97 protein-coding genes and 3 pseudogenes are annotated in these 114,748 nt (G+C 73.5%); 64 read left to right on the forward strand and 36 right to left on the reverse strand.

Features of this window, described 5'->3' with window-relative positions; all coding sequences use genetic code 11:
• Positions 1-735: pseudogene (locus BUE44_RS37615) on the reverse strand (hypothetical protein); the annotation flags it as partial.
• A 30-nt stretch (positions 736-765) separates the two neighbouring features.
• On the opposite strand from BUE44_RS37615, the gene BUE44_RS25820 reads away from it, so the two are divergent.
• Entirely contained in the window at positions 766-1,686 is a 921-nt protein-coding gene (locus BUE44_RS25820; RefSeq protein ID WP_407640059.1) for a tetratricopeptide repeat protein, read from the forward strand.
• Between the two features lie 106 nt (positions 1,687-1,792).
• On the opposite strand, the gene BUE44_RS25825 is transcribed toward BUE44_RS25820, so the two are convergent.
• Complete coding sequence (locus tag BUE44_RS25825) at positions 1,793-3,091, reverse strand: DUF1015 domain-containing protein (RefSeq protein WP_073501396.1); 1,299 nt, start codon at positions 3,089-3,091, stop codon at positions 1,793-1,795.
• 75 nt (positions 3,092-3,166) lie between these two features.
• Here BUE44_RS25825 and BUE44_RS25830 point away from each other — a divergent pair, with 75 nt between their 5' ends.
• Positions 3,167-4,168, forward strand: a complete 1,002-nt coding sequence (locus BUE44_RS25830; RefSeq protein ID WP_073501397.1) for an HAD-IIA family hydrolase — start codon at positions 3,167-3,169, stop codon at positions 4,166-4,168.
• 36 nt (positions 4,169-4,204) lie between these two features.
• Here the strand turns inward: BUE44_RS25830 and BUE44_RS25835 are convergent, their stop codons facing one another.
• Positions 4,205-5,005: a siderophore-interacting protein gene (locus tag BUE44_RS25835; protein WP_073501398.1), complete on the reverse strand. Its 801-nt coding sequence runs from the start codon at positions 5,003-5,005 to the stop codon at positions 4,205-4,207.
• A 4-nt stretch (positions 5,006-5,009) separates the two neighbouring features.
• Positions 5,010-6,059, reverse strand: a complete 1,050-nt coding sequence (locus BUE44_RS25840; RefSeq protein WP_073501399.1) for an ABC transporter substrate-binding protein — start codon at positions 6,057-6,059, stop codon at positions 5,010-5,012.
• A gap of 57 nt (positions 6,060-6,116) precedes the next feature.
• Here BUE44_RS25840 and BUE44_RS25845 point away from each other — a divergent pair, with 57 nt between their 5' ends.
• The 3 genes from BUE44_RS25845 (at position 6,117) to BUE44_RS25855 (ending at position 9,295) form a co-directional block, all read left to right on the forward strand.
• Complete coding sequence (locus BUE44_RS25845; RefSeq protein ID WP_079190090.1) at positions 6,117-7,184, forward strand: FecCD family ABC transporter permease; 1,068 nt, start codon at positions 6,117-6,119, stop codon at positions 7,182-7,184.
• Entirely contained in the window at positions 7,181-8,236 is a 1,056-nt protein-coding gene (locus tag BUE44_RS25850; protein WP_073501400.1) for a FecCD family ABC transporter permease, read from the forward strand. The genes BUE44_RS25845 and BUE44_RS25850 overlap by 4 nt, the downstream gene beginning before the upstream one ends.
• A gap of 171 nt (positions 8,237-8,407) precedes the next feature.
• Entirely contained in the window at positions 8,408-9,295 is an 888-nt protein-coding gene (locus tag BUE44_RS25855; protein ID WP_079190091.1) for an ABC transporter ATP-binding protein, read from the forward strand.
• Here BUE44_RS25855 and BUE44_RS25860 read toward each other — a convergent pair.
• Positions 9,243-9,590, reverse strand: a complete 348-nt coding sequence (locus tag BUE44_RS25860) for a sterol-binding protein (RefSeq protein ID WP_073501402.1) — start codon at positions 9,588-9,590, stop codon at positions 9,243-9,245. The two genes, BUE44_RS25855 and BUE44_RS25860, sit on opposite strands and share 53 nt — an antisense overlap.
• Positions 9,591-9,752: 162 nt before the next feature.
• Between BUE44_RS25860 and BUE44_RS38005 the strand changes: the two genes are divergently transcribed.
• The 7 genes from BUE44_RS38005 to BUE44_RS25895 all read left to right on the forward strand — a co-directional run bounded on the left by BUE44_RS38005 (position 9,753) and on the right by BUE44_RS25895 (position 17,133).
• Positions 9,753-10,979: a hypothetical protein gene (locus BUE44_RS38005; RefSeq protein ID WP_073501403.1), complete on the forward strand. Its 1,227-nt coding sequence runs from the start codon at positions 9,753-9,755 to the stop codon at positions 10,977-10,979.
• Entirely contained in the window at positions 10,972-11,223 is a 252-nt protein-coding gene (locus BUE44_RS25870; protein WP_073501404.1) for a hypothetical protein, read from the forward strand. Before BUE44_RS38005 ends, BUE44_RS25870 begins: the two co-directional genes overlap by 8 nt.
• A gap of 13 nt (positions 11,224-11,236) precedes the next feature.
• Positions 11,237-12,046 carry a TlyA family RNA methyltransferase gene (locus BUE44_RS25875; RefSeq protein WP_073501405.1) on the forward strand — a complete coding sequence of 270 codons (810 nt, stop codon included), beginning with the start codon at positions 11,237-11,239 and terminating at the stop codon, positions 12,044-12,046.
• Positions 12,043-12,957, forward strand: a complete 915-nt coding sequence (locus tag BUE44_RS25880; protein ID WP_073501406.1) for an NAD kinase — start codon at positions 12,043-12,045, stop codon at positions 12,955-12,957. Before BUE44_RS25875 ends, BUE44_RS25880 begins: the two co-directional genes overlap by 4 nt.
• A 64-nt stretch (positions 12,958-13,021) precedes the next feature.
• Positions 13,022-14,779, forward strand: a complete 1,758-nt coding sequence (gene recN / locus BUE44_RS25885) for a DNA repair protein RecN (RefSeq protein WP_073501407.1) — start codon at positions 13,022-13,024, stop codon at positions 14,777-14,779.
• A 293-nt stretch (positions 14,780-15,072) separates the two neighbouring features.
• On the forward strand, positions 15,073-15,882 hold the full coding sequence (locus BUE44_RS25890) for a hypothetical protein (RefSeq protein WP_407640060.1): 810 nt from the start codon (positions 15,073-15,075) through the stop codon (positions 15,880-15,882).
• 120 nt (positions 15,883-16,002) lie between these two features.
• A complete protein-coding gene (locus BUE44_RS25895; RefSeq protein WP_073501408.1) occupies positions 16,003-17,133 on the forward strand; it encodes a glycosyltransferase family 4 protein in 1,131 nt (376 codons plus the stop codon).
• A 173-nt stretch (positions 17,134-17,306) separates the two neighbouring features.
• Here BUE44_RS25895 and BUE44_RS25900 read toward each other — a convergent pair whose 3' ends face one another.
• Positions 17,307-19,121: a glycoside hydrolase family 15 protein gene (locus tag BUE44_RS25900; RefSeq protein WP_073501409.1), complete on the reverse strand. Its 1,815-nt coding sequence runs from the start codon at positions 19,119-19,121 to the stop codon at positions 17,307-17,309.
• Between the two features lie 425 nt (positions 19,122-19,546).
• Here BUE44_RS25900 and BUE44_RS25905 point away from each other — a divergent pair, with 425 nt between their 5' ends.
• From BUE44_RS25905 to BUE44_RS25945, 9 genes are all read left to right on the forward strand, one after another.
• Positions 19,547-21,199, forward strand: coding sequence for a CTP synthase (locus tag BUE44_RS25905; protein ID WP_073501410.1), 1,653 nt, complete (start codon positions 19,547-19,549; stop codon positions 21,197-21,199).
• Between the two features lie 26 nt (positions 21,200-21,225).
• The gene (locus BUE44_RS25910) at positions 21,226-21,849 is read left to right on the forward strand and encodes an NUDIX domain-containing protein (RefSeq protein ID WP_073501411.1); all 624 of its coding nucleotides are present in this window, start codon (positions 21,226-21,228) and stop codon (positions 21,847-21,849) included.
• Positions 21,850-22,219: 370 nt separating this feature from the next.
• The gene (locus tag BUE44_RS25915; protein WP_073501412.1) at positions 22,220-24,229 is read left to right on the forward strand and encodes a tetratricopeptide repeat protein; all 2,010 of its coding nucleotides are present in this window, start codon (positions 22,220-22,222) and stop codon (positions 24,227-24,229) included.
• 209 nt (positions 24,230-24,438) lie between these two features.
• On the forward strand, positions 24,439-25,563 hold the full coding sequence (ald, locus tag BUE44_RS25920) for an alanine dehydrogenase (protein WP_159450303.1): 1,125 nt from the start codon (positions 24,439-24,441) through the stop codon (positions 25,561-25,563).
• Positions 25,564-25,931: 368 nt separating this feature from the next.
• The gene (locus BUE44_RS25925; RefSeq protein WP_033176765.1) at positions 25,932-26,897 is read left to right on the forward strand and encodes a ParA family protein; all 966 of its coding nucleotides are present in this window, start codon (positions 25,932-25,934) and stop codon (positions 26,895-26,897) included.
• Positions 26,898-26,899: 2 nt separating this feature from the next.
• Positions 26,900-27,619 (forward strand): hypothetical protein, encoded by a 720-nt coding sequence (locus tag BUE44_RS25930; protein WP_407640062.1) that lies wholly within the window; start codon positions 26,900-26,902, stop codon positions 27,617-27,619.
• 63 nt (positions 27,620-27,682) lie between these two features.
• On the forward strand, positions 27,683-28,780 hold the full coding sequence (locus tag BUE44_RS25935; RefSeq protein WP_073501415.1) for a segregation and condensation protein A: 1,098 nt from the start codon (positions 27,683-27,685) through the stop codon (positions 28,778-28,780).
• Positions 28,777-29,469: an SMC-Scp complex subunit ScpB gene (scpB, locus tag BUE44_RS25940; protein ID WP_079190094.1), complete on the forward strand. Its 693-nt coding sequence runs from the start codon at positions 28,777-28,779 to the stop codon at positions 29,467-29,469. The genes BUE44_RS25935 and scpB overlap by 4 nt, the downstream gene beginning before the upstream one ends.
• Positions 29,469-30,626, forward strand: a complete 1,158-nt coding sequence (locus tag BUE44_RS25945) for a pseudouridine synthase (protein WP_073501416.1) — start codon at positions 29,469-29,471, stop codon at positions 30,624-30,626. The genes scpB and BUE44_RS25945 overlap by 1 nt, the downstream gene beginning before the upstream one ends.
• Position 30,627: 1 nt before the next feature.
• Here the strand turns inward: BUE44_RS25945 and BUE44_RS25950 are convergent, their stop codons facing one another.
• Positions 30,628-31,350: a nucleotidyltransferase domain-containing protein gene (locus BUE44_RS25950; protein ID WP_073501417.1), complete on the reverse strand. Its 723-nt coding sequence runs from the start codon at positions 31,348-31,350 to the stop codon at positions 30,628-30,630.
• A 215-nt stretch (positions 31,351-31,565) separates the two neighbouring features.
• On the opposite strand from BUE44_RS25950, the gene BUE44_RS25955 reads away from it, so the two are divergent.
• The 4 genes from BUE44_RS25955 (at position 31,566) to der (ending at position 35,736) form a co-directional block, all read left to right on the forward strand.
• A complete protein-coding gene (locus BUE44_RS25955; RefSeq protein WP_073501418.1) occupies positions 31,566-32,651 on the forward strand; it encodes a prephenate dehydrogenase in 1,086 nt (361 codons plus the stop codon).
• 210 nt (positions 32,652-32,861) lie between these two features.
• Entirely contained in the window at positions 32,862-33,542 is a 681-nt protein-coding gene (cmk, locus tag BUE44_RS25960; RefSeq protein WP_073501419.1) for a (d)CMP kinase, read from the forward strand.
• A 77-nt stretch (positions 33,543-33,619) separates the two neighbouring features.
• The gene (locus tag BUE44_RS25965) at positions 33,620-34,204 is read left to right on the forward strand and encodes a lysophospholipid acyltransferase family protein (RefSeq protein ID WP_079190104.1); all 585 of its coding nucleotides are present in this window, start codon (positions 33,620-33,622) and stop codon (positions 34,202-34,204) included.
• A 74-nt stretch (positions 34,205-34,278) separates the two neighbouring features.
• A complete protein-coding gene (gene der / locus BUE44_RS25970) occupies positions 34,279-35,736 on the forward strand; it encodes a ribosome biogenesis GTPase Der (RefSeq protein WP_073501421.1) in 1,458 nt (485 codons plus the stop codon).
• A 15-nt stretch (positions 35,737-35,751) separates the two neighbouring features.
• Here the strand turns inward: der and BUE44_RS25975 are convergent, their stop codons facing one another.
• Both BUE44_RS25975 and BUE44_RS25980 read right to left on the reverse strand, forming a co-directional pair.
• On the reverse strand, positions 35,752-36,000 hold the full coding sequence (locus BUE44_RS25975; RefSeq protein WP_107415843.1) for a hypothetical protein: 249 nt from the start codon (positions 35,998-36,000) through the stop codon (positions 35,752-35,754).
• A 608-nt stretch (positions 36,001-36,608) separates the two neighbouring features.
• Entirely contained in the window at positions 36,609-37,442 is an 834-nt protein-coding gene (locus BUE44_RS25980; protein ID WP_107415839.1) for a hypothetical protein, read from the reverse strand.
• A gap of 204 nt (positions 37,443-37,646) precedes the next feature.
• Here BUE44_RS25980 and BUE44_RS25985 point away from each other — a divergent pair, with 204 nt between their 5' ends.
• From BUE44_RS25985 to BUE44_RS25995, 3 genes and pseudogenes are all read left to right on the forward strand, one after another.
• On the forward strand, positions 37,647-38,276 hold the full coding sequence (locus tag BUE44_RS25985; protein WP_073501423.1) for a LysM peptidoglycan-binding domain-containing protein: 630 nt from the start codon (positions 37,647-37,649) through the stop codon (positions 38,274-38,276).
• Positions 38,277-38,415: 139 nt separating this feature from the next.
• Positions 38,416-39,699: a glycosyltransferase gene (locus tag BUE44_RS25990; RefSeq protein ID WP_073501424.1), complete on the forward strand. Its 1,284-nt coding sequence runs from the start codon at positions 38,416-38,418 to the stop codon at positions 39,697-39,699.
• 293 nt (positions 39,700-39,992) lie between these two features.
• Positions 39,993-40,196 (forward strand): annotated as a pseudogene (locus tag BUE44_RS25995) (hypothetical protein); the annotation flags it as partial.
• 73 nt (positions 40,197-40,269) lie between these two features.
• Here the strand turns inward: BUE44_RS25995 and BUE44_RS26000 are convergent.
• Complete coding sequence (locus tag BUE44_RS26000) at positions 40,270-41,304, reverse strand: phosphatase PAP2 family protein (RefSeq protein ID WP_073501425.1); 1,035 nt, start codon at positions 41,302-41,304, stop codon at positions 40,270-40,272.
• 314 nt (positions 41,305-41,618) lie between these two features.
• Between BUE44_RS26000 and BUE44_RS26005 the strand changes: the two genes are divergently transcribed.
• Together BUE44_RS26005 and BUE44_RS26010 are read left to right on the forward strand one after the other, a co-directional pair.
• Positions 41,619-43,202, forward strand: coding sequence for an MFS transporter (locus BUE44_RS26005; RefSeq protein ID WP_073501426.1), 1,584 nt, complete (start codon positions 41,619-41,621; stop codon positions 43,200-43,202).
• A 64-nt stretch (positions 43,203-43,266) separates the two neighbouring features.
• Positions 43,267-44,475, forward strand: coding sequence for an acyl-CoA dehydrogenase family protein (locus tag BUE44_RS26010; RefSeq protein ID WP_073501427.1), 1,209 nt, complete (start codon positions 43,267-43,269; stop codon positions 44,473-44,475).
• A gap of 57 nt (positions 44,476-44,532) precedes the next feature.
• On the opposite strand, the gene BUE44_RS26015 is transcribed toward BUE44_RS26010, so the two are convergent.
• Together BUE44_RS26015 and BUE44_RS26020 are read right to left on the reverse strand one after the other, a co-directional pair.
• Positions 44,533-46,713 carry an MMPL family transporter gene (locus BUE44_RS26015; RefSeq protein ID WP_235002457.1) on the reverse strand — a complete coding sequence of 727 codons (2,181 nt, stop codon included), beginning with the start codon at positions 46,711-46,713 and terminating at the stop codon, positions 44,533-44,535.
• Positions 46,714-46,861: 148 nt separating this feature from the next.
• Positions 46,862-47,305, reverse strand: coding sequence for a cell division protein SepF (locus BUE44_RS26020; protein ID WP_073501428.1), 444 nt, complete (start codon positions 47,303-47,305; stop codon positions 46,862-46,864).
• A gap of 374 nt (positions 47,306-47,679) precedes the next feature.
• Here BUE44_RS26020 and BUE44_RS26025 point away from each other — a divergent pair, with 374 nt between their 5' ends.
• The 3 genes from BUE44_RS26025 (at position 47,680) to BUE44_RS26035 (ending at position 51,123) form a co-directional block, all read left to right on the forward strand.
• Positions 47,680-48,909: a DUF5685 family protein gene (locus BUE44_RS26025; RefSeq protein ID WP_073501429.1), complete on the forward strand. Its 1,230-nt coding sequence runs from the start codon at positions 47,680-47,682 to the stop codon at positions 48,907-48,909.
• A gap of 403 nt (positions 48,910-49,312) precedes the next feature.
• The gene (locus BUE44_RS26030) at positions 49,313-50,323 is read left to right on the forward strand and encodes an LLM class flavin-dependent oxidoreductase (RefSeq protein ID WP_073501430.1); all 1,011 of its coding nucleotides are present in this window, start codon (positions 49,313-49,315) and stop codon (positions 50,321-50,323) included.
• A complete protein-coding gene (locus BUE44_RS26035; protein WP_073501431.1) occupies positions 50,320-51,123 on the forward strand; it encodes an LLM class flavin-dependent oxidoreductase in 804 nt (267 codons plus the stop codon). The genes BUE44_RS26030 and BUE44_RS26035 overlap by 4 nt, the downstream gene beginning before the upstream one ends.
• 309 nt (positions 51,124-51,432) lie before the next feature.
• On the opposite strand, the gene BUE44_RS26040 is transcribed toward BUE44_RS26035, so the two are convergent.
• On the reverse strand, positions 51,433-51,915 hold the full coding sequence (locus tag BUE44_RS26040) for a hypothetical protein (RefSeq protein ID WP_073501432.1): 483 nt from the start codon (positions 51,913-51,915) through the stop codon (positions 51,433-51,435).
• 53 nt (positions 51,916-51,968) lie between these two features.
• On the opposite strand from BUE44_RS26040, the gene BUE44_RS26045 reads away from it, so the two are divergent.
• From BUE44_RS26045 to BUE44_RS26065, 5 genes are all read left to right on the forward strand, one after another.
• Positions 51,969-52,184 carry a hypothetical protein gene (locus tag BUE44_RS26045; protein WP_073501433.1) on the forward strand — a complete coding sequence of 72 codons (216 nt, stop codon included), beginning with the start codon at positions 51,969-51,971 and terminating at the stop codon, positions 52,182-52,184.
• A gap of 48 nt (positions 52,185-52,232) precedes the next feature.
• Positions 52,233-53,096, forward strand: a complete 864-nt coding sequence (locus tag BUE44_RS26050) for a helix-turn-helix domain-containing protein (protein WP_073501434.1) — start codon at positions 52,233-52,235, stop codon at positions 53,094-53,096.
• A gap of 207 nt (positions 53,097-53,303) precedes the next feature.
• The gene (locus BUE44_RS26055; protein WP_073501435.1) at positions 53,304-55,145 is read left to right on the forward strand and encodes a bifunctional metallophosphatase/5'-nucleotidase; all 1,842 of its coding nucleotides are present in this window, start codon (positions 53,304-53,306) and stop codon (positions 55,143-55,145) included.
• A 378-nt stretch (positions 55,146-55,523) separates the two neighbouring features.
• Positions 55,524-56,558, forward strand: coding sequence for a S1 family peptidase (locus tag BUE44_RS26060; RefSeq protein WP_073501436.1), 1,035 nt, complete (start codon positions 55,524-55,526; stop codon positions 56,556-56,558).
• Between the two features lie 150 nt (positions 56,559-56,708).
• Positions 56,709-57,707 carry a helix-turn-helix transcriptional regulator gene (locus BUE44_RS26065; RefSeq protein ID WP_073501437.1) on the forward strand — a complete coding sequence of 333 codons (999 nt, stop codon included), beginning with the start codon at positions 56,709-56,711 and terminating at the stop codon, positions 57,705-57,707.
• Here BUE44_RS26065 and BUE44_RS26070 read toward each other — a convergent pair.
• Both BUE44_RS26070 and BUE44_RS26075 read right to left on the reverse strand, forming a co-directional pair.
• The gene (locus BUE44_RS26070; RefSeq protein ID WP_073501438.1) at positions 57,688-58,149 is read right to left on the reverse strand and encodes a PPOX class F420-dependent oxidoreductase; all 462 of its coding nucleotides are present in this window, start codon (positions 58,147-58,149) and stop codon (positions 57,688-57,690) included. The genes BUE44_RS26065 and BUE44_RS26070 overlap by 20 nt on opposite strands.
• A complete protein-coding gene (locus tag BUE44_RS26075) occupies positions 58,146-58,805 on the reverse strand; it encodes an ArsR/SmtB family transcription factor (RefSeq protein ID WP_073501439.1) in 660 nt (219 codons plus the stop codon). Before BUE44_RS26075 ends, BUE44_RS26070 begins: the two co-directional genes overlap by 4 nt.
• A 74-nt stretch (positions 58,806-58,879) precedes the next feature.
• On the opposite strand from BUE44_RS26075, the gene BUE44_RS26080 reads away from it, so the two are divergent.
• The 4 genes from BUE44_RS26080 to BUE44_RS26095 all read left to right on the forward strand — a co-directional run bounded on the left by BUE44_RS26080 (position 58,880) and on the right by BUE44_RS26095 (position 65,925).
• On the forward strand, positions 58,880-60,127 hold the full coding sequence (locus BUE44_RS26080) for an MFS transporter (RefSeq protein WP_073501440.1): 1,248 nt from the start codon (positions 58,880-58,882) through the stop codon (positions 60,125-60,127).
• Between the two features lie 337 nt (positions 60,128-60,464).
• Entirely contained in the window at positions 60,465-63,911 is a 3,447-nt protein-coding gene (locus BUE44_RS26085) for a DNA polymerase III subunit alpha (protein WP_073501441.1), read from the forward strand.
• Positions 63,908-64,927, forward strand: coding sequence for a DNA polymerase Y family protein (locus BUE44_RS26090; RefSeq protein WP_073501442.1), 1,020 nt, complete (start codon positions 63,908-63,910; stop codon positions 64,925-64,927). Before BUE44_RS26085 ends, BUE44_RS26090 begins: the two co-directional genes overlap by 4 nt.
• 143 nt (positions 64,928-65,070) lie before the next feature.
• Positions 65,071-65,925 carry an esterase/lipase family protein gene (locus BUE44_RS26095; RefSeq protein ID WP_073501443.1) on the forward strand — a complete coding sequence of 285 codons (855 nt, stop codon included), beginning with the start codon at positions 65,071-65,073 and terminating at the stop codon, positions 65,923-65,925.
• On the opposite strand, the gene BUE44_RS26100 is transcribed toward BUE44_RS26095, so the two are convergent.
• Positions 65,918-66,292: a cupin domain-containing protein gene (locus BUE44_RS26100; RefSeq protein WP_073501444.1), complete on the reverse strand. Its 375-nt coding sequence runs from the start codon at positions 66,290-66,292 to the stop codon at positions 65,918-65,920. The two genes, BUE44_RS26095 and BUE44_RS26100, sit on opposite strands and share 8 nt — an antisense overlap.
• Before the next feature lie 144 nt (positions 66,293-66,436).
• On the opposite strand from BUE44_RS26100, the gene BUE44_RS26105 reads away from it, so the two are divergent.
• The 3 genes from BUE44_RS26105 to BUE44_RS26115 all read left to right on the forward strand — a co-directional run bounded on the left by BUE44_RS26105 (position 66,437) and on the right by BUE44_RS26115 (position 68,449).
• Positions 66,437-66,883 (forward strand): MarR family winged helix-turn-helix transcriptional regulator, encoded by a 447-nt coding sequence (locus BUE44_RS26105; protein WP_073501445.1) that lies wholly within the window; start codon positions 66,437-66,439, stop codon positions 66,881-66,883.
• Between the two features lie 67 nt (positions 66,884-66,950).
• Positions 66,951-68,081, forward strand: coding sequence for a methyltransferase domain-containing protein (locus BUE44_RS26110; RefSeq protein WP_073501446.1), 1,131 nt, complete (start codon positions 66,951-66,953; stop codon positions 68,079-68,081).
• Positions 68,078-68,449 carry a GntR family transcriptional regulator gene (locus BUE44_RS26115; RefSeq protein WP_073501447.1) on the forward strand — a complete coding sequence of 124 codons (372 nt, stop codon included), beginning with the start codon at positions 68,078-68,080 and terminating at the stop codon, positions 68,447-68,449. Before BUE44_RS26110 ends, BUE44_RS26115 begins: the two co-directional genes overlap by 4 nt.
• 271 nt (positions 68,450-68,720) lie before the next feature.
• Here BUE44_RS26115 and BUE44_RS26120 read toward each other — a convergent pair whose 3' ends face one another.
• Positions 68,721-69,881 carry a DUF5925 domain-containing protein gene (locus tag BUE44_RS26120; RefSeq protein WP_079190095.1) on the reverse strand — a complete coding sequence of 387 codons (1,161 nt, stop codon included), beginning with the start codon at positions 69,879-69,881 and terminating at the stop codon, positions 68,721-68,723.
• 273 nt (positions 69,882-70,154) lie between these two features.
• On the opposite strand from BUE44_RS26120, the gene BUE44_RS26125 reads away from it, so the two are divergent.
• Complete coding sequence (locus BUE44_RS26125) at positions 70,155-70,418, forward strand: hypothetical protein (protein ID WP_073501449.1); 264 nt, start codon at positions 70,155-70,157, stop codon at positions 70,416-70,418.
• 135 nt (positions 70,419-70,553) lie between these two features.
• On the opposite strand, the gene BUE44_RS26130 is transcribed toward BUE44_RS26125, so the two are convergent.
• The 5 genes from BUE44_RS26130 to BUE44_RS26150 form a co-directional block, all read right to left on the reverse strand.
• Entirely contained in the window at positions 70,554-71,801 is a 1,248-nt protein-coding gene (locus BUE44_RS26130; RefSeq protein WP_073501450.1) for a type ISP restriction/modification enzyme, read from the reverse strand.
• A 14-nt stretch (positions 71,802-71,815) separates the two neighbouring features.
• Complete coding sequence (locus BUE44_RS26135) at positions 71,816-72,562, reverse strand: GntR family transcriptional regulator (protein ID WP_073501495.1); 747 nt, start codon at positions 72,560-72,562, stop codon at positions 71,816-71,818.
• A gap of 5 nt (positions 72,563-72,567) precedes the next feature.
• Positions 72,568-73,875 carry a homogentisate 1,2-dioxygenase gene (gene hmgA / locus BUE44_RS26140; protein ID WP_073501451.1) on the reverse strand — a complete coding sequence of 436 codons (1,308 nt, stop codon included), beginning with the start codon at positions 73,873-73,875 and terminating at the stop codon, positions 72,568-72,570.
• Between the two features lie 69 nt (positions 73,876-73,944).
• Positions 73,945-74,685 (reverse strand): SGNH/GDSL hydrolase family protein, encoded by a 741-nt coding sequence (locus tag BUE44_RS26145; RefSeq protein WP_079190096.1) that lies wholly within the window; start codon positions 74,683-74,685, stop codon positions 73,945-73,947.
• 1 nt (position 74,686) lies between these two features.
• The gene (locus BUE44_RS26150; protein ID WP_073501452.1) at positions 74,687-76,114 is read right to left on the reverse strand and encodes a DHA2 family efflux MFS transporter permease subunit; all 1,428 of its coding nucleotides are present in this window, start codon (positions 76,112-76,114) and stop codon (positions 74,687-74,689) included.
• Between the two features lie 361 nt (positions 76,115-76,475).
• Between BUE44_RS26150 and BUE44_RS26155 the strand changes: the two genes are divergently transcribed.
• From BUE44_RS26155 to BUE44_RS26175, 5 genes are all read left to right on the forward strand, one after another.
• Complete coding sequence (locus tag BUE44_RS26155; RefSeq protein ID WP_073501453.1) at positions 76,476-77,117, forward strand: TetR/AcrR family transcriptional regulator; 642 nt, start codon at positions 76,476-76,478, stop codon at positions 77,115-77,117.
• Between the two features lie 6 nt (positions 77,118-77,123).
• Positions 77,124-77,741 carry a TetR/AcrR family transcriptional regulator gene (locus BUE44_RS26160; RefSeq protein ID WP_073501454.1) on the forward strand — a complete coding sequence of 206 codons (618 nt, stop codon included), beginning with the start codon at positions 77,124-77,126 and terminating at the stop codon, positions 77,739-77,741.
• A 135-nt stretch (positions 77,742-77,876) separates the two neighbouring features.
• Positions 77,877-80,114: a molybdopterin-dependent oxidoreductase gene (locus tag BUE44_RS26165; RefSeq protein WP_073501455.1), complete on the forward strand. Its 2,238-nt coding sequence runs from the start codon at positions 77,877-77,879 to the stop codon at positions 80,112-80,114.
• Between the two features lie 198 nt (positions 80,115-80,312).
• Positions 80,313-81,824: an aldehyde dehydrogenase family protein gene (locus BUE44_RS26170; protein WP_079190098.1), complete on the forward strand. Its 1,512-nt coding sequence runs from the start codon at positions 80,313-80,315 to the stop codon at positions 81,822-81,824.
• Positions 81,825-81,974: 150 nt separating this feature from the next.
• On the forward strand, positions 81,975-83,057 hold the full coding sequence (locus BUE44_RS26175) for a zinc-binding dehydrogenase (protein ID WP_073501456.1): 1,083 nt from the start codon (positions 81,975-81,977) through the stop codon (positions 83,055-83,057).
• Between the two features lie 79 nt (positions 83,058-83,136).
• Here the strand turns inward: BUE44_RS26175 and BUE44_RS26180 are convergent, their stop codons facing one another.
• Together BUE44_RS26180 and BUE44_RS26185 are read right to left on the reverse strand one after the other, a co-directional pair.
• A complete protein-coding gene (locus BUE44_RS26180) occupies positions 83,137-83,682 on the reverse strand; it encodes a DUF402 domain-containing protein (RefSeq protein WP_073501457.1) in 546 nt (181 codons plus the stop codon).
• 85 nt (positions 83,683-83,767) lie between these two features.
• The gene (locus BUE44_RS26185; RefSeq protein WP_200804521.1) at positions 83,768-84,439 is read right to left on the reverse strand and encodes a TetR/AcrR family transcriptional regulator; all 672 of its coding nucleotides are present in this window, start codon (positions 84,437-84,439) and stop codon (positions 83,768-83,770) included.
• Positions 84,440-84,546: 107 nt separating this feature from the next.
• Between BUE44_RS26185 and BUE44_RS26190 the strand changes: the two genes are divergently transcribed.
• Complete coding sequence (locus BUE44_RS26190) at positions 84,547-85,707, forward strand: acyl-CoA dehydrogenase family protein (protein WP_407640061.1); 1,161 nt, start codon at positions 84,547-84,549, stop codon at positions 85,705-85,707.
• Positions 85,708-85,791: 84 nt separating this feature from the next.
• Positions 85,792-86,400: pseudogene (locus BUE44_RS26195) on the forward strand (TetR/AcrR family transcriptional regulator); the annotation flags it as partial.
• A gap of 155 nt (positions 86,401-86,555) precedes the next feature.
• On the opposite strand, the gene BUE44_RS26200 reads toward BUE44_RS26195, so the two are convergent.
• Both BUE44_RS26200 and BUE44_RS26205 read right to left on the reverse strand, forming a co-directional pair.
• Complete coding sequence (locus BUE44_RS26200; RefSeq protein ID WP_073501459.1) at positions 86,556-87,020, reverse strand: MaoC family dehydratase; 465 nt, start codon at positions 87,018-87,020, stop codon at positions 86,556-86,558.
• A 67-nt stretch (positions 87,021-87,087) separates the two neighbouring features.
• The gene (locus tag BUE44_RS26205; RefSeq protein ID WP_073501460.1) at positions 87,088-88,122 is read right to left on the reverse strand and encodes an LLM class flavin-dependent oxidoreductase; all 1,035 of its coding nucleotides are present in this window, start codon (positions 88,120-88,122) and stop codon (positions 87,088-87,090) included.
• A gap of 239 nt (positions 88,123-88,361) precedes the next feature.
• On the opposite strand from BUE44_RS26205, the gene BUE44_RS26210 reads away from it, so the two are divergent.
• The 3 genes from BUE44_RS26210 (at position 88,362) to BUE44_RS26220 (ending at position 92,863) form a co-directional block, all read left to right on the forward strand.
• Complete coding sequence (locus BUE44_RS26210) at positions 88,362-89,207, forward strand: MmyB family transcriptional regulator (RefSeq protein WP_073501461.1); 846 nt, start codon at positions 88,362-88,364, stop codon at positions 89,205-89,207.
• A 40-nt stretch (positions 89,208-89,247) separates the two neighbouring features.
• Positions 89,248-90,042, forward strand: a complete 795-nt coding sequence (locus BUE44_RS26215; RefSeq protein ID WP_073501462.1) for an SAM-dependent methyltransferase — start codon at positions 89,248-89,250, stop codon at positions 90,040-90,042.
• Positions 90,043-90,112: 70 nt separating this feature from the next.
• Complete coding sequence (locus BUE44_RS26220) at positions 90,113-92,863, forward strand: penicillin acylase family protein (RefSeq protein ID WP_073501463.1); 2,751 nt, start codon at positions 90,113-90,115, stop codon at positions 92,861-92,863.
• A gap of 208 nt (positions 92,864-93,071) precedes the next feature.
• On the opposite strand, the gene BUE44_RS26225 is transcribed toward BUE44_RS26220, so the two are convergent.
• Complete coding sequence (locus BUE44_RS26225; RefSeq protein WP_200804522.1) at positions 93,072-94,316, reverse strand: serine-threonine protein kinase; 1,245 nt, start codon at positions 94,314-94,316, stop codon at positions 93,072-93,074.
• Between the two features lie 235 nt (positions 94,317-94,551).
• Between BUE44_RS26225 and BUE44_RS26230 the strand changes: the two genes are divergently transcribed.
• The 4 genes from BUE44_RS26230 to BUE44_RS26245 are packed head-to-tail and all read left to right on the forward strand — an operon-like array spanning position 94,552 to position 98,714.
• Positions 94,552-95,337, forward strand: a complete 786-nt coding sequence (locus tag BUE44_RS26230) for an SDR family oxidoreductase (protein WP_073501500.1) — start codon at positions 94,552-94,554, stop codon at positions 95,335-95,337.
• A complete protein-coding gene (locus BUE44_RS26235; protein WP_073501464.1) occupies positions 95,334-96,989 on the forward strand; it encodes an AMP-binding protein in 1,656 nt (551 codons plus the stop codon). Before BUE44_RS26230 ends, BUE44_RS26235 begins: the two co-directional genes overlap by 4 nt.
• A 50-nt stretch (positions 96,990-97,039) precedes the next feature.
• Complete coding sequence (locus BUE44_RS26240; protein WP_073501465.1) at positions 97,040-97,711, forward strand: TetR/AcrR family transcriptional regulator; 672 nt, start codon at positions 97,040-97,042, stop codon at positions 97,709-97,711.
• A 19-nt stretch (positions 97,712-97,730) separates the two neighbouring features.
• Entirely contained in the window at positions 97,731-98,714 is a 984-nt protein-coding gene (locus tag BUE44_RS26245) for an NADPH:quinone oxidoreductase family protein (protein WP_200804523.1), read from the forward strand.
• Positions 98,715-98,882: 168 nt separating this feature from the next.
• Here the strand turns inward: BUE44_RS26245 and BUE44_RS26250 are convergent, their stop codons facing one another.
• Both BUE44_RS26250 and BUE44_RS26255 read right to left on the reverse strand, forming a co-directional pair.
• Positions 98,883-100,097, reverse strand: coding sequence for an acyl-CoA dehydrogenase family protein (locus BUE44_RS26250; RefSeq protein ID WP_073501466.1), 1,215 nt, complete (start codon positions 100,095-100,097; stop codon positions 98,883-98,885).
• Positions 100,098-100,102: 5 nt separating this feature from the next.
• A complete protein-coding gene (locus BUE44_RS26255) occupies positions 100,103-101,161 on the reverse strand; it encodes a phosphotransferase family protein (protein WP_073501467.1) in 1,059 nt (352 codons plus the stop codon).
• Between the two features lie 120 nt (positions 101,162-101,281).
• Between BUE44_RS26255 and BUE44_RS26260 the strand changes: the two genes are divergently transcribed.
• Positions 101,282-102,598, forward strand: coding sequence for a glucarate dehydratase family protein (locus tag BUE44_RS26260; protein WP_073501468.1), 1,317 nt, complete (start codon positions 101,282-101,284; stop codon positions 102,596-102,598).
• A gap of 182 nt (positions 102,599-102,780) precedes the next feature.
• On the opposite strand, the gene BUE44_RS26265 is transcribed toward BUE44_RS26260, so the two are convergent.
• The gene (locus tag BUE44_RS26265) at positions 102,781-104,178 is read right to left on the reverse strand and encodes a GntT/GntP/DsdX family permease (protein WP_073501469.1); all 1,398 of its coding nucleotides are present in this window, start codon (positions 104,176-104,178) and stop codon (positions 102,781-102,783) included.
• A 52-nt stretch (positions 104,179-104,230) separates the two neighbouring features.
• On the reverse strand, positions 104,231-104,743 hold the full coding sequence (locus BUE44_RS26270; protein ID WP_073501470.1) for a gluconokinase: 513 nt from the start codon (positions 104,741-104,743) through the stop codon (positions 104,231-104,233).
• Between the two features lie 143 nt (positions 104,744-104,886).
• On the opposite strand from BUE44_RS26270, the gene BUE44_RS26275 reads away from it, so the two are divergent.
• The gene (locus BUE44_RS26275) at positions 104,887-105,615 is read left to right on the forward strand and encodes a FadR/GntR family transcriptional regulator (RefSeq protein WP_073501502.1); all 729 of its coding nucleotides are present in this window, start codon (positions 104,887-104,889) and stop codon (positions 105,613-105,615) included.
• Between the two features lie 163 nt (positions 105,616-105,778).
• On the opposite strand, the gene BUE44_RS26280 is transcribed toward BUE44_RS26275, so the two are convergent.
• From BUE44_RS26280 to BUE44_RS26290, 3 genes are all read right to left on the reverse strand, one after another.
• The gene (locus BUE44_RS26280; protein WP_073501471.1) at positions 105,779-106,105 is read right to left on the reverse strand and encodes a DUF202 domain-containing protein; all 327 of its coding nucleotides are present in this window, start codon (positions 106,103-106,105) and stop codon (positions 105,779-105,781) included.
• Positions 106,102-106,515 carry a YidH family protein gene (locus BUE44_RS26285; protein ID WP_235002459.1) on the reverse strand — a complete coding sequence of 138 codons (414 nt, stop codon included), beginning with the start codon at positions 106,513-106,515 and terminating at the stop codon, positions 106,102-106,104. Before BUE44_RS26285 ends, BUE44_RS26280 begins: the two co-directional genes overlap by 4 nt.
• A 129-nt stretch (positions 106,516-106,644) precedes the next feature.
• The gene (locus tag BUE44_RS26290) at positions 106,645-107,172 is read right to left on the reverse strand and encodes an NUDIX hydrolase (protein ID WP_073501472.1); all 528 of its coding nucleotides are present in this window, start codon (positions 107,170-107,172) and stop codon (positions 106,645-106,647) included.
• A 116-nt stretch (positions 107,173-107,288) separates the two neighbouring features.
• On the opposite strand from BUE44_RS26290, the gene BUE44_RS26295 reads away from it, so the two are divergent.
• Positions 107,289-109,142, forward strand: coding sequence for an acyclic terpene utilization AtuA family protein (locus BUE44_RS26295; RefSeq protein ID WP_265737181.1), 1,854 nt, complete (start codon positions 107,289-107,291; stop codon positions 109,140-109,142).
• Between the two features lie 54 nt (positions 109,143-109,196).
• On the forward strand, positions 109,197-110,165 hold the full coding sequence (locus BUE44_RS26300) for a pirin family protein (RefSeq protein WP_073501474.1): 969 nt from the start codon (positions 109,197-109,199) through the stop codon (positions 110,163-110,165).
• Between the two features lie 227 nt (positions 110,166-110,392).
• Here the strand turns inward: BUE44_RS26300 and BUE44_RS26305 are convergent, their stop codons facing one another.
• Both BUE44_RS26305 and BUE44_RS26315 read right to left on the reverse strand, forming a co-directional pair.
• Positions 110,393-112,957 (reverse strand): glycoside hydrolase family 9 protein, encoded by a 2,565-nt coding sequence (locus BUE44_RS26305; RefSeq protein ID WP_073501504.1) that lies wholly within the window; start codon positions 112,955-112,957, stop codon positions 110,393-110,395.
• A gap of 628 nt (positions 112,958-113,585) precedes the next feature.
• Positions 113,586-114,629 (reverse strand): COG1361 family protein, encoded by a 1,044-nt coding sequence (locus BUE44_RS26315; protein WP_073501476.1) that lies wholly within the window; start codon positions 114,627-114,629, stop codon positions 113,586-113,588.
• Between the last annotated feature and the right edge of the window lie 119 nt (positions 114,630-114,748).

A 114,748-nucleotide genomic window follows, 5' to 3' on the forward strand; every position in this document is an offset into this window, starting at 1 on the left:
CCCGGTGGTGACCGTCCGCGTTACGACGGCCCGCGCGATGACCGTCCCCGTGGTCCGCGTCGCGAGGGTGACCGTCCCGGTGGTGGCGGCGGTGGATTCCGTCGTGACGACCGTCCCGGTGGCGACCGCCCGCGCTTCAACGGCCCCCGCGATGACCGTCCCGGTGGGGATCGCCCGCGCATCAACGGCCCCCGCGACGACCGGCCGCGCTACGACCGTCCCCGTGACGACCGTCCCCGTGACGACAGGCCCCGCTACGACCGCCCGCGGGACGATCGCCCGAGTCATGACCGGCCCCGGGAGGACCGTCCCCGCTTCGACGGCCCCCGCGATGACCGTCCGCGTTACGACCGGCCCCGCGATGACCGTCCGTCCCGTGACGACCGTCCGCGCTATGACCGGCCGCGTGACGACCGCCCCCGTGACGACCGTCCCCGTGGGCCGCGTCGCGAGGACGACCGCGGCGGCTTCCGCCGTGACGACCGTCCGCGGGACGACAGGCCCCGCTACGACCGCCCCCGTGACGACCGTCCGAGCTACGACCGGCCCCGCGACGACCGTCCGCGCGGCCCGCGTCGCGACGACGACCGGCCCCGCGACGAGCGCGGCCACGGCCGGCGGCCCGCTGTCGAAGGGCGCGGCCGGTTCGAGAACCGCGGTGGCGGCAGGGACGACCGGCGCGAGGAGCGGGAGCCGATCCGCCGGCTGCCCATCCCCGACGAGGTCACCGGGCACGAGATCGACCCGAGCGTGCGCCAGGAGCTGATGAGCCTGCCCAAGACGCTCGCCGACGACGTGGCGCGCAACCTGGTCATGGTGGCGCGGCTGCTGGACGAGGAGCCCGAGCAGGCGTACGCGTACTCGCGCATCGCGCTGCGGCTGGCCTCGCGTGTCGCGGCCGTACGGGAAGCGGCGGGCTTCGCCTCGTACGCGAGCGAGCGCTACGCGGAGGCGCTGGCCGAATTCCGGGCGACCCGGCGGATGACCGGCACGGTCGACCTGTGGCCGGTCATGGCGGACTGCGAGCGCGGCCTCGGCCGTCCCGAGCGCGCGCTGGAGATGGCGGGTGCGCCCGAGGTGCACAAGCTCGACAAGGCGGGCCAGGTCGAGATGCGCCTGGTGGCCGCGGGCGCCCGGCAGGACATGGGCCAGGCCGAGGCCGCGGTGGTGACGCTGCAGAGCTCCGAGCTGGCGTCCAGCGCCGTGCACCCGTGGACCGCGCGGCTGCGGTACGCGTACGCCGACGCGCTGCTGGCCGTGGACCGGGAGCCCGAGGCGCGCGAGTGGTTCGCGAAGGCGCTGGAGGCCGACCAGAACGGCACCACCGACGCGTCGGACCGCCTCGCGCAGCTCGACGGTGTGGAATTCGTGGACGCGTTCGACGACGTGGATGACGCCGACGACGCTGATGACGTGGACTACGCCGACGAGGACACGGCCGACGAGGCCGAAGAGGCCGCGGACGCCGCGGACGAGCCGGACGTCGTCGACGACATCGACGAGGACGACGAGGGCGACGCCGACGAGCAGGACGCGGCCGACGAGGCAGAAGAAGCCGACGCGGCCGACGAGGCCAAGGCCGGCACCGCCGACGTCGACAAGGACGCCGACCTGACGGACGAGCCGGACCCGACGTCGTTCCTGGCCTCGCCCTTCCGCGAGCCCGCGTCGGGCGACCAGGACTAGTCACGCGGCCGCATGGTGACCTGGCCGCGTACTGGCCACGTAGAGGTCCGTAGAACCGAAGGAGGGAGGCACCCGCACACCGCGGGTGCCTCCCTCCTTTTGCGTGTCAGCCCAGATCCAGGCTCCGTATGACCAGCCCGCCGGCCGGCTTCGGCCCGAAGGACGTGGACTTGCGCGGCATCGTCACGCCCTGCTGGGCGAGTTCGAGCACGACGTGCTCGCGTACCGGGTGCATCAGCACCGCCGTGCCCGCGTGCCGTCGGGCCTGTTCGACGGCGGCGTCCGCGGTGTGGATGTAGCGGATCTCGTCGGGGAGGTCGGGGGAGTCGGGGATCTGCCAGACGTGGTCGAGCAGCAGCGTGTGCAGGACGGTGGCGTCCAGGCGCCGCCACTGCGGCGGGCGGTCGGCGGGCACCCAGCGGTCGAGCGCGCCGGGATCGGGGCGGTCCAGGAGGTGGAAGCCGCCGTCGCCCGCGAGGACGAAAGCGTTGCCGGCCTGCGCCGCGTCGGCCAGGACGGCGAGGGCCTTGTCGAGGGTGTGGCCGGGCAGTTCGCGTACCCGGAAGTACCGGCCGGCGGTGTCGAGGGCGCGGTCGAGCGGCAGGCGTTGCAGGACGCGGTGGATCGCGCGGACCCGCAGCGGGTGGCGTGCGGTGTCGACGAGCAGGACGAGGCCGTGGTCCCACGGGGTGCCGGGCGGATGTTCTGCCCGCAGCCTGAGGTAGGTGGCCCAGCGGTGGTGGCCGTCGGCGATCAGGGCCTGGCGGCCGGCCAGGTCGGCGCCGATCGCGGCGATCTCGGCCGGGTCGGTCAGCGACCACAGGCGGTGGTGGACGCCGTCCTCGGTCGTGGTGTCGAGCAGGGGCTCGCGGGTGTCCGCGGTGTGCTCGACGAGGGTGGCGGTCGCGTCGCCGTCGCGGTAGGCGAGCAGCAGCGGTTCGAGGTTGGCGCCGGTGGAGCGCATCAGGGCGGCGCGGTCCGCGACCGGGCCCGGCATCACGTCCTCGTGCGGCAGGACGACACCGTCCTCGGGCGGGGTGAGCCGCAGGGCGCCGATGACGCCGCGTTGCAGGTGGTCGCCGTCGCGCTGCTCGTAGACGTACAGCGCCGGGTCGCGGTCGGCGGCGAGCACGCCCTTTTCCCGCCATTCGGCGAGGGTGCGGGCGGCCTTGGCGTGCCGGGCGTCCGGCGTGTCGGCGTCGGGGAGGATGAGGCGGACGACGTTGTACGGGTCGGCCGTCTCCAGGTGGCGCTGTCCGTCAGGTCGTACGACCACGTCGTAGGGCGGTGAGGTGACCGCCGCGAGGCTGCCGACGCGCGCTGCGGCGTAGCGGAGGCCGCGGAAGGGGGTGAGCCGCAGGCCGTGCTCGCCGTCGGGTCCGGGGTGGGGACCGGGGATGCTCATCAGCGCATGGTACGTCCGGCCGTGCCGATGGGGGATGATCGAGGAGACGTCGACTCAGGAGGAGCGAGCCCGCCCATGACCCACCGGACCAGTCCGAGCGGCAGCGACCAGCCGCTGGACACCGCGTACGACACGGCGCTGCTCGACCTCGACGGGGTGGTCTACGCGGGCGGCGACGCCATCGCGCACGCCGTCGACTCGCTGTCCGCGGCGCGCTCCGCGGGGATGCGGCTCGCCTACGTCACCAACAACGCCGCCCGCACGCCGCAGGCCGTCGCGGAGCATCTCAGCGAACTCGGCGTGCCGGCCGGCGCCGAGGACGTCATCACCTCGGCGCAGGCCGTGGCCCGGCTCATCGCCGACCATGTGCCCGCCGGGTCCAAGGTCCTCGCCGTCGGCGGCGAGGGCCTCCTCGCGGCGCTGCGGGAGCGCGGGCTCCAGCCCGTCGAGTCCGCCGCCGACGCGCCCGCGGCGGCCGTGCAGGGCTACGGGCCCGACCTGCGCTGGTCGCAGCTCGCGGAGATGGCCCACGCGGTGAACGCCGGGGTGCCGTGGTTCGCCTCCAACACCGACCTGACCATCCCGACGGCCCGCGGTATCGCGCCCGGGAACGGCGCGGCCGTCGAGGTGGTGCGGATCGCGACCGGCGGTACGCCGCGGGTGGCGGGCAAGCCGCAGCCGCCGATGCACCGCGAGACGGTGATCAGGACCGGGGCCGAGCGCCCCCTCGTCGTGGGGGACCGGCTCGACACGGACATCGAGGGGGCCAACGCCTCCGGCGTGGACTCGCTGCTGGTCCTCACCGGGGTCACCACCCCGGCCGCCCTCGTCGCGGCCACGCCGGAGCACCGGCCGACGTATGTCGCGGCCGACCTCCGCGGCCTCCTCGGCCCCCACCCGCCCGTCACCTGGGACGGCTCGCAGGCCCACTGCGGCGGCTGGAGCGCCACCGCGTCCCTCGACCTCACCGGTTCCGGCGACCCCCTCGACGGCCTGCGCGCCCTCTGCGCCGCTGCCTGGTCCGCGCCTTCCACCGATCCTGACCCCTCCAAGTCCCTGGCCCAGCTGGGCTTCTGACCGTTCCCGCGACCTGACCGGGCAGCCGGAGGGGGGTCAGGCCGCCGGGAGGAGGGCGTCCTCGGAGGTGCCTCGGCGCCAGTAGCCGGTGAAGGTGACGGCGGAGCGGGGGAAGGCGCGGGCGCCGACGAGGTGGCGGCGCAGGTCGCGGACGGTGGCGGCCTCGCCGGCGACCCAGGCGTACGGCGTGCCCGTGGGGAGGGCGGCCGCGGCGACGGCCGCGGGGAGCGAGGAGGGCCGGGTCAGCCAGCTGATCTCGGCCGCGCACTTCGTGGGCAGCTCGATGCGGTCCGCCGGATCGCCGACGGAGATCCACGCCTTGACCACCGTGCCGGCCGGCAGCCACTCCAGGATTCCGGCGACGGCCGGCACCGCCGTCTCGTCGGCGCACAGCAGCACCCAGTCCGTGCCGGGCGGCGGCCGGAAGTCGACGCCGCCGTTGTCGGGCACGACGGGCGCGAGGACGGTGAGCCGGTCCCCGGGCGCGGCCCGGCCGACCCACCGGGAGGCGGGCCCGAGGTCGCCGTGCAGGGCGAAGTCGATGTCGACCTCGGCGGGGGAGCGCCGCACGTCGCGGACCGTGTACGTACGCATGACGCCGCGCACGTCGGGGTCCAGCGCGCGCCAGCGCGGGTACCAGTCGGTGTCGAGGACGTCGGGCAGTACCGGTTCGTGCTGCCCGTCCTGCGGCAGGAAGAGCTTGAGCCGCTGGTCCCGGCCGCCGGTGGCGACCGCGTCGAGGCCGGGGCCGCCGAGTACGACCCGCAGCAGGCCGGGGGAGAGCCGGTGGGTGCGCAGCACCCGGGCGCGGAAGAAGTCGTAGGCGGGTGCGGTCACGGCGTCAGCTCACCTTCTTCGCGCCGGTGACGGCCTTGGTGAGCGCTTCGATCTGGTCGGCGCACTTGGCGTAGGAGAAGATCGGCTCGCTGGGCCAGCCGTGCACCTGCCCGGCCTTGACGGCGGGCAGTTGCCGCCAGGTGGGCCGCCCGGTGAGGTCCTCGGGCTGCAGGGTGGCGGAGCGGTTGTCGAGCATGATGACGTCGGCCTTGTACTTGTCGGCGGCCTCCCAGCTGAGGGTCTCGAAGAAGCCGCCCTCGACCTTGTCGGGGACGATGAAATCCACCCCGAGGCTCTGGTAGTACGTCAGGTCGGAGGCCGACGACGGTGTGGAGACGTAGAAGGACTCGGTGCTGGCGGAGGCGGCCATCACCGTGAGCCCGCCGGCGGACTTGGCCGCGGCCCGCAGGCCGGCCGAGGCGGTCTCGAAGCGGGTCTTGGCTGCGGCGTTGGCCGCGGAGGCGAGATCGGCGCCGAGGGCGGCGGCGAGTTCGGCGTAGCGCCGCAGCGGGGTGGTGAGCGGGACGCCCGTGACGTTGATGCCGGCGCTGGGGGCGATGCCGAGGATCTTCGCTGCGCTCTGCTCGGGCACGTACCACAGGGACTTGGCGTCGTACATGTGGCTGATGAGCAGGCCGGGGGACAGGGCGGCGTATTTCTCGACGGCGAACTCGCCCCAGACGTTGCCGAGCACGGTGACCTCGGCGACGTCGAGGTCGCCCGCCTGCGCGTCCGGGGAGCCGTCCTTGAGCCGGGTGGGGCCGAAGACGCCGGCGCACCGGATGCCGTAGTCGTACAGGGCCGCGGCGGAGCCGACGTAGGCGACCAGGTGTGCGGGCGGGTGGTCGAGCGTGACCGTTCGCTTGCGGTCGTCGGTGAAGGAGAAGGGGCCCGCGGCGGGCTTCGCGCCGCCCGGGGCGCCGTCGGGCGTGGCCGCGGGGGAGTCCGGGTCGCCGCAGGCGGCCAGCAGGGCGCCGGCGCCGAGGGCGCCGCCGGCGGCGAGCACCCCGCGGCGGGACATTCCGGACATGGCGGGGAAACGGGAAGGGCTCATGGGGGAGTACCGCTCTACTCGGGGAGGAGTTGGTGAGGTTAGGCTAACCTAACCGTCGTGTTGGTTGATCACGGCTCCCCGCCTCCCCCCGCCGCCCTCGCGGCCGCCCCGCCCGCGCACGGCTCCCCGGCCCGTAGGAACGCCGCCAGAGGCGCCGGGCTGCTGGCCGCCACGGGACTGCTGCTCGCCGTCGCCGTGGCGAGCATCGCGGTCGGCGCCAAGGACATCCCGCTCGACCAGGTCTGGCACGGCCTGTTCCACTACGCGGGCACCGACGACGACGTCGTGATACGCAAACTGCGGCTGCCCCGCACCCTGCTCGGCCTGATGGTCGGCGCCGCCCTCGGCGTCGCCGGGGCCGCCATGCAGGCCCTCACCCGCAACCCGCTCGCCGACCCCGGCCTGCTCGGCGTCAACGCGGGTGCCGCCGCGGCCGTCGTCACCGGCATCAGCTTCCTCGGCGTCACCTCCCCCGGCGCCTACGTGTGGTTGGCGCTGGCCGGCGCCGCCGCCGTCTCCGTACTGGTCTACGCGGTCGGCGGCAGCAGATCCGCCACGCCGGTACGCCTCGCGCTGGCCGGCACCGCTGTCACCGCCCTGCTCCAGGGCTGGTCGAGCGCCGTGCAGCTCACCGACAGCGTGGCCCTGGACCGGATGCGCTTCTGGCAGGTCGGCTCGCTGGCCTCCGCCGACCTGGCCACCGTCCGCAGGATCGCGCCCTTCCTCCTCGTCGGCGCCCTGCTGGCACTGGCAACGGCCCGCCCGCTCAACGCCATCGCGCTCGGCGACGACACCGCCCGCGGCCTCGGCGCCCGGCTGACCTCCACCCGGATCCTGGTGATGGCCGCCATCACCCTGCTGTGCGGGGCCGCCACCGCCGCCTGCGGGCCGATCGTCTTCATCGGCCTGATGGTCCCGCACGTCGTCCGCGGCGTCACCGGGCCCGACATGCGCTGGATCCTGCCCTACGCGGCCGTCCTCTCGCCCGTGCTGCTGCTCGGCTCCGACGTGCTCGGCCGGCTGCTCACCCGGCCGGCCGAACTGCAGGTCGGCATCGTCACCGCGGTCATCGGCGGCCCGGCCTTCATCGCGCTGGTGCGCCGCGGAAGGACGGCGCAGCTGTGAGCCGGGCCCGTACGGCGGGCACCGCCGTCCTGCGGACCGCACGCGGCGGCCTGTCGCTGCGCCTGGACCGGCGGGCCGCCGCCGCGGCGGCCGGGCTGCTCGCCCTCGCGCTCACCGCCGCCGTCGTCCTGGTCGGCACCGGCGACTACGCCATCGCCCCGGCCGACGTGCTGCGGACGCTCACCGGACACGGCACCCCGGGCCAGGACTTCGTCGTCCGCCAGTTGCGGCTGCCGCGGGTCGTGGTCGCGCTGCTGGTCGGCGCCGCCCTCGGCATGGCGGGCGCCGCCTTCCAGTCCGTCGCGCGAAACCCGCTGGGCAGCCCCGACGTCATCGGCTTCGGCCAGGGCTCGGCGGCCGGCGCGCTGACCGTCATCGTGCTGCTGCACGGCTCGTCGTACGAGGTCGCCGCGGGCGCGGTGGCCGGCGGGCTGCTCACCGGGCTCGCCGTCTACGCGCTGGCGTGGCGGCGCGGGGTCCAGGGCTACCGGCTCGTCCTGGTCGGCATCGGCGCCTCCGCCGTGCTCGCCGCGGCCAACAGCTACCTGCTGGTGAAGGCGAACTTCGTCGACGCCGCCCGGGCCGTCGTCTGGATCACCGGCTCTCTCGACGGCCGCGACTGGGACGAGGTGTGGCCGCTGCTCGCCGCCTGCGCGGTCCTGATGCCCGTACTGCTCGGCCAGGGCCCGGCGTTGCGGCTCACCGAAATGGGTGACGATGCGGCCGCCGCGCTCGGCGTACGCGTCGAACGCGTCCGGCTGACCACCGTGCTGGCCGCCGTCCTGCTCACCGCCGCCGCGACAGCCGCCGCCGGCCCCATCGCCTTCATCGCCCTCACCGCCCCCCAACTCGCCCGCCGCCTGACCCGTTCCCCCGGCGTCAGCCTGCTGCCGTCAGCACTGATGGGCGCCACCCTCCTGGTCCTCGCCGATCTGACCGCCCAGCACGCCTTCGGCCCCGCCCAGGTCCCGGTCGGAGTGGCCACGGGTCTCCTGGGCGGCGCCTACCTCCTCTGGCTCCTGACCACCGAGCGCCGCTCGGGCCGGATATGAGACGAGCCCGCGTGCGCTTGCCCGTGCCGGGCGGTGGCTTCGCCGGGCTGGGCCCGGCGAGGGCTGCGGGTTCGCCCGGTGTGTGCTCGCCCGGCGAGGGATGCGGCGGTTTGTCGGCTGGTCGACTCGGCGACTTCTGTTGTACTGAACGACCCTTCCGGAGGTATGCGCATGACCACCCGAAATGACGACACGTCGACCGGGCGGCCGCGGCTGCGAGCCGACGCGGTCACCCTCGGATACGACCGGCGGGTCATCACGGAAAAGCTGAGTGTCGACATACCGGACCACTCCTTCACCGTCGTCGTCGGACCCAACGCGTGCGGCAAGTCGACATTGCTGCGCGCGCTCGCCCGGCTGCTCAAGCCCGCGCAGGGCCGGGTGCTGCTCGACGGGCGGACGATCGGGAGCCTGCCGGCCAAGGCGGTGGCCAGGACGCTCGGGCTGCTCCCGCAGACCTCGGTGGCACCCGACGGCATCACGGTGGCCGCGTTGGTGGCCCGCGGCCGCTACCCGCACCAGGGCCTGCTGCGGCAGTGGTCGGTGGAGGACGAGCAGGTCGTCGCGGAGTCGATGGCCGCCACCGGCGTGGCCGAACTCGCCGACCGCCAGGTGGACGAACTGTCCGGCGGGCAACGGCAGCGGGTGTGGATCGCGATGGCCCTGGCCCAGCGGACACCGCTGCTGCTGCTCGACGAACCGACCACGTATCTGGACATCCAGCACCAGATCGACGTCCTCGACCTGTGCGCCGGGCTGCACGAGGAGGGCGGCCGCACGCTCGTCGCCGTCCTGCACGACCTCAACCAGGCCGCGCGTTACGCCACCCACCTGATCGCCATGCGCGACGGGCGTGTCGAGGCGGAGGGGCCGCCTGCCGAAATCATCACCGCCGAACTGGTCGAGCGGGTCTTCGGCGTGCGCTGCCGGGTCATCGAGGATCCGGAGAGCGGGACCCCGCTGGTCGTGCCCGCCGCCCGCCGGCCCCGTACGGCGGCGGCCGGCGTCACAGCAGCGAGCGCAGCCGCAACACGTCCCGCAGCGACGCGTGCACCCTGACACGCCCGCTGCCCCACGCCTTGGCGAAACCCAACTCGCCGCCGACCATCGCCACCAGGTCGTCTCCCGACATCGCCAGCCGGATCTGCGCCTTGTCGTCCGGGGTGCCGGGCACGGCGACCACAGCGGTGAGGGTGCCGCCGGCCAGCCGCCCCGCGAAAGTGACGTCCAGATCGGTGATACGGCAGCTCAACGAGCGGTCCAGGGCGGTGGCGGCACGCATGTCGCCCTCCGCCCCCGCCATATTCCGCGCCAGTTGGTCGAGTGCGGCGCGGCACTCCTCAAGGGTGGCCATCGGCGAGGTGTCTCCCGGTCGGACGGTACCTCCGGACGACGGTACCGCAGCGCAGTGTCGACGGGCCGCGGCGGCGGAAGGCGGTAGCGTCATGACCACGGTGGTCCGCACAAGGGCCGCCGGCTGAACGATGTGTCAACGGCGAGGCGAGGAGTGAGAGCGATGCGGGACGCACTGCGTACCTGTCTGCAGATCGCGGGCGGCCTGACCGAGGCCACCCGCCGCCGGACGGTCGACACGGCCAAAGAGATGCTGGATCAGACCGGTATCGACGTCGAGTCCGTCCAGCGGAAGATCGGTTCTGCCATCCCGGCGGAGGTGCAGACCCTCGCCGACGAACTGATGGCCACCGGACGGGCCAACCGCGATCTGCTGCTCGGGCTGATCCGCGAGGAGGTCGACAAGGCGATGAACCGGGTCGGCCGGCTCGCCGACGAGGTGACGAAGGTCGGCGTCGTCCTGGAGACGCTCGAACGCCGGATCCGCAACCTGGAGTCGACCGACAAGGAGCAGGACGCGGACACCCCGGCGCCCAAGCGGGCACCGTCCGAGCCGGTGCCGCCGGTGCAGCACGTGCGGGTCGATGACGAACCGGTCCCCGCACCGGGCAAGGCCGCCGCAAAGAAGGCCGCGCCCGCGAAGAAGACGGCGCCGCCGGCCGCGAAGAAGGCGGAGCCCGCTGCCCGCAAGACCGCGGCGGCGAAGAAGGCCACGACCACCAAGTCGGCCGCCGCCCACCAGACGACGGCGACGAAGAAGACCGCGGCCAAGAAGTCGGCTGTAAAGAAGACCGCGGCAAAGAAGACCCCGGCCAAGTCCACGGCGACGAAGACGGCGGCCAAGAAGGCCACCACGCCGCGGAAGTCGACCGCGAACCCCACCAGGACCACCACGGCCGGCGCGGCCGGCACGGCGAGGAATGCCGCCGCCAAGTCGGCGCCGGCCGCGCCTACCGCCGCCAAGACGGCCCCGGCGGCCCCGAGCGCCGCCAAGTCGGCCCCGGCGGGCACGACCGGCGCCGCCGGCGCCGCGAAGCGGGCGACCCCCGCGACCGGCACCAGTGCCGCGACCGGCGCCGCGAAGAAGTCGACCGCGGAGAAGAAGCCGGCCCCCGCCAAGAAGTCGACCGCGGCCAAGAAGGCCACCCCCGCGGAGGTGGCGGCCGTCGCGAAGAAGACCGCGCCCGCCAAGAAGTCGGCCGCGGCGAAGAAGGCCACTCCCGCCAAGGAAGCGGCTCCCGCGAAGAAGGCCACTCCCGCCAAGGAGGCGGCTCCCGCGAAGAAGGCCACTCCCGCGGAGGTGGCGGCCGTCGCGAAGAAGACCGCGCCCGCCAAAGAACCGGCCGCCGCGAAGAAGACCGCGTCCCCGGACGTGACCGGAAATGAGTGAGACCACCGCGGAGCCGGGCGCGTACGGTGGGGTTTCCGCGCCCGCGCAGTCCCCGGACGCGCCCGCGCGCCCGGAGCCGCTGGGGGTGACGGTCGCCCCGACGGGGAATGCTGACATCGACGCGGCGATAGACCGCCTCGCCGACGCCGGCGACCTGCCGACGCAGTCCCATATCGAGGTGTACGAGGATGTGCACCGCGGGCTGCGCGACGCGCTCGCCGCGCTGGACGAGAACAGGAGCTGAACCGTACGTGGCAGTGGCACGACGCCGACTCGACGCCGAGCTGGTGCGCCGGAAACTCGCGCGCTCCCGCGAGCACGCGAGCCAGTTGATCGCCGCGGGCCGGGTCACCGTGGGGGGCGCGACCGCCACCAAGCCCGCGACGCAGGTGGAGACCTCGGCCGCCGTGGTGGTGGCCGAGGGCGGGGACACGCCCGACTACGTGTCGCGCGGCGGCCACAAACTGGCCGGCGCGCTGGCCGCGTTCCAGCCGCACGGGCTGGCCGTGGCCGGCCGCAGGGCGCTGGACGCGGGCGCGTCCACCGGCGGCTTCACCGATGTGCTGCTGCGGGCGGGCGCCGCCGAGGTGGTGGCGGTCGACGTCGGCTACGGCCAGCTCGCGTGGTCGCTGCAGAGCGACCCGCGGGTCGTGGTCAAGGACCGGACGAACGTGCGGGAGCTGACGCTCGACCACATCGACGGCGAGCCCGTCGGCCTGGTCGTCGGCGACCTGTCGTTCATCCCGCTCGGCCTGGTGCTGCCCGCCCTGGTGCGCTGCGCCGCGCCGGACGCGGACCTGGTGCTGATGGTCAAGCCGCAGTTCGAGGTGGGCAGGGAGCGGCTCGGTAGCGGAGGGGTGGTCCGCAGCGCCCAGCTGCGGGCCGAGTGCGTGACGAAAGTCGCCGGTCAGGCGGCTGAGCTCGGCCTGGGGGTGCTGGGGGTGACCGCGAGCCCGCTGCCCGGTCCTTCGGGGAACGTGGAATATTTTCTCTGGCTGCGCGCCGGTGCGCCCGCACTGGACCCGGCCGATGTCGACCGTGCTGTGGCGGAGGGGCCGAACCGGTGACCATCAAGAGCGACGTACTTGACCGTACCGTCTTCCTGCTGACCCACACCGGCAGGGCCGCCGCGATCCGCAGCGCGGAGCGGGTCGTCCAAGGCCTGCTGCGCTGCGGGATCGGCGTGCGGCTGCTGGCCGACGAGGCGGTCGACCTGCCGCTGCCCCCGGAGGTGGAGCAGGTCGCGGCAGCCGGCCCCGAGGCCGTCGAGGGCTGCGAGCTGATCATCGTGCTGGGCGGCGACGGGACGCTGTTGCGCGGCGCCGAATTCGCCCGCGCCTCCGGTGTCCCGCTGCTCGGCGTCAACCTCGGCCGGGTCGGCTTCCTCGCAGAAGCCGAGCGCGACGACCTCGACAAGGTCGTCGACCGGGTCGTCACCCGCGAGTACGAGGTCGAGGAGCGGATGACGCTCGACGTGCTCGTACGCAACGACGGCCGGATCGTGCACACCGACTGGGCCCTCAACGAGGCCTCCGTCGAGAAGGCGTCGCGGGAGCGGCTGCTCGAAGTCGTCACCGAGGTCGACGGCCGCCCGGTCTCCCGCTTCGGCGGCGACGGCGTGGTCTGTGCGACCCCGACCGGCTCCACCGCCTACGCCTTCTCCGCCGGCGGCCCCGTCGTCTGGCCCGAGGTCGAGGCGCTGCTGATGGTCCCGATCAGCGCGCACGCGCTGTTCGCCAAGCCGCTGGTGACCTCGCCCCGCTCGGTCCTCGCCGTCGAGGTGCAGCCCGAGACGCCCAACGGGGTGCTGTGGTGCGACGGCCGCCGCACCGTCGAACTGGCCGCCGGGGCCCGGGTCGAGGTGCGGCGCGGCGCCGTCCCCGTCCGGCTGGCCCGGCTGCACCACGCCTCCTTCACCGACCGCCTGGTGGCGAAGTTCGCCCTCCCGGTGGCGGGCTGGCGCGGCGCCCCCGCGTGACCCGCTGCTGAGGGAAAGGCCATTGCCGGGCGGCGGGCGTCGCGCGGGGGGCGGGAAACCTCGTATGGTCGTATCCGTGCTGGAGGAAATGCGGATCAGGTCGCTGGGGGTCATCGAGGACGCCGTGGTGGAGCTGTCACCCGGCTTCACAGCGGTGACCGGTGAGACCGGCGCGGGCAAGACCATGGTGGTGACCAGCCTCGGCCTGCTGCTCGGCGGCCGGGCCGACCCCGCCCTGGTGCGGATCGGCGCCGGCTCCGCGGTCGTCGAGGGCCGGATAGCGATGGCCGCGGACACCCGCGCCGCGATCCGCGCCCAGGAGGCGGGCGCCGAGCTGGACGACGGTGTGCTGCTGATCAGCCGTACGGTGTCCGCGGAGGGCCGCTCCCGGGCGCACCTGGGCGGGCGTACGGTCCCGGTCGGGCTGCTCGGCGAGCTCGCCGACGACCTGGTCGCCGTGCACGGCCAGACCGACCAGCAGGGTCTGCTGCGGCCCGCCAGGCAGCGCGAGGCCCTGGACCGCTACGCCGGCCACAGCGTCGTCGCCGCACTGGAGAAATACGGCGCCGCCTACCGCAGGCTGCGCGACATCGCCACGGAGCTGACCGAACTGACCACCCGGGCCAGGGAACGCGCCCAGGAGGCCGACCTGCTGCGCTTCGGCGTGGAGGAGGTCTCCGCGGCCGAGCCGCAGCCCGGGGAGGACGCCGAACTGGCCGCCGAGGCCGAGCGGCTCGGGCACGCCGAGGCACTCGCCTCGGCCGCGACACTCGCGCACGCCGCGCTGGCCGGGAATCCCGAGGACCCCGAGGGCGTCGAGGCCGGCACCCTGGTCGCCGGCGCCCAGCGCGCCCTCGACTCGGTCGCCGCACACGACCCCGACCTGGCCGCGCTCGCCGCCCGGCTCGGCGAGATCGGCATCCTGCTCGGCGACGTGGCCGGCGAGCTGGCCGGCTACGCCGACAACCTGGACGCCGACCCGCTGCGGCTCGCCGCGGTCGAGGAGCGCCGGGCCGTACTCGCCCATCTCGTACGCAAGTACGGCACCGACATCGACGCGGTCCTCGCCTGGGCCGGGCAGAGCTCCGCCCGGCTCGCCGAGCTGGAGGGCGACGACGACCGCATCGCCGAACTCACCGCGGAGCGGGACGCGCTGCGGGCCGAGCTGAGCGCCCTGGGCCAGCACCTCACCGACCTGCGCACCGAGGCCGCCGAGCGCTTCGCCACCGCCGTCACCGCGGAGCTGGCCGAACTGGCCATGCCGCACGCCCGGGTCACCGTGGCCATCCGGCAGACCGAGGTCCCCGAGGCGGACGCCGAGACCGGCATCGAGATCAACGGCCGGCCCGTCACCTACGGCCCGGCCGGCGCGGACGAGGTGGAGCTGCTGCTCGCCCCGCACCCCGGCAGTCCCGCCCGGCCCATCGCCAAGGGTGCCTCCGGCGGTGAGCTGTCCCGGGTGATGCTCGCCGTCGAGGTCGTCTTCGCCGGGTCCGACCCCGTGCCCACGTATCTCTTCGACGAGGTCGACGCCGGGGTCGGCGGCAAGGCCGCGGTCGAGGTCGGCCGCCGTCTCGCGCGCCTCGCGCGCACCGCCCAGGTCGTGGTCGTCACCCACCTCCCCCAGGTGGCCGCCTTCGCCGACCGCCAACTCCTGGTCGAGAAGACGAGCGACGGCTCCGTCACCCGCAGCGGCGTCACCGTCCTGGAGGGCGAGGCCCGCATCCGCGAGCTGTCCCGCATGCTCGCGGGCCAGGAAGACTCCGAACTGGCCCGCGCCCACGCGGAAGAACTCCTGGCCACGGCCCGCGGCGCCCGCTAGCCCCCGCACCCCTGGCGGTTGCCCTCTGTGCAAGGCGGCACCCCCGAAGGGGCGCGTGGGGGCACCCCCAGGCGAAGCTCTGGGGGAGAACTGCGCGGCCAGCCGTGGACCGGCTGCGCGTCGTCGCCGTCCCCAGGGGGCTGTTGGTGCCGTGTCCGGGCTACCGGCCGTCGCACGTCGTCGCCCCGCTAGGGGCTGTTGCTGTCGTTCCCGGGCCGGCGGCCGGTGGGTGGGTGGCTGGGCGGTTGGGGGTGGTGAGGGGTGGGCAGGGGGAACTGGTGGAGAGTGGGCGGGTGTCGGTGGGGTTGGCCGCGGCTGGGGCGACCCGCGTCGCGTACGGGCTGCTGCGGCGGCGGCCGCCGGTCGAGGCGCGGTTGTGGCGGCGGACGAACTACGCCGGGCGCGGGGTCGAGCTGTACGGCGGGCTCGCCGCGGCGGCGGGAGCGGCGACCGCGGTGGCCGCGGCCAAGGGCGTGGCGGTGCGTACGCGCGTCGCCGCGGTCGGCGCCGCACTGGTGGCCGGCGCCTGCGGGGCGTACGACGACCAGCACGGCTCCGCCACGGAACGCGGCTTCGGGGCGCACCTCACGGCGCTGCGCGAGCACCGTCTCACCTCCGGCGCGGTGAAACTGCTGGGCATCGGCGCCGCCGGGCTGACCGCGGGCATCCTGCTCAAGGCCCACCCGGCCGACCAGGTGCTGACCGGCGTGGTCATCGCCGGCACCGCCCACGCGGTGAACCTCCTGGACGTGCGGCCCGGCCGCGCGGCCAAGGCGGTGATCGCGGTCGGCGCCCCCGGCCTGCTGCGCCGCGGCCCGGCCGCCCTGCTGGCCGCCGCGCCGGTGGGCGCCGCGGCCGCGGTGCTGCGCGACGACGTGACCGAGCGCACGATGCTCGGCGACGCGGGCGCCCACGCGCTGGGCGCCGCGCTGGGTGCCGCCCTCGCCGTGGCCAGCGGCAGGACCGGGCTGTTCCTGCACGCCGCGGTGCTGGTCGCCATGACGGCGGCGGGCGACCGTATCTCCACCGAGGAGCGGTTGTGGACGGCCCCCGGAGTACGGCACGTTGACTCCTGGGGCCGGGTGGCACACCCGTATGGGTGATCCGGGACGCGGGTGAGCCGGTCGGACCGCGCCCGCGGCGGCCCCACCCCTTGCGCGGCCTGGCATCCTGGACAGGCGCACCCGACGCAGAACAGGCCCGAGTCAGGAGCAGTACCCCGCGTGAGCAGCACCTCCGACCCCTTCGCAGGGCAGCTGCACGCCGTGCACGTGCTGGGCACGACGGCGGGAGCGCATGTCAGCTCACTGGTCGGCGGGCTGGTGGCGCGGGGCGTCGAGGTGACCGTCTGCGGCCCGGTCGCCGCCGAGGCGGACTACGCCTTCGGTACGACCGGCGCCCGCTACGTCCCCGTCGAGCTGGGCCGCCGCCGCGCCACCGCGGCCGACGCCCCGGTGGTCGGCGCGCTGCGCGCCGCCTTCACCGGCGCGGGCGTGGTGCACGCGCACGGCCTGTGGGCGGGCTTCCTCGCCGCCGTCGCGCTCGGCGGCCGCCACGTCCCGCTGGTCGTCACCTGGCACGGCGGCGCCCCCGTGGCGGGCGGCCGCGGCCTGGTGCTGCGCTGGTTCGAACGGCGGGCGGTACGCGCCGCCACCATCGTGCTCGGGGTGTCGTCCGAGCTGGTCGACCGGGCGAGGAGCCTGGGCGGCAAGGACGTACGCCTCGCGCCGGCCGCCGTACCGCGCCCGCCGGGCCGGCCGCCGCGGCCGCCCGAGGAGGGCGAGCGCTACCGGCAGAAGACCAGGGCCGACCACGGCGCCGTCGACCGCCCGCTGCTGCTCGCCGTCGGCAGGCTGGAACCGCGGCAGGGCTACGACCTGCTGCTCGACGCCGTCGAGCTGTGGTCGACCCTGGACCCCGCACCGCTGGTGGCCGTCGCGGGCGAGGGCGGCAGGCGGGCCGTGCTGGAACGCCGTATCGAGGCGGGCCGGCTCCCCGTCCTGCTGCTCGGCAGCCGCGACGACGTCCCCGAACTGCTTGCCGCGGCCGACCTCGTGCTGTTGCCCAGCCGCTGGGAGGCCCGCGCACTGATCGCCCAGGAGGCGCTGCACGCCGGCGTCCCGCTCGTGGCCACCGACGTCGGCGGCATGCGCGAACTCGTCGGCGACGCCGCCGTCCTGGTCCCGTACGGTGACCCCGCCGCCCTGGCCACCGCGGTCACCACGCTCCTCGCCGACCCCGACCGCCGCGCCGCCCTCTCCATCGCCGGCCGCGCCCAGGCCGCCACCTGGCCCACCGAGGACGACACGGTGGCCCAGGTCCTGAGCGTCTACGACGAGCTCACCCAGCGCTGAGCCCCAGGCCCTAGGGCCTGTCGTTCGGATCTCCGCGGCGTCGCGGCGCCCGGCACGCACATCTGCCGCGTTGTCGTCAGTCGACGACGGCTCCGCGTCGCCTCCTTCCTCCGCCTTGCAGCTGCACGCACCAAGCACCGCTCCTTCCTCCACGGAGATCCAAACGACAGGCCCTAGGCGCGGAAGGCCCCCGCGGCGGTGAGCCGCAGAGCCGTGTCGATCAGCGGGACGTGGCTGAAGGCCTGCGGGAAGTTGCCGACCTGGCGCTGGCGGCGCGGGTCCCACTCCTCGGCGAGGAGGCCGAGGTCGTTGCGCAGGTCGAGCAGCTTCTCGAAGAGGCGGCGGGCCTCCTCGACGCGGCCGATCATGGCCAGGTCGTCGGCGAGCCAGAAGGAGCAGGCCAGGAAGGCGCCCTCGTCGCCGGGCAGGCCGTCGAGGTTGTCGTCGCCGCTGGTGTCGCCGCTGGAGGTCGGGTAGCGCAGCACGAAGCCGTCCTCGGTGGACAGCTCCCGCTGGATCGCCTCGATCGTGCCGATGACCCGCTTGTCGTCCGGGGGCAGGAAGCCCATCTGCGGGATGAGCAGCAGCGAGGCGTCCAGCTCGCGCGACCCGTAGGACTGCGTGAAGGTGTTCCGCTCGCGGTCGTAGCCCTTCTCGCACACGTCGTAGTGGATCTCGTCGCGCAGGTCCTTGAGCCGCTCCAGCGGCCCGTCGACCTCGCCGGACTCGATGAGCTTGACGGTGCGGTCGACGGCGACCCAGGCCATCACCTTGGAGTGCACGAAGTGCCGGCGGGGGCCGCGTACCTCCCAGATGCCCTCGTCCGGCTCGTTCCAGTGCTTCTCCAGGTAGCGGATCAGCTTGAGCTGCAGCAGGCTGGCGTAGTCGTTGCGGGCCAGGCCGGTCATGTGGCCCAGGTGCAGCGCCTCGGTGACCTCGCCGTAGACGTCGAGCTGGAGCTGGTGCGCGGCGCCGTTGCCGATGCGGACCGGGGTGGAGCCCTCGTAGCCGGGCAGCCAGTGCAGCTCGTTCTCGCCCAGCTCGCGCTCGCCGGCGATGCCGTACATGATCTGCAGGTTCTCCGGGTCGCCGGCGACCGCCCGCAGCAGCCACTCGCGCCAGGCCTGCGCCTCCTCGCGGTAGCCGGTGCGCAGCAGCGAGGACAGGGTGATCGCCGCGTCGCGCAGCCAGGTGAAGCGGTAGTCCCAGTTGCGGACCCCGCCGATGTCCTCGGGCAGCGAGGTCGTCGGCGCCGCCACGATGCCGCCGGTCGGGCCGTACGTCAGCGCCTTGAGGGTGATCAGCGAGCGCACCACGGCCTCGCGGTAGGGCCCGGTGTACGTGCACTGGGCGACCCATGCCCGCCAGAAGTCCTCGGTCGCGGTGAGCGAGCCCTCCGGGTCGGGCAGCGAGGGCTGCGGCTTGTGCGACGGCTCCCAGCTGATCGTGAAGGCCACCCGGTCGCCGGGGGCGACGGTGAAGTCGGAGTAGGTGGTCAGGTCCTTGCCGTACGTGTCGACCTCGGTGTCCAGCCACACGGAGTCGGGCCCGGCCACCGCCACCGTGCGGTCGCCGACCTTGTGCACCCACGGCACCACCTGGCCGTACGCGAACCGCATCCGCAGGGCGGAGCACATCGGCACCCGCCCGCTGACGCCCTCGACGATCCTGATGACCTGCGGGGCGCCGTCGCGCGGCGGCATGAAGTCGATGACCCGGACCGTGCCGCGCGGGGTGTCCCATTCGGACTCCAGTACGAGCGAGTCGCCGCGGTAGCGGCGCCGGGTCGCGGCCGGCGGCTGCTCGCTGCCGCGGTGGGCCGGGCCGAGCCGCCAGAAACCGTGCTGCTCGGTGCCCAGCAGCCCGGCGAAGACCGCGGGCGAGTCGAAGCGGGGCAGGCACAGCCAGTCGACCGTGCCGTCCCGGCAGACCAGTGCGGCGGTCTGCATATCACCGATGAGTGCGTAGTCCTCGATACGCCCGGCCACGTGCGACTCCAGTCGAATGACGGCGCCGCCCCAATGCCTGGGACGGTCTTGCGGTCTGGGGATATTCGACGAGCTCATGATCCGGGAGCGGGCGGGATGGTGCCGTGCCGGCCGGCTCGCATCAATGCGTCCGTGCAGGATACGTCGTCCGGGTGTGCGGATGTGCGTGTCTCTGCGATCTTCGCCGGCCCTTTCCGGGTGCGTTCCGGGCACATCGGGTCCCGTTCCGGGCCTGTCGTGCCGCCGCTGCGCCGCTGTCACGGCGCGGTCGCGGCGCACCGGGCACGCGCCGCCTGCCGAAGCCGCCCGGCACCGCTGATACCCTGGTAGCCCGTGGGCCGGTGGGCTGAACCACTGAACCGCCGCGACGGCGCTCCCCGACGAGCCCGTCCCGACCCTCACCTCGCGACCACGGGAGCCCCCTCTTGGCAATTGCGCCGAAATCCACGACGACCAAGCACATCTTCGTCACCGGTGGGGTGGCCTCCTCGCTCGGCAAGGGCCTGACCGCGTCGAGTCTCGGCGCGCTGCTCAAGGCACGCGGCCTGCGGGTCACCATGCAGAAGCTCGACCCGTATCTGAACGTGGACCCGGGCACCATGAACCCGTTCCAGCACGGTGAGGTCTTCGTCACCGAGGACGGCTCCGAGACCGACCTCGACATCGGCCACTACGAGCGCTTCCTGGACGTCAACCTGGCCGGTTCGGCGAACGTCACCACCGGGCAGGTGTACTCGACGGTCATCGCCAAGGAGCGGCGCGGCGAGTACCTGGGCGACACCGTGCAGGTCATCCCGCACATCACCAACGAGATCAAGTCCCGTATCCGCCGGATGGCCGCCGACGACGTGGACGTCGTCATCACCGAGGTCGGCGGCACCGTCGGCGACATCGAGTCGCTGCCGTTCCTCGAATCCGTCCGCCAGGTCCGCCACGAGGTCGGCCGGGACAACGTCTTCGTCGTGCACATCTCGCTGCTGCCGTACATCGGCCCGTCCGGCGAGCTGAAGACCAAGCCCACCCAGCACTCGGTGGCCGCGCTGCGCAACATCGGCATCCAGCCGGACGCCATCGTGCTGCGCGCCGACCGCGAGGTGCCGACCGCGATCAAGCGCAAGATCTCGCTGATGTGCGACGTCGACGAGGACGCGGTCGTCGCCGCGATCGACGCGCCGTCCATCTACGACATCCCCAAGGTGCTGCACACCGAGGGCCTCGACGCCTACGTCGTACGCCGCCTCGACCTGCCCTTCCGCGACGTGGACTGGGCGCAGTGGGACGACCTGCTCAGGCGGGTGCACGAACCCGCCCACGAGGTGAAGGTCGCCCTGGTCGGAAAGTACATCGACCTGCCCGACGCCTACCTGTCGGTCACCGAGGCGCTGCGGGCCGGCGGCTTCGCCAACAACGCCAAGGTCACCATCAAGTGGGTCACCTCCGACGCCTGCAAGACCCCGGCCGGCGCCGCGGAGCAGCTCGGCGACGTGGACGCGGTCTGCGTGCCCGGCGGCTTCGGCGACCGCGGTGTCGAGGGCAAGGTGGCCGCGATCACCTACGCCCGCGAGCAGCGCATCCCGCTGCTCGGGCTGTGCCTGGGCCTGCAGTGCATCGTCATCGAGGCGGCCCGCAACCTGGCCGGCATCGCCGACGCGAACTCCACCGAGTTCGACCCGGCGACCGCGCACCCGGTGATCTCCACGATGGCCGAGCAGCTCGACATCGTCGGCGGCAAGGGCGACCTCGGCGGCACGATGCGGCTCGGCACCTACCCGGCCAAGCTCGCCGAGGGCTCCATCGTCCGCGAGGTCTACGGCGACCAGCCGTACGTCGAGGAGCGGCACCGGCACCGCTACGAGGTCAACAACGCCTACCGCGCCGACCTGGAGAAGGCGGCCGGCATCGTCTTCTCCGGCACGTCGCCGGACAACAAGCTCGTCGAATACGTCGAGTACCCGCGCGAGGTGCACCCCTACCTGGTGGCGACCCAGGCGCACCCCGAGCTGAAGTCCCGCCCGACCCGGCCGCACCCGCTGTTCGCCGGGCTGGTGAAGGCCGCGGTGGAGCGGCGCACCGTCTGAGACACCCCATTCCTGGAAGGCGCAGCATGATCGAGGACACCCCGGAGGAGTGGCGGGTCACGGCCACGTCCACGCCCTTCACCGGCAAGAAGACCAGCGTCCGCACGGACGAGGTGGTCATGCCCGACGGGAGCACGGCGACCCGCGACTACCAGGTCCACCCCGGTTCTGTCGCCGTCGTCGCGCTCGACGACCAGGACCGGGTGCTGGTGCTGCGCCAGTACCGGCACCCGGTGCGGCAGCGGCTCTGGGAGATCCCGGCCGGCCTGCTCGACGTCCCCGGCGAGAACCCGCTGCACGCGGCCCAGCGCGAGCTGTACGAGGAGGCGCACGTCAAGGCCGAGGACTGGCGGGTGCTCATCGACGTCTACACCACCCCCGGCGGGTGCGACGAGGCCGTCCGCGTCTTCCTGGCCCGCGGCATCTCCGAGGCCGAGGGCGACCGCTTCGAGGTCTCGGACGAGGAGGCGGACATGGAGATGGCCCGCGTCCCCCTCGCCGACCTCGTCCACGGCGCCCTGGCCGGCGCCCTCCACAACAACTGCCTGGCCGTCGGCGTACTGGCCCTGCGGGCGGCCCAGACGGGCGACGGCCTCGACGCCCTCCGCCCGCCCGAGGCGCCATGGCCGGCCCGCCCCTTCACCCCGTAGGCGCCGAAAGTCCTCCCACCTGCCACCGCATGGGGCTGCCCGCCCTAGGGGTGCTGCCCCTTGCGGTGCGTTGCTTTCTTTCCCGCCTTGCCGGCGGACCGGCCCTGTGATCGTCACAGAACGGGGCTGCCACCTCAGCGGCGCGTGGGGGTACCCCCAGGTGCAGCTCTGGGGGAGAACTGCGCGCCCAGCCACGGTGACGCGAAGGGCGCGGCTCCGCCGCAAGGGCACCCGGCTGCGCGAAAGGCGGCTGCGCCGCCCGGGCGGCGGGACCGGCGTCAACTACGCTCGTCGCCGTAGCGGCAAAGGCGACGGCGGCGCCGTTGCCGAGACGCGGCGACCAGGACCGACCGAGCCGGGAGCGTGGCCCGTGACAGAGCAGTCCCTCCGCTCGGACCCTGCAGGCCCGCGCCCCGGCGACGGCGGGGTCGTCGTCCTTCCCGGCGTGCCGGCGAATTTCGTCGGGCGGGAGAGAGAACTGGCCGAGCTGCTCGCCGACATCGACAGGCCCGGTCTCGGCAGCGGTACGCCGACGGCCGCGCGGGTGCTGCTGGTGGCCGGACGGCCCGGGACGGGCCGCACCGCGCTGGCGTTGCGGCTCGCCGCCGAGGTGGCCGAGCGCTATCCCGACGGCCGCTTCTTCGTCCGGCTGACCAGCGCGGAGGGCACGCCGGTGCCGGTCGAGCAGGTCGCCCGCGGGTTGCAGCGGGCGCTGGGCGGCCCGCAGGCCGCCCGGCGGCGGCTGCTGCTCGTGCTCGACGACGTGGTGCAGGCCGGACAGCTGGCCGCGCTGCTGCCCGACTCGCCCGACAGCCTGGTCGTGGCCACCTCGGGCGGCCCGCTGTCCGGCGTCCCCGACGTACGCCCCTGCACGCTCGGCGGGCTCGACACCCCGGCCGCCGTACAGCTGCTGGCGGCGACCCTCGGTGCCACCCGCGTCAGCTGCGACCCGCGCGGCGCGGAGACCCTGGTGCAGGAACTCGCCGGCCACCCCACCGCCCTCCACCTGACCGCCGCCTGGCTGGCCGCCCGGCCCGGCCTCTCCTTCGCCGACACGACCACCCGCCTTCGCGCCATCCCCGCCACGCCCCCTGCTGCCCGCGTGCCCCGCCCGGCCGGGGAGATGCCGCAGGCCGCCGCCGACCGCTACCAGCCCGCGGCGGGCGAGCTGGTGCGGGCTTTCCGGCTGGCCTATGACGCCTTGCCCGGCGCGGCCGCGCGGATGTTGCGGCTGCTGGTGCTCGCGCCCGCCGGGGTCGTGGACGCGCAGGGGGCGTCGGCGCTGGCCGGGTGCGCGGTGGACGCGGCGGAGGCGGCGCTGGGGGATTTCGTACGGGGCGGCCTGGTGGCCGGCGGGGGGTCGCTCCACCGGGTGCCTGGGTGCCTGGAGCCGATGCTGGCCGGGCTGCTCGCGGAGGCGGAGCGGCCGGAGGAGGTGCGGCTGGCACGGGCCAGGATGCTGGAGCGGACGGTGCGGCTGCTGCTGTCGTGCCGGGCGGCGCTGGCCCGGGAGCCGGTGGAGGAGGGGATGCCGCGGGCTCTGCGGTTCGACACCGCCCAGGCGGCAGCCGGGTGGCTGGAGTCGCGGCTGCCCGCCCTGCTGGCCGCCGCGCGCTCCGCGGTCGCCGACGGCGAGCTGGACACGCTCGCCCGCCGCCTGGTGGCCGCCCTGGTCCGCGCGCTGGCCGCCTTCCCGGGCGGTGACGCGATGGCCGCCGAGCGCTACGAGCTGCACTCCCTGGTACTGGACGTCGCCGAGCGCCGCGGACTGGTCCGCGAAAAGGCCGCCGCCTTGATAAACCTCGGCGATCTGGACGCCGCCGCGGGCCGTACCGACCGCGCCCTGGACCGCTACCGCGTCGCTCTGGACGCGGCCCGCGCCTGCGACGACCGGCAGGCCGAGGGCCGCGTCCTGGAGGCGCTGGGCGGTACGTATCTTGAGCGGCGCGATCCGGGCCGCGCCTTCGACTGGTACGGGCGGGCCCTCGCCTTGCGCCAGGCCGGCGGAGAACTCGCCGACCAGGCCAGGCTGCACGGCAGGATCGGCACCCTGCTGGCGTACACCGGCCAGTACGGCCCCGCGCTGCGCGCCTGGCGTACGGCCGCCGGCATCAGCAAGCGGCTGGGCGACCTGCCGGCGCAGGCCCGCGCCCTGGCCGAGGCGGCCCGGGTCCAGGAGTCCGCCGGTCGCCCCGACGACGCGGTGCGCAGCTGCCGTGACGCGCTGTACTGGGCGCGGCAGGCGGCCGACCGCCGACTGGAGGCGGCGCTGCTGCTGCGGCTCGCCGACCTCCTGGACCGGCTCGGCGACCCGGAGGGCGCCAGGTTGCAGCGCGAGGCGGCGAAGGGCCTGTTCAGCCGGGGTGCGCAGCCCGGCTGACGCCCCGGCCCACTTGCCGCCCGCAACCCCTTGCCAGCCTACGAAACTGCCAATGCTCTGCCGGAAACCAGCCACTTTGTAAGGCTGGACAGCAGCTCTTCCTTCACTAGACTGGGCGTGGCCGCACACAACGCGGTCAGGTCCGACGTGTCGTGTCAATCCACACGATGTCAGGACGATCCAGCCGGTTATCCCTGAGTGCAAGGACCGTGATCGACGTGAAGGTGGGCATCCCCCGCGAGGTCAAGAACAACGAGTTCCGCGTGGCCATCACCCCGGCCGGCGTGCACGAGCTCGTACGAGGCGGACACCAGGTCCTCGTCGAGGAGGGCGCGGGCGGCGGTTCGTCCATTCCCGACGCCGAGTACGTCGCGGCCGGCGCCGCCATCCTCGGCACCGCCGACGAGGTGTGGGCGGCGGCCGACCTGCTGCTCAAGGTCAAGGAGCCGGTCGCCGAGGAATACCACCGGCTGCGCAAGGGCCAGACCCTCTTCACGTACCTGCACCTCGCGGCCTCCCGCGAGTGCACCGACGCGCTGCTGGAGTCCGGCACCACCGCGATCGCGTACGAGACGGTCGAGACCGCCGACCGCCGGCTGCCGCTGCTCGCCCCGATGTCCGAGGTCGCGGGCCGGCTCGCCCCGCAGGTCGGCGCCTACCACCTGATGCGCTCGGCCGGCGGCCGCGGCGTGCTGCCCGGCGGGGTGCCCGGCGTGCGGTCGGGGCGGGCCGTCGTCATCGGCGCCGGCGTCTCCGGCTGGCACGCCACCACCATCGCGCTCGGGCTCGGCTTCCACGTCACGCTGCTCGACAAGGACGTCAACAAGCTGCGCGAGGCCGACAAGGTGTTCGGCAACCGGGTGCAGACCATCGCGTCCAACGCCCTCGCCCTCGAACAGGCCGTGCTGGACGCCGACCTGGTCGTCGGCGCGGTGCTGGTCCCGGGCGCCAAGGCGCCCAAGCTGGTCACCAACGAGCTGGTCTCGCGCATGAAGCCGGGCGCCGTGCTGGTGGACATCGCGATCGACCAGGGCGGCTGCTTCGAGGACTCCCGGCCGACCACCCACGCGGAACCGACCTTCACCGTCCACGAGTCGGTCTTCTACTGCGTGGCCAACATGCCCGGCGCGGTGCCCAACACCTCGACCTACGCGCTCACCAACGCCACCCTGCCGTACGTCGTTGAGCTGGCCGACCGCGGCTGGCGCGAGGCGCTGCGCCGCGACCCGGCGCTCGCGCTCGGCCTCAACGCCCATGAGGGACAGGTCGTTTACGGTCCGGTCGCCGACGCGCACGGACTCGATTCGGTCGAACTGCACACACTGCTTGGCTGATAGCGACACGCCGTGTCGACACGGCGTCAACACCGCACCTCCGGCCGGGTCTTGCGACGTCAGGACCCGGCCGTTCAGGTGCTTACGCCCTTGACAGCCGGGTGTTCGGTTGCCGACACATCATGCCGTGTCCGGCGGATTGTGTTGCTGTGAACCACCGACACGCCATAGAGTCGCGAATCGTCGGCTGTAGTCACGCTGACCTGTCTAGAAGTTTCCTGGTCACCAAGGAGGTAAGACGACTTGTGAATGAGTCGACATTTGCTCCCGGGGGTGGTCAACCAGGAATGACCGTCGGTTCCGTCGCGGTCCGCACCTTCGAGTCCCGCAGAGCCGAGACGACCACAGAGACGCGACCTGCTTCCGCCATGGCGCCTTTCAACGACGACAACGACCTGCAGGACGGTCAGTTCTACGACCCCGACGCGGAGTACGAGCCCGATCCGGAGTACGCCGCGACGCTCGCCCCCGACGCGGCCCGCCAGCGCCGTGAACGCGTCGGCCCCACCGGCCGGCCGCTGCCCTACTTCCCGATCCCCAACCCGCTCACCGACCACGGTCCGGCGAAGATCGTCGCGATGTGCAACCAGAAGGGCGGGGTCGGCAAGACCACCTCGACCATCAACCTGGGCGCCGCGCTGGCCGAGTACGGCCGCCGGGTGCTGCTGGTCGACTTCGACCCGCAGGGAGCGCTGTCCGTCGGACTCGGCGTCAACCCGATGGAACTGGACATCACCGTCTACAACCTGCTGATGGAGCGCGGGCTCGCGGCGGACGAGGTGCTGCTCAAGACCGCGGTGCCGGGCATGGACCTGCTGCCCAGCAACATCGACCTGTCGGCCGCCGAGGTGCAGCTGGTCAGCGAGGTGGCCAGGGAGTCGACCCTGCAGCGCGCCCTCAAGCCGCTGATGGCCGACTACGACTACATCGTGATCGACTGCCAGCCCTCGCTCGGCCTGCTCACCGTCAACGCGCTCACCGCCGCGCACTCGGTGATCGTGCCGCTGGAGTGCGAGTTCTTCGCGCTGCGCGGGGTCGCGCTGCTCACCGAGACCATCGAGAAGGTCCGCGAGCGGCTCAACCCGGAACTCGAACTCGACGGCATCCTCGCCACCATGTACGACTCGCGGACCGTGCACAGCCGCGAGGTGCTGGCCCGCGTGGTCGAGGCCTTCGACGAGCACGTCTTCCACACCGTGATCGGCAGGACCGTGCGCTTCCCGGAGACCACCGTGGCCGGCGAGCCGATCACCACCTACGCCTCCAACTCCGTCGGCGCCGCCGCGTATCGCCAACTCGCCAGGGAGGTGCTCGCCCGGTGCCACGCCGAGTGACCATGCCGGGCGCCGACGAGCTGTTCCGGACCACCGGGGGTGCGGCGCTTCAGGCACCGCAGCCCCGGCAGCAGCCGCAGCAGCACGCCGGTGGCGAGCCGCGCGAGCCGCAGGGCGACGCGCGGCCGCGGTCCGGGCAGGAGCCGGGCCGGGACGGCGAGGCGGCGCAGGGCGACCCCGACACGGCCGGCGACGGCCAGGACCGCGGCGGCAAGGACCAGGGCGGCACCGCGGAGCACGGCGGCCGGGACGTCCCCGGGGGCCGCAGGCCGCTCGGCGGCGCGGGCACCGCGGCAGCCGGTTCCAGCGGGGGCACGGCGACCGCCACCGTCAACGGCAGCTCCACGGCGCCTTCGCACCCGCACGTGCCGGCACAGCAGCCGTACGCGCCCTCGACGGCCGCACAGCACCCCCTCCCCCCGCCGGTCACCGCGCAGCCGCCGCAGGCCCAGCCAGGGCCGCAGCAGGGCGCGGCCCGGCGCAAGGCACCCCGGCAGAACCGCCGCCCCAGCGGGCGCGAGCGGCACGACGAGAAGATCACCGTCTACGTGTCGGCCGAGGAGCTGATGGACCTGGAGCACGCCCGGCTGGTGCTGCGCGGCGAGCACGGCCTGGCCATCGACCGGGGCCGGATCGTCCGCGAGGCGGTGGCCGTGGTGCTCGCCGACCTGGAGTCGCGAGGCGACGCCAGCATTCTCGTACGCAGGCTCCGCGGGCGCTGAGCCCCGCGGAAGCCGCCCCGGGGGAGGTAGCCTGCCGTTTTCGCCCCCGCACCCTGGACCGCGATGCCGACCACCACGACCGACGACCCCGACCGCCCGCGCCGCCGCCTCGGCCGCGGCGCCCCGACCTGGGCGGAGCCTGTCGCGACGGACGCGGCCGGGCACGTGCCGCAGGACGTGGACGGGCACGCGGCGGCCGTGGCGGTGGACGGCCCCGACGACGTACCGGACCACCCGCCCGTGGACGCACCGGCGGCGGACGTACCGCCCGTGGACGTACCGGCAGCCGATCCGCCGGGTGGGGCGCCCGCCGGGGCGGAAGCGGGCGACGGGCGGTTCACCGTACGGCTGGTGAATTTCGAGGGGCCGTTCGACCTGCTGCTGCAGCTGATCTCGAAGCACAAGCTGGACGTCACCGAGGTCGCGCTGTCCAAGGTCACCAATGAGTTCATGGCGCACCTGCGGGCCATGGGGCCGGACTGGGACCTCGACCAGACCACCGAGTTCCTGGTGGTCGCCGCCACGCTGCTGGACCTGAAGGCGGCCCGGCTGCTGCCCGCCGCCGAGGTCGAGGACGAGGCGGACCTCGCGCTGCTGGAAGCCCGCGACCTGCTCTTCGCCCGGCTGCTGCAATACCGCGCCTACAAGCAGATCGCGGCGATCTTCGCCGACCGCCTGGAGCAGGAGGCGCTGCGCCACCCGCGTACCGTGGGCCTGGAACCGCAGCACGCGGACCTGCTGCCCGAGGTGGTGCTGAGCATCGGGCCCGAGCGGTTCGCGCAGCTCGCGGTCAAGGCGATGCAGCCCAAGCCCCGGCCGCAGGTCTACGTGGACCACATCCACGCGCCCCTGGTCAGCGTGCGCGAGCAGGCCGAGCACGTGATCGCGCTGCTGCGGGAGCGGGGCGCGGCCAGCTTCGGCGACCTGACCGCGGACGCGCCGGACACGCTCACCGTGGTCGCCCGCTTCCTGGCGCTGCTGGAGCTCTACCGGGAGAAGGCGGTCGCGCTGGACCAGGAGGAGGCGCTGGGCGAGCTGCGGGTCCGCTGGACCGGCGGGGAGCAGCCGCCGGACACCCCGCTGGTGACCGACGAATTCGACCAGGAGGCCGCGGCCGCGCCCGCCAAGGACCGCAAAGCACCGAACGGAGAGCAACGATGACGGACGTGGCGGATCTCACCGCCGGGCTCGACCTGCCCGAGCAGAAGGCCCCGCCGACCGGGCTGCTCAGCGCGGCCACCGCCGGTCTCGACCTGAAACCGGCACTCGAAGCGGTGCTGATGGTGGTGGACGAACCCGCCACCGAGGAGGCGCTCGCGAAGGTGCTCGACCGCCCGCGCCGGGCCGTCGGCAAGGCGCTGCGCGAGCTGTCCGACGACTACACCCGCGAGGGCAGGGGCTTCGACCTGCGCCTTGTCGCCGGCGGCTGGCGTTTCTACACCCGGCCCGACTTCGCGCCCGCGGTCGAGAAATTCGTCCTGGACGGCCAGCACGCCCGGCTGACCCAGGCCGCGCTGGAGACCCTCGCGGTCGTCGCCTACCGGCAGCCGGTCAGCCGTTCCCGCGTCTCGGCGGTGCGCGGGGTCAACTGCGACGGCGTCATGCGGACGCTGCTGCAGCGCGGTCTGGTGGTCGAAGGTGGGACGGAACCCGAGACAGGTGCGATCCTGTACAGGACGACGAACTACTTCCTGGAACGCATGGGCCTGCGCAGCCTTGACGAGCTGCCCGCGCTCGCCCCGTTCCTGCCGGAGGCGGACGCGGTCGAGGCGGAGTCCCAGGAGGGACTGCCGTCGTTCGACCCGGACGCGCCGGACGAGCCATCGACCCTTGCGAATACGGAAACTTGATGCGAAGCAGCGACAGGAACAGCGGCGGCGGCGACCGTAACCCCCGGGGCGGTGCCGACAGGCGCGGGAGCGGCGGCCAGGACCGCAGAGGGTCAGGCGCGGGCTCCGGCCGCGGCGCCGGCTCCGGCGGGCGCGGCGGCGACGCCCCCCGGCGCGGGGACGGCCCCGGGCGGGCCGACGGACCGCCCCAGCGCCCCGCCAAGCCGCGCCCCGAGGAGCGCCGCTACGACGTCGGCAGCACCGGCCAGTCCGGTGCGAACAAGCCCGGCGGCATGCCCCGCACCAAGCCCGGCAGCAACAAGCCGACCGGGAACCGCGGCCGCGGCCAGGTCCCGGCCCGCCCCCGCGAGCTGGACGCGCAGATCGAGGAGCGCAACCGGCAGCGGCACAGCAAGCCCAAGCTGAACCTGCCCAAGACCTTCCCCGGCGCCGAGCAGGAGGGCGAGCGGCTGCAGAAGGTGCTGGCCAGGGCGGGCATGGGCTCCCGGCGGGCCTGCGAGGAGCTGATCGAGCAGCACCGCGTCGAGGTCAACGGGCGGATCGTCACCGAGCAGGGCCTGCGGGTCGACACCGAGCACGACGAGGTCAAGGTCGACGGCCTGACCGTGGCCACCCAGTCGTATTTGTTCTTCGCGCTGAACAAACCCGCGGGGGTCGTCTCCACCATGGAGGACCCCGACGGGCGGCAGTGCCTCGGTGACTACGTCACCAACCGGGAGACCCGGCTCTTCCACGTCGGGCGGCTCGACACCGAGACCGAGGGCCTGATCCTGCTCACCAACCACGGCGAGCTGGCCCACCGGCTGACCCACCCCCGCTACGGCGTGAAGAAGACCTACCTCGCCGCGATCCAGGGACCGCTGCCGCGCGACCTGGGCAAGCAGCTCAAGACCGGGATCGAGCTGGAGGACGGCTGGGCCAAGGCCGACCACTTCAGGATCGTGCAGAACACCGGGAAGAACTACCTGGTCGAGGTCACCCTGCACGAGGGCCGCAAGCACATCGTGCGGCGGATGCTCGCCGAGGCGGGCTTCCCGGTCGACAAGCTGGTCCGCACCAGCTTCGGCCCGATCCCGCTGGGCGACCAGAAGTCCGGCTGGCTGCGCCGGCTGACCAACACCGAGGTCGGCATGCTGATGCAGGAGGTCGACCTGTAGGTCAGCCCGGTGAGGCGGCGTCCACGGACGCCGCCGCCTCCGCCGACGCCCGCCGGACCCGCACCACGAAGTCCTCCACCCTGGCCCGGTCCGGCTCCTCGGGCAGCGGGGTCCGGGCCGCGGCCAGGTCCACCTCGCCGTGCAGCGTCCGCATCCAGCCGCGGGTCTCCTCCCAGCTCAGCTCGCCCCGCCGCACCGCGAGCAGGTCGTCGCGCCGGTCGCCGACGTCGATGGCCAGGGCGCCGGTGCGCAGCAGGTCGCGGCAGCTGATCAGCAGCCGCAGCAGATGCATGGCGTGCTTCCAGCGGGGCTCGCCGCGGGTGCGGATGTCCGCTTCGAGGCGGCCGAGCTGCTGGGCCGCGTAGCCGCGGAAGCTCGCCGCGACCCTGCGGGACAGGAAGGCGTCCCGCAGGTCGAGCAGCTCCCGGCCGGTGGCGTCCGCGTACTCGACCAGCGGTGAGTGCAGGCACTCCAGCACGTTGGGGTTGGCACGCAGCGCGAGGGTGCAGAAGCGCTCGACCTCCCAGGAGAACTCCTCGTCCCGCGGCCCGCTGACATGCGTCGGGGGCTTGTCCAGCCGCCAGAACAGCGGCGCCGGGGCCACGAACACCCCGCGCAGGTCGGTGTCGCTGCTCTCGGTGGCAAGGCCGAACGCCCGCGAGCCCATGACACACGCGTAGACCGTGTGCTCGCGCACGAGATCGTGCCCCAGAGATTCACGCATGGGCGCGATTATCGCCATCCTGTACGCCCGCCCGCCGGGGTTTTCCTGCTTCGGACGGTGACCAGGGGGTTTACGGTGAGTACGGGACGCCTGGTGCCGGCCTCGCGGGTGGCGCGTCTCGCGGTACGGTCCCGGGTCTCACCGGCGGCCCGCGCTGGCTAGGCTGGACGACCGCACCCCGGCCGTACACACCCCCTCCGCAAGGACACCGCCACGTGAGAACCGCACTCGTCATCGGCGCAGGACTCGTCGGTACGTCGGCAGCGCTCGCGCTCACCGCCCGCGGTGTCGACGTCCGGCTCAGCGACCTGGACGACTCGGCCGCCAGGACCGCGGCGGCACTCGGCGCGGGCAGCGCCGTGCCGCCCGCGGACACCGTCGACCTGGTCATCGTCGCGGTGCCCCCGGCGCACGTCGCGGCCACCCTCGCCGACGCGATGACCCGTGGCCTGGGCCGGGGCTACCTGGACGTGGCCAGCGTCAAGGGCGGCCCGCGCCGCGACCTGGAAGCCCTCGGCTGCGACCTGTCGGCCTACGTCGGCACGCACCCGATGGCGGGCCGCGAGCGCTCGGGGCCGCTCGCCGCCACGGAGGACCTCTTCGAGGGCCGCCCCTGGGTGCTCACCCCCACCCCGGCCACCGACACCGACGTGCTCAACCTCGCACTCGAACTGGTCGCGCTGTGCGGGGCCGTTCCCGTCGTCATGGACGCCGAGGCCCACGACCGGGCCGTCGCGCTGGTCTCGCACACCCCGCAGCTGGTGTCCAGCATGGTCGCCGCCCGGCTCGAACACGCCGAGGACAGTGCGGTGCGGCTGTGCGGGCAGGGCATCCTCGACGTGACCCGGATCGCCGGGTCGGAGCCTGCGATGTGGATGGACATCCTCGCCGCGAACCCCGGCCCCGTCGCCGACGTCCTCGCCGACCTCGCCGCCGACCTCGGCAGCACGGTGGAGGCGCTGCGGGCGCTGCAGAGCGCGGACGACGCGAAGCGCCGTGACGGCGCCGCCGCGGTGCGGGACGTGCTGGTCCGCGGGCGGGCCGGCCGCGCCAAGGTACCCGGCAAGCACGGAGCCGCCCCGAAGGCGTACGAGGTCGTCGCCGTCCTCATCGGCGACCAGCCCGGCGAGCTGGCCCGCCTCTTCGCCGACGCCGGCTCCGCCGGGGTGAACATCGAGGACGTGCGCATCGAGCACAGCACAGCCCAGCAGGCCGGCCTGGTCCACCTCTTCGTCGAGCCGCGCTCGGCCCCCGTGCTCGCCGCCGCCCTGCGCGACCGTGCGTGGTCGCTGCGGCCGTAAGTCCCCCCGGGCTGCCGTGTCCGCATGTCCCGGGGCCTTCCCGCCGCCGTGGCCGGGCGCGCAGTTCTCCCCCAGAGCTTCGCCTGGGGGTGCCCCCACGCGGCCCTTCGGGGCTCAGGCACTCCGGGGGATCGGGGGGACCCGATTGGCCGGTAATCTAGGTGGGATGGCCCGGCGCCCAGCCGGGTGGCACGAGGAAGGCCTTCCGCTGTGGACAACCCGGTGATCGTCGCCATCGACGGCCCCTCCGGCACAGGCAAGTCCAGCACTTCCAAGGCGGTCGCCGCCAAGCTCGGGCTCAGCTATCTGGACACCGGCGCGCAGTACCGGGCCATCACCTGGTGGATGCTGGCCAACGGCATCGACGTCGACGACCCGGCCGCCGTCGCGGACTGCGCGGGCAAGCCGTCGATCGTGTCGGGCACCGACCCCCTCGACCCGCAGATCAGCGTCGACGGCGTCGACGTGACCACGCCGATCCGCTCGCAGCAGGTCACCGCCGCCGTCAGCGCGGTCAGCGCGGTGCCCCAGGTCCGTGCCCGCATGGTCGAGACCCAGCGCGCCGCCGCCGCGACCGCCGCCGCCGGCATAGTGGTCGAAGGCCGCGACATCGGCACCACCGTGCTGCCCGACGCGACAGCGAAGATCTTCCTCACCGCCTCCGCCGAGGTCCGCGCCGCCCGCCGCAGCACCGAGCTGAAGGGCGCGGTGAGCCTCGCCGCCACCCAGGAGGCGCTGATCAGGCGGGATGCCGCCGACTCCGGCCGCAAGACCTCCCCGCTGGCCAAGGCCGACGACGCGATCGAGGTCGACACCTCGGAGCTGACCCTGGACCAGGTCGTCGACCGTGTCGTCGCCCTGGTCGAGGAAAGGCGGGCGACCGTCAGGTGACCACCGAGCACCACCAGGCTCCCGCGCTGCCCAGCCCGCGCGGCGCGGCCGTGGCCCGCGGTATCGGCATCGGCCTGATGAACGGCCTGTGGCGCCCCCGGGTGCTCGGCGCCTGGCGCATCCCCGCGCGGGGCCCGCTGATCCTGGCCGGCAACCACGCGCACAACATCGACGGCCCGATGCTGATCGGCACCTCACCGCGCCCGGTGCACTTCCTGGTGAAGAAGGAGGCCTTCGTCGGGCCGCTCGACCCGTTCCTGCGGGCGATCGGCCAGATCGAGGTCGACCGGTCGCGCGCCGACCGCACCGCGATCGCCCACGCGCTCGGGGTGCTGGAGCACGGCGGCGTGCTCGGCATATTCCCCGAGGGCACCCGCGGCGGCCCGGAATTCGCCGAGCTGCGGGCGGGACTGGCGTATTTCGCGCTGCGCTCCGGCGCGCCCATCGTGCCGGTCGCCGTGCTCGGCAGCGCCCACAAGGGCCGGCTGGTGTCCGCACTGCCGCCGCTGCGCAGCAGGATCGACGTCGTCTACGGCGAGGCCTTCGCCGTCGGCGACAGCAGCGGGCGGCGCACCCGCAGCGCGCTGGACGCCGCCACCCTGCGCGTCCAGGACCGGCTGACGGCACACATGGCCGAGGCCCGGCGGGCCACCGGCCGCTGAACCACCGCCGCCGCACCGCACCGGCTGATGCCGGGTGGGGCGGCGCGCACCACTGTTGACCGACGGAGAGACCAATGGACCAGCACGACCAGCACGGCGAGACCGGCGCGCTCGGCGACGCCGAATACGCCGAGTTCATGGAACTCGCCGCCGAAGAGGGCTTCGACCTCGAAGAGGTCGCCGACGACCTCGCGGAGGCGGGCCACGGCCCGCTGCCCGTGCTCGCCGTCGTCGGCCGGCCGAACGTCGGCAAGTCGACCCTCGTCAACCGGATCATCGGCCGCCGCGAGGCGGTGGTCGAGGACAAGCCGGGCGTCACCCGCGACCGCGTTACGTACGAGGCGAACTGGAACGGCCGCCGCTTCAAGATCGTCGACACCGGCGGCTGGGAGCAGGACGTCCTGGGCATCGACGCCTCGGTCGCCGCGCAGGCCGAGTTCGCCATCGAGGCCGCCGACGCGGTGGTCTTCGTGGTCGACGCCACCGTCGGCGCCACCGACACCGACGAGGCCGTCGTCAAGCTGCTGCGCAGGGCGGGCAAGCCGGTCGTGCTGGCCGCCAACAAGGTCGACGGGCCCTCCGCCGAGGCCGACGCGGCGGCGCTGTGGAACCTGGGCCTCGGTGAGCCCTTCCCGGTCTCCTCGCTGCACGGCCGCGGCACCGGCGACCTGCTGGACGCGATCCTCGACGTGCTGCCCGAGGCGCCCGCCATGACGTTCGGCGACGTCGTCGGCGGCCCGCGCAGGATCGCGCTGATCGGCCGGCCGAACGTCGGCAAGTCCTCCATGCTCAACAAGATCGCCGGCGAGGACCGGGTGGTCGTCAACGAGATCGCGGGCACCACCCGCGACCCCGTCGACGAGCTGATCGAGCTGGGCGGCATCACCTGGAAGTTCATCGACACCGCGGGCATCCGCCGCCGCGTCCACCTGACCGAGGGCGCCGACTACTACGCCAGCCTGCGCACCGCGGCCGCCCTGGAGAAGGCCGAGGTCGCGGTGATCCTGGTGGACGTCGCCGAGACGCTCGCCGAGCAGGACACCCGGATCATCTCGATGGCCGTCGAGGCGGGCCGCGCGGTCGTCATCGCCTACAACAAGTGGGACCTGCTGGACGAGGAGCGCCGCTACTACCTGGAGCGGGAGATCGAGCGCGACCTCGTCCAGGTGCAGTGGGCGCCCCGGGTCAACGTCTCGGCACGCACCGGGCGCCACATGGAGAAGCTGGTCCCGGCCATCGAGGCCGCGCTGGCCGGCTGGGAGACCCGGGTGCCGACCGGCAGGCTGAACGCCTTCCTCGGCGAGATCGTCGCCGCCCACCCGCACCCGGTGCGCGGCGGCAAGCAGCCCCGCATCCTGTTCGGCACGCAGGCCGGCACCAAGCCGCCGCGCTTCGTGCTGTTCGCCTCCGGCTTCCTGGAGGCCGGCTACCGGCGCTTCATCGAGCGCCGGCTGCGCGAGGAGTTCGGCTTCACCGGCACCCCGATCCAGGTCTCGGTCCGCGTCCGCGAGAAGCGCGGCCGCAAGAAGTAGCCCTCCGGGCGGGCCTCAGCGCTCGTTCATCCGGTTGTCGGGGCGGCCCGGCGGCAGCGCCGCCGGGCCGTTCCCCCGGTGCCGCCCCGCCGACGTCGGCGGGAAGTCCGGCCGCCAGGCGGAGAAGCCGTTGAACTGCAAGGACTCCTCGCCGGTGCGGTCCCCCGGTAGCGTACGGAAGAGCCGGCGGTATTCGCTGTACAGAGCGTCATAGATCGGCGTGGCCGTGCCACCACCCCCGGAGGAGTCCTGCGCGCTGCGCATCGACGGGATGTACCGCTGGAAGGGGGACCGGGAGGAACCGTCAAAGGTCTGCACGTATCGCCAACGACCTGGCCTTCCGCCAGGATGCGGTCCGCACGACTGAACTTACGCTCCGCTGAGGTCCCAAGTCGGTGCCCCTTCCGCAAGGGGCCACGCCTCCCCCGGGCACGGGGGTCCAGCGGTGCCCCTGCCGCAGGGACGGTGCCCGACCAGGGCACGCGGTCGTGCGGCTTCCCTTCCGCAGGGCGGCGCGCCTCCCCGAGCGCGGGGGCTGAGCGGCGCCCCTTGCGCAGGGCGGCGCGCCTTCCGGGGCGCAGTCCGTGCGGCTTTTCCCTTCCGCAGGGCGGCGCGCTTTCCCGGGCGCGGGGGCTCAGCGGTGCCCATTGCGCAGGGACGGTGCCCTTCAGGGGCGCGGGGAACTGCGCGACGAGCCGTCGACGGGCTGCACGTCGCCACCGTCCGAAAGGGGCTGTTCGGTCCTCCCCCAGAGCTTCGCCTGGGGGCGCCCCCCATCTCGCTTCGCTCGGGACCACCGGCCGGTGGCCGGTTGCGCGCGCAGTTCCCCGCGCCCCTGGGGCGTACCCCCTTGCGGAAGGGGAGCCGCACGACTACGTCGTGCCGGCTAGTGGCATGGTCGCGCCGACCAGCTGCCCCCTGGCACAGGCCTTGGCGAGAGCATCCCGCATGAGATCCTCCCGCGGCTGCCGGCCGATCGAGCCGGCAGGCCCTGCGTAGACGTAGACCGCGTTCGTACGGCTGACCGCCGCGCGCCAGCCGTCGCTGACCTGGAGCGGCTGGTGGGCCTGCCACCACGCGGTGGCGGGCGCGCCGCCGGCCGCCGGCTGGAGGACGGCGTGCAGCTTGCCCATCGCGAGCAGCACCGACCAGCCGGCCAGCGGCGACGGCGGCGCCGCCAGGTCGAGCTGCGGCATGAAGCCCTGCTCGATGAGCAGCGGCAGGAAGTCGTCACCGCCGCCGGTGGCACCGACGCGGGCGACCGGCCCGGTCGGCTCGATGACCAGCGCCGGACACAGCGCCTCCTCGACGATGATCAGCCCGCAGGTGATGCCGAGCACCGCCTGCCGCGGCGCCGCCCCCGGCGAGGGGGCGGCCGGCTGAACGGGGACGGCCGGCGGCGCGGCGAAGGCCGGCGCCGGATGCTCCTCCTCGCCCGAGATGCTGCGTACGGCCCCCTGGAGCTGCTCCTCCGACACCGGCACGACCTGCGAGGGGATGCAGGCGGCGTGCGCGAACGCCAGCACCGCGGTCTCGTCGCCGACGAAGAGCACGGTGCTCGTCCGCTCCTGCCCGGTGTCCCCTGGCGTGCGGCAGGACGTGCAGTCGTACGTGCCCGGCGCGTTCTCGCCGGCGAGGAGCCGCTGTGTCTCCTCCTCGCCGATCTCGGCTCGTACCTCGTCGCTCACGTCGAGCAGGGGCGCCACGGGAGTCTCCTTGGTCCGTTTGGCCGGGCCTGCCCCGGCGCACTGTGACAACGGCCGGTCTGCGCCGGGAGTCACGGTTTGCCGGAGCGCGGGTTGGCGGGGCAGGCCGGCGCGGGGGAGCGGATGGGCCGAACGGGTGCGGTGCGGCGCGGGGCGGGGCGTGCCGTCCCCGAGGGCGGGGTTGTGCCTGCTTAGCGTGTGCCGATGAGCGAGAAATCGTCTTATCGTCATAGTCCGCGACGGCACCGCGTCGCCGTCCTCGCCGGCCTCGGCACCGCAGCCCTGCTGCCGCTGATCACCCAGCCCGCCGAGGCCGCGCAGACCGTAACCGACCGTCCCGCGACCGCCCACGCGGCCCTGGGCACCCCCGCGGAGCAGCCCCGACAGGCCGCGGCGGGGGCGGTGGAGCGGGCCCGCTCCGTCTGGGACGACCTGGCGATGTGCGAGAGCAGCGGCGACTGGCACATCAACTCCGGCAACAGCTTCTACGGCGGGTTGCAGTTCTGGCAGCCCACGTGGGTGATGTTCGGCGGCCTGAAGTACGCCAGGCGCGCCGACCTGGCCGCCCCCGAGCAGCAGATCGCGGTCGCCGAGGCCGTGGTGCGGGTCCAGGGCTGGGGCGCCTGGCCGGTGTGCTCCAAGCGGCTCGGGCTGGCCGACCACAAGGACCCCGTGCACACCCTGCACACCGTGCGCGGCGGCGAGACGCTGTCGGACATCGCCGCCACCTACCACGTGTCCGGCGGCTGGCAGCGGCTCTACACGCTGAACAAGGCCGTGGTCGGCGCCGATCCGAACAAGCTGGCCGCCGGAGCGGTCCTCACCCTCGACTGACCCGCCCGGCGGAGGGCAGCCGTCCGCACCCCGATCCCGCTTCGGGCATCCGCGGGTTGTTAGGGTCGGGGGTCGACAGTCCGTCAGCCCCCGGCCCCAGTCCACCGGGGCGGGACGCGATCCGGGGACCTGCCTGCCGATGCGTATCGTCTTCCTGCTGCACAACGCTTACGGCGTCGGTGGCACCATCCGCACCACCTGCAATCTGGCGGGGGCACTCGCCGCCGAGCACGAGGTCGAGATCGCCTCGGTCTTCCGCACCCGCGAGAAGCCCGCCTTCGCCTACGACCCGCGGGTGCGGCTGCGCCCGCTCGCCGACCTGCGCACCGAGAACCCGGCACGGCTGCACGAGGACCCGCGGGCCGCCCGACCCGCCACGGTCTTCCCGCGCGGCGACCGGAACTACCCGGAGTACAGCGCGCTGACCGACGACCTGATCGGCGAGTACCTGTCGGGGCTCGACGCCGATGTCGTGGTCGGCACCCGCCCAGGGCTCAACGTGCACATAGCCAGGCAGGCCCCGCGGCGTCTGGTGCGGGTGGGCCAGGAGCACCTGACGCTCGACACCCACTCCACCCGGCTCACCGTGGCCCTGCGCCGCTATTACCCGGCCCTGGACGCGGTCACCACCACCACGCAGGCCGACGCGGCCGTCTACCGCCGCAGGATGCCCGGCATCCGCGCCACCGGCGTCCCCAACGGCGTGCCGTCGGCGGGCGACGCCGTCTCCGACGGCAGCGCGCGCGTCGTGGTGGCCGCGGGCCGGCTCGTCGAGGCCAAGCGCTACGACGACCTGATCCGCGCCTTCGCCACCGTGGCCGCCGCCCGCCCCGACTGGACGCTGCGGCTCTACGGCAAGGGGACGCGGCAGGCGGCGCTGGCCGCCCTGATCGCCGAGCTGGGCCTCGGCGACCACGTGCGGCTGATGGGCGCGGCCACGCCGATAGAGCCGGAATTGGCCAAGGCGTCGGTCCTGGCCGTCACGTCCTCCCTGGAGTCCTTCGGGATGACGATCGTGGAGGGCATGCGCGCGGGGCTGCCGGTGGTCGCCACCGACTGCCCGCTGGGGCCGCGGGAGATCGTCAAGGACGGGGTGACCGGCCTGCTGGTGCCGCCGCGTGACGTGCCCGCGATCGCCGGGGCGCTGCTGAGCCTGATCGAGGACGACGAGCGCCGCATGCGGATGGGCCGCGCCGCGCTGGCCGCGTCGGACGCGTACGACCCTGCGGTGGTCGCCGAGCGCCACCTGCGGATCTTCCGCGAACTGCTGGACGTCCGGCGCCGGCCCGCGGCGGGGCCGAGGGCCGCCGTGCGCGCCACCGCGACCCGGGCGGCCTGGCCGGTGCTGACCGCGATCGACGTCGCGGGGGCGGCCCGCAGGGCAGCGGTCAGAAAGGCCGGGCGCCGGCCGGCCGGCCGCTGACGCGCGCGTCGAATCGCAATCCGTTCCGCATACCGGTCACCGGGCACGGCGGGCATTGCGGAGAAGTTGTGTGGAAGTTGTGCACACAGGAAATTCATTGACCGGCCGGTATTCGCCGCCGCGGCCGTGCGGAAAGGCACGATCCGTGACACGTGGCAGCCGACCGGCGGCGTACACCCGTCCGGAGGCCTACGGTGGCAGGCATGGCGCCCTCACCGCACTCCCACGACCCGGACTCCTCCGACCAGGACTCCTCGGCCCCGACGCCCGGCGACCCGGGCGACCAGGGGTCCCCCTTCCCGGCCCCCAACCCGCACGACGACCTCGACGCCTACGCCGGACTCCCGCAGGAGCAGGCCGAGCGGCGGGCGTACGACCACGGATGGCGGACCGTGCGCAGCCTGCCGCCGGACGCGGTGGTGACGATGGAGTACGTGGCGGGGCGGCTGAATTTCACCGTCGCCGACGGCCGGGTGCGGCGCTGCTGGATGGGCTGAGCGCCACGGCACACGAACGGGCCGGGCGCCGTACGGAATACGGCACCCGGCCCGTTGGGCCGTTCGGGGTGGGTCAGCCGACGACGCCCCGGCCCCGGGCGGCCTGCTGGTGGACCAGCGGCGGGGCGGGACGCGGGCGGTCCGGCGGCCGGCGGCTGCCGGCCGGGGTGCTCGGGGTGCGCTCGTGGCGGCCGGCCGGCGACCGGCCCGGCGCGTGCGGGCTGTTCGCCCCGGGCGCCGTCGCCGCCGCGGCGGGATTCACCGCCCCGCCCGCGCTGCCGGCGGTCACCGAGTGCCGGGTCGCGGGCGCGGCGCCCGCCGTCTCGTCCTCCTGCCGGGCGAGCGCGCCCGCCGGAACCGCCTGCCGCGCGAGGCTGTGCGAGCGCCGTCGCCGGCGCTCCCACGCGGTGGTCAGGAAGGACTCGGCCGAGGCCATCGCCGGCTCGAACCACGGCAGCGCCAGCAGGATCAGCAGTCCCGCGGCCCAGCCGAGCAGGACGTCGCTCACCCAGTGCGTGCCGAGGTAGACCGTCGTCGCGCCCACGCCGAGCGCCAGCAGGGCGCTGGCCACCGACCCCCAGCGCCTGGCCCGCGGTGTGGTGGCCAGGTAGGCCAGAACGCCCCAGGTCACTACCGCGTTGGCGGTGTGACCCGAGGGAAATATGTCGCCGCCGGCGAACATCTCGGCCGATCCGACGTTCGTCGCGTAATGCGGTCCAAGCCGTCCGAGGCCGTATTTCACGGCCCCCACGGTGATGTTCAGAAGGAGCAGTGAGGTGCCGAGCACCAGCAGGGGGTGCAGAGTGCGGTGGCGCCACGCCCGCCAGCCCAGCCAGGCGAGCACCATCACGGCGGTGGGGCCGCGCTGGCCGAGAACCACGAAATAGTCCAGGAACGCGTGGATCTGCGGCCATTGTTTGTAAGGACGCCAGAGCATGACCTGCCAGTCGAGCGTCACCAGCTTGGAGGTGGTGAGGACGCCCACGACGATGGCCACGTAGACCGCCAGCGTCGCACCGAACAGCCATACGCGTGTTCGACTCATCCGCGGCAGGGCGCGGCTGGTCGGGCGCTCCGCGTCGCGGTGGAGCCTGTCATCGGTACGCACCCAATCGACGTTACAGCGTGTGACGGCATTGGTCGGCCGTACGGCCTGCTTTGTAATGACGATGTGATGTGGACTGCGTCTCACCACCCCTTTGGCTGACGGGGTTTCGGCGAAATACGGGAAGGTTTGAAGTTTATGTTCGGGTGTTGATCCTCACACCGGCCCGTTCTTATTTATCGCTTATTTCCCCGCCCTTTCTCCCGAGTTTCCCGTCCGATGTCCGGTGCGTCGTGTCCGGTCGGCCGCCTCGCGGCCCCCGGAGCCGCCCCGGACCTCCGTTACGCTGGCGGTCACCCGTACGTGGAGGTAGGCCTATGACGCGGCCGGTCAGCCGGTGGACCATTCTGGTGGTCCTCTGCGTCAGCCTGCTGATCGTCGCGCTGGACGCGACCGTGCTGCACGTGGCGGTGCCCGCGCTCACCGCGGACCTGCACCCAGGCGCGCAGGACCTGCTGTGGATCGTCGACGCGTACCCGCTGATCGCCGCCTCGCTGCTGATCCTGTTCGGGACGCTCGGCGACCGGATCGGCCGCCGCCGGGTGCTGCTCACCGGCTACGCCCTCTTCGGCGCCGCCTCCGCGCTGGCCGCCTTCGCGCCGACCCCGCACGTGCTGATCGGCGCCCGCGCGCTGCTCGGCGCGGGTGGCGCCATGATCATGCCCGCCACGCTGTCGATACTGCGGCAGGTCTTCCCCGACCGGCGGGAGCGGGCGCTGGCCATCGGCATGTGGAGCGCGGTCGCCGCGGTGGGCGCCGCCGTCGGCCCGGTGCTCGGCGGTTTCATGGTCGAGCACTTCTGGTGGGGCTCGGTCTTCCTGGTCAACATCCCGCTGATGGCGGTGATGCTGGTGGCGGGCCGGCTGCTGCTGCCCGAGTCGCGCGGCGGCTGCGACGGACCCTGGGACGTACTCGGCGCGGCCACCGCCGCGCTCGGCGTGCTGGGCACGGTCCTCGGCGTCCAGCGGCTCGGCGCGGGTTCGGCCCCGCTGGACGCCCCGGTATGGCTGCCGCTGCTGGCCGGCGTCGCCCTGCTGGTGGCCTTCGTACGCCGCCAGCGCCGCCGCAGGCACCCGCTGATCGACGTCCGGATGTTCGCCCAGGCGGCCTTCACCACCTCGGTCGGCTGCATCGTGCTGGCGATGCTCGCCCTGGTGGGCCTGGAACTGATAGCCGTGCAGTATCTGCAACTGGTCCTCGGCCTGAGCCCCTTCGACACCGGCCTGCGGCTGCTGCCGCTGACCTTCGCCGCGATGGCCGCGGGCCTGGCCGGCGCCCGGCTGCTGCAGCGCTTCGGGCCGCGGCGGATGGTTGCCGGCGGCTTCCTGCTCACCGCGCTCGCCGTGCTGTCGCTGACCGCGATGGGCGAGCACGACCGGCCGCTGCTGCTGACAGCCGCCTTCGTGATGCTCGGAGCCGGCCTGGAGACCACGCTCTTCGGCGCCTACGAGTCGATGCTCAGCGGGGCCCCCGCCCACCAGGCGGGCGGCGCGGCGGCGATCGGCGAGACCTCGTACCAACTCGGCGCCGGCATGGGCATCGCGCTGCTCGGCAGTGTGATGAACGCCGCCTACGCCCCGCGTGCCGCCGGTGTCGGCGCCGCCGACACCGCCGCGGCCGGCCAGTCGCTGGGCGAGGCCTACGACGTCGCCGACCGGCTCGGCGGCGGCAGCGGCGCCGCGCTGCGGCAGGCCGCGCGACACTCCTTCGTCTTCGGCATGCATCTGACGCTGCTGGTCAGCGCGGTGCTGCTGGTCGCCGGCGCCTGCGCGGCGCTGCGGCTGCCGCGCGCCATGGAATGCGCCCCGCGCGAGACCCGGCCGGCGCTCAGCCGCGACGCGCAGCTCCCGGCGCGCCAGGCGGCGCCCGCGGCCGTACGCTCTGGACGCGCGGCGGACTGAACCGTAACGTCGGCCCCGAGCCCGTTGTTACCACTGCTAGTTTTTCCGGCCGGAGGTCCCTGCCATGCCGCCCGCAGCGAAAGCGTCCCCGTCCGGCCTGCCGCCGTTCGACCCCTACGACCCGCTGGGCCTCGACGACCTGCTGACCGACGAGGACCGCGCGGTCCGCGACACCGTACGGGCCTGGGCCGCCGACCGGGTGCTGCCGCACGTGGCCGGCTGGTACGAGCGCGGCGAGCTGCCCGTCATCCGCGAGCTGGCCCGCGAGCTGGGCGCGATCGGGGCGCTCGGCATGCCGCTGACCGGCTACGGCTGCGCGGGCGCCAGCGCCGTGCAGTACGGCCTGGCCTGCCTGGAACTGGAGGCCGCCGACTCCGGCATCCGCTCCCTGGTCTCGGTGCAGGGCTCGCTCGCGATGTACGCCATCCACCGCTACGGCTCCGAGGAGCAGCGGGAGCACTGGCTGCCGCGGATGGCCGCGGGCGAGGTCATCGGCTGCTTCGGGCTCACCGAGCCCGACCACGGTTCCGACCCGGCCGGGATGCGCACCCGCGCCCGCAGGGACGGCTCCGACTGGGTGCTCGACGGACGCAAGATGTGGATCACCAACGGCTCGGTCGCCGGCGTCGCCGTGGTGTGGGCGCAAGCCCACGACGGCATTCGCGGCTTCGCCGTCCCCACCGACACCCCCGGCTTCAGCGCCCCCGAGATCCACCACAAGTGGAGCCTGCGCGCCTCGGTCACCAGCGAGCTGGTCCTGGACGGCGTACGCCTGCCCGCCGACGCGGTGCTGCCCGGCGCGACCGGGTTGCGCGGCCCGCTGAGCTGCCTGAGCCACGCCCGCTACGGCATCGTGTGGGGCGCGATGGGCGCGGCCCGCGCCAGCTTCGAGGCGGCGCTCGACTACGCCCGCGGCCGCGAGCAGTTCGGCCGGGCGATCGGCGGCTTCCAGCTCACCCAGGCCAAACTGGCCGACATGGCCGTCGAACTGCACAAGGGCATCCTGCTGGCCCACCACCTCGGCCGCCGGATGGACGCGGGAAGGCTGCGCCCCGAACAGATCAGCTTCGGCAAGCTCAACAACGTCCGCGAGGCCATCGACATCTGCCGCACCGCCCGCACGGTGCTCGGCGCCAACGGCATCTCGCTCGAATACCCGGTGATGCGGCACGCCACCAACCTCGAATCGGTGCTCACCTACGAGGGCACCGTCGAGATGCACCAGCTGGTGCTGGGCAAGGCGCTCACCGGGTTGGACGCCTTCCGCGGCTGACGGCCGGGCCCGCGCCGGCCGCCTTTCCCGGGTGCCCTTGTCGACACGGAGCCGTGTCTACATGTGCACCCGTGGCAGGACCCGGTCGAGCCACCGCGGGAACCACCAGTTGGACCGGCCCATCAGGAACATCGTGGACGGCACCAGCAGCAGGCGTACGACCGTCGCGTCCAGCACCACGCTGACCGCCAGGCCCAGCGCCAGCATCTTGACCACCACCGTGGGCGACACGGTGAAGGACAGGAAGACCGCCGTCATGATGAAGGCCGCGCTGGAGATGACCCGGCCGGTCGCCGACAGGCCCGCACCGACCGACCCGGTGTTGTCCGCCGTGCGGTGCCAGGCCTCGGAGATCCGCGACAGCAGGAAGATCTCGTAGTCCATCGAGAGCCCGAAGACGATCGCGAACATCATCATCGGCACGTACGACTCGATCGGCACCGCCTCGGGCAGCCCCAGCGCCCCGGCCGCCCAGCCCCACTGGAAGACCGCGACCAGCACGCCGTAGGAGGCGCCGGTGGTCAGCAGGTTGAGCAGGACCGCCTTGAGCGGGATGACCAGGCTGCGGAAGACCGTCATCAGCAGCAGGAAGGCGGCGAGCAGCACGATGCCGATGATGATCGGCAGCCGGTCCTTGACCGTGTCGCGGAAGTCGAACTGCGCCGCGGCGGTGCCGGTGACGTAGCCGTGGGCGCCGGTGCCGCGCAGCGCGTCGGAGAGCACATGGCCGGTCAGGGCGTTGAACAGCGCGCCGGTGGTGGCCGACTGGGGGTCGCCGGTCGCGGTGACCGTGCCGACCAGCAGCTTGCCGTCGGGCGTCGGCTGCAGCGCGGTGGCCTCGGCGATGTCCGGGGTGCCCTGCAGCGCCTTGTCGACGTCGTCGCCGATCTGGTCGGCCGGCACGTTCGACCCCGAGACGTCGACGACAACGGTGAAGGGGGCGTTGGCGCCCGGCCCGAAACCGGGGCCCTGCGCGTCGGAGACCAGGTCGAAGGCGATCCGGCTGGTGCTGCCCGACGCCCCGGCGCCGTCGTCGACATGGCCGAGCCGCATCGAGAACAGCGGCACGGCCAGCACCGCGAGCAGCGCGACCCCGCAGGCCAGGAAGGCCGCCGCGTGCCGGGAGACCAGCCGGGCGTAGCGGTGCCAGCTGTCGCTCTCGCCCGCGGTCTCGGCGACCGGCCGCCGCCGTACCGTCCAGCGGTCGATGGCGCGGCCGGTGAGCGCCAGCGCGGCGGGGACCAGGGTCAGCGACGCGGTCGCGGTGACCACCACGGCGATCGTGGCGGCCAGCCCCAGCTTGCCGATGAAGCTCAACCCGCAGGCGTACAGGCTCAGCAGCGCCACCGCGACCGTCGTCGCGGCCACCAGCACGGCGTGGCCGCTGGTGGAGCTGGTGCGCGCGACCGCGTCGGCGGGGGAGCGGCCCTCGATCAGGTCCTGCCGGAAACGGGTCGTCAGGAAGAGGGCGTAGTCGATGCCGACGCCCAGCCCGATCATGGTGGCCAGCGTCGGCGCCGACGTGGCGAAGGTGACCACGCCCGCCACGATGCCGACCACCCCGATCCCCACCAGCACGCCGACCAGCGCGGACAGCAGCGGCAGCACGGCGGCCAGCACGCTGCCGAAGACCAGCAGCAGGATCAGCAGGGCCGCGCCGATGCCGACCAGTTCGCTGGCCAGGTCGTCGGCCGGGGCGGTCGTGACCTGGTCCAGGCCGCCGCCGTAGGCGACCTGGACGCCGTCGGACCTGGCGGGCGCGGTCGCCTTGTCGAGCTGGTCGACGTAGCCGTGGCCCAGCGACTTGAGCTGCTCGTCGAAGGAGACGGTGGTGTACGCGGTCGCGCCGTCCTTGCTGGTGACCGGGGAGGAGGCACCTGTGGCGTGCGGCATCGCCTTGAGGTCGGTGATCGCCGAGTCCACCGCCTGCTGATGGTCCGCCACCGTGCCGCTGCCGGTGTGGAAGACGACCAGGCCGTTGGGGGCCGCGGCCGCCGGGTCGGACGCGGTGAGCAGGGCGGCGCCGGTGTCCGACTGGCTGCCGGGCAAGCTGAGCTGATCGCTGAAGGTCGCCCCGACGAGGTGCCGGCCGCCGAGCGCGGCCACCAGCACCACCAGCCAGAGCGCGATCACCCAGGGCGAATGCCGGGCGCAGAAGCTGCCGAGCCCGGCGAGCCTGCCGGCGGGGACTCCGGGAGTGCCGGGCGGTGCCACGGGACCGGGCGGGACGGACGGCACGACGCCTCCAGAGGACGGTCGGAATCATCCCGAGTCTTCCGGAATCCGGCGGGCGGGCGGGGCCGACAGGCCGTGCGGTCCGGGGGCGCGCGGACGCGCCGGGCAGGACTCCCACCGGACGCGGTCGGCGGTCCGGTGAGAGCCCTGCTCAGTTCTGGTTGAAGAAGCCGTCGCCGCCGCGGCGGTCGTCGGCGTTGAGCACCGAGTAGTCGGCGGGGGTCAGCAGGAAGACCCGGGTCGCGACCCGCTCGATGGACCCGCGCAGGCCGAAGGTGAGGCCCGCGGCGAAGTCGACCACGCGCTTGGCGTCCGCCGACTCCATCCCGGTGAGGTTGACGATGACCGGCACGCCGTCGCGGAACAGCTCGCCGATGCCGCGTGCGTCCCGGAAGCCGTCAGGGGTGACGGTGGCGATCCGCCGGCCCTGCTCCTGCGCGGACTCGGTGGCGACCCGCACCCGCGGATCGGTCACCCAGGTCTCGGCACGCTCGGAGCCCTCGCCGTAGTCGGCGTACTCCTCGTCGTAATAACCCTCGCCACCATTGTCGTCGACGAGGCCCAACCAGGCACTCGCCCGTCGAACCGATCCCATGGACGCCTCCTCTCTCACACGCGGTCAGTACCGTCCGTCCGCAAGTCCTATCGTCGTGCATGATGTGGATGACGCGCCAAGCGGATAGCCGCCACTCAGGCGAGTTGTGACGGTACTGGCACACACGATAGTGGCGTACCGTCAGCCCGCCGGAGGTGTAGGGAAGGTGACGATCCGATGGGAACGCATTTCACGTCCGGGTGACGACCAGGGCCGTACGGCCCTGCGCAGGCCGTCTGCCCAGCCGTGCAGGTTTCCATCATGCATTCCCGGACGATGATCCGACAGGCGATAACATGACTGGCTGTCGGTTGAACGAGTTCCGGCGTGACTCGCGGGAATTACGGGGCGCGCGGGGTCACCGGGGGGAATGCATGTTCGGCATCATCAGGCCGTGCCGCCATCGAATGTCGCCGGGAATGGCCGCATCCTGGCTCGCACACCTGTGCGGATTGTGCCTCGCGCTGCGGGACGGGCACGGCCAGGTCGCGAGAATCGCCACCAATTACGACGGCCTGGTCATCTCCGTCCTCGTCGAGGCGCAGACGGCCGCGACGGCGGACCTGCGCAGGACCGCGGGACCCTGCCCGCTGCGCGGCATGCGGACCGCACCGGTCGCCACCGGGGAGGGCGCGCGGCTGGCCGCGGCCGTGTCGCTGGTGCTCGCGTCGGCGAAGATGCGCGACCACGTCGAGGACCGGGACGGCGCCTACGGGCGGCGGCCGGTGGCCGCCGCGGCCCGCGGGGTGGCCCGCCGCTGGGACCGGGCGGGCGCCAGGACCGGCGGGGACCTCGGCTTCGACACCGCGGTGCTGCTCGACGCGGTCGGCAGACAGGGCGCGATCGAGGCGGCGGCCGGCCCCGGCACCGCGCTGCTGACCGTGACCGAGCCCACCGAGACCGCGACCGCCGCGGCCTTCGCGCACACCGCCGTCCTGGCGGGCCGCCCGGCCAACAAGGCGCCGCTGGAGGAGGCGGGCCGGCTCTTCGGCCGGCTCGCCCACCTGCTGGACGCGGTCGAGGATCTCGCCGAGGACACCCGCTCCGGCGCCTGGAACCCGCTCACCGCGACCGGCACCGGCCGCACCGAGGCCCGCCGGCTCTGCGACGACGCGCTGCACGGCATACGACTGGCCCTGCGCGACACCGACTTCGCCGGCTCGGCATCGGGACGGCTGGCCCATGTGCTGCTGGTCCACGAACTGGGCCGCTCGGTGGACCGCGCCTTCGGCGCCGGCGGCTGTCCGCACGCGCCACAGCCGGGCGCCGCGGCAGAGGGCGGCGGCAACCCCTTCGGTGGGAACCCGTACGCGCCGGGCGCCCCCGGTCAGAGCCCCTACGCTCCCGGTGGCCCCGACCACGGCTTCCCCGGCGGCTTCCCGCCGCCCGAGCCGCCGCGCCCGCGCCGCGGACTGCTCGCCGGGTGCGCGGTCTTCGCAGGCCTGTGCTGCACCTGCCAGATGTGCTGCACCGAGCACGAGAACCCGTGGAGCAGGGAGCGCAAGGACCCCTGGTGCGACGACTGCGACTGCGACGGTTGCGACGGGTGCTGCGACTGCTGCAATTGCTGTGATGGGTGCGACGGGTGCGATTGCGGCTGCTGAAGCGAGCCGGAACCGGCTGGTCGAGCAGGGGCTAAGAGGGGTGTCACACCGTACGGGGGGCCCGAGGGAGGGGCGGGAAAAGGCGAAGCATGCGTGTGTGAAGGCCGGACGATCCGTCGAGGCGGGTCAGCGACCGCAACACGAGGCCGACCACACCCGACCGAAGTCGATGTGGTCGCGGGTGACGAGCCGGCAGCTGCGCATACCCACAGTGCAGCAGCCGCCCCCGCGATCCGTCAACACAGGTGAGACGTGCTGTCCACGGGCTGGACATGCTTGACAGCGGGTGTCAGCAGCGGCTTAGCCTTCGGTGAAGCCCCTGGGGGCCCAGTCGCGTTGAGGGACGCGACGGCTGTGTGAAGGCACCACCCGTGCCACTTCCGCGTGTCGACGGAGCCTTCGCATGCCTGCCCACTCGTATCCCTCCGCACCCGTCTTCAACCCCTCCTCGCCGCCCGGCCGACCCGGCCGCACCCTGCATCTGGCCGCCGCGATCGGCGGCGCCCCCGCCGGCCACGGGACGGCGTACTACCGGGACCTCGCCCGGCTCGCCGAGGGCGGCGGCCTGGACTTCGTCACGCTGGAGCTGGGGCCCGCGGACGGCGCCGGGCCGCTGGACGCGCTCGCGCTGCTCGCCGGGGTGGCGCCCGCCACCGGCAGGATCGGCGTCGTACCCGCCGTGTCCGCCGGCCGCGCCGAGTCCTTCGACGTCGCCGTGGCCGTGGCCACGCTGGACTGGGTCAGCCGCGGCCGGGCCGGCTGGCGGCTCGCGGTGCCGGGGCCGCCGGGCGGTCCGAGAAGACGCGGCCGGCAGCCGGAGCGGCCGCCCGCGGTGTGGCGGGCGGCCGGCGACACCGCGGCCGCGGTCACCGGGATGTGGCGCGGGCTGTCACCGACCGCCCCGGTCACCGTGCTCGACGCGACCGAGCCCGCCGCCCGCGAGCTCGCCGCCCGGTACGCCGACGTCGCCGTCGTCCGCATGGCCCGGCCCGAGCGCGCCGGGCTGGCCAGGGCCGAACTCCACGGCCTCGCCGCCGAGGCGGGCCGCGACCCGGATCGGCTGCTGGTGCTCGCCGAGATGTCCGTGGACCTCGGCGGCGGCGAGATCGGCGCGGAACCCGGCGCCGAGATCGCGCTGCTGGCGGACCCCGCGGGCGGCGTGCTCTTCCGCGGCGGCCCGGTCGACCTGGCCGAGCTGATCGCGGACTGGCAGCGGCAGGGCGCGGTCGACGGCTTCCACGTCCGCCCGGTCCGGCCCGCGCGCGACCTGGAGCGCTTCGTCAACGGCACGGCCGCGCTGCTCCAGCACCGCGGCCTCTTCCGCTCCTTCCACCCCGGGGCGACCCTGCGCGAACACCTCGGCCTGCACCGCCCGGCACGTCCCGCCGCCGCCGGCCGCGGGGTGCCGTCGTGACCGCCGGCCCGGCCCCCGGCGCCGTACGCCAGCTGCACTTGGCCGTCCAACTGCTGGGCGCCGGGGGAGAGGCGGGGCCGCGACCCGACTTCGACACCTGCGCCGCGCTGGCCAAGGCCGCGGAACGCGGCCTGTTCGACTTCCTGCTGCTCACCGGCGGCGCCCGGACCGGTGGCGTCCGGCCTGCCGCATCGGCCGCGTACGACACCGGGACCTCTGCCGACGGATGGGCGGGGCCGGAGCGCTGGGGTCCGGAACCGGTCACCGTGCTGCACGCGCTGGCCGCGGTCACCAGCAGGATCGGCCTGGCCGTGGCGGTCCCGGCGGGCGCCGGCGGTGAACCGTACGACCTGGCCCGCAGGATCGCCGCACTCGACCGGGTCAGCGGCGGGCGTGCGGGCGGTCCGCCCGGGCGGTATGGCGAAGCGGCGGGTCCGCAAGGGCGGCCGGTCACGCTGGACTTCGGCGGTAAGGGCGAGGTGCTGATCACCGGGCCCGGCGGGCTCGCGTCCGGCGTCCGGCGCGGCGCCCGGCGGATGCGGGTGCTGTCCCGCTTCGAGCTGGCCGCGGGCGCCGCCGCCACCGCGGCGGCGGCACGCGACCTCGCCGACCGCCTGCACGCGCAGGTGCAGAGCGCCGCGACGGACGGCTTCGTCCTGCACCCCGACCCGGCGGCCGCGGGCCGCGGCCTGGACGCGTTCGTCGACCGGGTGGTGCCGCTGCTCCAGCAGCACGGGTCGCTGCGGACGGCGTACACGGGGACCACGCTGCGGGACCACCTGGGGCTGCCCAGGTCCTAGGGAGGGCGAGGGGGCGCTGCCGGCAGGCGTGCGCTCCCTCGACCGGGCCGCGCAGGACGCCGAGCAGGTCACCTTCCTCGGCAGCGGCTGGACCTACGGGCGGAGTTCCTGGCCGCCACCGCCACCGCCGTCGACGTCCTCACCGTGGCCGCAAATAACCCGGTCCCGCCCGCGATCGCGTGGCCGCCGAGGTGGAGCGGCGCCTCCTGCACGTGCTGAACCTCGACGAGTCGGCTCCCGCCGTGCCGTAGCCGTGCCGCGAAAGCCCTCCGCCCCCACCCGGAGCGCGTCCCGACGGGACGCGGGGTGTCATCGCTCGACGAGCCATTCGACGTCGACGACCGACGCCGGCAGGGGCGCACCGTCGCGGTCGACCAGCCGCGCGGCGGCGACCTCGGCCGGCTCGGGCAGTGCGGCGAGGTTCCAGGTGCCGAAGGGCAGCAGCGGCAGGTCGAGGGCGTGATGCCACTGCCCGTCGGGAGTGTCGCGTACTTCCACCTTGGCGCCGCGCAGCCGCTCCAGCCGCGCGAGCGAATCGCCGGACCACACGCCGTTGGTCTCGTAGGGAGTCACCCAGCCGCCCTGGGACGGTGACGGGCGGAAGCGGACGTCGGTGAGCACGAGCGGATCGGCGAGGCCCACGACCGCTCCGCGGTCGGCGACCCGGGTGGCGCCGCGCCCGCCGCCGAGCGGTGAGTGGCCGATCTCGTCGACCAGGTCCAGGAACTCGTCGACGCTCCGCTGCCGCGCGCCGCCCCACAACCGGTCGGCGAGCACCTGCCGGGTCCGCACCGAGTACCACTCGAAGTACGACCCACAACGACCTCGCGACGAGCCTCGACACCGTGATCGACCAGGGCATCCGGCAGAGCTACCGGCTGGCCGACGACACCGGTCCCGAGGACGGTCCGCTGCCGGCGCGGCGGCGCCTCATCGACGCGATCCGCGAGCGGGACGCGGCGCTGGCGGAGCGCGCCATGCAGGAACTGATCAGGACGGGCCACGGCGTCGCCGTCACCCATCGCCACAGTGCCCATGCCGACCCGGCCCGAACCGGCTGATCGGTCCGGGCGCCGGCCGGTCGAGCGACGAGGGGAGCCTGCGCGGCCATGTGGACGCAGATACCGGAGGCGGACCTGCTGAGCGCCGGCCGCTTCGAGGAGCACCCCGGCTACACCGTCTACCGCGAGCGCGGCGCGCGGAACTGGATGGCCAGCCTCACCGTCTCGGGGACCGCCGAGTACGTCTCCGGCGGGCGCCTCCTCACCACCGGCCCGGGCGACCTGGTCGTCATCACCCCCGGCGCGCCCCAGCATTACCGGGCCTCCGGGGACGCCCCCTGGGGCTACTGGTGGACCCACTTCCAGCCCCGCCCCAGCTGGTTCGACTGGCTGCGCAGGCCCGAGTTCGCCGCCGGCCTCAGCGTCGCACGGCTGGGGCCAGGGGAGGGGCTGCGTCGCGCGGACGCGGCCTTCGCCCGCGTGCACCGCAACGCGATGTCCGCCACCGTCGACGCCCCGCAGGGCCGCGTGCCCGTCGACCGCGGGCCGCGGCACGGCGCCTACGCCACCGAACTCGCCCTCAACGGCATCGAGGAGCTGCTGCTGATGGCCGCCGCCGAGCACGAGTCGCGCGCCGCGGCCGGGCCGGACCCGCGGGTGCGGCAGGTGCTGGACCTGATCGCCGCGGACCCCGCGGCGCCGCTCAGCGTCGACGAGCTGGCGCGGGGGGTCGCGCTCTCCCCGTCCCGGCTCGCCCACCTCTTCCGCGCCGAGACCGGCGACTCCATCGGCAACGTGGTGCTGGCCGCCCGGCTGCGGCGGGCCGCGACCCTGCTGGAGTCCACCGGACTGCCGGTCGGCCGGATCGGCGCCGAGGTCGGTTTCGCCTCGCCCTACCACTTCAGCCGCCAGTTCCGGCAGCGCTTCGGTGTGCCGCCGACGGCCTACCGGGCCGACCACGGGCGCGGATGACCCCGTCGGTGCCGGGTTCCGGCAGCCGGGCGACGCGATCCCCGACAGCCGGTGGCGTACGGCCCGACTCCCCCTCCCCGCAGCAGTTTCCGGCAAAACCGCGACCCGTCCCTGCATGGCCGTTCCGGCCGGCCGCTGCATAGCCTTCCCCCGCGTACTACCCGCCGCTGCCGTCTCGCGGCCTCGTCGACCCCTGGGGGAGACCCAGTGCATCCGCAGACCCACTCCGTTCCGCGCCGTTCCGTCCTCGCCGCCGGGGCGGCTGCCGCCGTCACCGCCACCGTCGGCACCGCCGCGCGAGCCACGCCCGCCGCAGCCGACGCCCCGTCGACCAACGGCTACGTCGACGTCCAACTCGTCAACATCACCGACCTGCACGGCTACATCGCCCCGCCCAGCCCGAGCGAGGGCGGGACGATACCCGACCCGGCGGGCGGCCCGCCGATCGTCACCGGGGGCGCCGCATACCTCGCCACCCACCTCAAGCGGATCAGGGAGAGCCACGCCAACTCCCTGTTCTTCTCCGCCGGCGACAACTTCTCCGGATGGGCGTACTACGCCGACACCCAGAACAACGAGCCCACCATCGAGGTCCTCAACGCGATGGGCCTGCAGTTCTCCTCGCTGGGCAACCACGAGCTGGACAAGGGCATGGACTTCACCATGAACCACATGGTGCACGGCAAGGACTACCCCTTCGACGCGCCCTACTCGAGTCTCCCGTTGTCCACCGGCCGCCGCTTCAAGGGCGCCGACTGGACCTACTACAGCGGCAACGTGGTGCGCCGCGCGGACGGCAGCCGGCTGCTGCCGTCCTGGAACATCGAGTACGTGCAGGGCCCCGGCGGGCGCCGGCTCCCCATCGGGTTCATCCACATGACGGTCGAGGGCTGCGTCGAGGGTCCCGGCTTCAACTGCTCCTACCAGCCCACCCTCCTGACCACCGACCTCGTCGAGAGCGCGAACCGGTCCGCCGCCGAACTCAAGGCGCGCGGTGTCAACGCGCTGGTCGTCGTCATGCACGAGGGCGGCTACGCGGGCGGCGACTACAACTCCGGCAGCAGCCCCACCGGGCCCGCCTTCGAGCTGGCGGCCAAGGCCGACCCCGACATCGGGGTGATCGTCACCGGCCACTGGCACTGCCGCTTCAACATGATGATCAACGACCCCGACGGGGTGCCCCGCCCGGTCGTCGAGGCCGGCTACTACGGCCAGCTCGTCAGCGAGATCACCATCAAGCTGGACGCGCGGTCGGGCAGGATCGTCCGCGAGCTGACGACGTCCACCAACCACGCCGTCACCCGCGACGTCCCCCAGGACGCCGAGATCGCCGACATCGTGGGCTACTGGACCGGCCGGTCCACCGCGCAGGACGCCACCCCCATCGCCCGCCAGACAGGCGACCTCACCCGCGCCGCGAACGCCTCCGGGGAGTCCACGCTCGGCAACCTGGTCGCCGACTTCCTGGTCTGGGAGTCCACCCAGTACGCCGAGAAGGACGCCGCCCGCGCCCCCCGCCCCGCCGACCTCGCCGTCCTCCCGAGCAAACCCCCCAAGGCGCGCTCCGCTCTCGGCGGCGACCTGCCCTACGCCAAGGGCAGTGCGACCGGCGACGCCGACGGAGTGATCCTCTTCGGCGAGGCCTGGAAGGCGTACGGCTTCGACAGCCCCAACATGTCCGCGACCTACACCGGAGCGGCCATCCACGAGGCGCTTGAGCAGCAGTGGCAGACAACCCCCAACGGCAGCGTGGGCTTCTACCCGCTCGCGGTGTCCGACGAGGTCCGGTACGTCTACGACACCTCGCAACCCGTGGGCTCCCGGGTCGACCCGGCGAAGGTCACCATCAAGGGGGAGCCGCTCGACCTGAACGGCAGCTACCGGCTGGCGACCAACGCCTACACGATGCTCGCCTACGACGGCTACGACGCGCTGACCACGTACACCGACCCGGTGCGTCACACCCTCGACCACGAGGGCTTCGTCCGCTACCTGCGCGCCAAGAAGACCGTGACCCCGCCGCCCCTGGGCAGGGCCGCACCGGCTTAGTACTGCAACCACATCTGGGGTGACGATCAGCCTCGGCCGTCGTTGATGTGACTGTGTGCTGATGAGCTGACGGTCGAGCAGGTTGAGTCGTGGCCGAAGGGGATGGCCGGGCTGCGTGCCCGGTTCACCCACCGTTTTGGCAGGGTCCGAACCGGTGCGGGCCCGAACCGGCGTCATATGCCGGTGCGCCCGGCGTGCTTGGGGCCGCCGGGGCGTATGTGTTTCCAGCAAGTTGCCGGTGCTCCGGCCCTCTTGTGTGTTCTCTGTGAGGCCTGAATACTCCCATGAGTGCCCGTCAGGCTGATGTGGCGTTCGTTTATCGGTGCGCGCCTGACAGTACATCGACAAATTCCCCCTCCACCCCCGCAGGAGGAACGAGTGAAGTCCACCCGACGCATACAACTCCTCGCCGTCACCACCGGCATGCTCGCCGCGACCGCGTTCGCCCTTCCGTCCGCCCAGGCCACCCAGGGCGCCGGCACCGCGAAGGTGACGCCGGAAGCGGCGGCGTCGCTCGTCGCCCACCTCGGTGCCGACCGCACCGCGGGCACGTACGTCGACAGCGCCACCGGCACCTCCGTCGTCAACGTCACCAGCCAGGCCGCGGCCGACACTGTCCGCGCCGCGGGCGCCACCCCCCGGCTCGTCACCCACAGCGCCGCCCAGCTCGCCAAGGCCGGCGACGCCACCCGGGCCGCCGACGTCGCGGGCACCGCCTGGTCGGTCGACCCGCGCACCAACACCCTGGAGATCAGCGCCGACAGCCGGGTGACTGCCGCCCAGCTGGCCGCGCTCACCAAGTCCACCGCCTCCTACGGCGACGCCGTCCACATCACCCGGGTGTCCGGCACGTTCAGCCCGCTGCTGTCCGGCGGCGACGCCGTCCTGACCAACCAGTGGCGCTGCTCGGTCGGCTTCAACGTCCGCAGCGGCAGCACGTACTACTTCCTGACCGCGGGCCACTGCACCCAGGGCTACCCGGCCTACTACACCAGCTCGGGGGCGTCCATCGGCCCGACGGTCGGCACGAGCTTCCCCGGCAACGACTACGGCATCGTCCGCTACGACACCTCCGTCGCCCATGACGGCACCGTCGGCAGCCAGGACATCACCAGCGCCGCGAACGCCTTCGTCGGCGAGGCCGTCAAGCGCCGCGGCTCGACCACCGGCATCCACAGCGGCACCGTCCAGGCGCTCAACGCCACCGTCAACTACGGTGCCGACGGGATCGTCTCGGGCCTGATCAAGACCAACGTCTGCGCCGAGCCCGGCGACAGCGGCGGCTCCCTCTACGACGGCACCAAGGCCATCGGCCTGACCTCCGGGGGCAGCGGCAACTGCAGCTCCGGCGGCACGACGTACTTCCAGCCGGTCACCGAGGCGCTCAGCGCGTACGGCGTCAGCGTCTACTAGACGCCGGCCCCGTCCGCTCGCCCCGTTCCCGCGCCCCCGCCGTACGGTCCGTACGGCGGGGGCGTACGGCTGCCCGCGTCCTCGTGCTCCTGCCGGTGCCGCTGGTCCTTGCGGTCAGTACCTGTCCGCGGCCGCTGGCACACTGGCGGCATGCTGGAAACCTCCGCACGGCTGCTGCGCCTGCTGTCGCTCCTCCAGTCCCGCCGGGACTGGAGCGGCCCGGAGCTGGCGGAGCGGCTCGACGTCACCGCCCGCACCGTCCGGCGCGACGTCGAACGCCTGCGGGCGCTCGGCTACCCGGTGCACGCCGCCCCCGGCACCGCGGGCGGCTACCGGCTGGGCGCCGGCGCCGCGCTGCCGCCGCTGCTGCTCGACGACGAGGAGGCGGTGGCCGTCGCCCTGTGCCTGCGCACCGGCGCGGGCGGCACCGTCGAGGGCATCGAGGAGACCTCGATCCGCGCCCTGGCCAAGCTCGAACAGGTGCTGCCGTCCCGGCTGCGGCACCGCGTCCAGTCGATGCAGGCCGTCACCGTGCAGGCGCGCCGCCCGGGGCCGACGGTCGACCAGCAGGTGCTCACCGCGCTCGGCGCCGCCTGCCGGGACCGCGAGCGGCTGCGCTTCGACTACCGCGACCACGGCGGCGCCGCCAGCCGCCGCACGGTCGAGCCGTACCGGCTGGTGCACCACGGCCGCCGCTGGTATCTGCTCGCCTACGACATCGACCGCGACGACTGGCGCACCTTCCGGGTCGACCGCGTCGAGCCCAAGTCCCCCACGGGGCCGCGCTTCACCCCGCGGGCGCTGCCGGAGGACGCGGCCGCCTACGTCGCCAAGGGCGTCACCTCGCGCGCCTACCGCTACCAGGCGGTGGTCGTGCTGCACACCCCGGCCGACACGCTCGCGCAGTACAACTGGTCGGGCTTCGGCACCGTCACCGTACGCGACGACCGCAGCTGCGAACTGCGCACCGGCTTCGAGTCGCTGGACGCGCTCGCGATGTACGTCGGCATGCTCGGCGTGCCCTTCGAGGTCAGGGAGCCGCCCGAACTCGGCGACCACCTGCGGGCGGTGGCCGCCCGGCTGTCCCGGGCGGCCGACACGGCGGCCGAAGGCGCGGGGACGGTCGTCGTCAGTCCAGCGGACCGCTGACCGCCCCGAGCGCACCACTCCCGTACGCCCGGTTCGCGCGCAGGCTGATCACCAGCCGCTTGTCGGCGACCATCGCGGCACGGTATTCGTCCCAGTCCGGGTGCTCGCCGGCGATCGCCCGGTAGACGTCGATCAGCTCCTCGACGGTCGCGTCCCGCGGATCCGCCGCCACCGGGGTCACCTCGGCGTCGCCCTCGGCGACCAGATACGTGCCCATGTCGGGGGTGGCGACGTAGAAGCTGGCCCGCGGGTCCCGGCGCAGGTTGCGGGTCTTGGCCCGGTCGTCGGTCGCCGAGATCCGGATGGTCCGGGTGGCGTCGTCGAAGGTGAACGACACGTTGGACAGCTGCGGCCTGCCGTCCCTCTTGAGGGTGACGAGCACTCCGGTGCGCTGCTTGCGCAGCAGGTCGAGCAGCGAGTCGGTGGCGGGGTCCTGGCTCAAGGTCGCTCCTGGTGGTCGTTCGGTACGGGCTTGTCCGGTGTGGGGGCCGGCGGTTCCGGCTCGGCCCCGGGTTCGGGGTGATGTCCGGGACCGGTTCCGGCGTCGGGTCCGGTGTCGGGTCCGGCAGCGGTTCCTGGATCGGTTCCGGTGTCGGGTTCCGCGAGGGGGAACACCATCGCCGTCGCGCCGATTCCGACCGTGCCCGGGGCGTGCGGGGCCCGGGCGGCGTCGTGCAACTCGCCGAAGAGCGCGGCCAGCCGCTGCCTGAAGTCCGTCCAGACCTCGGGTGCGACCCACAGCTCCGCGTCCGAGGCGACCCCCTCGGCGCCGGGAAGCCGGCGGCCCGCCCGTTCCCGCAGGTTGTGGGCCATCGCCTCGGCGATCAGCCGGGCCCCGTCGTGCCGCTGGTCCGACAGCGGGGAGCCGTGCACCGCCCGGTAGCGGCGCTCCCGGCCGCCCCGGTTGGCCCGCACCTCGGCCAGCTCCACCAGGCCGGCCGCGTCGAGGCGGCGCAGGTGCTGGCTGGCGAGCGCGTGCGAGATGCCCAGCTCGCGGGACAGCTCGGCGGCGGACAGCGGGACGTTCCAGACCAGGGAGACGATACGCAGCCGCACCGGGTGGGCGAGGGCGCGCAACAGGGGATCGGTGGCGGTCATGAGCCCATTACACCCCTCCTGGCGGCCGGCCGCGGGCATTGTCCAGCAGACTCCCAAGCAATAGGTTGGGAGCCATGACGGTGCGGATGGTGCTGCGGGACCGCGGCGCGGCCACGTATCTGGGCGGGATCCTGGTCTCCGGTTTCGGGGACTCGGCGATGACGCTGGTCGCCGGTGTCTGGGTGAAGACGCTGACCGGGTCGAGCAGCCTGGCCGCCGCGGTGACCGCCTGCGTCTGGGCGCCCACCCTGGTGGGGCCGCTGCTGGGCACCGTCGCCGACCGGGTACGCCGCCGGCGGCTGCTGATCGCGGTCAACGCGGCCCTCGCCCTGCTGCTGCCCGCGCTGCTCGCGGTCCGCTCCGGGTCGGACGCCTGGCTGCTCCTGCTGGTGCTCACCACGGTCGGCGTCGGCTCGGTGCTCACGGACGCCGCCGGGGCCGGGCTGGTCGTCACCGCCGTGCCCGCGGCGCTGCGCGGCGACTTCAACGGGCTGCGGATGACCGTCAACGAGGCCATGAAGCTGCTTGCCCCGCTGGCCGGCGCGGGCCTCTTCCTGCGCTGCGGCGGCGGCGCGGTCGCCCTGCTCGACGCGGCCACCTTCGCCCTGGCCGCGCTCGCCTTCACCGTGCTGCGGATCCACGAGGAGCCGCCCGCCCCGCCGGCCGGCGGCTGGCGCGCGCAGACCGCGGAGGGCGTACGGGCGCTGCGCGGCAACCCGCTGCTGGTGCGGCTGGTGGGCGCGGGGGCCGTCGCCATGCTGCTGTCCGGGATCAGCAGCGCCGCGATCTACCAGCTGGTCGACGCCGGCCTGCACCGCCCGCCCGCCTTCGTCGGCGTGCTCTACGCGGTCCAGGGCGCGGGCTCGATCGTGGCGGGGACCGTGGCGGGCGCCGTCATGCGCCGGCTGCCGGAACGCACCTTCACCGCCGCCGGCCTGCTGCTCTTCACCACGGGCGCCGGCCTGCGCGCGATCCCCTCGCTGCCGGTCGTGCTCGCCGGCACCCTGGCGATCGGCGTCGGCCTGCCCTGGGTGATCGTCGCCGTCTTCACCGCCGTGCAGCAGCACACCGAACCCGCACTGGTCGGCCGGGTGGCCGCCGCCGCGAGCACCGTGGTCTTCGGCCCCACCGCGGTGGCCGCGGCACTCGGCGCGGCCCTGGTCGCCCTGGCCGACTACCGGCTGCAGCTCGTCGCGGTCGCCGTGGCCGGCCCGCTGGCGGCCTGGCCCCTGCTCCTGCGCCGCCCTCCCGCCACCCCGGCGCCGGAGACGCCGCCCACGGTCCCGGCCCGTCCGGCCGACGACCCGAGCCGTACGGGCTGACGCGCCGAGCCCGTATCGACTGACGGGCGGAGGCGCACCGGCTGACGACCCGAGCCGTATCGGCCGACGGGCGGCCCTACCGGCCGACGCGTACGCCCCGGCTCGTGACGAACGTCATGGCGGCCCGGGGGCCGCGGCCGTCGGTGCCAAGTCCGTTGCCAGGCCGAGGAGATGGCCGGAAACCTCTTGATCCGGCCGCCGCTTTCCGCGGCCGGATCGTTCGACACGGGCTCATTCGACTCGCTGACCTGGGATGACCGCGCTAAGCTAATCGAACGAACGTACGAGGAACGTATCGGGCGGATGGCTGAAAAGGGGTGGAGCGTGGAGGTGCGGCATGGCGGGCTTCGCTCATCTGCACGCCGCGTCCGGTTACTCCGAGCGGTACGGCGCCGCGCACCCCGAGCAACTCGCCCTCCGGGCGGCCGAGCGGGGGATGACGGCGCTGGCGCTGACCGACCGGGACACCGTCACCGGGGCGGTGCGGTTCGCCGAGGCGTGCGCGGAGGCAGGGGTGCGACCGGTCTTCGGGATCGACCTCGCCGTGGCCCCGCTCGCACCGCCGCCCCCGGTCCAGCGGCGGCGGACCCCCGTACGCGGCGGCGCCCACGTGGCGGAGCCGCCGCTGCGGTTCGTGCTGCTCGCCAGGGACAAGGAGGGCTGGGCGCGGCTGTGCCGGATCACCAGCGCCGCCCACGTCGGCACGGCGAGCCGGGCCGCTCCTGTCCAGGTGTCGTGGGACACGCTGCGCGAGCACGGCGGCCCGGGGCTGATCGCGCTACTCGGGCCGCTCTCGGAGCCGGTGGGGGCGCTGGCCGCCGGACGGGAGGACGTCGCGGAGAAGCTGCTGCGGCCGTGGCGGGAGATCTTCGGCGAGGACCTGCGCCTTGAGGCGGTCGTCCACGGCCGGCCGGGCACCGGCCCCGGCTCCCTGCGGCTGGCCGCCCGCACCCTCGCGCTCGCCGACCGGACCCGTACGACCGCGGTCCTGGCCAACGCCGTCCGCTACGCCGACCCCGACCAGCACCGGCTCGCCGACGTCCTCGACGCCGCCCGGCTGCTGCGGCCCATCGACCGGCGCCGGCTGGACGGCGGGCAGCGCTGGCTCAAGGGCGAGAAGGAGATGGCCCGCGTCGCGCAGGAGATCGCCGAATGCGCGGGGATGGGGCCGCGCCGGGCAGGGCGGCTGCTCGCCGACACCGCGGCCACCGCGGCCGCCTGCCTGCTGTCCCCCCGGGACATCGGCCTGGGCACCCGGCACTTCCCCGAGGCGGAGGTCGTCGGAGCCGGCCCGCGCGGCGTCACGGAAGCGCTGCGGGAGAAGTCGATGGCAGGCCTGGTCCGGCGTGGACTGCACCACGACCGGGCCGCGAGCGAGCGGATGGCGGAGGAGCTGGAGATCATCACCCGAATGGGTTTCGACGCCTACTTCCTCGCCGTCGGCCAGGTGGTCGCCGACATCAGGGAACTGGGCATCCGGGTCGCGGCCCGCGGCTCGGGCGCGGGGTCGATGGTCTGCCACGCGCTGGGTATCGCCACGGCCAACCCGCTCGACCACCGCCTGCTGTTCGAACGCTTCTTGAGCGTCCGGCGCGACTCGCTGCCCGACATCGACATCGACGTGGAGTCCGCGCGCAGGCTGGAGTGCTACGACGCGATCTTCCGCCGGTTCGGCCACGAGCGGGTCGCGGTCACCGCGATGCCCGAGACGTACCGGGCCCGCAGGGCGCTGCGCGACACCGGCCTCGCACTGGGGATCGCCCCCGACGAGGTGGACCGGATCGCCAAGAGCTTCCCGCACCTGCGGGCGTCCGACATCACCGGCGCTCTCGCCGAACTGCCGGAACTGCGCGGCCTCGCCGCCGAGGCGGACAGATACGGGCCGCTGTGGGAGCTGGCCGAGGGGCTGGACTCGCTGGTGCACGGCATGGCCATGCACCCCTGCGGGGTGATCATCAGCGACGCGACGCTGCTCGACCGCCTCCCGGTGCAGCCCACCCCGCAGGGCGACTACCCGATGGTGATGGCGGCGAAGGAGGAGGTCGAGGCGCTGGGCAACATCAAACTGGACGTGCTCGCGGTGCGGATGCAGTCCGCGATGGCCCACGCCGTCGCGGAGATCGAGCGGACCACCGGCGACCGTATCGACCTGGACGACCCGGGGCAGGTCCCGCTGGACGACGTCTTCGCGTTCAAGCTCATCCAGCAGAGCCAGACGATCGGCATGTTCCAGCTGGAGTCGCCCGGCCAGCAGGACCTGCTGTCCCGGCTGCAGCCGCGGGACGTGCAGGACGTCATCGCCGACATCAGCCTCTTCCGTCCCGGCCCGGTCCAGGGCGGCATGCCCGAGCGCTACATCGCCGCCCGGCACGGCGGTGACCCGCACTACGCCCACCCGGACCTGGAGCCGGTGCTCGCCGACACCTACGGGGTGACGATCTGGCACGAGCAGGTCATCGAGACGATCAGCGTCCTGACCGGCTGCGACCTGGCGATGGCCGAGATCGCCCGGCGGGCGCTGGGGGACACCGGCCGGCTGCCGAGGATCAGGGACTGGTTCCACCACGAGGCCGACGCCCGCGGCTACACCCCCGAGGTCCGCGACCGGGTCTGGGCGAGCGTCGAGGCCTTCGGCGCCTACGGTTTCTGCCGGGCGCACGCCGTCGCCTTCGCCGTGCCCGCCCTCCAGTCGGCCTGGCTGAAAGCGCACTTCCCGGCCTTCCTGCTGGCGGGACTGCTGGAGCACGATCCGGGGATGTGGCCCAAGCGGGTCATCGTCTCCGACGCCCGGCGTCGCGGGGTGCCGGTCCTGCCGGTCGACGTCAACCGCTCGAAGGCGGAGCACACCGTGGAGCGGGCCGACGGGGGCCGGTGGGGAGTGCGGCTCGCGCTGTCCGGAGTGCGCGGGATCGGCGCGGACGAGTGCGCGCGGATCGCCGCGGGGCAGCCGTACGGATCCCTGTCCGACTTCTGGCAGCGGGGACACCCCAGCCGGCCGGTCGCCGAACGCCTCGCCGAGATCGGCGCCCTGCGCGACCTGCACGACGGGCGGCTGACCCGGCGGGACCTGCTGCTCCAGATCGCCGAACTCCACCGGCAGTCCCGGGTCCGCACCGCGGGCGAGGGCCAGCTGCCGATCGAGGCGGGCGCGGTCGGCGGGGCGGAACCGAGCGGCCTGCGGGAGATGACCGGGCGGGAAGCCCTCGGCGCGGAACTGAGCACCCTGGGCATCGACGTCTCCAAGCACCTGATGGAGCACCACCACCGGCTGCTGCGGGAGATCGGCGCGACCGACGCCGCCCACCTGGCCGACCTGCGGGCCGGACAGCAGGTGCTGGTCGCCGGGGTGCGCGCCTCGACCCAGACCCCGCCGATCGCCAGCGGCAAGCGCATCATCTTCGTCACCCTGGAGGACGGCTCCGGGCTGGTGGACCTGGCCTTCTTCGAGGATTCCCATGAGGCCTGCGCCCACACGGTCTTCCACTCCGGGCTGCTGCTGGTCCGCGGGACGGTGCAGGTCCGCGGCACCCGGCGCACCGTCGTCGGCACCATGGCCTGGGACCTGGAGCGGATCGCCGCCGCCCGGCGCGACAACGGCCCCGAGGCGGCCCTCGCGCTGCTCGGCGCGGACCGCCCGCAGCCCACCCCCGCGCAGCCGCGGCGCACCCTCGCCGACGGCACGGCGGGGGCCCGGCTGCACCCTTACGCCGACCTGGAGCCCGCCGGCAGCCGCTCAGCCGACCTGCGCAAGCTCGGCCACCGCAGCCCGGGAAGCGCGGGATGACGACCCCGCGCCCGAGGCACATCGCCCACCTGCACCTGCACGGCCTACCGGACGACGACCGGTACGCGGACGTGCTCGACCTGCTGGGCGGCATCACCCCGCACGTGCAGGCCTTCCCGCCCGACGCCGTCCAGCTCGACCTGACCTCGGCCCTCCGGTACTTCGACCGCGATCCCCACGACCTGGTCGAGATGGCGAAGCTCAGGCTCATGGGCCTGTACGGCATCGAAAGCAGCGCGGGCCTGGCCGGCAACCGCATGCTCGCCGCCATGGCGGCAGCCGTGTCGCAGCCCGGACACACCACCCGGATCCCCCACGACCAGGCCGCCACGGACGCCTGGCTCCGGCCGCGGCCGGTGACCGCGCTGCCCGGTGTCGGCCGGGCGACCGCCACCGCCCTCGGCACATACGGCCTGCACACCATCGGCCACGTCGCCGACCTCCCCGCGGCGACCCTCCAACGCCTTCTCGGAGCCGGCCCGGCCCGCCTCCTGGCCGAGCGGGCCCGGGGCCGCGATCCCCGCCCGGTCACCCCGCAGGCCCCCGCGGCACGTATGACCGCCGACCTCGTCCTCGACCGCGACTGCCTCGACCCCGCGCACCATCATCGTGCCGTGCTCGGACTGGCCGAGGAACTCGGCCGCAGGCTACGGACCGAGGCCCAGGTCGCCAGCCGGCTCATGCTCACCCTCCGGTACGCCGACCAGAGCGCCACCACCCGCACCCGCGCCCTGCCCGAACCCACCGCCCACTCGCCCCTGCTGGCCGTCACCGCCCTGGGCATCCTGGCCTCCCTCGGTCTGCAGCGCGCCAGGGTCCGCGGCTACGCGCTGACCGCCGACCGCCTGCGGCCCGCCGCCGACGCCACCCACCAGCTCAGCCTCGACCCCGCCGACACCCGCGCCCGCACCGTGGAGGCCGCCGCCGACCGTGCCCGCCACCGCTTCGGACCGGACGTCGTCCATCCGGCCACACTGGCCCCGGATCTGACGGGCACGCGGCGCCGGGGGCGGTGACGCAGGCCGCCGATTTTTTACCCGCGCGTAACTATCCCTCGCTTTCTACTCGTGCGTAACTTTGTCATGAGCCCGGCAAGTCAGTGATCCGGATCACACAGGGCGAACGTGCCCCCTCATGTCCTGACCTGCGAGGAGATCCTATGAAGCTGCCCTGGCGCCGGCTCTTGGCCGCGCTTTCCCTCACTGCGACGGCGGTGCTGGTCCCCACTGCCGCCGCGTCCGCCGGCTCGGCGCCCTCCAGTGGCTGGAACGACTTCTCCTGCCACCCCTCCGCGCAACACCCCCGCCCCGTCGTCCTGGTGCACGGCACCTTCGCCAACGGCACCGACAACTGGCTGGTCCTCGCCCCCTATCTGGTCGATCGTGGCTACTGCGTCTACTCGTTCGACTACGGCATGCTGCCCGGCGAGAACCTGATCGGCGGCCTCGGACCGATCGCCGACTCCGCCCGGCAGCTCTCCGCCTTCACCGACCGGGTGCTCGCCGCGACGCACGCCCCCAAGGCCGACCTCGTCGGCCACTCCCAGGGCGGCATGATGCCGAACTACTACCTGAAATTCCTCGGCGGCGCCGCCAAGGTGAACTCCCTGGTCGCACTGGCCCCGGACAACCACGGCACCACCCTCGACGGCCTGACGAAGCTCCTTCCGTACTTCCCCGGCGCCGCGGACTTCCTCCAGGACAACACCCCCGGCCTGGCCGACCAGGTGGCCGGATCCCCCTTCATCCGCACGCTCAACGCCGGTGGCGACACCGTGCCCGGAGTGCACTACACCGTGATCTCGACCCTCTACGACGAGGTCGTCACCCCGTATACGACCCAGGCGCTGTCCGGGCCGGACGTCCACAACGTGCTGCTGCAGAACCTGTGCGCGGTCGACGTCTCCGAGCATGTCGCGATCGGCCTGACCGACCGCATCGCCTTCCACGAGGTGGCCAACTCGCTGGACCCCGCGCACGCCACTGCGACGAACTGCCTGTCGGCCGTCAGCTAGCCCACGGCGGGGATATCCGCGAACCGTCGGGCAGTATGGCTGTCAGACCCACACTCGTGGTGACCCACATGCCGGCCGGCTCCTCCGTCGGATTGGCGACAGCGAGGAGGGAGCCGGCCGGCGCGATCGCCACGTCACCCTCGCCGAGCAGCCGTGAGGCGCCGTCGATCGTCAGCTCCAGCGTGCCGGACAGAATGAGGAAGACCTCCTCGCGGCTGATCGTGTGAGGCTGCCCGCCGCTGCCGGCGGGCACCTCGCAGCGCCAGGCGCACAACTCCTTACTGCCGAGCGCGGATGCCGCATGGGACACGAAGCGCACCCCGTGCATGTCGTGGACAACGGCTTCTCTCGCAGCGACGAAAGGCATGGTGACCCCCAGAGGAACGGATCGGGCGGGCCGGACAGCGCGCCCGATAGGAAAGAGACTTACTCAAGCAATTTACTCAAGTAACTTGCTCAAGCTGCTTTCCTACATACTCAAGCAGCTTGCTCACTGTGTCAAGCTGCTCCGATGAAGAACTCCGATGCGATGAGCCTGACCGCCGCGCTCCTCAGCGCGACGGGGTCCCTCGTCCAGGACATCCACACCGGTGTGGTGGCCCACGGCTACGACGATCTGCGCCCCACGCACGGCTTCGTCTTCACCCGGCTCGCCCCCGACGGCGCGACCGTCACCGACATCGCCGCGCACCTCGGATTCACCCGGCAGGCGGCCAGCCAGATCGTCGACGAGCTGGAGCGCAAGGGATACGTGGAGCGCCGCCCGCACCCCGACGACGCGCGGGCCCGGCTGATCCTGCTCACCGACCGCGGCTGGCGCTGCGCCCGCGTGGCCGAGGCGGCCGCCGCCGAGGCGGTCAGGCCGTGGGTGGAGATGGTGGGCGAGCAGCGGCTGCTGGCGCTGCGCGACGAGCTGGTCGAACTCGCCCCGGCGGGACCGATCCGCCCCAGCTGGTGAACCGGCCGGCCGCAGCGCAGACCTGCCGGATCCGGCCGCTGTCAGTGCCGGGTGGCACGCTGATCCCATGACCACCGACACCGCGGGACGCCAGTTCTGGGACGCCGCAGCCGACCGATTCGACGACGAGCCCGACCACGGCCTGCGCGATCCGCGGGTCAGGGACGCCTGGGCGATACGGCTGCGGTCATGGCTGCCTGACCAGCCGTCTGACGTGCTCGACCTCGGCTGCGGCACCGGGAGCCTGGCGCTGCTCGCCGCCACGGACGGCCACCGGGTGACCGCGGTCGACCTGTCGGAGCAGATGGTCGCGCGGGCGCGCGCGAAGCTGGCGGACACCGGTGCCCGGGTGGTGGTCGGCGACGCGGCACGGCCGCCGGTCGGCGCCCGCCGCTTCGACGTGGTGCTGGTCCGCCACGTGCTGTGGATGCTGCCCGACCCGGCCGCCGTGCTCCGGCACTGGACGCGGCTGCTGCGGCCCGGCGGCAGGCTCGTGCTGATCGAGGGCCGCTGGGGCGCCGTCAGCCCGGTCGGCATCACCGCGGACACCCTCGCCCGCCTGACCGCGGGCCTCGGCGGGTCCACCGTGATCCACCAGCTCGGCTCCGACCCCGCGTTGTGGGGCCGGGAGGTCGCCGACGAGCGGTACGCGGCAGTGGTCAGGCCCGCCCCGCCGCGACGGCACACCGAGATCGTCGACGTCCATCTTGTTCTGCTGCGCGGCCGGGACGTCCTGCTCGCCCGCCGGGCCGGTACCGGATACGCCGACGGGCTGCTGCACGTGCCCTCGGGGCATCTGGAGGACGGTGAGGACGTCAGGGCCGGGATGATCCGGGAGGCGGGCGAGGAGATCGGCGTCGACCTGGCACCGCACGAGCTGGAGGCGGCGGTGGTGATGCAGCACCGCAGCCCCGACGGCCGCCCCAGGATCGGCTGGTTCTTCACCGGCCGGCTCGCAGCCGGCGCCGAGCCGGTCAACCGCGAGCCGGACAAGTGCTCGGGCCTGGGCTGGTATCCGCTGGACGACCTGCCGCACGACATGGTCGCCTACTGCCGCGCGGGCCTGGACGCGTACCGCGCGGGGGTGCCCTTCCTGACGCACCTGCACGAGAGCGGCGACCGGATCGCGTTCGATCCGGACGGACCGGACCGGGCCGTCCCCCTGGCCGCACCGGTTGTGCCAGGATCCCCGATATGACGTTGGAGATCACCATCGACGCGAAGTCGGCCGTCGCACCGTACGAGCAGGTGCGCGGCCAGATCGCGGAGGAGGCGCGCGCGGGGCGGCTGCCGGTCGGCTACAAACTGCCCACCGTCCGAGGCCTCGCCGAGCAGTCCGGGCTCGCGGCCAACACCGTCGCCAAGGCCTACCGGGCGCTTGAGGCGGACGGTGTGATCGAGACCCGCGGCCGCCACGGCACCTATGTGGCCGCCGCCGACGCCCGCGCCCGCGAGGTGGCCGCGGCCGCGACCGCGTACGTCGAACGGAGCCGCCGCCTCGGCCTGGACCGCGCGGCGGCCCGCGCCGCCGTGGAGGAGGCGCTGCGCGCCGCGTACGGCGACTAGGGCCTGTCCGGCGGATCATGCCGGGCCTGCGACGCCCGGCACCGCACCCCTCCCCCTGCCTTCGGCGGGAGGTGCCCCCAGCGTTGTCGAATCATCCTTGTACGACCCGGTACGAGGACGATTCTCCGCCTTGCGATGTACGGCACCGGACGCCGCAGGCTGATCCGCCAAGATCCGCCGGACAGGCCCTAGCCGTACTGCTCTGCGAGGCATGGGCCGTTGAGCGGCCCGTCCCCGCCGGGTGGACGCGCGTACCGCGGCGCGGGTCGTGTCACAGATACAGTCCGTCAGCGGCCTGGGCGGGGACCGGGAGCGCGGAGGTCGTACCGCGGCGCAGGGCGTACAGCTCGGCGAGTGTGGCGCCGTCGCGGCCGATGCCCTCCGGGGTGCCCAGCCAGTTCACGGCCTCGTCGCGGTTGAGCGGGCCGACCTCGATCCTGGCCAGGCAGCGGCCGGGGCGGACCACCGCGGGGTGCAGGCGCTCCAGGTCCTCGTTGGTGGTGATGCCCACCAGCACATTGCGGCCCTGGCCGAGCAGACCGTCGGTGAGATTCAGCAGCCGGGACAGCGCCTGGCCGGTCTGGTGCTTGGCCTGACCGCGGATCAGCTCGTCGCAGTCCTCGAGCAGCAGCAGCCGCCAGCGACCGCCGGCGGTGCCGTCGTCCTCGCCGATCGCAATGTCCATCAGATAGCCGACGTCGTTGAACAGCCGCTCGGGGTCGAGAACGCAGTCGACCTGGCACCAGTCCCGCCAGGAGCGCGCCAGCGTACGCAGCGCCGACGTCTTGCCGGTGCCGGGCGGCCCGTGCAGGAGCAGCAGCCTGCCGGTGATGTCGTCCACGCTGAGCTTCATCAGGCCGTCCATCGCCTCGGCGACCGGCGCGGTGTAATTGCCGCGCAGCTCCTCCCAGGTGGCGGCGGAGATCTGCCGGGTCGTGCGGTGCGGCCCGCGGCGCGGCGAGACGTACCAGAAGCCCATGGTGACGCTCTCCGGCTCCGGCTCCGGCTCGTCCTCCGCGTCCTCCACCGACGACTTGAGCACCTGCTCGGCGACGTCGTCGGTGACGGCCGCCACCGTGACGTCGGCGCCGCGATTCCAGCGGGAGATCAGGATCGTCCAGCCGTCGCCCTCGGCGAGGGTGGCGCTGCGGTCCTTGTCGCGGGCCTGCCGCAGGACGGTGGCGCCCGGCGGCAGCAGGGTGAGCCCGGACTTGACGGTGTCCAGCGAGGCGCCCCTGGCGAAAGGGTGCTCGCCCGAGGTGAAGCGGCCGAGGAAGAGCGCGTCCACCACATCCGACGGCGAGTCACTGTCGTCCAGCCGCAGGTGGATGGGAAGGGCGCGGTGCGGGGCGGTCGGTTCGGCGGCCCTGCCCGTTCCTGGTCCGGTGGTGGGCGGCACTTGCCTCCTCGGTTCACAGGGTGTCGCGGACATGTGTCCATGATCGGGCACCCGCGTCCTTTTGGCCCAGTCTTTTTCCGTTCGGGTACCGCGCCGCCGGACACCCGCCGGCCCGTGGTCGGCGGCGGCGGCAGAACTGGAGTACGGTTCCTGCCACCGTTCGACTGCGGAACCTGGAAGTTGTCAACGCCCTTGTGGTGGTGGTGAATCGGGCTTCCGGGTCGGACGGGGGATGCGCACGTGACGCGGCGGGGCGATAGGGTTAGCCTGCCCGGGCCGGGTGCCCTCGTCAGGGTGGGGAGAGTCATGGAACAGATAGCGATGCACGGCAGGCCGAGAGTGCCTGCCATCAGTGCGGGAACGGGTGCGTCAAGTGCGCGACTCGACCGGCATCTGGCGATACTGGCCGGGCCCGCCCTGCCGCAGCGCGAGACCGAGGAGGCGACCGTGCTGATGCGGGAGCTGACCTCGCGCAACACCGCCCACACCACGGCGAACCGCGGTGCCAGGGTCTCGCTTTTCGCCCCGCTGCGCCGGTTGCGCAGGTCGCTGTTCGGCAACCGCCGCTGAGCGGTCCTCGCTGATCGCGCTGCGCTCCCGCGGTGCTTCGGTGCGCCCTCGTCCTCACCGCCGCCCTGGCCGTGCCCGCCTCTCCCCGCCGGCCGGCCCCGCGGTTGCGGACCTCCGCGCCCCGCTGCCCCGCGCTCACACCAGCGCGAACTGACCGTCGGGTCCCTCTTCACGGTGGTCGAGCACGGACGCCGGCCTGCGCCTGGCCGCCGGTACCGGTAGCACTCCGGCGTCCCGCAGCGCCGTCCCGGTGATGGTCCGCTCCGGCCGCTCCGACAGCCTGCCGGCCAGGGCGTGGCGTGCCGCGTCCAGGTCGGCGAGCAGGGTCAGGACGCTGACCACCTCCAGCAGGTCCGAGGTGCAGGAGCGGGACCAGCGCGGTGGGCGCAGCGCTTCCAGCGAACCCGGTGCGCCCGCCGCCGTACGCCGCTCCCACCACGCTTCGAGCACCCGCACCCCGCCGGCCGTACGGTCCCAGGCGGCGGGGGACACCGGCGAGATCCGGCCTTCACCGATCCGCAGTTCGCGCTGGTCGCGGTCGTACTCCAGCTCTTCCGCGCGCGGCGCCGCGGGCAGCGGCGCCCGGACGTAGGGCCGGCTGCCGCCGGGCAGCCGCGGGGCGCCCGGGTCGCGTCCGGCGGCCGGGTCGGCGAAGCGGGCGCCGCGGGTGTGCAGCCACAGCAGCCGGCCGCCCAGCGCCAGACCGGTCCGCCAGTCGCCGGGGTCGGCGGGGAGGGGCACCTCGCTGCCGCCGGGCGCGGGCCTTGCCGCGGCGGCGACCCAGGCCAGCACGTCCCACGGGGTGACCCCGGTGCCCAGCCGTTCCGACAGCAGGCCGACGAGCCCGGGCGCCAGGTTGGGGTCGCGGCCGCCCGGCTGCCGGAACAGCGGGCGTATCCGGCCGGGCCGGCCCGCCGGTGACCGGCCGTCGGGCAGCAGCGCGCTGAAGGCCACGGCGGGCTCGCGCACCTCGGGCAGATACGCCTGCTCGACGGCGAAGATCTGCTCGTCGTCGAGCACCCGCCACAACTCGGGCCGTGCGGCGTCGATCAGCCGGTGGTCGGGAATCAGCCACAGCCGGTCGTGGGCGCCGTGCTGGATCAGCACCGGCTCGGGGCAGCGGCCGACCTCCCGGGCCAGCGCGGTGGTCGCGGTGCGGTGGCCCGGCAGTTGGGCGACCCGGCTGTGCAGCCCGCGCGCCCGGGTGGGGTGCAGCAGCGCGGCCCGCTCCGCCTCGCCCCGCTCGGCCGTGAACAGAGCCCAGCGGTCGCGCAGCGTGGCGGCGTCCGGCGCCATGGGCCAGCCGCGGCCGATCCGCAGCGGGCGCACGGACCACGGCATCACATCGTGCAGCAAAGGCGCGTCGTCGCTCACCGCATGCATGCTACTGAGGCCCCTCAGCGCGCCTCCATCGTCACGGTGAAGGAGAACCGGTCGCCCCGGTAGTGGATCCGCACCACGTCGACCGCCCGCCCCGACCCGTCGTAGGTGACCCCGGTGTAGTGCAGGATCGGGCTCAGCAGCGGCACCTGGAGCAGCCGGGCGGTCTCCGGGTCCGCCAGCCGCGCCTCGACGGTGTCGGTGATCCGGCTGATCCGGACCCCCAGCACGTCACGCAGCACCTTGGTCATCGGCCAGCGCTCCAGGTCCGCCAGATCGATCCCGGCGGCCAGGTCGGGACGGACGAAATTCTCCGCCCAGTTGGTGGGCTCGCCCGCCTCGTCGCAGCGCAGCCGCCGGTATGCCATCGCCTCCGTCAGATCGGGGAAGTGCTCGCGCACCTCCGGCGGCAGCGGCGCGCGCCCGTACTGGAGCACCGCGGTGTGCCCACCGGACTGCTGGGCCACGATCGCGTCGACCGAGCCGAGCAGCTTGACCGGTGCGCCGCGCAGCGCCGCCGGCTCGATGAAGGTGCCGCGCCTGCGGTGCCGCGTTATCAGGCCCTCCTCCTCCAGTTCCTTCAGCGCCTGGCGCATGGTGAGCACGCTGACGCCGTAGTGCCCGGCGAGGTCGTCCTCGGTGGGCAGCCGCAGCGGGTCCTCGGGGCGGCGGCCCAGTATCGAGGCGCGCAGCGACTGGGAGACCTGATACCACAGCGGCAGCTTGCGGTTCAGGGTCAGGGAGTCGGGGGCGAAGGAGGTCATGGCCGTCACAGCCGGAAGTTCCTCGCGAGCCCCTCCCACACCGTGTCGTAGCCCTGCTGGCGATGGCCCGCGGACAGGGCGGACTCGGTGGGCACGATCGGCCAGCGGGTCTCGAACATGAAAGCCAGCCCGTCGTCGACCCGTTGCGGTATCAACTCGGCGGTGCTGGCCCGGTCGAAGGTGGCCCGGTCGGGGCCGTGCGCTGACATCATGTTGTGCAGCGAGGCGCCGCCGGGCACGAAGCCCTCGGCCTTGGCGTCATAGGCGCCCTCGATCAGGCCCATGAACTCCGACATCACATTGCGGTGGAAGTACGGCGGCCGGAAGGTGTCCTCGCCGACCAGCCAGCGCGGCGCGAAGACCACGAAGTCCGCACCGGCGAGCCCCGGGGTGTCGGACGGCGAGGTCAGCACCGTGAAGATCGACGGGTCGGGGTGGTCGTAGCTGATGGACCCCAGCACGTTGAAGCGGCGCAGGTCGTACAGATACGGCACGTGGCTGCCGTGCCAGGCGACCACGTCGAGCGGCGAGTGGCTGTAGCGCGCCGACCACAGGTTGCCGCCGAACTTGTTGATGACGTCGGTCTCCTCGTCACCGTCCTCGTAGGCGGCGACCGGGGCGAGGAAGTCCCGGGCGTTCGCCAGCCCGTTGGCACCGATCGGTCCCAGCTCGGGCAGTTGGAAGGGCCGCCCGTAGTTCTCGCACACGTAGCCGCGGGCGGTGCCGTCCGGCAGGTCGACCCGGAAGCGGACGCCGCGCGGGATCAGCGCGATGTGGCCCGGCTCGGCGCGCAGCATCCCCAACTCGGTCCGCAGGAGCAGCGCGCCCTGCTGGGGCACGATCAGGAACTCCCCGTCGGCGGAGGAGAACACCCGGCCCTGCATCGAGTGGTTGGCGGCATACCAGTGGATGCCGATGCCCTCGCGGCGCAGCACGTCGCCGTTTCCCCCGACGGTGACCAGGCCCTGCACGAAGTCGGTCGGCTCGGCGGGCAGCGGCAGCGGACCCCAGCGCAGCCGGTTCGGATCGGGCTCCACGTCCTGGAAGGGACCGCTGCGCAGCGATCCGTTCGGCACCCGGTGGAAAGGGGGGTGCGCGGCGGACGGGCGGATCCGGTAGAGCCAGCTGCGCCGGTTGTGCGCGCGCGGCTCGGTGAAGGCGGTGCCGCTCAGCTGCTCGGCATACAGCCCGAACGGGGCGCGCTGCGGCGCATTGCGCCCGACCGGCAGCGCGCCGGGCACGGCCTCGCTGCTGTGCTCGTTTCCGAAGCCCGCCGAATAGTCGAGGTCCTTGCCGTCCTGGCCGATGTCCATGGTCCACTCCCCGCGTCGTCGTCCTGATTCCTATGCTGGACCATAGGAATCAGGACGGCAACCCCCGCCTCAGGCCTGTGGACAACCTCCGGCTCCAGCCGCGATCTCCCTGCTCAGGGCACGTATCGTCGCGGCGCCGATCACCGCGTGCCCGCGCGCGGAGGCGTGCACGAGGTCGGCGCTGTAGAGGTCGCGGTCGCCGACCGCGGGGTGGTCGTACATCTCGACCAGCACCGCGCCGTGCCGCCGTGCGGTCTCGCGGACGATGCCGTTGAGCAGCGCTATGCCCTCCTCCAGCGGGCCGCCGCGCAGTTCGGGAACCGCCGCGGCCACGTTCGTCAGCGCGAAGGCGACCAGTGTGGTGCCGGGGGCGGCGAGCCGGCCGAAGAGCAGATCCATCTCGCGGGCGACCGCGGCGGGGGAGAAGCCGGGCAGCAGCAGGTCGTTGCCGCCGCAGACCACCGCGACCAGGTCGGGCGCGAAGGCGGCGGCCCGATCCGCCTGCCCGGCGCGCACCTGGGCGGTGGTCAGGCCGCGCAGGCCGAGGTTGGCGTAGACCGCGTCGGGCGTGACGCGGTGCAGCGCCTCCGCGGTCCGGTCGGCCCAGGGCGCCGTGCGGTAGCCGCGTTGCGGGTCGCCCAGGCCCTCGGCGAGGCTGTCGCCCACCACGGCGAAGCGCCGCCAGGGTGCGCCGCGCAGCAGCTCCTCGGCCTCGCCGTCGTCCAGGCAGTGCGGGTCGGCGGCCTCCGCGGGGTAGGCGGCCGCCCAGCCGGCGGCGGGCCGCGGGGCGGCGCTCGATTCGCGGACCACGTCAGGACTCCTTCACCAAGGTGCGGGCCATGGCCAGGCCCACCAGGGCGGCGACCGCGGCCAGCCCGCCGCAGACGGCGAAGACGTCGCGATAGGCCTGCGGTCCGGCGATCCCGTGCGCGGCGATCACCGACGCGGTGGCCGCGACGCCCAGGGAGCCGCCCAACTGCCGTGCGGTGGTGGTCATGCCGATCCCGGAGGCGAACTGCCGCGGTGGCAGCGACCTGGCGGCCGCGGTGCTCAGCGCGGTCAGGGCGGCGCCGAAGGCCGCGCCGCCGACCAGGCCCATCGGCAGCCACAGCGTCAGAAAGCGAGTGTCCGTATCCAGGTCGAGATACGCCCACACGCTCACCGTGGCGAAGGCCGCCATGGAGAGCCCGACCACGGCGGGCAGCTGGTGCGGCTTGGCCCGCTTGCCCACCGCGACGGCGGCGATCGCGGAGGTGAGCGCGCCGGGGGTGACGGCGAAGCCGGCTTTGAGCACCGAGTAGTGCCACACGGTGGTCAGGAACAGCGGGCTGCTCAGCAGCCAGCCGAAGAGCGCCGCGCCGGTGAAGGCCGCGGCGGCCGAGGCCACCGCGAAGGTGTGGTCGCGGAAGAGGGCGGTCTCGACGGCGGGCGCGGCATGGCGCGTGGAGCGGACCAGGGCGACGGCGATCAGGGCGGCGCCGCCCGCCACGCCCGCCACCGTGGCCGCGTCGGTCCAGCCCCAGTCGCTGCCCTTGGTGAGTGCGAGCACCAACAGGGCGATGCCCGCCGTGACCGTGAGAGTGCCCAGCGGGTCGGGGAGCCGCCGCTGCGCCCCGGTGCGCTCGGGCAGGCCGCGTATCCCGGCGAGTACGAGAGCGGCGCCTACTGGCACGTTGATCAGGAAGACGGCCCGCCAGCCGAAGGCGTCGACCAGGACGCCGCCGAGCGCGGGACCGGCCGCGGTGGCCATCGAGCCCGCCGCTCCCCAGGCGCCTATTGCCGCGGGGAGACGCTGTGGCGGGGTGGTGGCGAGCAGCAGGCCGAGTGCGGCCGGGATCATGCCCGCGGCGGTCGCGCCCTGCAGGGCGCGGGAGGTGATCAGCCACGGCAGGTCAGGTGCGCACGCGCACAGGGCGGAGGCCACCGTGAAGCCAGCCAGCGAGGACAGGAAGAGCCGCTTGCGGCCGAAGGCGTCGGCGATCCGGCCGGCGGGGGTCAGCAGCGCGGCGAAGAGCACCGCGTAGCTGCTGACCACCCACGACAGGTCCGAGACCCGGTCGCCGGGGAAGCTCGCGGCCAGGTCGGGAAAGGCGACGTTGACGACGGTGGTGTCGAGGAACGCGATGAAGGTCGCCCCCGCGCTGAGCAGCAGGACGACACCGGGTCGCGGGTCCGTGCCGCCCGCGGACGGCGGTCCCGCCGCGGGCGCCGCGGAAGGGGGGGAAATCGGTGAGGACATGGCAGTCCTTGCCTCGGCGAGGGAACATACTGACGGTATGAAACTTACATACTGAGGGTATGTGAGTGTCAAGCACCGCGTCGGCTGAGGGCTGTCCCTTGATCCGCGGTTGATCGGCGCGCGGTGTCAGACGCGGTACATCACAAGGCGGAGGGTCGCCCTCCGGGTCCTATGCGGGCGGACCCGGCAACGCAGGGGGCCACCTCCCGCCGAAGGCAGGGGGAGAGGCGCCGCAGCCGTCGTCGCGCGCCCGCCGGGGATGAGGGGGACAGCCCTTAGGGTGGACAGCGGACGGACGAGAACGGGGGCAGAGCGGCGCACATACCCGAGCGCCGCAGGCCGGCAGGACAGGAGGGTGGCCGTGGCGACAGCGCGTACGGCGACAGACAGCGGCGCAGGGCGGCCGCGCGTACGCCCGACCCAGCGCGAACGCTCCGACGCGACCGTCGAAGACCTGCTGGACGCCGCACGGACGCTCTTTGCGACCGTCGGCTACGCGGCCACCTCGCTGGACGCCGTCTGCGAGCGGGCCGGCGTCACCAAGGGCGCCCTCTACCACCACTTCGCCGGCAAGAAGCAGCTCTTCAGCGCCGTCTACACCCGGGAGCAGGAGCGCCTTTCCGCGCGCATCACCACCGCCTATCTGGCCGTAGCCGCCGACCCGTGGGAAGCGGTCTTCGAGGGCTGCCGCGCCTACCTGGAGGCCGCGCTCGATCCCGAGGCGCAGCGCATCACGCTCTTCGACGCGCCCGGCGCGCTCGGCTGGGAGGCCATGCGGGACCTGGGCGTCAACTGCCGCGAGCAGACCCGCAAGGGCGTCGCGCGGGCCATCGAGCAGGGCGCCATTTCCCCACGCCCCGCCGACCCGCTGGCCTCGATGCTCTACGGCGGCCTCAGCGAGAGTGCCATGGCGATCGCCAGGACCGCCGACCCGCAGGCGGCACTGCGCGACGTGCTCACCGACCTGCGCAAGCTCTTCGACGCGCTCGCCGCGGGGAACTGACCGCGGATGGCGGGCGCCACGGGCGCACCCGGAGCCGACGGGGGGCTGCTGCGCCGTGCGCCCGTACAGCAGCGCAGCACCCAGCGGCTGGAGCGGATCCTCGACGCGTGCGCCCAACTCCTCGACGAGGCCGGCTACGACCGGCTCAGCACCAGGGCGGTCGCCGCCCGCGCCGGAGTGCCGATCGGCTCGGTCTACCGCTTCTTCGCCGACAAGCGCGCGATGGCCGACGCGCTCGCCCACCGCAACCTGGACGACTTCCTCGACCGGACCGCGGCACGGCTGGCCGAGCCGGGCACCGGTGACGGCTGGCGGGCCGCCGTCGAAGTGCTGGTCGACGAATACACCGCGATGAAGCGCACCGCGCCCGGCTTCGCCCTGCTGGACTTCGGCGTGCCCGGCGAGACCAACCACGACCTTGCCGAGCGGCTGCCCGCACTGCTCGGCGACCGGCTCACGACCGACCCCGCCGACCCGCGGCTGCGGCTCGCACTGGTGGTCGCCGTCGAGGCCGCCGACGCGGCACTGCAACTGGCCTTCCGAACCGAGCCGGCGGGCGACCCCCGGGTGGTCGCCGAGGCCAAGCGGCTGCTCCTGGGCTATCTGGCGACGGTACTCGACTGAAACGCGGCCGGCCCCGCCGCACCGGACAGCCCGGGACCGATGTCGGTACCGCCGAGTGGTGTCGTTGTCAGTACCGATCGGTAGTGTCGGAGACGAAAGCGCGCCAGTGCCGTCGCCGCCCAGGGGGAGTCACCGATGACCCGTACAGCTCTGCGTATCTGCCCCCTGTGCGAAGCCACCTGCGGCCTCGTCCTGACCATCGACCAGGACCGTGTCACGCACGCCCGCGGCGACCGCGACGACGTCTTCAGCGCCGGGTTCGTCTGCCCGAAGGGCGCCTCCTTCGGCGCGCTCGACGCCGACCCCGACCGGCTCACCAGGCCGCTGGTGCGCAGGGACGGCACGCTGGCCGAGGCGAGTTGGGCCGAGGCGTTCGAGGCCGTCGCGGCGGGCATCGGCGCGGTCAGCGGAGCGCACGGCGGCGACGCGGTCGGCGTCGTCCTGGGCAATCCCAACGTCCATACGATGGCCGGCGCGCTCTACCCCGCGCAGCTGATCGGGGCGCTGCGCACGCGCAGCGTCTTCACCGCCAGCACCCTCGACCAGATGCCCAAGCACGTCAGCTGCGGCTACCTGTTCGGCGACCCCAACGCGATTCCCGTGCCGGACCTGGACCGCACCGACCACCTGGTGCTCATCGGCGCCAACCCGCTGGTCTCCAATGGCAGTCTGGCCACCGCTGCCGACTTCCCCGGCAAACTCAAGGCGCTGCGGCGGCGCGGCGGACGGCTCGTCGTCATCGACCCCAACCGCACCAGGACCGCCGCGGCGGCCGACCGCCATGTGGCACCCAGGCCCGGCACGGACGCGGCACTGCTCTTCGCCATGGTGCAGGTCCTCTTCGCCGAAGAACTCACCGACCCGGGCCACCTGGCGCCGCACCTCAGTGGCGTGGCGGAGGTCCGCGACCTCGCCGCGGACTTCACCCCCGAGTCGGTCGCCGCATATTGCGACGTCCCCGCCGAGGACATCCGCTCTCTCGCACGGGAGCTGGCCGCCGCCGAGCGGGCCGCGGTCTACGGGCGACTGGGCAGCACCGCAGTCGAATTCGGCACCCTGGCGAGCTGGCTGGTCGACGTGCTCAATGTGCTGACGGGGAATCTGGACCGGCCCGGGGGTGCGATGTTCCCGCTCGCGGCCACCGCCAGGGCGCCCCGGCCGCCGCGCCCCGGCAAGGGCTTCACCACCGGGCGCTGGCGCAGCCGCGTGTCGGGACACCCCGAGGTCAAGGGGGAGCTGCCCACCGCGGCCCTTGCCGAGGAGATCGACACGCCGGGGGAGGGGCGCCTGCGTGCGCTGATCGTGGTGGCGTCCAATCCGGTGCTCTCCGCGCCCGACGGCCTGCGCACGGACCGCGCCCTGTCCGGGCTCGACTTCATGGTCAGCGTCGATCCGTATCTCAACGAGACGTCACGGCAGGCCCATGTCGTCCTGCCGCCGCCACCGCCGGCCCGCAGCGCGCACTACGACTTCGCCTTCAGCACCCTCGCGGTGCGCAACACCGTCCGCTACAGCCCGCCCGCCGTGCCGCTCGCCTCCGGCGCGCCCGACGAGCCGGAGATCCTGGCCCGGCTGATCCTCGCCGTCCTCGGCCAGGGCGGCCCGGAGGCCGACCCCGCGCTGGTCGACGGCCAGGCGGTGTCGCGCAGGCTCGGCGCGGAGACCGCCGACCCGCACTCCGCGGTCCACGGCAGGGACGCCGAGGAAGTGGCCGCGCTGCTCGGCGGGCGCACCGGCTACGAGCGGCGGCTCGACATGATGCTGCGGCTCGGCCCCTACGGCGACGGTTTCGGCGCCGACCCGGAAGGCCTCACCCTGGCCGGGCTCCTCGACCACCCGCACGGTATCGACCTGGGACCGCTGGGCCCGCGGCTGGGCGCGGTGCTGCGCACCGCGTCCGGCACCGTGGAGCTGGCCGCGCCGCCGGTCGCCGCCGACGTGCCGCGCCTTCGCGCCGCAGTGGCCGACGGCGGCGACCGGCGCTCGCTGGTCCTGATCGGGCGCCGCCATCTGCGGTCGAACAACAGCTGGATGCACAATGTGCCGGTCCTGACCGGCGGCAGCAACCGCTGCACCGCCCAACTGCACCCCGAGGACGCCGCCCGGCTCGGCCTGGTGGAAGGCGCGCTCGCCCGCATCAAGGGCGACGGCGGCGAGATCACCGCACCGGTGGAGATCACCGACACGCTGCGCCGCGGCGTGGTGTGCCTGCCGCACGGCTGGGGCCACGACCGCACCGGCACCCGGCTGACCGCCGCCTCCCGCGAGCCCGGGGTCAATGTCAACCAGCTGCTCGACGGCAGCCGCCTCGACCCGCTGTCCGGCACCGCGGTGCTCAACGGCTTCCCGATACAGGTGGAGGCAGCCGGCTGACCGGTGCGCCGGCACCACGGCGGTGGTCGGCGGGGGGCCGGACCGCCGAACCCGTTCCGCGGGCGTGCGGCCGGCTGCCGCGCCCGTGTCGGGCCCACGGGTGACCGAGGGCATACGACGGGCCCTGGCGACGTAAAACTATCGGCGCTAGTTTGGGCGTCGACGCAGCGGTGACTCGGAAGGCGGCAGGTGGACGGCATGGCTCAGGGCGGCGGCACGGACAGGGCGGACGCGGCAGGCGGCGCGGAGCCGGCGGAAGACGCGGACCGGGCAGGAGACGTGGACCAGGCGGGCGGCGGGGCCGGCATCCACCGCGGGCGGGAGGCGGTCTTCATCGGTGGCGCGTGGCGCCCCGCCGCCACCGACGGCACGATCGACGTCGTGAATCCGGCCACCGAGCAGGTCATCGGACGCGTGCCGGCCGGCACCGCGCAGGACGTGGACGCCGCCGTGACCGCCGCCCGCGCGGCGCTGCCCGGCTGGGCGGCCACCCCGCCCGACGAGCGTGCCGCCGTCCTCGGCGCAGCACGCGACCTGCTCGCCGCGCGCCGGGAGGAGATCGCCGCCACCGTGTCGGCCGAGCTGGGCGCGCCGATGGCCTTCGCCACCGCCGTGCACGCCGACCTGCCCACCGCCGTGATGGCCTCCTATGCCGAGCTGGCCGCGGCCCACCCCTTCGAGGAGCGGGTCGGCAATTCCCGGGTGCTCCAGGAGCCGGTCGGCGTGGTGGGCGCGATCACCCCGTGGAATTACCCGCTGCACCAGATCGTCGCCAAGGTCGCCCCCGCCCTCGCCGCCGGCTGCACGGTGGTGCTCAAGCCCGCCGAGGACACCCCGCTGGTGGCGCAGCTCTTCACCGACATCCTGGCCGCGGCGGGTCTGCCCGCCGGAGTCTTCAACCTGGTCACCGGACTCGGCCCGGTCGCGGGCCAGGCGCTCGCCGAGCACCCGGGTGTGGACCTGGTGTCCTTCACCGGCTCCACCGCGGTGGGACGGCAGATCGGCGCGACGGCGGGAGCCGCCGTCAAGCGCGTCGCCCTGGAGCTGGGCGGCAAGTCGGCGAACGTGATCCTGCCGGGCGCCGACCTGGCCCGCGCCGTCAACGTCGGACTGGCCAATGTCTTCGCCAACTCCGGCCAGACGTGCAGCGCCTGGACGCGGATACTGGTGGACGCCGCCCGTTACGACGAGGCCGTCGCCATCGCCACGGCCTCCGCCGCCAAGTACGTGCCGGGCGACAGGCTCGGCCCGGTCGTCAATGCCAAGCAGCGCGACCGGGTGCGCGGCTACATCCGGCGCGGCGTCGACGAGGGCGCCAGGATCGTGGCCGGCGGCCCCGACGCCCCCGAGGGCCTGGAGGCCGGCTACTACGTCCGGCCCACCGTCTTCGCCGACGTCGAGCCCGCTATGGCGATCGCCCAGGAGGAGATCTTCGGCCCGGTCGTCGTCATGATCCGCTACGAGGACGAGGAGGACGCGCTGCGGATCGCCAACGGCACGGTCTACGGGCTGGCAGGCGCGGTCTGGGGCGCCGACGAGGAGTCCGCTGTCGCCTTCGCGCGGCGGATGGACACCGGCCAGGTGGACATCAACGGCGGCCGGTTCAACCCGCAGGCGCCCTTCGGCGGCTACAAGCAGTCCGGGGTGGGCCGCGAGCTGGGCGCGCACGGCCTGGCGGAATACCTCCAGACGAAGTCGCTGCAGTTCTGACGCCGGGGGCGGCCCCGGGCCAGTCCGGGACCCGCCGTCCCGGCCCGCCCGTCCCGACCGTCCCGACCGGGACAGGACAGGCCACCGAGGCGCCCCGTACCGCTGACGTACCGACAAAGAGACACATCCCCGCACCGATCAGGAGACCCCGTGGTCCGCGCAGCCGTCCTGCCAGCCGTCAACGCGCCGCTGGTCGTCACCGAGATCGACCTGCCGGAACCGGGCCCCGGCCAGGTGCGGGTGCGGCTCGCCGCCGCGGGCGTCTGCCACTCCGACCTCTCGCTGTCCAACGGCACGCTGCGCCAGCCGGTCCCGGCCGTGCTCGGCCATGAGGGCGCCGGCACGGTCGTCGCCGTCGGCGACGGCGTCGACCGGGTGGCACCCGGCGACAAGGTGGTGCTCAACTGGGCCCCCGCCTGCGGCAGCTGCCACTTCTGCGGGCTCGGCGAAGTGTGGCTGTGCGCCAACTCCGGCAATGCCGCTGCCGCTCCTTACGCCACCCTCGCCGCCGACGGCAGCGCGCTGCACCCGGGCCTGGGCACCGCCGTCTTCGCCGAGGAGACCGTGGTCGCCGCCGGGGCCGTCCTCCCGTTGCCCGACGGCGTGCCGCTGACCGACGCCGCCCTGCTCGGCTGCGCGGTGCTCACCGGCTACGGAGCCGTGCACCATTCCGCGGCCGTACGCCCCGGCGAGTCGGTGGCCGTCTACGGCGTCGGCGGGGTCGGTCTCGCGGTGCTGCAGTCCGCCAGGATCGCGGGAGCGGGGCGGATCATCGCCGTCGACGTCGCCCCCGGCAAGGAGGAGCTGGCGATCGCCGCCGGCGCCACCGACTTCGTCGTCGCGGGCGAGGACACGGCCAAGCGGGTCCGCGGCCTCACCGGCGGCCACGGCGCCGACGTCGCCGTCGAGTGCGTGGGCCGGGCCGACACCATCCGCACCGCCTGGTCCTCCACGCGGCGCGGCGGCCGTACGACCGTGGTCGGCATCGGCGGCCAGGACCAGAAAGTCATCTTCTCGGCGCTGGAACTGTTCTACTTCGGCCGGACGTTGTCAGGGTGCGTGTACGGCAATTGCGACCCGACGCAGGATCTCCCCGTCCTCGCCGGGCACGTACGCGAGGGCCGCCTCGACCTGTCCGGCATGGTCACCGAGCACATCGGCCTTGACGGCATCCCAGCCGCGTTCGAGGCGATGACCGCGGGACGCGGCGGTAGGGCGCTGATCGTCTTCTGAGCGCCCGACCGCCGCCCCGTGGCCCCAAACGGTCCGGCGCACCCGGACGGCCCCTCGGGGCTCGGGCCGTCCGCGAGGCCTACGCCGTCCCGCCCACCATCGCCAGCCACGCCTGGTGCGCCCCGGCGAAGGGCCCCCGGGCCCGTGCGATGGCGTCCATCAGCCAGTCGGCCGACTCCTGGGCCGCGGTGACCACGTCGGCCGGGTAGCCGTAGCGCACCTGGTGCTCGGCGAACTCGTCCTCGTCGACCAGGATCGGCTCCCGGGTGGCCCGCCTGAGCAGTACGTCGAGGTCGAGGTCGACCATGGTGACCTCGTCCGGCGACGGCCAGTGCGGCGGGGTGGTGATGTCGCAGTAGATCTCGGTCTTTCGCGGTGCCCCGTTGAAGGTCGCGGTCCACCACGCCTCGCGCGGGAAGAGCAGCACGTGGGGCTCGGGGATCGGTATCTCGTAGCTGTGGCCCTTGCGCGTCACGCCGCCCGCGGGCAGGCCCAGCCATATCCCGTGCGCGTCCTCGCCGAGGCGGCGCATCCGCAGATTCCAGTGCAATGTGCCGTCGTATTTGCGGTAGTTGACCTGGACGAGCCGCTGCGTGGCCGCCGGGGACGAATCCGTTGTCGACATGGTGCCATCCTGTCAGTCGCCGCCGCCCGCCCGTCAGCCGTCGGCCCCCACCGGCCCGCAAGCCGTCGGCCTGACCCCCCGCTCGTCAGCCGCCTGTCCCCGCCGGCCGGTCCGCGGCGTCCGCGTCGGCATATTGGAGCGCCAGTCCGTCGAGCAGCGCCCGCAGGCCGGTCTCGAAGGCGCCCTCGTCGATCCGCTCGCGGTTCCTGGCCAGGAGGTGGGCCTGCCCCAGGTGCGGGTAGTCGGCGGGGTCGTAGGCGTCCGCGTCGCCCACGAAGCCGCCCGCGAAGGAGCCGAGCGCGGAGCCGGTGACGAAGTAGCGCATCAGGGCGCCGATATGGGTGGCCTGGGCCGGCGGCCAGCCCGCCTCCACCATGCCGCCGAAGACGGCGTCGGCCATGCGCAGGCCCGCCGGGCGCAAACCGGGGCCGGTGGCGAGGAAGGGGACGATGTTGGGGTGCTCGGTCAGGGCCGCGCGGTAGGAGCGGCCCCAGTCGAGCAGGGCCTGCCGCCAGTCCCGGTCGCCGCCGAACATCGACAGGTCGACCTGGTCGACCACCGCGTCGGCGACCGCGTCGAGTATCGCCTCCTTGGTGGCGAAGTGGTTGTAGAGCGAGGGCCCGCTGACACCCAGTTCCGCCGCCAGTCGCCGGGTGGACAGCGCCGCCAGACCCTCGCCGTCGATGAGCGCGAGCGCCGCCGTCACGATGCGGTCGCGGCTGAGCAGGGGCTTGCGGGGGCGGGCCATGCGGCACATAGTAGGGGCTGCCGACTGAAAACTAGCGATGGTAGTTTCGAGCGGGACGAGCACGAGCGGGACGAGCACGAGCGGGAACGCGGTGAGGGTGCGGTGAGGGAGCGGATATGGCAGTGAACTTCGGGCTGTCCGCGGAGCAGTCCGCCATCAAGGCCCTGGCCAGGGACTTCACCGACCGGGAGGTCGCCCCCCATGCCGCGGAGTGGGACCGCGCGGAGGCCGTGGACCGCGCGATCGTCAAGAAGCTCGGCGCGGTCGGCTTCCTCGGCTTGACCATTGCCGAGGAATACGGCGGCTCCGGCGGCGACCACCTGGCATATTGCCTCGTCACCGAGGAGCTGGGCCGGGCGGACTCGTCCGTGCGCGGCATCGTGTCCGTCTCGCTCGGCCTGGTCGCCAAGTCGATCGCGCACTGGGGCACCGAGCAGCAGAAACAGGCGTGGCTGCCGCGGCTGACCTCCGGGGAGGCGATCGGCTGCTTCGGTCTCACCGAGCCGGGCACCGGCTCCGACGCGGCGAACCTGACCACCCGCGCGGTGCGCGACGGGGACGCGTACGTCATCACCGGCGGCAAGACCTTCATCACCAACGGGACCTGGGCCGACGTCGTGCTGCTCTTCGCCCGCACCGGCAGCGCCGAGGACGGGCACCGCGGCGTCAGCGCCTTCCTGGTGCCCACCGACACGCCGGGTCTCACCCGCCGCGCCATCCACGGCAAGCTCGGCCTGCGCGGCCAGGCGACGGCCGAGATCGTGCTCGACGGCGCGAGGGTGCCCGCGGACACCCTGCTGGGGCCCGAGGGCAAGGGCTTCTCGGTGGCGATGTCGGCGCTGGCCAAGGGCCGGATGTCGGTCGCGGCCGGCTGCGTCGGCATCGCGCAGGCGTGCCTGGACGCGGCGGTCGGCTACGCCGGGCAGCGCGAGCAGTTCGGGTCGCCGATCGCCGGGCACCAGCTGGTGCAGGAGATGCTCGCCGACATCGCGGTCGACGTGGCCACCTCCCGGCTGCTGACCTGGCAGGTCGCCGACCTGATCGACCGCGGGCAGCCGTTCGCGACCGAGTCGTCGCTGGCCAAGCTGCACGCCAGCGAGGTGGCGGTGCGCTGCGCGAACAACGCGCTCCAGGTCTTCGGCGGCTACGGCTACATCGACGAGTACCCGGTCGGCAAGCTGCTGCGGGACGCCCGCGTCATGACCCTCTACGAGGGCACGAGCCAGATACACAAGCTGCTGATCGGCCGGTCGCTCACCGGCGTGTCGGCCTTCTGAGCCGTACGGCACCGACGCTAAGCGCTTGCTCACCCGGCAGGTAGGGTGTGACCCTGTCAACCGACCGGGTCAGAGGAGCGTGTGATGAGTGCGGAGGCGGCAACCGGCGAGGCGTGGGAGGACATCACCCCCGACGCCGCCAGGCGGCTGGTGGTCGCCGCGGTGCAGGCGTTCGCAGAACGCGGCTACCACGCCACCACCACCCGGGACATCGCGGGGCGGGCCGGGATGAGCCCGGCGGCGCTGTACATCCACTACAAGACCAAGGAAGAGCTGCTCTACCAGATCAGCCGGGTCGGCCATCAGCGCTCGCTGGACATGCTCCGCGAGGCGCGGGACGGCGGGGGCAGCGCCGCCGACCGGCTCGCCGCGGCCGTGCGCGCCTTCGTCCGCTGGCACGCCGAGCACCACACCACCGGGCGGGTGGTGCAGTACGAACTCGGCGCGCTCGCCCCCGACCACTACGGCGAGATCGTCGCGCTGCGGCGGCAGAGCGAGGACGCGATCCGCGCGATCGTCGCCGAGGGGGTGGCCGCCGGCGAGTTCGACGTGCCCGAGGTGCCCGGCACCACGCTGGCCGTCCTGTCGCTGTGCATCGACGTGGCCCGCTGGTTCAACCCGGCCGGCCGCCGTACGCCCGACGAGGTCGGCGCGCTCTACGCCGACCTCGTGCTGCGGATGGTCCGCGCGGAAGGCGGGCCGGTGGCCGACCGGGACCGGCCCGAGGCGGGCGACGGCGGCCTGCAGGCCGTTCAGGACCTGCCGGACCCGCCGGAAACTGCCGACCGGCGGCGGTCCGATCAGCAGTAGGTCCGACCAGCGGTACGTACGGTCAGCGGGAAGTACGGTCAGAGGTAGAAGCGGGCCACCGTCTCGGCCACGCACACCGGCTTGTCGCCGCCCTCGCGTTCGATCGTCACCCGGGTCACCAGTTGCATGCCGCCCCCGACTTCGGTCAGCTCCGCCACCACCGCGGTCGCCCGCAGCCGGGAGCCGACGGGCACGGGGGAGGGGAAGCGCACCTTGTTGACGCCGTAGTTGACGCCCATCCGCACGCCCTCGACCCGGAAGAGCCGCGGGGTCAGTGACGGGATGAGCGACAGCGTCAGGAAGCCGTGCGCGATCGTCGTACCGAACGGGCCGCCGGCCGCGCGCTCCGGGTCGACATGGATCCACTGGTGGTCACCGGTCGCCTCGGCGAAGGCGTCGATACGCTTCTGGTCGATATCCAGCCAGTCCGTCCAGCCGAGCTGCTCGCCGACGGCGGCCCGCAGCTCGTCGGGCGAAGCGAAGACGCGGGGCTGCTGGGACATGGTCGAGGCCTCCGGGGTCCATAGGTTTCCAAGCGCTTGCTCAGCATGGTTCCGGTGGCCCCGACTGTCAACGCCGCCGCACGCCCCCTGCGTCCGGCCGCACGCCCCCCGCGTCCGGCCGCACGCCCGCCGTGCCCGGCCCGTCGCCCAGGTTCGGAAGCAGCGCGTTCAGCGCGGGCCGCAGTGCCACCAGCCGGTCCAGCTGGGCCGCCTGGGCCGGGATGTCGAGGACGGCGACGCGCAGGACCAGATGCCGCGCCCCCTCGGCCACATAGCGGCCCAACTGCTCCACCACCGCCTCCGGCGTGCCCGCCGCCACCGCCTGGATCTTCTCCATCTCCTCGACCGGCAGCCCGTAGTTGGCCCGCGCGTACGTGTCCAGGGCCGCGCGTCCGCCGTCCGCCGCGCCGGTGATCAGGGTGTTCACGAACAGCGCCGGCGTGATCGGGGCCTCCCCGCGGCCCGCCTCGCCGGCGGCGGTACGGATCGCGGCCAGCCCCTGGCCGTAGGCGGCCGGGTCCGGGGGATACGGCAGCCAGCCGTCGTAGAGGCGCCCGGCGCGGGCCAGCGCGGCAGGGGTGGCGCCGCCGAGCCACACCGGCGGGCCGCCCGGGCGGAAGGTGCGGGTGCCGGGTGCGATGTCGTCGAAGTGCAGCACCTCGCCGTGGTAGGACACCGGCCCCTCACCGGTCCACAGCCGGCGCCACAGCTCCACGGTCTCGTCCAGCCGCCGGAAGCGCCGCGGCCACGGGGTGCCGACCATCGCGTAGACCGGCTGCCCGAAGCGGCCGGGGAATCCGGCGCCGACGCCCAGCACCAGCCGCCCGCCGGACAGCAGGTCGACCGAGGCGATGGTCTGCGCGGCCTGGACGGGCGTACGCAGCGCGGGCAGCAGGGCACCGGTGCCCAGCGTCACGCGGTCGGTCACGGCGGCGAGCGCGGCCAGCACGGTGAGCGCTTCGAGGCGCGGGGTGAGCAGCGAGTCGGTGGCCCACAGCGAGTCGAAGCCGGTGCGTTCGGCGCGTACCCCGAAGGAGACGGCCTCCCGGGGGTCGGTGTGCGCGCTCCATTGGGCCTTCGTGCTGGGTACGAAGACGCCCATGCGTACGGTGTCGGCTTCGGCCTCGGTCCCGGCGGCCGCGTCTTCGGGGCTTGCGGTGACTCGGAGGCTGCCAGGACCGGCAGGGCTTCCGGTGCCTCCCGTCCCTCCCGTCCCTCCGGTGCTTGCGGTGCTTGTGGTGTAGGTGCTTGTCATACGCCCGAGGGTGCGCGGCCGCGGGCATCGCCTCAATTCCCGGCAGGGAATGGCCGCTGCTCACCCCACCGGGTTAGAAAGGAGCCGTGGACGCCCCTCGGACCCTCGCCCCGGCCGCCGCCCAGCCCTTCCCGCAGGCGCTGCGCGCCAGCCGCAGCCGCCGCCGGCTGAGCCAGCTGGAGCTGGCGCTGCGCGCGGGCACCACCCAGCGGCACATCAGCTTCATCGAGAACGGCAGGTCGGCACCGGGGCGGGCGCTCGTCGCCCGGATCGCCGACTCGCTCGCCCTGCCGCTGCGGGAGCGCAACGGCCTGCTGCTGGCCGCCGGATACGCGCCGGTGCACCCGCAGCGCGACCTCGACGATCCGGCGCTGGCCCCGGCGCTCGAAGCGCTCGACCACATCCTGACCGGCCACCTGCCCTATCCGGCGATCATCGTGGACCGCTACGGGGAGCTGGTCGGTGCCAACTCCGCCTTCGGGGTGATGACCGAGGGCGCCGATCCCGCGCTGCTCGGGCCGCGGGCGAACATCCTGCGGCTGGCGCTGCACCCGGCGGGCATGGCGCCACGCATCCGCAACTTCCCGCAGTGGGCCCGCCATGTCATCGAGGCGCTGCGCGAGGAGCAGCGGCGCAATCCCGACGACCGGCTGGCGGCGCTGCACGACGAACTCGTCGGCTATGTACCGCCGCTGACGCCGTCGCCCGGCGCCGCGGCAGGACAGGGAGCGGGCCCGAGGGCGGGCGCCGAGGACGTACTCGGCTTCGCCGTGCCCATGGAGCTGGATTCGGCCGGCCGCGGACTGCTGCGGCTGATGACCACCGTCGCGGTCTTCGCCACCGCGGCGGACGTCACCATTGCCGAGCTGAAGCTGGAGGCCTTCCTGCCGGCCGACCGCGCCACGGCGGACGCGCTGCGGAAGGATGCCTGAAGGACCGGCGGGAGCGCCGGGCACATGACCGAGGAGCCGTATGAGCCTGCGCCACCACGAGATCGCCGAATCCCGGCACCGCATCCTCAATCCCATCACCGAGGACAAGCTGATGCTGCTCGGTGACATCTGCCGGTTGGAGCCCGGGCAGCGGCAGCTCGACCTGGCGTGCGGCAAGGGCGAGATGCTCACCCGGTGGGCGCAGAAGTACGGCACCGGTGGGGTCGGCGTCGACCTCAGCGAGGTCTTCCTGACCGCTGCCAGGGAGCGGGCGGCCGAACTCGGCGTCTCCGAAAGGGTGAGTTTCGAGCGCGGCGACGCAGGAGCGTACGAGGCCGAGCCCGGTGCCTTCGACGTGGTGTCCTGTGTCGGCGCCACCTGGATCGGCGGCGGCCTGGCCGGGACCGTTGACCTGCTGCGCCCCGCCATGCGGCCCGGCGGCCTGATGCTGATCGGCGAGCCGTACTGGACCGAGCCCGCCCCCGAGGGCGCGCTGGAGGCGATGGGTGCGGAGGCCGACGACTTCACCTCGCTGGTCGGCACCCTGGACCGGTTCGAGGCGGCGGGCATGGAGCTGCTGGAGATGGTGCTTGCGGACGGCGACAGCTGGGACCGCTACGCCGCCGCGCAGTGGTTCGCGATCGCGGACTGGCTGCGCGACACCCCGGCCGACCACCCCGACGCGGCCGACATGCGCGACTTCCTTGACCACGCCCGCCGCACCCACCTGGAGTGGAACCGCCGCTATCTGGGCTGGGGCGTCTTCGTGCTGCGGGAGGCGGGGTCAAGTGCCCGCACCGATACCGGCCGAGTTGTGAGGGAACCGAAAAGCTGACGCATGTTCACCTTCCGGAGCCGGTGTACCGGCGGTAACCTCCGCGCACCGGCTTCCGGAAGGAGCAGACATGCCGCTACGGACCCCACGACGGATCGGCAGGATCGGCACGCTGAGAACGGCCACCGCTGGCGCCCTCCTCGCGCTCGCGGCGACCCTGGTGGCCCCGGTGCCACTGGCAGCGCACGCCGCAGACCCGGGCGACTACTGCGCAGGGCAGTGCGCCGACATCCTGCCGCCAGGCGAGAACGGCAACGCCACCCTTGCCGACATCCTGGCGAACAAGGCACTCGGCACCAGGCCCGCGCACACCTCGGACCAGCTCGGCCCGTACGCCGATCTCGCGAACGGCTACCAGAACCTCACCGACGCCACCATCACCTCCTTCTTCAACGACTCGTCCTTCGGCGTCCCGCCGAGCCAGGTCGCCTCCGTCTCGAGCCCGCGCTCCGACGTGACGATCACCAGGGACAAGAAGACCGGCGTGCCGCACATCAAGGGCACCACCCGGCAAGGCACCGAATTCGGCGCGGGATACGCGGCGGCGCAGGACCGGCTCTGGCTCATGGACCTCTTCCGGCACGTGGGCCGCGGCGAACTGTCGTCGTTCGCCGGCGGCGCCGCCGCAAACCGCGGCCTTGAGCAGGAGTTCTGGCGGCAGGCCCCCTACACCGAGGCCGACCTCCAGTCGCAGATCGACCAGCTCGCCAACTCCGGCGGCGCCCGTGGGCAGCAGGCCCTCGCCGACGCCCAGGCGTACATCGACGGAATCAACGCGTACATCAGCGCGTCGAAAAGCGGCCGGTATTTTCCCGGCGAATACGTGCTCACCGGGCACGTCGACGCCATCACCAACGCCGGCACCATCGACCCGTTCAAACTCACCGACCTGATCGCGCTCGCCTCGGTGGTCGGCGCGCTCTTCGGCACCGGTGGCGGCGGCGAGGTGCAGTCGGCACTGTCCCTGCTGGCCGCACAGCAGCAGTACGGCGTCACCGAGGGCACCAAGGTCTGGGAGTCGTTCCGCGAACGCGACGACCCCGAAGCGACCGCCACCGTCCACGACGGCACCAGCTTCCCGTACGCGGGCAAGCCGGCCGGCGCCCAGGGCGAGGCACTGCCCGACGCCGGCTCGGTGGTCGCCGAGCCGCTGGTCTACGACGCCACCGGCGGCGCCACCCAGACCACCACCGCGAGCCCCGGGGTGCTGCCCGGCAACCTCTTCTCCACCAAGAAGGGCATGTCCAACGCCCTGGTCGTCAGCGGCGCCCACACCGCGAGCGGCCACCCCGTCGCCGTCTTCGGCCCGCAGACCGGCTACTTCGCGCCACAGTTGCTGATGCTCCAGGAGCTGCAAGGCCCCGGAATCAGCGCCCGCGGCGCCTCCTTCGCCGGCTTGGGAATGTACGTCGAACTGGGCCGCGGCCAGGACTACGCCTGGAGCGCGACCTCCGCCTCCCAGGACGTCACCGACACCTACGCCGTGGAGCTGTGCCAGGACGCCACGCACTACGTTTTCCACGGCAATTGCGTCGCCATGGAGAAGCTGGAGCGCACCAACTCCTGGAAACCGACCCTCGCCGACTCCACCGCCGCGGGCTCCTACCGCATGCAGATATGGCGTACCGCCTATGGACCGGTCGAATACCGCGCCACGGTCGGCGGCAAAGCCGTCGCCTATACCCAGCTGCGCAGCTCCTACCGCCACGAGGCCGACTCGATCCTGGGCTTCCAGGAACTCAACGACCCCGGCTTCGTCCATGACGCGGCGTCCTTCCAGCGGGCCACGCAGGACATCAACTACACCTTCAACTGGTTCTACGCCGACTCCCGGCACACCGCGTACTACAACAGCGGCACCAACCCGGTGCGGGCCGACGGCGTGGACGCGTCCTTCCCCGTGTGGGCGCAGGCCGCGTACGACTGGCGCGGCTGGGACCCGGTGACCAACACGGCCTCCTACACGCCGCCGTCGCAACACCCGCAGTCCGTCGACCAGGACTACTACGTCTCGTGGAACAACAAGCAGGCCGCCGGCTACACGTCGGCCGGCTTCGGCAACGGCGCCGTCCACCGCGCCGACCTCCTCGACGACCGCGTCAAGGCCCTGGTCCACACGGGCGGTGTCACCAGGTCCGCACTGGTCAAGGCGATGGACGACGCCGCTCTGACCGATCTGCGCGGCGAGGACGTGCTGCCCGAACTGCTCCAGGTCATCAACAGCGCGCCTGTCACCGACCCGCAGGAGGCCACCGCCGTCCAGCAGCTGACCGCGTGGAGCGGGGCAGGCGCCAAACGCCACGAGACGTCGCCGGGCTCCCACACCTACGCGAACGCTGACGCCGTCCGCGTCATGGACGCGTGGTGGCCGCTGCTCGTCCAGGGCGAATTCCAACCGGGGCTGGGCGGCGGCCTCTACACCGCCCTCACCGCCGATCTCACCGTCGACGAGTCCCCCTCCGCCGGCCACGGGCCGACCGGCTCGCACGCCGGAAGCGCCTTCCAGTACGGCTGGTGGAGCTATGTCGACAAGGACATCCGGCAGGTGCTCGGCCGGCCGGTGGGCGGGCCGCTGGCCCGCACGTACTGCGGCGGTGGGCAGGCAAGTGCCTGCCGTGACGTGCTGCTGAACACCCTCAAGCAGGCGGCCGCCGTGCCGGCGACTTCCGTCTACCCGGGTGACGACGGGTGCGGGGCCGGCGATCAGTGGTGCGCCGACTCCATCGTCCAGCGTCCGCTGGGCGGAGTCACCGACGACCGGATCAGCTGGCAGAACCGTCCGACGTACCAGCAGGTCGTGGAATTCCCGAGCCACCGCTAGCGCGAGGCTTTTGAGGGGTGGGCGCGGTGGGGGCCGCGCCTGCCCTTGCCCGTGCGGGGCGTGAGGTCCTCCGCGGTGCCGCGGTACGGCCTGAGGTGATGGCCCCTTGCGGTGCGTTGCTTTCTACCCGGTCGTCGCGGCCGGGAAGGTGGCCGCCCTCCGTAAGGGGTAGAACCCGGGGCGCGGAGAGAGCACGCGCAGTGCACGGTCAGAGCAGGGCTGCGGCTCGGAGGGTGAGGTGGGCCAGTTCGGGGTGGCAGATGTCGCTGTGGGCGCCCGAGGGCGGGCCGCCCGTGCGGACGGTGGGGGACGCGTCGACCGTGACGCAGCCCTGGGTCGGGAAGGGGACGGTGAGGGCCGCGGAGAGCGGAAGCGCGGGGGCGGCGGGGAGGTGGTGGAAGCCGTCGTGCCCGAGTGCGCCCCAGCGGTCGTCGCCCAGGAGGGACTTGTCGTCGCCGGAGAGGCGGGACGCGAGCGGGTAGAAGACGCCGAGTGCCTGGTCGTGGGAGGAGTGGCAGGCCACGACGGGGCCGCGGACGCGGGACTGCATGCCGTCGAGGGCGCCGCCGGGGGAGTAGGCGGAGTGCGAGAAGGCGCCCTGCAGGAGGGTGACCGAGGTGACGTTGCCGGCGTCGGGCGGCAGGCCGGCGAGGGCGAAGGAGACGAGCCGGGCGCCGAAGCTGTGGCCGATCAGGTGCACCCGGGTGCCGGGTGCGCGGGTGGCCAGCAGTCCGAGCAGCGGGCCGAGGCCCGCCTTGCCGACCGTGCCGGCGCGGCCCTTCATCGTGTAATACGAGGCCTGCCGCAGCAGTTCGCGTGCCCCGCACCAGATTTTCCCGGTGAGCCCGCCCAGCAGGGGCTCGCCGCCCTGTACGCCGCAGACCGCGTCGCCCAGTGCCGCGCAGACGGTGGCCGGGTCGCCGGTGAGCAGTGCGGGCGGTGTGTCCGCGCCGTCGAGGTCCTGCGCGAGCGCCGCGGCCCGCGGTGAGGCGCAGCCGGTGAGCGTACGGACCAGGGCGGCGAATTCCGCGAGCGCGGCCGGATCGGCCGGCTGCTGTGCGAGCAGCTCCTCGATCCGGTCGGCTGCCGCCTCGTGCCCGGGCAGCACCTCTTTGAGCGTGGCGATGTCCGGGTCCCGTCCGTTCGCCACGGCCTGCCGGGGACGCGGGAAGCCCGGGATGGGCTCGTCGGAGAACCGCATGGAGGGCCAGTGGACTCCGGCATAGCCGAGGCGCAGGCCGGGGGCGCCGGCCAGCAGTGCGGGGAAGGGCGCGTAGAAGCGGTCGAAGAGGGCCGACGCGGTCGACAGGTCGTTGTTCCAGCCGTGGGTGAAGACCACGAGGTCGCTGAGGTCGGCGGCGTGCGCCAGCAGGGCGTCGCGCTGGACGGGATCGGGGTCGCCGCCCGCGTCGAAGGTCAGGTCCCAGTAGGGCTGCACGCTTGCCACGGCCATGGCTCCCCCTCGCTCCGGCGGCCGGCCGGTGGCGACCGGCGGCAGCCGAAAGGCCCGTGATTGTCCGCTCTGCGAGCATCATCCCGGTGGCCGGTGGCGGCGTCCATCCCTCCGGCGGGTGAATACGTACCGGCTACGCCACCGCGCGGGCCCGGCCCTTCCGGATTGGGTGACCGACTGCTTAGTATGCCAGGGCGGGGCAGCCCGGAGTCGAGTCGAAGGAGACACGGTTGTGGTGGTGGAAGCACTGCGCGACGCTCGAGTGGTCGTCACCGGAGCGGGCGGCGGTATCGGCGCCGCCCTTGCCCGCGCCTTCGCGGCCGAGGGCGCCCGGGTGATGGTCAACGACCTCGACGCCGACGCCGCGCACAAGGTGGCGGACGGCATCGGCGCCGCGGTCGTCGCGGGTGACGCGTCCGCGGTCGTGCCCGCCGCCCGCACCGCGCTCGGCGGCCGTATCGACGTCTTCTGCGCCAATGCCGGTGTCGGTACCGGCGGCGGGGCGGACGCCGACGACGCCGCCTGGGAGCTCGCCTGGGACGTCAACGTCATGAGCCATGTGCGGGCCGCCCGCGCCCTGCTGCCCGAATGGCTGGAGCGCGGCCGGGGCCGCTTCGTGTCCACCGTGTCAGCCGCCGGGCTGCTGACGATGATCGGCGCGGCTCCGTATTCGGTGACCAAGCACGGCGCGCTGGCCTTCGCCGAGTGGCTCTCGCTCACCTACCGCCACCGCGGCATCGCCGTGCACGCAGTCTGCCCGCAGGGCGTGCGCACCGCCATGCTGGACGGCGCGGGCGCCGCGGGCGAGCTGGTGCTCGCGCCGACCGCCATCGAGCCCGAGGACGTGGCGCGCGCCGTGCTTTCCGGTATCGCCGAGGAGCGCTTCCTGATCCTCCCGCACCCCGAGGTCGCCGACTACTACGCGGCCCGCGCGGCGGAGCCGGAACGCTGGCTCGGCGGGATGAACAAACTCCAGCGCACCTACGAGGACCTGCGGGCCAAGGCGGGTGAGGACGCATGAGCGGCTACGCCGACCAGCCCTGGCTGCGGTTCTTCACCGAGGAGCAGCGCGCCGACACCGACTACCCGCCCTCCGTGCTGCACGGATTCCTGGCCGCGGCCGAGAGCCGCCCCGACCACCGGGCGCTGGCGTATTTCGACGGCGGGCTGACGTACCGCGAACTCGACACGCTCTCCGACGGCCTGGCCCGCCACCTCGCCGACCGCGGTTTCGCGCCCGGCGAGCGGCTCGCCGTCATGCTGCAGAACGTGCCGCAGTTCGTGGTCGCGCTGCTCGCGGCCTGGAAGGCGGGCGGCGCCGTCATCCCGGTGAACCCGATGTACAAGCAGCACGAGCTGGCGCACATCCTCGCCGACGCCGGCGCGGCGGCCCTGGTCTGCTCCGAGCGCGCCTGGCAGGACTACGTACGGGCCACGGCCGCGGCCTCGCCGGTCCGTATCGCGCTCACCGCCTGCGAGCTGGACCTCCAGACCCGCGACGACGCGCGGGTGCTGACAGCGGGCCGGCTGCCCGGCGGCGACGCCGAGGACCTGCTCGCCGCCGCCCGCGCCGCGCAGGGGCCGCGCCCCGACGTCCCGCTGCCGGCCGCCGGCGACACCGCCCTGGTCAGCTACACCTCGGGCACCAGCGGACACCCCAAGGGCGCGCTGAACACCCACGGCAACATCTCCTTCAACGCCCACCGCCAGATACGCGTCCAGGAACTGCCCGCCGACGCCGTGGTCTTCGCGCTGGCCCCGCTCTTCCACATCACCGGCATGGTCTGCCAGCTCTCCGCGGCGCTGGCCGCCGGCCACACCCTGGCGCTCGCCTACCGCTTCGAACCCGGTGTCGTGCTCGACGCCTTCCGCGAGCACCGTCCCGCCTACACCGTCGGGCCCGCGACCGCCTTCATGGCGCTGCTGGCCAGGCCCGACGCCACCGCCGAGGACTTCGCGTCCTTCCGGCTGATCTCGTCCGGCGGCGCCCCGCTGCCGCCCGCCGTCGTGGAGTCCTTCCGCGCCCGCTCCGGCGGCCTCTACCTGGCCAACGGCTACGGCCTCACCGAGTGCACCGCCCCCTGCGCCAGCGTCCCGCCCGGCTACGAGGCGCCCGTCGACCCGGTCTCCGGCACGCTGGCGGTCGGCGTCCCCGGGCCCGGCACGATGGTCCGCATCATCGACGACAGCGGCGCGGAGGTGCCCTTCGGCGAGCCTGGCGAGATCGCGGTCAGCGGCCCGATGGTCGTCCCCGGCTACTGGAACCAGCCCGCCGAGTCGCGGGCCGCCATCCCCGGCGGCGAGCTGCACACCGGTGACATCGGCTTCATGGACGCCGACGGCTGGCTCTACGTCGTCGACCGCAAGAAGGACATGATCAGCGCGTCCGGCTTCAAGGTCTGGCCGCGCGAGGTCGAGGACGTGCTCTACACCCATCCCGCCGTCCGCGAGGCCGCCGTCGTGGGCATCCCCGACGCCTACCGCGGCGAGAGCGTCAAGGCGTACGTCAGCCTGCGCCCGGGCAGCGCGGCCGACCCCGCCGACCTGGTCGCCTACTGCAGGGAGCGGCTGGCGGCGTACAAATACCCGCGCCAGGTGGAGGTGCTGGCGGAACTGCCCAAGACCGCCACCGGCAAGATCCTCCGCCGCGAGCTCAAAACGGCGGCCGGATAGGGTCCGTACCGGCCGGAATGCCGGTGGGCGCTACGAGAGAGGGGCAGGTCATGGCACGCAGCACGACGAGCGACGACGGCGGTACGGGGACGGCCGCGGGCACCGGCTCCGGCGGTGCTTCCGGCGGTGCTTCCGGCGGCGGCCCGAGTGCGGCGGTGCCGGAGCGGCTGCTCGCCGAGGCCACGCGCCTGTTCGCCGAACGCGGCTACGACCGCACCTCCGTCCAGGAGATCGTCGAGGCCGCGGGGGTGACCAAGGGCGCTCTTTACCACTACTTCGGCTCCAAGGACGACCTGCTGCACGAGATCTACGCCCGGGTGCTGCGGCTCCAGACCGAACGCCTGGACACCATCGCGGCCCGCCACGAGGTCGCCGTGCCCGAACGGCTCGCGGAGGCCGCGGCCGACGTCGTGGTCACCAGCATCCAGAACCTGGACGACACGAAGATCTTCTTCCGCTCCATGCACCAGCTCAGCCCGGAGAAGCAGAAGGCGGTACGGGCCGAGCGCCGCCGCTACCACGAGCGGTTCCGCTCGCTGGTCGAGGAGGGCCAGCGCGACGGCCACTTCCGCCCCGGCCTGCGGCCCGACCTGGTGGTCGACTTCTTCTTCGGCTCCGTGCACCACCTCGGCACCTGGTACCACGCGGACGGTCCGCTGTCCGCCGAGCAGGTCGCCACCGAATTCTCCGACCTGCTGCTGCACTCGGTGCGGCAGCCCTGACCCCACCGGGAGTCCCAGCGTGAAGGCATGGCGCGTCCACCACAACGGCGAGCCGCGCGAGGCGATGCGCCTCGACGAGGTCCCCACCCCGCAGCCGGGCCCCGGCGAGGTGCTGCTGCGGGTACGGGCGGCCGGCGTCAACTTCCCCGACGCGATGCTGTGCCGCGGCGAATACCAGATCCGGCCGCCGCTGCCCTTCACGCCGGGCGTGGAGATGTGCGGTGAGGTCGCCGCGCTCGGGCCCGGGGTGACCGGACCCGAGGTCGGGGCCCGCGTCATCAGCCCCGCCGCGCTGCCCGGCGGAGCCTTCGCCGAATACGCCGTCGTGCCCGCCGCGGGCGTGCTGCCCGCGCCCGAGGCGCTCGACGACGCGGAAGCCGCGGTGCTGCACATCGGCTACCAGACCGGCTGGTTCGGCCTGCACCGCAGGGCCGGCCTGCGGCCCGGCGAGACGCTGCTCGTGCACGCAGCCGCAGGCGGGGTGGGCAGCGCGGCCGTCCAGCTCGGCAAGGCCGCGGGCGCCACCGTCATCGGCGTCGTCGGCGGCCCCGACAAGGCGAAGGTGGCGCGCGAGCTGGGCGCCGACGTCGTGGTCGACCGGCACGCGGAGGACTTCGTGGCGGTCGTGAAGGAGACGACGGGCGGCCGCGGCGCCGACGTCGTCTACGACCCGGTCGGCGGGGACGCCTACACCCGCTCCACGAAGTGCATCGCCTTCGAAGGGCGGATCGTGGTCGTCGGCTTCGCGGGCGGGACGGTGCCGGCGCCCGGGCTGAACCACGCGCTGGTCAAGAACTACGCGATCCTCGGGCTGCACTGGGGGCTCTACGCGGCGCGCGAGCCCGACGCCGTGCGGCGCGCCCACGACGAGCTGACCCGGCTGGCCGCGTCCGGGGCCGTACGTCCCCTGGTCTCGGCCCGCCTTCCCCTGTCGGAGGCCGCCGAAGCCGTCACCCGCGTCTCCGCCGGCCTCACGACGGGCCGGCTGGCCCTCCTGCCCTGAGGGCGCTGGGGGCGCTGGGGCGCTGAGGGCCCTGGGGGCGTTGCCCCCGGCCTTCCCCCGGCGCCGCGCGGCCCCCGCGCCCCTGAAGGCGCTCACCCTCCGCGAAGAGGGCGAGCCGTCGGGGGCGCGGGGAGCTTTTACGGGTTCCGCATACGGCGTGCCCGGCGCTCAGGCGTAACGCGACAGTTCGCGGCGGGCGAGGGAGCGGCGGTGGACCTCGTCGGGGCCGTCGGCGAGCCGCAGGCTGCGGGCGCCGGCCCACAGGCGGGCCAAGGGGAAGTCCTGGGAGACGCCGCCCGCGCCGTGGGACTGGATCGCGCGGTCGATGATGCGCTGCACGCCCGCGGGGGTGGCGATCTTGATGGCCTGGATCTCCGTGTGGGCGCCCTGGTTGCCCACCGTGTCCATCAGCCACGCCGTCTTGAGCACCAGCAGCCGCAGCTGCTCGATCTCGACCCGCGACTCGGCGATCCACTCCTGCACCACGCCCTGCGCGGCGAGCGGCTTGCCGAAGGCGATGCGGGCGGTGGCGCGGCGGCACATCAGTTCCAGGGCGCGTTCCGCCATGCCGATGAGCCGCATGCAGTGGTGGATGCGGCCGGGGCCGAGCCGCGCCTGGGCGATGGCGAAGCCGCCGCCCTCCTCACCGATCAGGTTCCCGGCCGGTACCCGGACGTCGTGGAAGACGACCTCCGCGTGGCCGCCGTGGTCGGCGTCGTCGTAGCCGAAGACCCGCATGCCGCGGCGTACTTCCACGCCGGGGGTGTCCCGCGGGACCAGGATCTGGCTCTGCTGGCGGTGCCGGTCGGCGGCCGGGTCGGTCTTGCCCATGACGATGAAGACGGCGCAGTCGGGGTTCATCGCCCCGGAGATGTACCACTTGCGCCCGTTGACGACGTAGGAGTCGCCGTTTCGGGTGATGCGGGTCTCGATGTTGGTCGCGTCGGAGGAGGCGATGTCGGGCTCGGTCATGGCGAAGGCCGAGCGGATCTCGCCGGCGAGCAGCGGCTCAAGCCACTCCTTGCGCTGGGCGGCCGTGCCGAATTCGGCGAGCACCTCCATGTTCCCGGTGTCGGGGGCGGCGCAGTTGAGGGCGGTGGGGGCCAGGAAGGGGCTGCGGCCGGTCAGTTCGGCCAGCGGGGCGTACTGCAGGTTGGTCAGTCCGGCGCCGTGCTCGCCGGGCAGGAAGAGATTCCACAGGCCCTGCCGCCTGGCCTCGGCCTTGAGGTCGGCGACGACCGGCGGTACGGACCAGCGGGCGTCGGGGCCTGCCTGCTCGTGCTGCTCGGCGAAGACGGCCTCGGCCGGGTACACGTGCTCGTCGAGGAAGGCGGCCAGCCGGGACCGCAGCTCCTCGGTCGGTGAGTCGAAGGCGAAGTCCATGGTGCTCAGTCCTCCTGGTGCGATGCTGCCCGGTCCCGGGCGTGGTCCTGGACTTTGCGGAGCCCGCGCTCGATGAAGAGCGGGACGACGCTGCCGATCCGGTCGAATCCGGCGCCGAGGGTCTGGCCGAGGGTCCAGCGGTAGTGGATGCCTTCGAGGATCACGGCGATCTTGAAGTACGCGAAGGCCGTGTACCAGTCGACGGCCGAGACGTCGCGGCCCGAGCGCCGCGCGTACCGTTCGACGATCTCGTCGGCGCGGGGGTGGCCGGGGGCGCCGCCCGCGGTGGGGACGGGGAAGCCGGGGATGTCGTGCTGCTCGCTGTACATGACCAGCAGCCCGATGTCGGTGAGCGGGTCGCCGAGGGTGGACATCTCCCAGTCCAGGACGGCGGTGAGCCGGTCGGCGCCGTCGAAGAGCACGTTGTCGAGGCGGTAGTCGCCGTGCACGACGGTGGGCGCGGGGGAGCGCGGCAGCGACCGGCCCAGTGCGGCGTGCAGTTCGTCGATGCCGGGCAGGTCGCGGCTGCGCGAGGCGTCGAGCTGCTTGCCCCAGCGCCGCAGCTGCCGGTCGAGGAAGCCCTCGGGCCGCCCGAAGCCGGCCAGGCCCACCGCCTTGGGGTCCACCGCGTGCAGGTCGACGAGGGTGTCGAGCAGGGTCAGCGCGACGGCCCTGGTCCTGTCCGGCCCGAGCGCGGTGAGCTGGTCCTCGCCGCGGTAGGGGGTGCCCTCGACGAAGTCCATCACGTAGAAGGGAGCGCCGATGACCTCGGGGTCTTCGCAGAGCAGCACGGTGCCGGGCACCGGGACCGGCGTCGGGGCGAGGGCGCTGATCACCCGGTGCTCGCGGCCCATGTCGTGGGCGGTGGCCAGGACATGGCCGAGCGGCGGGCGGCGCACCACCCAGGTGGAGTCGCCGTCGGTGACCCGGTAGGTGAGGTTGGAGCGCCCGCCCTGGATCAGCGCGGCCTGCAGCTCACCGGCCACCAGACCGGGGCGCCGCTGGTCCAGGTGGCGGCGCAGCCGGTCGAGGTCCAGGCCCCGGGGGCTGTCGGATTCACTCATGCGCGAATCATACCGACTGGTCGGTATGTCGTCCAGTTCCCCGGCCGTGCCTGTCGCCCGCGTTGACGGGCGTGGCTCCCGCGCCTAGGCTCCGGACTTATGGGTGAACGTAATTCATATATGCAGACAGCTGATCCGGCGGGTCCCTCCGACGCGTTCACGGTCGCCGAGGTGCGGCTGACCCCCATCCTCATCGCCGACCCGCCGCTGCTCAACACCCAGGGCGTCCACCAGCCCTACACCCCCAGGCTCATCATCGAGGTCGTCACCGCCGACGGTACGTCCGGGGTGGGCGAGACGTACGGCGACACCCGTTATCTGGACCTCGCCGCACCACTGGCCGAGGCGCTGCCCGGCCACCGGGTCACCGATCTGAACGGGCTGTTCACACTGGCCGAACGGGTCTGTGGCGACCCCGCCGAGGTCTCCGACTCCGTCGACGTCGGCGGTCTTCGCGGCGTGCAGACAGCCGACAAGCTGCGGCTCTCGGTGATCTCCGGCTTCGAGGTGGCCTGCCTGGACGCCCTCGGCAAGAAGCTGGGCCTGCCCGTGCACGCGCTGCTCGGCGGCAAGGTCCGCGACGCCGTCGACTACAGCGCCTACCTCTTCTACCGGCTCGCCGAGCACCCCCAGGGCCAGGGCGAGCGGGACGACTGGGGCGCGGCCCTCGACCCGGCGGGCGTGGTCGCCCAGGCCCGGCGCTTCGCCGACGACCACGGCTTCGGCTCGTTCAAGCTCAAGGGCGGCGTCTTCCCGCCCGAGCAGGAGATCGCCGCCGTCCGCGCGCTGGCCGAGGCCTTCCCCGGCAAGCCGCTGCGGCTCGACCCGAACGGCGCCTGGTCGGTGGAGACCTCGCTGCGGGTGGCCGAGGAGCTGGGCGAAATCCTGGAGTACCTGGAGGACCCGGCGAGCGGCACCGACCGGATGGCTCGCGTCTCGGAGCGTACGGACGTCCCGCTGGCCACCAACATGTGTGTCACGACCTTCCAGGAGATCAAGGAGGCCTTCGCGCGCGACGCCGTCCAGGTGGTGCTGTCCGACCACCATTACTGGGGCGGCCTGCGCAACACCCAGCAGCTCGCCGCGATCTGCCGGACCTTCGGCGTGGGCCTCTCCATGCACTCCAACACCCATCTGGGCATCAGCCTGGCCGCGATGACCCATGTCGCGGCCACCGTGCCCAACCTGGACTACGCCTGCGACTCGCACTACCCGTGGCAGACCGACGACGTCATCACCGAGCGCCACGTCTTCACCGGCGGCGCCCTGACCGTGTCGGACCTGCCCGGACTCGGCGTGGAGCTGGACCGGGACGCCCTCAAGGCGCTGCACCAGCGCTGGCTGGACGACGACGGCACGATGCGCGACCGCGACGACGCCGCCGCGATGCGCAAGGCCGACCCCGACTGGCGGACGCCGACCGTACCGCGCTGGTGACGGCGCGGGGATGACCGTACGGCCCGCGGCGCGGGGATGACCGTACGGCCCGCGGCGCGGGGATGACCGTACGGCCGGTGGTGCGAGGTTGACCGTACGGCCGGCGGTGCGGGTGAGGGGCGGCGGGCCACAACAGCCCGCCGCCCCTCACCCGTCACGCCTTCAGGCGTCGCCTCGGCGCGTCACAGCACCAGCGACAGCAGCATCACGAAGCCGAGCGCGACCACCGAGATGACGGTCTCCATGACCGACCACGTCTTGAGCGTCTGCGGGACGTCCATCCCGAAGTACTCCTTCACCAGCCAGAAGCCGGCGTCGTTGACGTGGGAGAAGAACAGCGAACCGGCGCCCACCGACAGCACGAGCAGCGCGGTGTGGGTGGAGGACATGCCCTCGGCGAGCGGCGCCGCCAGGCCCGCGGCCGAGATGATCGCCACCGTCGCGGAACCGGTCGCGACCCTGATCAGCACCGCGATCAGCCAGGCCAGCAGCAGCGCGGAGATGTGCCAGTCCTTGGACCAGTCGAGGATCATCTGCCCGACGCCGCAGTCGATCAGCGTCTGCTTGAAGCCGCCGCCCGCGCCGACGATCAGCAGGATGCCCGCGATGGGCCCGAGCGAGGCGTCCACCGTCGAGGAGATGCGGTCCTTGGTGAAGCCCGCGGCACGTCCGAGGGTGAACATCGCCACCATCACCGCGGCCAGCAGCGCGATCAGCGGGGTGCCGATGACGTCGAAGATCCGGTACGTCAGGCTGCTCTGGTCGTCGATGATCACATCGGCCAGCGCCTTGGCGAGCATCAGCACCACCGGGAGCAGCATGGTGCTCACCGTGGCGGCGAAGCTCGGCCGGTGCTCCAGGTCGTCCGAGGCGCGGGCCGGCGTCATGCGCTCCGGCGGCTGCACGTCCACCCAGCCGGCCGCGACCCGGCCGAAGAGCGGCCCCGCGATGGCCAGGGTGGGCAGTGCCACCAGTACGCCGAGCGCGAGGGTGATGCCCATGTCGGCGTGGATCGCGCCGATCGCGGCCAGCGGCCCGGGGTGCGGCGGCACGAGACCGTGCATCACCGACAGGCCGGCCAGCGCCGGGATGCCGAGCCGGATCAGCGACTGGCCGCTGCGCCGGGCGACCAGCAGCACCACCGGGATCAGGATGACGATGCCGATCTCGAAGAACAGCGGCAGCCCGACCAGGCCGGCGATCAGGGCCATCGCCCACGGCAGCCGCTTCTCGCTGGTCTTGGCCAGGATGGTGTCGACGATCTGGTCGGCGCCGCCGGAGTCGGCGAGCAGTTTGCCGAGGATCGCGCCGAGCGCGATCAGCGTGCCGACGCCGGCCACCGTCGTGCCGAGGCCGGTGGAGTAGCTGGTGATGGTCTTGGCCAGCGGGGCGCCCGCCACGGTGCCGAGCACGCCGGAGCCGATGGTCAGGGCGAGGAAGGCGTGCACCTTCCAGCGGGTGATGAGCAGGACGATGACGGCGATGCCGGCGAGCGCGGCGAGTGCGAGCCGGGTGTTGCCGGCATCGGCTATCGGCGGCGGTGTGGCGGCGGCCAGCAGCTCGACGCTGAGTGCGGACACGGGTGCTCCAAAATCGGAAGGGTCGGGGGTCTGGTCAGGTGGCGCGCGGGGCTCAGCAGGGGAGTGCGGCCAGCGCGCGTTCGGTGATCTGCTGCGGTCCGCCGTCGATCGCAATGACCGCGCCGGCCTCGTCGGGGTCCAGCGGTTCGAGGGCTTCGAGCTGGGATTCGAGCAGTCCGGGCGGCATGAAGTGCTGCATCCGGGCGGCCAGCCGGGCGGCGATCAGCTCGGCGGGGCCGTCGAGGTGGAGGAAGAAGACCGTGGGCGCGTCGGCCCGCAGCCGGTCGCGGTAGCGGCGGCGCAGCGCGGAGCAGCTGACGACGCCGCCCCGGTCGCCGCGCTCGGCGATCCAGGCCCCTATGGCGGCCAGCCAGGGTGCCCGGTCCGCGTCGTCCAGCGGGTGGCCCGCCGACATCTTGGCGATGTTGGCCGGCGGGTGGAAGTCGTCGGCCTCCGCGTAGGGCACTCCGAGGCGGTCGGCCAGCAGGCCGCCGACCGTCGACTTGCCGGAGCCCGACACTCCCATGACCACGATCACCGGTCGCGGTGCCGGTCCAGCCGTCATCGTGTGTGCCTCCACATCGGGGGTATGTGCCGCGCGCCGCCTCCTGCGGTGCGTGTGGCGACAACTGAACACCTTAGGTACTACTTATTCAAGTCTGTGTGACACAAACGTCATATGACTGTGGTGCCGCATAGGCTGTGGTCATGCCACAGCAGGAATCCCGGCGGAACGGGCAGGGCGAAGGCGGCGGCCTGCACTCGCAGGTCCTGGCCGAACTCGGCCCGGCCATCGCCTCCGGCGGATATCCGCCCGGCACGGTGCTGCGCATCGACGAGCTGGAGGCCCGCTACGGGGTCTCCCGGACGGTGGTCCGCGAAGCGGTCAGGGTGCTCGAAGCGATGCAGCTGGTCGAGAGCCGGCGCCGGGTGGGCATCACCGTGCGCCGTACCGAGGAGTGGAACGTCTTCGACCCGGCCGTCATCCGCTGGCGGCTCGCGGGCGCCGACCGCTCACGCCAGCTGCGGTCGCTGACCATGCTGCGCACCGCCGTGGAGCCGGTCGCCGCGGGGCTGGCCGCGGCCGCCGCCACCCCCGGGCAGTGCCGCGAACTGACCGTGCTGGCCGCCGAGATGGCCGCCGCGGCGCGCGCCGTCGACCTGGACGCCTATCTCGTCCACGACATCGCCTTCCACCGGGTGGTGCTCGCGGCGTCGGGCAACGAGATGTTCGCCCGGCTCGGCGACGTCGTCGCCGAGGTGCTGACCGGCCGCACCGAGCACCACGTGATGTTCACCGCCCCCGACCCGGCGGCCGTCACCCTGCACGTCAAGGTGGCCGAGGCGGTACGCGCCAGGGACGCGCGGGCCGCCGAGGAGCTGATGCGGGAGGTCTGCGTGGGCGCCCTGCGCGAGCTGGACATCCTGGCGCCCTGACCCGCGCCCGTCCCGCCGGGCAGCCGGGGTCTGCTGCGTATGCCGCCGGGGGGCCGGGCTCCGGTGCGCTCCGGTGCGTTCGCCGCCGGGGGGCCGGCTCCTGGTGTGACTGCCGCCGGGCGGCCGGTGGACGTCCTGGCGCGCTACCGCCGGGCGGGTGCCGTCACCACACCACCGCGGCGCCGAAGACCGCGAGCGCCACCATGCACGCGGCGACCCCGAGCGCGGAGGAGGCCGGCAGCAGCGCCGGACGCGGTCTGCCCAGCTGCAGCATCCTGTGGTGCGCGAGCCACAGGAAAGCCAGGAAGACCAGCGCGGCCAGGCTCACCGCGAGCGTCGCGGACGCGCCCCCGCCGTTCAGCACCTGCCGCCCGGCCAGCACCGCCGTCACCGCGCAGGACAGGGTCGTACGCCGCCACGCCAGGCGGGTGCGCTCCGGTTGCAGCCCGGGGTCCCGGTCGGTCTCGACCGGCCGCCGGCCGGCCGTCACCCGGCCCAGCCGAAGAGCACCAGCGCGACCATCGCCACCGCGATCACCGCCACCAGCGCCGCGAGCACCGCGGGGAAGCGGGACACCGGCAGGTTCGCGCCGCGCCGCATGGCCCGCTCGCACCGCACCCAGTGGTTGACCGCCCGCAATGTGCAGGCGACCCCGCCGGCCAGCAGGGCGAGCGACAGCGCCACCCGCGCCCAGTGCGTCAGATGGTCGGTGAGGAACTGGTCCACGGCGAAGCCGCCGCCGATCAGGGCGAGCGCGGTGCGGATCCAGGCCAGGAACGTACGCTCGTTGGCGAGCGAGAACCGGTAGTCCGGTGTCTCGCCCTCCTCCTGGACCCGGTCCGGCGCGAACCACAGCCGTACCGCGTCCCGGCCCGCGCCCAGCTGGTCGAATACGCTCACCTGCCCACACTAAGCGGTGCCGTACCCGCTCACCTGAGGCGCCCCGTGTGGGCGCCCCTGCTGCGCCGGGAGCGGGGTGGCCGCTGCCGCCCTCGTGGAGCGGGGAACCGTCGGGCCCCTCGCGCAGCCTCAGGCCCCGGCGCGCAGCCGCCGGTAGGCCTCAAGGCCGTCCGGCACCCACGGCCACTGCTCCAGGCGCTCCGCCAGCTCCTCCTCGGTGAGGAAACCGTGCCAGGCGACCTCCGAAGGCTGCGGGGACACCGGCAGGTCGCAGCGCACCTGGTAGACGGCCGACCACCAGGTGTGCGCACCCTCCTCGTAGAGGAAGCGGAACAGCGGTTCGGGCTGCGGCAGCCCGCTGACCCCCAGCTCCTCCTCCGCCTCGCGCAGCGCGGCCTCGTCGTAGGACTCGCCGGCGCCGAGCACACCGCCGACGAAGAGGTCGTAGAGGGAGGGGAAGACCAGCTTGTGGGCGGTGCGCCGGTGCACGAAGATCCGGCCCTCGCCGTCCCGCACCAGGACGAACGCCGCCCGGTGCCGCAGCCCGCGCGCGTACGCCTCGGCCCGCCGCACCTGCCCGACGACGCGGTCCTGCTCGTCGACGACGTCGATGATCTCATCGGCGGACAACCCGGCCGCCGTATCGCCCTCGCTCATGACCCGATTCAACCATCCCGCGCCGGCCGCGGGCCCCGCGCTCTTGCGGACCGCGAACCGCGGCAAGGATGATCGTCCGAGTCGGTGGCCTGGGACCGGAGTGGCGGGAGAGACGGTTGACCGTACGGCGGGAGCCCCTGCGGATCGCGAACTGCTCCGGTTACTACGGTGATCGGCTCTCGGCCGCCCTGGAGATGGTCGAAGGCGGGCCGATCGACGTGCTCACCGGCGACTACCTCGCCGAACTGACCATGCTGCTGCTGTGGAAGGCCAGGCAGCGCGATCCCGCAACCGGCTACGCGCTGTCCTTCCTCGCCCAGATGCGCGACGTGCTCGGCACCTGCCTGGAGCGCGGCATCAAGGTGGTGGTCAACGCCGGCGGCCTCAACCCCGCGGGCCTGGCCGCCAAGCTCCGCGAACTGGCCGCGCTCGGCGGCCTGCACCCGCACGTCGCCCACGTGGAGGGCGACGACCTGCTCGAGCGGCTGCCCGAACTCCAGGCCCGCGGCCACGACTTCGCCCACCTGGCCACCGGCCGCCCGCTGGCCGGCTCCGGAGTCCAGGCGCTCACCGCCAACGCCTACCTCGGCGGCTGGGGCATCACCGAGGCCCTGCGCTCCGGCGCCGACGTCGTCATCTGCGGCCGGGTCACCGACGCCTCACTGGTGGTCGGCCCTGCCGCCTGGGCCCACGGATGGGCCGTCGACGACTGGGACGAGCTGGCCGGCGCGGTCACCGCCGGGCACATCATCGAATGCGGCACCCAGGCCACCGGCGGCAACTACTCCTTCTTCACCGAGATCCCCGACCCCGTCCACCCCGGCTTCCCCATCGCCGAGGTCGCCGCCGACGGCTCCAGCGTCATCACCAAGCACCCCGGCACCGGCGGCGCCGTCACCGTCGGCACCGTCACCGCCCAGCTGCTCTACGAGATCGGCCGGCCGCGCTACCTCAACGCCGACGTCGTCGCCCGCTTCGACACCGTACGGCTCGACCAGCAGGGGCCCGACCGGGTCGCGGTCGGCCGGGTCATCGGCGAACCCGCGCCCGCCACCCTCAAGGTGTGCCTCAACCACCGCGGCGGCTACCGCAACGCGGCCACCTTCGTCCTGACCGGCCTCGACCTCGATGCCAAGGCCGACTTCGCCGAGGCCACCCTGCGCGACGCCACCGGCGGACCCGCCGCCTTCGCCGACTACCACCTGCGGCGCGAGCACGGCGGGGCCTGCGACCGGCTGACCGTCACCGTCAAGGACCCCGACCCCGAGGTGGCGGGCCGCGGCTTCTTCACCGCCGTCGCCGGCACCGCGCTGGCCGGCTACCCCGGCCTCTACCTGGAGCACGCCGGCCCGCGGGCCACCGAATACGGTGTCTTCTGGCCCGCGTCGGTCCCCGCCGACGAGGTCACCGCGGTCACCGTCCTGGCCGACGGCACCCGGCTGCCGGTGCCGCGCCCGCCCACCGCCGACCCCGCGTCACCCTTCGCGCACGCCCCGTACGGCGAGGACGCCGTCCCGCCGGAGCCGCAGCTCACCGCCGTCTTCGACAGCCCGCCGCCGCGCCCGGGGCGCCCCGACCCGTACGACCCGGGGACCGCCCGGACGGTACGGCTGCCGCTGGGCACCCTGCTCGGCGCCCGCTCCGGCGACAAGGGCGGCGACGCCAACGTCGGCCTGTGGGCCCGCGACGACCGGACCTACCTGTGGCTGCGCGACTACCTCGACGTACCGCGGCTGCGCGCACTGCTGCCGGAGAGTGCCAAGCTGCCCGTGAGCCGCTACGAGCTGCCCAACCTGCGGGCCGTCAACTTCGTGGTCCACGGGCTGCTCGGCGACGGCGTCGCCGCGTCCACCAGCGCCGACCCGCAGGCCAAGGCGCTCGGCGAGCGGCTGCGCGGCTGCCTCGCCGACATCCCGGACGACCTGGTGGACCTGCCGCGCATCCCGTACGTCCCGCTGCCCGACGAGTGACCCCCCGGGAGCCGCTGCCGCACCGCGGCCCCACCGCGGGGCATGATGCGGAGCATGAGCAATCTCGATGTGAAGCCGGCGGCCACCGTCTGCGGCGGCCGCCAGGACGTGTCCGCCGCCCCGGTCCGTGAACTGCTCACCGCCCGCAACGTCCAGCTCGGCGAGACCACCCAGGTGCGGCGGCTGCTCCCCAACCTCGGCCGCCGGATGGTCGGCGCCTGGTGTTTCGTCGACCACTACGGCCCCGACGACATCGCCGACGAGCCCGGCATGCAGGTCCCGCCGCACCCGCACATCGGCCTGCAGACGGTGAGCTGGCTGCACGAGGGCGAGGTGCTGCACCGCGACAGTCTCGGCAGCAAGCAGACCGTACGCCCCCGCGAGCTGGGCCTCATGACGTCGGGCCGGGGCATCTCGCACTCCGAGGAGTCGCCCCGCGACCACGCCCGCTACCTGCACGGCGCCCAGCTGTGGGTCGCCCTCCCCGACTCCCACCGCCACGTCCCGCCGGCCTTCGAGCACCACGCGGAGCTGCCCACCGTCACCGGCGGCGGCGGACTCCACGCCCGGGTGATCCTCGGCGAACTCGACGGCGCGGTCTCCCCGGGCACCGCCTACACCCCCATCACCGGCGCCGACCTCACCCTCGCCGAGGGCACCAACGCCGCTCTCCCGCTGCAACCCGACTTCGAATACGCGGTCATGTCCATGTCCGGCGAGGCCGAGGCCGACGGGGTCCGCCTCTCCCCGGGTTCGATGCTCTACCTCGGCTCGGGACGCACCGACCTCCCGCTGCGCGCCGACGTCGGGAGCTCCCTGATGCTCCTGGGCGGCGAGCCCTTCGCCGAACGCATCGTCATGTGGTGGAATTTCGTCGGCCGGTCAGGCGAGGACATCGTAGAAGCCCGCGACGCCTGGGCCAACGGCCCCCACTTCGGCGACGTCCACGGCTACGCGGGCCCCCGCCTGGAGGCCCCCGACCTCCCCCCGACCCCGCTGAAGCCCCGGGGGCGGGAGCGCTGACCTGGCCTTTCCGACGGTCGACCGAGTTGTCGGTCGCGTCCACCGACGCGCCGGGCCTGGCCCTCGATGAGATCTTGACGGCCGGCCTTCGCCTACTGGGGGGAGTCGGCGGAGCGGCGGCCCCTTGTGCAGGGCCGGCGCGGCGACGACGGCGAGCACGGCGGCAGCGGCCGGAGCGCCCCTCGCGGGGTGCTCCGGCCGCTCGCCCGATCAGCGTCGGCGGCCGGTCACTTGGCCGTGGTGCAGGTACCGCCGTTCATGGTGAACGTCTTCGGATCGCTCACCTGGCCGCTCGACGTGCCGTTGAAACCGAAGTTGACCGATGCGCCGGGGGAGAGGGAGCCGTTCCAACTGGCGGGCTTGGCGCTGACGTTCTGCCCGCTCTGGGTGATGTCGGCCTGCCAGCGGTCGGTGATCTTCTGGTTGTCCGCGAAGGACCATGCCAGCTGCCAGGGGGAGATCGCCGTGCTGCCGGTGTTCTTCAGGGTCACCATGGTGGTGAAGCCGCCGCCCCACCGGTAAGCGGTGTAAGTGACCTGGCAGGGGGCCTTGCGGCTGCTGAGGCCGTCCACGTAGGAGGCGACCCAGGCCAGCGGTGCGTTCCAGTTGATGGCGCTCTCGTTGGTGGAGTAGGACTCGATGTCGTCGATGTAGCACATCGCCGGCGCGCAACCGGTGAGCTTGCTCTGCGCCTTCGGATCCTCCAACTGGTTGTCCGGGCCGCCGGCCAGCGTCCCCGCGGGTGGGTTGGGCAGGTCGGCGTTGAGCTGGTGCGCCCAGATGCGGCTGTGCTGGTTGTGCGAGTTCCGCTCGCCGAAGCCAGTGACGTAGGACTGGTTCAGCGGGTTGCGGCCCAGGATGTAGTCCAGCGCGTGCACCACCGCGTCGCGGTATGTGGTGTCGCCGGTCAGGTCGCCCGCCACACCGAGCACCACGGCGTTGTTGAGCACCTGGCTGTTGGACCCCCACACGTAGTGGTTGCCGGCCGGCGCGTAGGGGAGGCCGTAGAGCGCGTCCTGGGAATCCCGGGCGTAGCCGTCGGCGGCGTCCGTCACCATGGCGCGTACGGTGGCCAGTTGGTCGCTGGTCAGCTTGTTGGGCACGGTCGCCAGGTCCAGGGCGCCGAGTGCCGCGGTGGAGCCCCAGGAGAAGCCGTCGGGCGGGAAGACCGCGTCGCTGTGGCCGTGCAGCGGAGAGGTGAGCACCTCCTGGCGGTAGGCGTCGTCGCCGGTGGTGATGAACAGCTCCGACGCCGCCCAGTAGAACTCGTCGGTGACGTTGCTGTCGCTGTAGGCGCCGCCGCCGGTGGAGTCGTTGGGATCGGCGTAGACGGCCGGGTGGGCCTTGGCCGCGGCCCACGCCTTCCTGGACGCGGTCAGGCAGCGGTCGGCGAAGGCCGCGTCGTAGGGCCTGAACAGCCGGGCGCACTGGGCGCCTGCCGCCGCCAGGTTGAGCGTGGCCGCGGTGGACGGCGAGTGCAGCAGGCGCGGCTGGGAGTCCGTGTCCGGCGCCTGCGGCAGGCCGGTCCACGCCTGGTCGTGCAGCTTGTGGTGCGCCATGCCGGCCAGCGGCTGACCGTCGGGAACCTGCATCTCCATCAGAAAGTCGAGTTCCCAGCGGGCCTCGTCGAGGATGTCGGGGACGCCGTTGCCCTTCTCGGGCACCTTCAGTTTGCCGTCACCGAGCGGCGTGCCGTCGACGCCGCCGGCGGTCAGCGTGCGCTCGTAGGTGTTCATCAGCTCGGCGACCGAGATGCCGCCGTTGACCACGTATTTGCCCTGGTCGCCGGCGTCGTACCAGCCGCCCGCGGCGTCCAGGGTGTAGTCGCACACGCCCGGCTGGCAGGGCACGTGGTTGTCACCGGTGTTGGGGGCGACGTCGAGGTGTCCGGCGGGGCGGGCGTACGCGGCGCCGGCTATCGAGCCGTCGATGGCGATGCCGCTGCGCTGGTCGTAGTAGTAGGCGAGCGAGTCGGTCCGCAGCGAGGAGTAGACGTCCTTGGCGATGGTGAACGGCTCGCTGGTCTGGTCGCCTATCGAGACGGTGTAGCCGTCGCCCGCGGTGGTGTAGCTGCTGAAGTCGAAGGTCTGGACGTTCTGCTCGGAGGTCGGGTCGGTGCCGCCCGGCACGGTGGCACCGGTGGCGACTGCGGTCCCGGCCGCGTTCTTCAGCGTCCAGGTCTGCGGATCGGTGGCGCCGGTGACGAAGGTGCCGTCCTTCGGCCCGTCGGGCAGGTAGCCGACCTGGTTGACCCGGACCGGGGAACCGGTGTCGGGTGTGTAGACGGGCGGCGTCGCGCCGCCGCGCAGCGAGATGTCGTCCAGGCACAGGGTGAACGCCTTGGAGCTGCCGCCGACTTGGAAGGCGAGCTGGGCGGCGTCGTTGTCCGCCTTGGCCGTGAAGGTGTGGGTGATCGGCACGGCGGTGGCGTCGAGTTGGTCGTGCTCCGACAGCTCGGTGGTGTACGGGTCGACGGCCATCTGCACGTTGGTGGTGATGGTGACCGGCACCGAGGCGGTCGCGGTGTAGCTGAGCGTGTAGCTCTCGCCGGCGATGAGGGGCAGGTCACTCTGCCCGACGATGGCGTCCCACGGGTTGGCGGTGTCTCCGGGGATGTCGGCGCAGAGCCGCCCGTCGACCACGGAGGCCGGATTGTTCGCCGTCCACCACCAGGGGGCGGTGCTGCCGTTGGCGAAGTCGCCGTTGACGATCTGCTCCGGCGGGTCGTCGGCGGTCGCGGCGGCCCTGGCCGGTGCGACCAGCGCGGCGCCGAAGAGGCCGGCGACGGCCATCGTGCCCAGAAGGCGGGTGCGGACCCGCCGGGCATGTCCGGGGGGCCTCGGGTGGTAGGAGTGGAGTGAGTGGGGGATCACGGATGTTCCTTCCGGCAATGGAAGCGACACGTGGGAGCGCTCCCACGAATGGTCGGGGGCGCCGGGGGCGCCGTCAAGATGCGGGACCGGGTTCGCGGCGGCGCCCCTGCCCGGCGGCGCCCCCGCGTGCGGGCGCCGACCGGCGGTCTTCGCGGCCTCTGCGACTGCCCCCGCACCCCCGCCCGGTGGGCCGCGCACGTCCGCACGGAGTCCGAGCGCCTGACCGCCGACGCCCCGCAGCCGTCGAGCAGGGGGCTGCGGGGCGTCGGCGCACGGACGGGGGTGGAACGGGGCCGGCGCGGTCAGTACGTCATCACCGAGTTGGCCGGGGTGAAGCCGTGCCAGCCGGCGAACGAACCGCCGGGGCTGGTCTCGTAGTTGCGGGCCACCGCACCGTTGGTCTGGGCGATGAGGACGTCGAGGCGCCCGGCGGGAGATCGCGCCGTTGGACTGCGCGACGAAGGTGTCGAGCCGTCCGTCGGCGTTGTGCCACCGCGGGTGTGCCCGATCCGTCGGCGAAGGCGTCGGCGACCGGCCTGGCGGCGGGTCAGGAGCGGCGGAGGCGGCGGGTGAGGACGAGGATGCCGCCCAGGAGGACGGACGCCGAGGCCGCCAGGATCAGTGGCCTGACGCCGTCGCCCGCGCCGGTGTCCGCCAGTTCGCTACCGTCGGGCGAGGTTCCCGACGTACCCGAGGTAGCGGCCGTACCGGCGGTCGCGGATGCCGAACTCGTCGCACTCGCTGTCGGCTTCGGGGTGCTCGTCGCGTCGGCGGGCAGGATGCGTATCGTCCGCAGGGGCGTGTTGTCCTCTGGGGTGGGGTCGTCGCTGGACGGGAATTGGGGGTAGCCGGCCTGGATGTGGAAGGTCTTGCCCGCGGACTGGGGGCCGAAGCCCCAGACGAAGGGGATCTCGGCGGACTGGCCCGGCTCCAGCGGACCTGTCGAGCATTCGAACTCCCACGGGTCGGCGCCGCACTCCGGCTGGAGGTTGGCGCTCTCGCCCACACCGTCGACGTTGTCGTAGGTGACGACGAAGCTCAGGGAGGCGACGCCCGGGCCGTGGTTGGTGACCACCAGGGGCGTGGAGACGTTGTCCGTGCCCGCGTGGACGGTGGTCGGGCCCTCCCAGCGCAGACTCAGGTCGGGTCCGGACTTGACCAGGAGCGTCCGCGTGACGGTGTCGTTCGCTGGGTTCGGGTCGTCGACGTCCGGCGCGTGCACCGTCGCGGAGTACGTCAGGGTGGTGCCGTCCGGCACGCTCTTGTCCACCTTGAGCCGGAACTGGCCGCCGCCGATGTAGTCCGACGACATCGGGCAGTGCACGGTGTGCCGGTCGGCCGACGGGGTGCAGTCGTCGGGGTAGTCCATCGCCTTCTCGAAGGTGACGCCGTCGGGCAGGTCGACGGTCAGCTCGCCCTTGCCGTCGTAGGTGCCGACGTCCTTCCGGTCCACCGGGGTCACGCTGGCGTCGATGTCGAAGGTGTTGCCGGGAGCCACCTGCCCGGTCTCGCCCAGGAACACCGTCAGGTCGACGCCCGTCCCCTGCGCGGTGGCCCGCCCCGCGGCCCCCACCAGTGTCAGCCCCACCACTGCGGCCACCGCAACCCAGGCCGCCGCTTTCGCCCGCCACCCCGGCGCTTCGCCGCTCCCCGGCCCTACGCGCGTCCTCATGATCCCGCCCCGCCCCTCCGCACCAGATGGACGACACC

It is taken from the genome of Actinacidiphila paucisporea (assembly GCF_900142575.1).
Classification (GTDB): Bacteria; Actinomycetota; Actinomycetes; order Streptomycetales; family Streptomycetaceae; genus Actinacidiphila; species Actinacidiphila paucisporea.

Excerpts from the sequence above, each read along its gene's own strand:
- BUE44_RS26005 (WP_073501426.1), top strand. The coding sequence starts at position 41,619 with ATGACGCGGCCGGTCAGCCGGTGGACCATTCTGGTGGTCCTCTGCGTC.
- BUE44_RS26220 (WP_073501463.1), top strand. The coding sequence starts at position 90,113 with ATGCCGCTACGGACCCCACGACGGATCGGCAGGATCGGCACGCTGAGA.
- BUE44_RS26300 (WP_073501474.1), top strand. The coding sequence starts at position 109,197 with ATGAGCAATCTCGATGTGAAGCCGGCGGCCACCGTCTGCGGCGGCCGC.
- BUE44_RS25950 (WP_073501417.1), bottom strand. The coding sequence starts at position 31,350 with ATGCGTGAATCTCTGGGGCACGATCTCGTGCGCGAGCACACGGTCTAC.
- BUE44_RS25840 (WP_073501399.1), bottom strand. The coding sequence starts at position 6,059 with ATGAGCCCTTCCCGTTTCCCCGCCATGTCCGGAATGTCCCGCCGCGGG.
- BUE44_RS26095 (WP_073501443.1), top strand. The coding sequence starts at position 65,071 with ATGAAGCTGCCCTGGCGCCGGCTCTTGGCCGCGCTTTCCCTCACTGCG.
- BUE44_RS26065 (WP_073501437.1), top strand. The coding sequence starts at position 56,709 with ATGCTGGAAACCTCCGCACGGCTGCTGCGCCTGCTGTCGCTCCTCCAG.
- BUE44_RS26120 (WP_079190095.1), bottom strand. The coding sequence starts at position 69,881 with ATGTCCGCGACACCCTGTGAACCGAGGAGGCAAGTGCCGCCCACCACC.
- BUE44_RS26190 (WP_407640061.1), top strand. The coding sequence starts at position 84,547 with ATGGCAGTGAACTTCGGGCTGTCCGCGGAGCAGTCCGCCATCAAGGCC.
- BUE44_RS26080 (WP_073501440.1), top strand. The coding sequence starts at position 58,880 with ATGACGGTGCGGATGGTGCTGCGGGACCGCGGCGCGGCCACGTATCTG.
- BUE44_RS26240 (WP_073501465.1), top strand. The coding sequence starts at position 97,040 with ATGGCACGCAGCACGACGAGCGACGACGGCGGTACGGGGACGGCCGCG.
- BUE44_RS25825 (WP_073501396.1), bottom strand. The coding sequence starts at position 3,091 with ATGAGCATCCCCGGTCCCCACCCCGGACCCGACGGCGAGCACGGCCTG.
- BUE44_RS26150 (WP_073501452.1), bottom strand. The coding sequence starts at position 76,114 with ATGTCCTCACCGATTTCCCCCCCTTCCGCGGCGCCCGCGGCGGGACCG.
- BUE44_RS25965 (WP_079190104.1), top strand. The coding sequence starts at position 33,620 with ATGAACGGCCTGTGGCGCCCCCGGGTGCTCGGCGCCTGGCGCATCCCC.
- BUE44_RS25925 (WP_033176765.1), top strand. The coding sequence starts at position 25,932 with ATGGCGCCTTTCAACGACGACAACGACCTGCAGGACGGTCAGTTCTAC.
- BUE44_RS26200 (WP_073501459.1), bottom strand. The coding sequence starts at position 87,020 with ATGTCCCAGCAGCCCCGCGTCTTCGCTTCGCCCGACGAGCTGCGGGCC.
- BUE44_RS25945 (WP_073501416.1), top strand. The coding sequence starts at position 29,469 with ATGCGAAGCAGCGACAGGAACAGCGGCGGCGGCGACCGTAACCCCCGG.
- BUE44_RS26010 (WP_073501427.1), top strand. The coding sequence starts at position 43,267 with ATGCCGCCCGCAGCGAAAGCGTCCCCGTCCGGCCTGCCGCCGTTCGAC.
- BUE44_RS25910 (WP_073501411.1), top strand. The coding sequence starts at position 21,226 with ATGATCGAGGACACCCCGGAGGAGTGGCGGGTCACGGCCACGTCCACG.
- BUE44_RS25860 (WP_073501402.1), bottom strand. The coding sequence starts at position 9,590 with ATGGCCACCCTTGAGGAGTGCCGCGCCGCACTCGACCAACTGGCGCGG.
- BUE44_RS26290 (WP_073501472.1), bottom strand. The coding sequence starts at position 107,172 with ATGAGCGAGGGCGATACGGCGGCCGGGTTGTCCGCCGATGAGATCATC.
- recN (WP_073501407.1), top strand. The coding sequence starts at position 13,022 with ATGGTCGTATCCGTGCTGGAGGAAATGCGGATCAGGTCGCTGGGGGTC.
- BUE44_RS25870 (WP_073501404.1), top strand. The coding sequence starts at position 10,972 with ATGAGTGAGACCACCGCGGAGCCGGGCGCGTACGGTGGGGTTTCCGCG.
- BUE44_RS26170 (WP_079190098.1), top strand. The coding sequence starts at position 80,313 with ATGGCTCAGGGCGGCGGCACGGACAGGGCGGACGCGGCAGGCGGCGCG.
- BUE44_RS26165 (WP_073501455.1), top strand. The coding sequence starts at position 77,877 with ATGACCCGTACAGCTCTGCGTATCTGCCCCCTGTGCGAAGCCACCTGC.
- BUE44_RS26270 (WP_073501470.1), bottom strand. The coding sequence starts at position 104,743 with ATGACGGCTGGACCGGCACCGCGACCGGTGATCGTGGTCATGGGAGTG.
- BUE44_RS25990 (WP_073501424.1), top strand. The coding sequence starts at position 38,416 with ATGCGTATCGTCTTCCTGCTGCACAACGCTTACGGCGTCGGTGGCACC.
- BUE44_RS26130 (WP_073501450.1), bottom strand. The coding sequence starts at position 71,801 with ATGCATGCGGTGAGCGACGACGCGCCTTTGCTGCACGATGTGATGCCG.
- BUE44_RS38005 (WP_073501403.1), top strand. The coding sequence starts at position 9,753 with ATGCGGGACGCACTGCGTACCTGTCTGCAGATCGCGGGCGGCCTGACC.
- BUE44_RS25830 (WP_073501397.1), top strand. The coding sequence starts at position 3,167 with ATGACCCACCGGACCAGTCCGAGCGGCAGCGACCAGCCGCTGGACACC.
- BUE44_RS26100 (WP_073501444.1), bottom strand. The coding sequence starts at position 66,292 with ATGCCTTTCGTCGCTGCGAGAGAAGCCGTTGTCCACGACATGCACGGG.
- BUE44_RS25855 (WP_079190091.1), top strand. The coding sequence starts at position 8,408 with ATGACCACCCGAAATGACGACACGTCGACCGGGCGGCCGCGGCTGCGA.
- BUE44_RS26050 (WP_073501434.1), top strand. The coding sequence starts at position 52,233 with ATGTGGACGCAGATACCGGAGGCGGACCTGCTGAGCGCCGGCCGCTTC.
- BUE44_RS26030 (WP_073501430.1), top strand. The coding sequence starts at position 49,313 with ATGCCTGCCCACTCGTATCCCTCCGCACCCGTCTTCAACCCCTCCTCG.
- BUE44_RS26255 (WP_073501467.1), bottom strand. The coding sequence starts at position 101,161 with ATGAGTGAATCCGACAGCCCCCGGGGCCTGGACCTCGACCGGCTGCGC.
- BUE44_RS25985 (WP_073501423.1), top strand. The coding sequence starts at position 37,647 with ATGAGCGAGAAATCGTCTTATCGTCATAGTCCGCGACGGCACCGCGTC.
- BUE44_RS25820 (WP_407640059.1), top strand. The coding sequence starts at position 766 with ATGAGCCTGCCCAAGACGCTCGCCGACGACGTGGCGCGCAACCTGGTC.
- scpB (WP_079190094.1), top strand. The coding sequence starts at position 28,777 with ATGACGGACGTGGCGGATCTCACCGCCGGGCTCGACCTGCCCGAGCAG.
- der (WP_073501421.1), top strand. The coding sequence starts at position 34,279 with ATGGACCAGCACGACCAGCACGGCGAGACCGGCGCGCTCGGCGACGCC.
- BUE44_RS26085 (WP_073501441.1), top strand. The coding sequence starts at position 60,465 with ATGGCGGGCTTCGCTCATCTGCACGCCGCGTCCGGTTACTCCGAGCGG.
- BUE44_RS26275 (WP_073501502.1), top strand. The coding sequence starts at position 104,887 with ATGCCACAGCAGGAATCCCGGCGGAACGGGCAGGGCGAAGGCGGCGGC.
- BUE44_RS25935 (WP_073501415.1), top strand. The coding sequence starts at position 27,683 with ATGCCGACCACCACGACCGACGACCCCGACCGCCCGCGCCGCCGCCTC.
- BUE44_RS25930 (WP_407640062.1), top strand. The coding sequence starts at position 26,900 with ATGCCGGGCGCCGACGAGCTGTTCCGGACCACCGGGGGTGCGGCGCTT.
- BUE44_RS26135 (WP_073501495.1), bottom strand. The coding sequence starts at position 72,562 with ATGACCTCCTTCGCCCCCGACTCCCTGACCCTGAACCGCAAGCTGCCG.
- BUE44_RS26215 (WP_073501462.1), top strand. The coding sequence starts at position 89,248 with ATGAGCCTGCGCCACCACGAGATCGCCGAATCCCGGCACCGCATCCTC.
- BUE44_RS26235 (WP_073501464.1), top strand. The coding sequence starts at position 95,334 with ATGAGCGGCTACGCCGACCAGCCCTGGCTGCGGTTCTTCACCGAGGAG.
- BUE44_RS26180 (WP_073501457.1), bottom strand. The coding sequence starts at position 83,682 with ATGTCGACAACGGATTCGTCCCCGGCGGCCACGCAGCGGCTCGTCCAG.
- BUE44_RS26025 (WP_073501429.1), top strand. The coding sequence starts at position 47,680 with ATGTTCGGCATCATCAGGCCGTGCCGCCATCGAATGTCGCCGGGAATG.
- BUE44_RS26075 (WP_073501439.1), bottom strand. The coding sequence starts at position 58,805 with ATGACCGCCACCGATCCCCTGTTGCGCGCCCTCGCCCACCCGGTGCGG.
- BUE44_RS26160 (WP_073501454.1), top strand. The coding sequence starts at position 77,124 with ATGGCGGGCGCCACGGGCGCACCCGGAGCCGACGGGGGGCTGCTGCGC.
- BUE44_RS26110 (WP_073501446.1), top strand. The coding sequence starts at position 66,951 with ATGACCACCGACACCGCGGGACGCCAGTTCTGGGACGCCGCAGCCGAC.
- BUE44_RS26020 (WP_073501428.1), bottom strand. The coding sequence starts at position 47,305 with ATGGGATCGGTTCGACGGGCGAGTGCCTGGTTGGGCCTCGTCGACGAC.
- BUE44_RS25975 (WP_107415843.1), bottom strand. The coding sequence starts at position 36,000 with ATGCGCAGCGCGCAGGACTCCTCCGGGGGTGGTGGCACGGCCACGCCG.
- BUE44_RS26125 (WP_073501449.1), top strand. The coding sequence starts at position 70,155 with ATGGAACAGATAGCGATGCACGGCAGGCCGAGAGTGCCTGCCATCAGT.
- BUE44_RS26305 (WP_073501504.1), bottom strand. The coding sequence starts at position 112,957 with ATGGCCGTCGCCGGCCTCTTCGGCGCCGCGCTGGTCGCACCGGCCAGG.
- BUE44_RS26260 (WP_073501468.1), top strand. The coding sequence starts at position 101,282 with ATGCAGACAGCTGATCCGGCGGGTCCCTCCGACGCGTTCACGGTCGCC.
- BUE44_RS26105 (WP_073501445.1), top strand. The coding sequence starts at position 66,437 with ATGAAGAACTCCGATGCGATGAGCCTGACCGCCGCGCTCCTCAGCGCG.
- BUE44_RS26250 (WP_073501466.1), bottom strand. The coding sequence starts at position 100,097 with ATGGACTTCGCCTTCGACTCACCGACCGAGGAGCTGCGGTCCCGGCTG.
- BUE44_RS26115 (WP_073501447.1), top strand. The coding sequence starts at position 68,078 with ATGACGTTGGAGATCACCATCGACGCGAAGTCGGCCGTCGCACCGTAC.
- BUE44_RS26225 (WP_200804522.1), bottom strand. The coding sequence starts at position 94,316 with ATGGCCGTGGCAAGCGTGCAGCCCTACTGGGACCTGACCTTCGACGCG.
- BUE44_RS26185 (WP_200804521.1), bottom strand. The coding sequence starts at position 84,439 with ATGTGCCGCATGGCCCGCCCCCGCAAGCCCCTGCTCAGCCGCGACCGC.
- hmgA (WP_073501451.1), bottom strand. The coding sequence starts at position 73,875 with ATGGACATCGGCCAGGACGGCAAGGACCTCGACTATTCGGCGGGCTTC.
- BUE44_RS26205 (WP_073501460.1), bottom strand. The coding sequence starts at position 88,122 with ATGGGCGTCTTCGTACCCAGCACGAAGGCCCAATGGAGCGCGCACACC.
- BUE44_RS26090 (WP_073501442.1), top strand. The coding sequence starts at position 63,908 with ATGACGACCCCGCGCCCGAGGCACATCGCCCACCTGCACCTGCACGGC.